This window comes from Streptomyces sp. JLBG701 (genome assembly GCF_058544905.1).
The window spans coordinates 904726-1015760 of sequence record NZ_CM178588.1 but is presented as its reverse complement, the minus strand read 5'-3'; the positions used below and the strand labels follow the sequence as shown (position 1 = coordinate 1015760).

The 111035-nt window shown below is 71.0% G+C and carries 107 protein-coding genes and 9 pseudogenes (2 of these 116 only partly in view); 75 read left to right on the top strand and 41 right to left on the bottom strand.

Annotated elements, in window-relative coordinates:
• The 3 genes from hisD to AC5DRG_RS04665 all read left to right on the top strand — a co-directional run.
• A protein-coding gene (hisD, locus tag AC5DRG_RS04675) for a histidinol dehydrogenase (protein ID WP_491808259.1) crosses the window boundary here: on the top strand, nt 1–1206 show its 3' portion. 96 nt of this gene lie to the left of the window's left edge; the window shows 1206 of its 1302 coding nt (coding positions 97–1302); the start codon falls outside the window, past its left edge; the stop codon is at nt 1204–1206.
• Nucleotides 1203–1973, top strand: a complete 771-nt coding sequence (locus AC5DRG_RS04670; protein ID WP_491808257.1) for an SDR family NAD(P)-dependent oxidoreductase — start codon at nt 1203–1205, stop codon at nt 1971–1973. The genes hisD and AC5DRG_RS04670 overlap by 4 nt, the downstream gene beginning before the upstream one ends.
• 304 nt (nt 1974–2277) lie before the next feature.
• A complete protein-coding gene (locus AC5DRG_RS04665; RefSeq protein ID WP_491808256.1) occupies nt 2278–4185 on the top strand; it encodes a hypothetical protein in 1908 nt (635 codons plus the stop codon).
• A gap of 21 nt (nt 4186–4206) precedes the next feature.
• Here the strand turns inward: AC5DRG_RS04665 and AC5DRG_RS04660 are convergent, their stop codons facing one another.
• The gene (locus tag AC5DRG_RS04660) at nt 4207–4605 is read right to left on the bottom strand and encodes a nuclear transport factor 2 family protein (RefSeq protein ID WP_491808254.1); all 399 of its coding nucleotides are present in this window, start codon (nt 4603–4605) and stop codon (nt 4207–4209) included.
• Between the two features lie 70 nt (nt 4606–4675).
• Here AC5DRG_RS04660 and AC5DRG_RS04655 point away from each other — a divergent pair, with 70 nt between their 5' ends.
• Both AC5DRG_RS04655 and AC5DRG_RS04650 read left to right on the top strand, forming a co-directional pair.
• On the top strand, nt 4676–5239 hold the full coding sequence (locus tag AC5DRG_RS04655; RefSeq protein WP_491808253.1) for a PadR family transcriptional regulator: 564 nt from the start codon (nt 4676–4678) through the stop codon (nt 5237–5239).
• A gap of 5 nt (nt 5240–5244) precedes the next feature.
• Nucleotides 5245–5970, top strand: a complete 726-nt coding sequence (locus tag AC5DRG_RS04650) for a class I SAM-dependent methyltransferase (RefSeq protein WP_491808252.1) — start codon at nt 5245–5247, stop codon at nt 5968–5970.
• Nucleotides 5971–5980: 10 nt separating this feature from the next.
• Here the strand turns inward: AC5DRG_RS04650 and AC5DRG_RS04645 are convergent, their stop codons facing one another.
• A complete protein-coding gene (locus tag AC5DRG_RS04645) occupies nt 5981–6814 on the bottom strand; it encodes an alpha/beta hydrolase (RefSeq protein WP_491808251.1) in 834 nt (277 codons plus the stop codon).
• A 123-nt stretch (nt 6815–6937) separates the two neighbouring features.
• Nucleotides 6938–8911, bottom strand: a complete 1974-nt coding sequence (locus AC5DRG_RS04640) for an ATP-binding protein (RefSeq protein WP_491808249.1) — start codon at nt 8909–8911, stop codon at nt 6938–6940.
• Between the two features lie 207 nt (nt 8912–9118).
• Here AC5DRG_RS04640 and AC5DRG_RS04635 point away from each other — a divergent pair, with 207 nt between their 5' ends.
• On the top strand, nt 9119–10012 hold the full coding sequence (locus AC5DRG_RS04635) for an MEDS domain-containing protein (RefSeq protein WP_491808248.1): 894 nt from the start codon (nt 9119–9121) through the stop codon (nt 10010–10012).
• Nucleotides 10009–10965 (top strand): anti-sigma factor RsbA family regulatory protein, encoded by a 957-nt coding sequence (locus AC5DRG_RS04630; protein WP_491808246.1) that lies wholly within the window; start codon nt 10009–10011, stop codon nt 10963–10965. The genes AC5DRG_RS04635 and AC5DRG_RS04630 overlap by 4 nt, the downstream gene beginning before the upstream one ends.
• A gap of 2 nt (nt 10966–10967) precedes the next feature.
• On the opposite strand, the gene AC5DRG_RS04625 is transcribed toward AC5DRG_RS04630, so the two are convergent.
• Nucleotides 10968–12134: a serine hydrolase domain-containing protein gene (locus tag AC5DRG_RS04625; protein ID WP_491808244.1), complete on the bottom strand. Its 1167-nt coding sequence runs from the start codon at nt 12132–12134 to the stop codon at nt 10968–10970.
• Nucleotides 12135–12224: 90 nt separating this feature from the next.
• Nucleotides 12225–13193, bottom strand: a complete 969-nt coding sequence (locus AC5DRG_RS04620) for an acetylxylan esterase (RefSeq protein WP_491808243.1) — start codon at nt 13191–13193, stop codon at nt 12225–12227.
• Nucleotides 13194–13296: 103 nt separating this feature from the next.
• Between AC5DRG_RS04620 and AC5DRG_RS04615 the strand changes: the two genes are divergently transcribed.
• Together AC5DRG_RS04615 and AC5DRG_RS04610 are read left to right on the top strand one after the other, a co-directional pair.
• Nucleotides 13297–14658, top strand: coding sequence for an 8-oxoguanine deaminase (locus tag AC5DRG_RS04615; RefSeq protein ID WP_491808242.1), 1362 nt, complete (start codon nt 13297–13299; stop codon nt 14656–14658).
• Nucleotides 14659–14770: 112 nt separating this feature from the next.
• Nucleotides 14771–16561 (top strand): sensor histidine kinase, encoded by a 1791-nt coding sequence (locus tag AC5DRG_RS04610; protein WP_491808241.1) that lies wholly within the window; start codon nt 14771–14773, stop codon nt 16559–16561.
• 38 nt (nt 16562–16599) lie between these two features.
• On the opposite strand, the gene AC5DRG_RS04605 is transcribed toward AC5DRG_RS04610, so the two are convergent.
• Together AC5DRG_RS04605 and AC5DRG_RS04600 are read right to left on the bottom strand one after the other, a co-directional pair.
• On the bottom strand, nt 16600–17301 hold the full coding sequence (locus AC5DRG_RS04605) for a response regulator (protein WP_491808240.1): 702 nt from the start codon (nt 17299–17301) through the stop codon (nt 16600–16602).
• 61 nt (nt 17302–17362) lie between these two features.
• Nucleotides 17363–17848 (bottom strand): cyclic nucleotide-binding domain-containing protein, encoded by a 486-nt coding sequence (locus AC5DRG_RS04600; RefSeq protein ID WP_491808239.1) that lies wholly within the window; start codon nt 17846–17848, stop codon nt 17363–17365.
• A gap of 324 nt (nt 17849–18172) precedes the next feature.
• Here AC5DRG_RS04600 and AC5DRG_RS04595 point away from each other — a divergent pair, with 324 nt between their 5' ends.
• Nucleotides 18173–18709, top strand: a complete 537-nt coding sequence (locus AC5DRG_RS04595) for an amidohydrolase family protein (RefSeq protein WP_491808238.1) — start codon at nt 18173–18175, stop codon at nt 18707–18709.
• Nucleotides 18710–18767: 58 nt separating this feature from the next.
• Here AC5DRG_RS04595 and AC5DRG_RS04590 read toward each other — a convergent pair whose 3' ends face one another.
• Nucleotides 18768–19529, bottom strand: coding sequence for a ferredoxin reductase (locus tag AC5DRG_RS04590; protein ID WP_491812969.1), 762 nt, complete (start codon nt 19527–19529; stop codon nt 18768–18770).
• A 16-nt stretch (nt 19530–19545) separates the two neighbouring features.
• Complete coding sequence (locus AC5DRG_RS04585) at nt 19546–20151, bottom strand: sulfite oxidase-like oxidoreductase (RefSeq protein WP_491808237.1); 606 nt, start codon at nt 20149–20151, stop codon at nt 19546–19548.
• A 208-nt stretch (nt 20152–20359) separates the two neighbouring features.
• Between AC5DRG_RS04585 and AC5DRG_RS04580 the strand changes: the two genes are divergently transcribed.
• Complete coding sequence (locus AC5DRG_RS04580) at nt 20360–21283, top strand: quinone oxidoreductase family protein (protein ID WP_491808236.1); 924 nt, start codon at nt 20360–20362, stop codon at nt 21281–21283.
• Complete coding sequence (locus AC5DRG_RS04575) at nt 21280–22011, top strand: GNAT family N-acetyltransferase (protein ID WP_491808235.1); 732 nt, start codon at nt 21280–21282, stop codon at nt 22009–22011. Before AC5DRG_RS04580 ends, AC5DRG_RS04575 begins: the two co-directional genes overlap by 4 nt.
• Before the next feature lie 72 nt (nt 22012–22083).
• Here AC5DRG_RS04575 and AC5DRG_RS04570 read toward each other — a convergent pair whose 3' ends face one another.
• Entirely contained in the window at nt 22084–22500 is a 417-nt protein-coding gene (locus AC5DRG_RS04570; RefSeq protein WP_491812968.1) for a MarR family winged helix-turn-helix transcriptional regulator, read from the bottom strand.
• Between the two features lie 277 nt (nt 22501–22777).
• Between AC5DRG_RS04570 and AC5DRG_RS04565 the strand changes: the two genes are divergently transcribed.
• A complete protein-coding gene (locus tag AC5DRG_RS04565; protein ID WP_491808234.1) occupies nt 22778–23584 on the top strand; it encodes a putative protein N(5)-glutamine methyltransferase in 807 nt (268 codons plus the stop codon).
• Nucleotides 23585–23610: 26 nt separating this feature from the next.
• Here AC5DRG_RS04565 and AC5DRG_RS04560 read toward each other — a convergent pair whose 3' ends face one another.
• Nucleotides 23611–24312, bottom strand: coding sequence for a hypothetical protein (locus AC5DRG_RS04560; RefSeq protein WP_491808233.1), 702 nt, complete (start codon nt 24310–24312; stop codon nt 23611–23613).
• 192 nt (nt 24313–24504) lie between these two features.
• On the opposite strand from AC5DRG_RS04560, the gene AC5DRG_RS04555 reads away from it, so the two are divergent.
• From AC5DRG_RS04555 to AC5DRG_RS04545, 3 genes are all read left to right on the top strand, one after another.
• Nucleotides 24505–24876: a hypothetical protein gene (locus AC5DRG_RS04555; RefSeq protein WP_491808232.1), complete on the top strand. Its 372-nt coding sequence runs from the start codon at nt 24505–24507 to the stop codon at nt 24874–24876.
• A 121-nt stretch (nt 24877–24997) separates the two neighbouring features.
• Nucleotides 24998–27013, top strand: coding sequence for an NADPH-dependent 2,4-dienoyl-CoA reductase (locus AC5DRG_RS04550; protein WP_491808231.1), 2016 nt, complete (start codon nt 24998–25000; stop codon nt 27011–27013).
• A gap of 43 nt (nt 27014–27056) precedes the next feature.
• Nucleotides 27057–27629: a PadR family transcriptional regulator gene (locus AC5DRG_RS04545; RefSeq protein WP_491808230.1), complete on the top strand. Its 573-nt coding sequence runs from the start codon at nt 27057–27059 to the stop codon at nt 27627–27629.
• Here the strand turns inward: AC5DRG_RS04545 and AC5DRG_RS04540 are convergent.
• Together AC5DRG_RS04540 and AC5DRG_RS04535 are read right to left on the bottom strand one after the other, a co-directional pair.
• Entirely contained in the window at nt 27617–28150 is a 534-nt protein-coding gene (locus AC5DRG_RS04540) for a hypothetical protein (protein ID WP_491808229.1), read from the bottom strand. The two genes, AC5DRG_RS04545 and AC5DRG_RS04540, sit on opposite strands and share 13 nt — an antisense overlap.
• Nucleotides 28151–28303: 153 nt before the next feature.
• Nucleotides 28304–29320, bottom strand: a complete 1017-nt coding sequence (locus AC5DRG_RS04535; RefSeq protein ID WP_491808228.1) for a fibronectin type III domain-containing protein — start codon at nt 29318–29320, stop codon at nt 28304–28306.
• Nucleotides 29321–29704: 384 nt separating this feature from the next.
• On the opposite strand from AC5DRG_RS04535, the gene AC5DRG_RS04530 reads away from it, so the two are divergent.
• Entirely contained in the window at nt 29705–30412 is a 708-nt protein-coding gene (locus tag AC5DRG_RS04530) for a glycoside hydrolase family 75 protein (RefSeq protein ID WP_491808226.1), read from the top strand.
• A gap of 33 nt (nt 30413–30445) precedes the next feature.
• Here the strand turns inward: AC5DRG_RS04530 and AC5DRG_RS04525 are convergent, their stop codons facing one another.
• Nucleotides 30446–31207 carry an SDR family NAD(P)-dependent oxidoreductase gene (locus tag AC5DRG_RS04525; protein WP_491808225.1) on the bottom strand — a complete coding sequence of 254 codons (762 nt, stop codon included), beginning with the start codon at nt 31205–31207 and terminating at the stop codon, nt 30446–30448.
• 136 nt (nt 31208–31343) lie between these two features.
• On the opposite strand from AC5DRG_RS04525, the gene AC5DRG_RS04520 reads away from it, so the two are divergent.
• Complete coding sequence (locus AC5DRG_RS04520) at nt 31344–31988, top strand: TetR/AcrR family transcriptional regulator (RefSeq protein ID WP_491812967.1); 645 nt, start codon at nt 31344–31346, stop codon at nt 31986–31988.
• A 25-nt stretch (nt 31989–32013) separates the two neighbouring features.
• On the opposite strand, the gene AC5DRG_RS04515 is transcribed toward AC5DRG_RS04520, so the two are convergent.
• The 3 genes from AC5DRG_RS04515 to dhaK all read right to left on the bottom strand — a co-directional run bounded on the left by AC5DRG_RS04515 (nt 32014) and on the right by dhaK (nt 34132).
• Entirely contained in the window at nt 32014–32424 is a 411-nt protein-coding gene (locus AC5DRG_RS04515; RefSeq protein WP_491808224.1) for a PTS sugar transporter subunit IIA domain-containing protein, read from the bottom strand.
• Nucleotides 32417–33025, bottom strand: a complete 609-nt coding sequence (gene dhaL, locus AC5DRG_RS04510; protein WP_491808222.1) for a dihydroxyacetone kinase subunit DhaL — start codon at nt 33023–33025, stop codon at nt 32417–32419. Before dhaL ends, AC5DRG_RS04515 begins: the two co-directional genes overlap by 8 nt.
• A gap of 114 nt (nt 33026–33139) precedes the next feature.
• Entirely contained in the window at nt 33140–34132 is a 993-nt protein-coding gene (gene dhaK / locus AC5DRG_RS04505) for a dihydroxyacetone kinase subunit DhaK (RefSeq protein WP_491808220.1), read from the bottom strand.
• A gap of 771 nt (nt 34133–34903) precedes the next feature.
• Between dhaK and AC5DRG_RS04500 the strand changes: the two genes are divergently transcribed.
• The gene (locus tag AC5DRG_RS04500; RefSeq protein WP_491808219.1) at nt 34904–35560 is read left to right on the top strand and encodes a TetR/AcrR family transcriptional regulator; all 657 of its coding nucleotides are present in this window, start codon (nt 34904–34906) and stop codon (nt 35558–35560) included.
• A gap of 329 nt (nt 35561–35889) precedes the next feature.
• The gene (locus AC5DRG_RS04495; RefSeq protein ID WP_491808217.1) at nt 35890–37806 is read left to right on the top strand and encodes a Stk1 family PASTA domain-containing Ser/Thr kinase; all 1917 of its coding nucleotides are present in this window, start codon (nt 35890–35892) and stop codon (nt 37804–37806) included.
• A gap of 39 nt (nt 37807–37845) precedes the next feature.
• Here AC5DRG_RS04495 and AC5DRG_RS04490 read toward each other — a convergent pair whose 3' ends face one another.
• Nucleotides 37846–38523, bottom strand: coding sequence for a TetR/AcrR family transcriptional regulator (locus AC5DRG_RS04490; protein WP_491808216.1), 678 nt, complete (start codon nt 38521–38523; stop codon nt 37846–37848).
• On the opposite strand from AC5DRG_RS04490, the gene AC5DRG_RS04485 reads away from it, so the two are divergent.
• Entirely contained in the window at nt 38452–38964 is a 513-nt protein-coding gene (locus tag AC5DRG_RS04485) for a hypothetical protein (RefSeq protein WP_491808214.1), read from the top strand. The genes AC5DRG_RS04490 and AC5DRG_RS04485 overlap by 72 nt on opposite strands.
• A gap of 138 nt (nt 38965–39102) precedes the next feature.
• Here AC5DRG_RS04485 and AC5DRG_RS04480 read toward each other — a convergent pair whose 3' ends face one another.
• Entirely contained in the window at nt 39103–40578 is a 1476-nt protein-coding gene (locus tag AC5DRG_RS04480; protein ID WP_491808213.1) for an MFS transporter, read from the bottom strand.
• A gap of 98 nt (nt 40579–40676) precedes the next feature.
• A complete protein-coding gene (locus AC5DRG_RS04475; RefSeq protein ID WP_491808212.1) occupies nt 40677–41210 on the bottom strand; it encodes a flavin reductase family protein in 534 nt (177 codons plus the stop codon).
• A gap of 427 nt (nt 41211–41637) precedes the next feature.
• Between AC5DRG_RS04475 and AC5DRG_RS04470 the strand changes: the two genes are divergently transcribed.
• The 6 genes from AC5DRG_RS04470 (at nt 41638) to AC5DRG_RS04445 (ending at nt 47700) form a co-directional block, all read left to right on the top strand.
• Nucleotides 41638–42261: a TetR/AcrR family transcriptional regulator gene (locus tag AC5DRG_RS04470; protein ID WP_491808211.1), complete on the top strand. Its 624-nt coding sequence runs from the start codon at nt 41638–41640 to the stop codon at nt 42259–42261.
• A 74-nt stretch (nt 42262–42335) separates the two neighbouring features.
• Nucleotides 42336–43358: an AraC family transcriptional regulator gene (locus AC5DRG_RS04465; protein ID WP_491808209.1), complete on the top strand. Its 1023-nt coding sequence runs from the start codon at nt 42336–42338 to the stop codon at nt 43356–43358.
• A 244-nt stretch (nt 43359–43602) separates the two neighbouring features.
• Entirely contained in the window at nt 43603–44715 is a 1113-nt protein-coding gene (locus AC5DRG_RS04460; protein WP_491808207.1) for an LLM class flavin-dependent oxidoreductase, read from the top strand.
• Nucleotides 44712–45740, top strand: a complete 1029-nt coding sequence (locus AC5DRG_RS04455; RefSeq protein ID WP_491808205.1) for an alpha/beta fold hydrolase — start codon at nt 44712–44714, stop codon at nt 45738–45740. The genes AC5DRG_RS04460 and AC5DRG_RS04455 overlap by 4 nt, the downstream gene beginning before the upstream one ends.
• A 74-nt stretch (nt 45741–45814) precedes the next feature.
• Nucleotides 45815–46222 (top strand): nuclear transport factor 2 family protein, encoded by a 408-nt coding sequence (locus tag AC5DRG_RS04450; RefSeq protein WP_491808204.1) that lies wholly within the window; start codon nt 45815–45817, stop codon nt 46220–46222.
• Between the two features lie 59 nt (nt 46223–46281).
• Nucleotides 46282–47700 carry a lactonase family protein gene (locus tag AC5DRG_RS04445; RefSeq protein WP_491808202.1) on the top strand — a complete coding sequence of 473 codons (1419 nt, stop codon included), beginning with the start codon at nt 46282–46284 and terminating at the stop codon, nt 47698–47700.
• Between the two features lie 559 nt (nt 47701–48259).
• Here the strand turns inward: AC5DRG_RS04445 and AC5DRG_RS04440 are convergent.
• The gene (locus tag AC5DRG_RS04440; RefSeq protein WP_491808201.1) at nt 48260–49483 is read right to left on the bottom strand and encodes an ROK family protein; all 1224 of its coding nucleotides are present in this window, start codon (nt 49481–49483) and stop codon (nt 48260–48262) included.
• Between the two features lie 221 nt (nt 49484–49704).
• On the opposite strand from AC5DRG_RS04440, the gene AC5DRG_RS04435 reads away from it, so the two are divergent.
• The 23 genes and pseudogenes from AC5DRG_RS04435 to catA all read left to right on the top strand — a co-directional run bounded on the left by AC5DRG_RS04435 (nt 49705) and on the right by catA (nt 71784).
• Nucleotides 49705–50856 carry a Gfo/Idh/MocA family protein gene (locus tag AC5DRG_RS04435; RefSeq protein WP_491808200.1) on the top strand — a complete coding sequence of 384 codons (1152 nt, stop codon included), beginning with the start codon at nt 49705–49707 and terminating at the stop codon, nt 50854–50856.
• Entirely contained in the window at nt 50853–51773 is a 921-nt protein-coding gene (locus AC5DRG_RS04430) for a sugar phosphate isomerase/epimerase family protein (protein ID WP_491808199.1), read from the top strand. The genes AC5DRG_RS04435 and AC5DRG_RS04430 overlap by 4 nt, the downstream gene beginning before the upstream one ends.
• Nucleotides 51774–51808: 35 nt before the next feature.
• Nucleotides 51809–52951 carry a Gfo/Idh/MocA family protein gene (locus AC5DRG_RS04425; RefSeq protein ID WP_491808197.1) on the top strand — a complete coding sequence of 381 codons (1143 nt, stop codon included), beginning with the start codon at nt 51809–51811 and terminating at the stop codon, nt 52949–52951.
• 14 nt (nt 52952–52965) lie between these two features.
• Nucleotides 52966–53859 carry a sugar phosphate isomerase/epimerase family protein gene (locus AC5DRG_RS04420; RefSeq protein ID WP_491808196.1) on the top strand — a complete coding sequence of 298 codons (894 nt, stop codon included), beginning with the start codon at nt 52966–52968 and terminating at the stop codon, nt 53857–53859.
• 102 nt (nt 53860–53961) lie between these two features.
• On the top strand, nt 53962–55467 hold the full coding sequence (locus AC5DRG_RS04415) for an ABC transporter substrate-binding protein (protein WP_491808195.1): 1506 nt from the start codon (nt 53962–53964) through the stop codon (nt 55465–55467).
• A 39-nt stretch (nt 55468–55506) separates the two neighbouring features.
• Nucleotides 55507–56448 carry an ABC transporter permease gene (locus AC5DRG_RS04410; protein ID WP_491808194.1) on the top strand — a complete coding sequence of 314 codons (942 nt, stop codon included), beginning with the start codon at nt 55507–55509 and terminating at the stop codon, nt 56446–56448.
• On the top strand, nt 56445–58187 hold the full coding sequence (locus tag AC5DRG_RS04405) for a dipeptide/oligopeptide/nickel ABC transporter permease/ATP-binding protein (protein WP_491808192.1): 1743 nt from the start codon (nt 56445–56447) through the stop codon (nt 58185–58187). The genes AC5DRG_RS04410 and AC5DRG_RS04405 overlap by 4 nt, the downstream gene beginning before the upstream one ends.
• The gene (locus AC5DRG_RS04400) at nt 58184–59029 is read left to right on the top strand and encodes an ATP-binding cassette domain-containing protein (protein WP_491808190.1); all 846 of its coding nucleotides are present in this window, start codon (nt 58184–58186) and stop codon (nt 59027–59029) included. The genes AC5DRG_RS04405 and AC5DRG_RS04400 overlap by 4 nt, the downstream gene beginning before the upstream one ends.
• Nucleotides 59026–59469 carry a nuclear transport factor 2 family protein gene (locus AC5DRG_RS04395; protein WP_491808189.1) on the top strand — a complete coding sequence of 148 codons (444 nt, stop codon included), beginning with the start codon at nt 59026–59028 and terminating at the stop codon, nt 59467–59469. Before AC5DRG_RS04400 ends, AC5DRG_RS04395 begins: the two co-directional genes overlap by 4 nt.
• The gene (locus tag AC5DRG_RS04390) at nt 59469–59729 is read left to right on the top strand and encodes a hypothetical protein (protein ID WP_491808188.1); all 261 of its coding nucleotides are present in this window, start codon (nt 59469–59471) and stop codon (nt 59727–59729) included. The genes AC5DRG_RS04395 and AC5DRG_RS04390 overlap by 1 nt, the downstream gene beginning before the upstream one ends.
• A 1-nt stretch (nt 59730) precedes the next feature.
• Complete coding sequence (locus AC5DRG_RS04385) at nt 59731–60333, top strand: response regulator transcription factor (RefSeq protein WP_491808187.1); 603 nt, start codon at nt 59731–59733, stop codon at nt 60331–60333.
• Nucleotides 60330–61799 carry an ATP-binding protein gene (locus AC5DRG_RS04380; protein WP_491808185.1) on the top strand — a complete coding sequence of 490 codons (1470 nt, stop codon included), beginning with the start codon at nt 60330–60332 and terminating at the stop codon, nt 61797–61799. Before AC5DRG_RS04385 ends, AC5DRG_RS04380 begins: the two co-directional genes overlap by 4 nt.
• 51 nt (nt 61800–61850) lie before the next feature.
• Nucleotides 61851–63077, top strand: coding sequence for a metal-dependent hydrolase family protein (locus AC5DRG_RS04375; RefSeq protein ID WP_491808184.1), 1227 nt, complete (start codon nt 61851–61853; stop codon nt 63075–63077).
• A gap of 114 nt (nt 63078–63191) precedes the next feature.
• Entirely contained in the window at nt 63192–64301 is a 1110-nt protein-coding gene (locus AC5DRG_RS04370) for an acyl-CoA dehydrogenase family protein (protein ID WP_491808182.1), read from the top strand.
• Nucleotides 64302–64319: 18 nt separating this feature from the next.
• Complete coding sequence (locus AC5DRG_RS04365) at nt 64320–64679, top strand: hypothetical protein (protein WP_491808181.1); 360 nt, start codon at nt 64320–64322, stop codon at nt 64677–64679.
• Nucleotides 64676–65941: an aromatic ring-hydroxylating oxygenase subunit alpha gene (locus AC5DRG_RS04360; RefSeq protein WP_491808179.1), complete on the top strand. Its 1266-nt coding sequence runs from the start codon at nt 64676–64678 to the stop codon at nt 65939–65941. Before AC5DRG_RS04365 ends, AC5DRG_RS04360 begins: the two co-directional genes overlap by 4 nt.
• On the top strand, nt 65931–66449 hold the full coding sequence (locus AC5DRG_RS04355; RefSeq protein WP_491808178.1) for an aromatic-ring-hydroxylating dioxygenase subunit beta: 519 nt from the start codon (nt 65931–65933) through the stop codon (nt 66447–66449). The genes AC5DRG_RS04360 and AC5DRG_RS04355 overlap by 11 nt, the downstream gene beginning before the upstream one ends.
• The gene (locus AC5DRG_RS04350) at nt 66446–67210 is read left to right on the top strand and encodes an SDR family NAD(P)-dependent oxidoreductase (RefSeq protein ID WP_491808177.1); all 765 of its coding nucleotides are present in this window, start codon (nt 66446–66448) and stop codon (nt 67208–67210) included. The genes AC5DRG_RS04355 and AC5DRG_RS04350 overlap by 4 nt, the downstream gene beginning before the upstream one ends.
• Nucleotides 67211–67250: 40 nt before the next feature.
• Nucleotides 67251–68198 carry a PDR/VanB family oxidoreductase gene (locus AC5DRG_RS04345; RefSeq protein WP_491808175.1) on the top strand — a complete coding sequence of 316 codons (948 nt, stop codon included), beginning with the start codon at nt 67251–67253 and terminating at the stop codon, nt 68196–68198.
• Nucleotides 68199–68236: 38 nt separating this feature from the next.
• On the top strand, nt 68237–68752 hold the full coding sequence (locus tag AC5DRG_RS04340) for a flavin reductase (RefSeq protein WP_491808173.1): 516 nt from the start codon (nt 68237–68239) through the stop codon (nt 68750–68752).
• Complete coding sequence (locus AC5DRG_RS04335) at nt 68749–69933, top strand: amidase (RefSeq protein ID WP_491808172.1); 1185 nt, start codon at nt 68749–68751, stop codon at nt 69931–69933. Before AC5DRG_RS04340 ends, AC5DRG_RS04335 begins: the two co-directional genes overlap by 4 nt.
• Nucleotides 69930–70915, top strand: a pseudogene (locus AC5DRG_RS04330) (enolase C-terminal domain-like protein); the annotation flags it as partial. The gene AC5DRG_RS04335 and the pseudogene AC5DRG_RS04330, both read left to right, overlap by 4 nt.
• 17 nt (nt 70916–70932) lie before the next feature.
• On the top strand, nt 70933–71784 hold the full coding sequence (catA, locus tag AC5DRG_RS04325) for a catechol 1,2-dioxygenase (RefSeq protein ID WP_491808170.1): 852 nt from the start codon (nt 70933–70935) through the stop codon (nt 71782–71784).
• 251 nt (nt 71785–72035) lie between these two features.
• Here catA and AC5DRG_RS04320 read toward each other — a convergent pair whose 3' ends face one another.
• The 3 genes from AC5DRG_RS04320 to AC5DRG_RS04310 all read right to left on the bottom strand — a co-directional run bounded on the left by AC5DRG_RS04320 (nt 72036) and on the right by AC5DRG_RS04310 (nt 75365).
• Nucleotides 72036–72782 carry an EthD domain-containing protein gene (locus AC5DRG_RS04320; protein WP_491808168.1) on the bottom strand — a complete coding sequence of 249 codons (747 nt, stop codon included), beginning with the start codon at nt 72780–72782 and terminating at the stop codon, nt 72036–72038.
• Nucleotides 72776–74074: an MFS transporter gene (locus AC5DRG_RS04315; protein ID WP_491808166.1), complete on the bottom strand. Its 1299-nt coding sequence runs from the start codon at nt 74072–74074 to the stop codon at nt 72776–72778. The genes AC5DRG_RS04320 and AC5DRG_RS04315 overlap by 7 nt, the downstream gene beginning before the upstream one ends.
• A 346-nt stretch (nt 74075–74420) precedes the next feature.
• Nucleotides 74421–75365 carry a LysR family transcriptional regulator gene (locus tag AC5DRG_RS04310; protein ID WP_491808165.1) on the bottom strand — a complete coding sequence of 315 codons (945 nt, stop codon included), beginning with the start codon at nt 75363–75365 and terminating at the stop codon, nt 74421–74423.
• A 194-nt stretch (nt 75366–75559) separates the two neighbouring features.
• Here AC5DRG_RS04310 and AC5DRG_RS04305 point away from each other — a divergent pair, with 194 nt between their 5' ends.
• Genes AC5DRG_RS04305 through AC5DRG_RS04270 form a run of 8 tightly spaced genes read left to right on the top strand, consistent with a single transcriptional unit; the run spans nt 75560 to nt 83184 of the window.
• Entirely contained in the window at nt 75560–77095 is a 1536-nt protein-coding gene (locus AC5DRG_RS04305; protein ID WP_491808163.1) for a carotenoid oxygenase family protein, read from the top strand.
• Between the two features lie 8 nt (nt 77096–77103).
• Nucleotides 77104–77745, top strand: a complete 642-nt coding sequence (locus tag AC5DRG_RS04300; RefSeq protein WP_491808161.1) for an MBL fold metallo-hydrolase — start codon at nt 77104–77106, stop codon at nt 77743–77745.
• Nucleotides 77742–78500 carry an SDR family NAD(P)-dependent oxidoreductase gene (locus tag AC5DRG_RS04295; RefSeq protein WP_491808159.1) on the top strand — a complete coding sequence of 253 codons (759 nt, stop codon included), beginning with the start codon at nt 77742–77744 and terminating at the stop codon, nt 78498–78500. The genes AC5DRG_RS04300 and AC5DRG_RS04295 overlap by 4 nt, the downstream gene beginning before the upstream one ends.
• A 28-nt stretch (nt 78501–78528) precedes the next feature.
• Nucleotides 78529–79158, top strand: a complete 630-nt coding sequence (locus AC5DRG_RS04290; protein ID WP_491808157.1) for a carboxymuconolactone decarboxylase family protein — start codon at nt 78529–78531, stop codon at nt 79156–79158.
• Nucleotides 79155–80027: a fumarylacetoacetate hydrolase family protein gene (locus AC5DRG_RS04285; RefSeq protein ID WP_491808155.1), complete on the top strand. Its 873-nt coding sequence runs from the start codon at nt 79155–79157 to the stop codon at nt 80025–80027. The genes AC5DRG_RS04290 and AC5DRG_RS04285 overlap by 4 nt, the downstream gene beginning before the upstream one ends.
• Nucleotides 80024–80872, top strand: coding sequence for a fumarylacetoacetate hydrolase family protein (locus AC5DRG_RS04280; RefSeq protein WP_491808153.1), 849 nt, complete (start codon nt 80024–80026; stop codon nt 80870–80872). Before AC5DRG_RS04285 ends, AC5DRG_RS04280 begins: the two co-directional genes overlap by 4 nt.
• Before the next feature lie 11 nt (nt 80873–80883).
• Nucleotides 80884–81669: an SDR family NAD(P)-dependent oxidoreductase gene (locus AC5DRG_RS04275; RefSeq protein WP_491808151.1), complete on the top strand. Its 786-nt coding sequence runs from the start codon at nt 80884–80886 to the stop codon at nt 81667–81669.
• A gap of 45 nt (nt 81670–81714) precedes the next feature.
• Nucleotides 81715–83184 (top strand): aldehyde dehydrogenase family protein, encoded by a 1470-nt coding sequence (locus AC5DRG_RS04270; RefSeq protein ID WP_491808149.1) that lies wholly within the window; start codon nt 81715–81717, stop codon nt 83182–83184.
• On the opposite strand, the gene AC5DRG_RS04265 is transcribed toward AC5DRG_RS04270, so the two are convergent.
• Both AC5DRG_RS04265 and AC5DRG_RS04260 read right to left on the bottom strand, forming a co-directional pair.
• Nucleotides 83147–83779, bottom strand: a complete 633-nt coding sequence (locus tag AC5DRG_RS04265; protein WP_491808147.1) for a transposase — start codon at nt 83777–83779, stop codon at nt 83147–83149. The two genes, AC5DRG_RS04270 and AC5DRG_RS04265, sit on opposite strands and share 38 nt — an antisense overlap.
• 1 nt (nt 83780) lies before the next feature.
• A pseudogene (locus tag AC5DRG_RS04260) lies at nt 83781–83996 on the bottom strand (IS5/IS1182 family transposase); the annotation flags it as partial.
• A gap of 252 nt (nt 83997–84248) precedes the next feature.
• Between AC5DRG_RS04260 and AC5DRG_RS04255 the strand changes: the two are divergent.
• From AC5DRG_RS04255 to AC5DRG_RS04235, 5 genes and pseudogenes are all read left to right on the top strand, one after another.
• Nucleotides 84249–84547, top strand: a pseudogene (locus AC5DRG_RS04255) (ATP-binding protein); the annotation flags it as partial.
• Between the two features lie 216 nt (nt 84548–84763).
• On the top strand, nt 84764–85138 hold the full coding sequence (locus tag AC5DRG_RS04250) for a hypothetical protein (protein ID WP_491808146.1): 375 nt from the start codon (nt 84764–84766) through the stop codon (nt 85136–85138).
• Nucleotides 85139–85345: 207 nt separating this feature from the next.
• Nucleotides 85346–85705 (top strand): ArsR/SmtB family transcription factor, encoded by a 360-nt coding sequence (locus AC5DRG_RS04245; protein ID WP_491808144.1) that lies wholly within the window; start codon nt 85346–85348, stop codon nt 85703–85705.
• Nucleotides 85706–85732: 27 nt separating this feature from the next.
• Nucleotides 85733–85879, top strand: coding sequence for a hypothetical protein (locus tag AC5DRG_RS04240; RefSeq protein WP_491808141.1), 147 nt, complete (start codon nt 85733–85735; stop codon nt 85877–85879).
• A gap of 353 nt (nt 85880–86232) precedes the next feature.
• Nucleotides 86233–86898, top strand: a complete 666-nt coding sequence (locus AC5DRG_RS04235; RefSeq protein ID WP_491808139.1) for a class I SAM-dependent methyltransferase — start codon at nt 86233–86235, stop codon at nt 86896–86898.
• A gap of 18 nt (nt 86899–86916) precedes the next feature.
• On the opposite strand, the gene AC5DRG_RS04230 is transcribed toward AC5DRG_RS04235, so the two are convergent.
• The 3 genes from AC5DRG_RS04230 to AC5DRG_RS04220 all read right to left on the bottom strand — a co-directional run bounded on the left by AC5DRG_RS04230 (nt 86917) and on the right by AC5DRG_RS04220 (nt 90247).
• Entirely contained in the window at nt 86917–88521 is a 1605-nt protein-coding gene (locus AC5DRG_RS04230) for an oleate hydratase (RefSeq protein WP_491808137.1), read from the bottom strand.
• A 99-nt stretch (nt 88522–88620) separates the two neighbouring features.
• Nucleotides 88621–88845, bottom strand: coding sequence for a hypothetical protein (locus tag AC5DRG_RS04225; RefSeq protein WP_491808135.1), 225 nt, complete (start codon nt 88843–88845; stop codon nt 88621–88623).
• A gap of 187 nt (nt 88846–89032) precedes the next feature.
• Entirely contained in the window at nt 89033–90247 is a 1215-nt protein-coding gene (locus tag AC5DRG_RS04220; protein WP_491808133.1) for a globin domain-containing protein, read from the bottom strand.
• A gap of 340 nt (nt 90248–90587) precedes the next feature.
• Here AC5DRG_RS04220 and AC5DRG_RS04215 point away from each other — a divergent pair.
• Nucleotides 90588–91085 (top strand): annotated as a pseudogene (locus tag AC5DRG_RS04215) (amino acid kinase family protein); the annotation flags it as partial.
• A gap of 36 nt (nt 91086–91121) precedes the next feature.
• On the opposite strand, the pseudogene AC5DRG_RS04210 reads toward AC5DRG_RS04215, so the two are convergent.
• Both AC5DRG_RS04210 and AC5DRG_RS04205 read right to left on the bottom strand, forming a co-directional pair.
• Nucleotides 91122–92437, bottom strand: a pseudogene (locus tag AC5DRG_RS04210) (DASS family sodium-coupled anion symporter).
• Nucleotides 92347–92628: an anion permease gene (locus AC5DRG_RS04205; protein ID WP_491808131.1), complete on the bottom strand. Its 282-nt coding sequence runs from the start codon at nt 92626–92628 to the stop codon at nt 92347–92349. Before AC5DRG_RS04205 ends, AC5DRG_RS04210 begins: the two are co-directional and overlap by 91 nt.
• 191 nt (nt 92629–92819) lie before the next feature.
• Between AC5DRG_RS04205 and AC5DRG_RS04200 the strand changes: the two genes are divergently transcribed.
• A complete protein-coding gene (locus AC5DRG_RS04200) occupies nt 92820–93464 on the top strand; it encodes a universal stress protein (protein ID WP_491808129.1) in 645 nt (214 codons plus the stop codon).
• Nucleotides 93465–93599: 135 nt separating this feature from the next.
• Here the strand turns inward: AC5DRG_RS04200 and AC5DRG_RS04195 are convergent, their stop codons facing one another.
• Complete coding sequence (locus AC5DRG_RS04195; protein WP_491808127.1) at nt 93600–94169, bottom strand: Rv1733c family protein; 570 nt, start codon at nt 94167–94169, stop codon at nt 93600–93602.
• Nucleotides 94170–94495: 326 nt separating this feature from the next.
• Between AC5DRG_RS04195 and AC5DRG_RS04190 the strand changes: the two genes are divergently transcribed.
• Complete coding sequence (locus AC5DRG_RS04190; protein WP_491808125.1) at nt 94496–95497, top strand: Acg family FMN-binding oxidoreductase; 1002 nt, start codon at nt 94496–94498, stop codon at nt 95495–95497.
• Nucleotides 95498–95514: 17 nt separating this feature from the next.
• Here the strand turns inward: AC5DRG_RS04190 and AC5DRG_RS04185 are convergent, their stop codons facing one another.
• Nucleotides 95515–95907 (bottom strand): STAS domain-containing protein, encoded by a 393-nt coding sequence (locus AC5DRG_RS04185; protein WP_491808123.1) that lies wholly within the window; start codon nt 95905–95907, stop codon nt 95515–95517.
• A gap of 204 nt (nt 95908–96111) precedes the next feature.
• Between AC5DRG_RS04185 and AC5DRG_RS04180 the strand changes: the two are divergent.
• The 6 genes and pseudogenes from AC5DRG_RS04180 to AC5DRG_RS04155 all read left to right on the top strand — a co-directional run.
• Nucleotides 96112–96228: pseudogene (locus tag AC5DRG_RS04180) on the top strand (alcohol dehydrogenase); the annotation flags it as partial.
• Between the two features lie 19 nt (nt 96229–96247).
• Nucleotides 96248–96949, top strand: a complete 702-nt coding sequence (locus AC5DRG_RS04175) for a helix-turn-helix domain-containing protein (protein ID WP_491808121.1) — start codon at nt 96248–96250, stop codon at nt 96947–96949.
• 446 nt (nt 96950–97395) lie between these two features.
• Complete coding sequence (locus AC5DRG_RS04170) at nt 97396–97833, top strand: pyridoxamine 5'-phosphate oxidase family protein (protein WP_491808119.1); 438 nt, start codon at nt 97396–97398, stop codon at nt 97831–97833.
• Between the two features lie 77 nt (nt 97834–97910).
• Complete coding sequence (locus AC5DRG_RS04165) at nt 97911–98741, top strand: universal stress protein (RefSeq protein ID WP_491808117.1); 831 nt, start codon at nt 97911–97913, stop codon at nt 98739–98741.
• A gap of 118 nt (nt 98742–98859) precedes the next feature.
• Nucleotides 98860–100714: pseudogene (locus AC5DRG_RS04160) on the top strand (phosphoketolase family protein); the annotation flags it as partial.
• A 183-nt stretch (nt 100715–100897) separates the two neighbouring features.
• Complete coding sequence (locus AC5DRG_RS04155; RefSeq protein WP_491812966.1) at nt 100898–101521, top strand: hypothetical protein; 624 nt, start codon at nt 100898–100900, stop codon at nt 101519–101521.
• 69 nt (nt 101522–101590) lie between these two features.
• Here AC5DRG_RS04155 and AC5DRG_RS04150 read toward each other — a convergent pair whose 3' ends face one another.
• From AC5DRG_RS04150 to AC5DRG_RS04125, 6 genes are all read right to left on the bottom strand, one after another.
• Entirely contained in the window at nt 101591–102844 is a 1254-nt protein-coding gene (locus AC5DRG_RS04150) for an NAD(P)-binding protein (protein ID WP_491812965.1), read from the bottom strand.
• Nucleotides 102775–103227, bottom strand: coding sequence for a hypothetical protein (locus AC5DRG_RS04145; RefSeq protein WP_491808115.1), 453 nt, complete (start codon nt 103225–103227; stop codon nt 102775–102777). Before AC5DRG_RS04145 ends, AC5DRG_RS04150 begins: the two co-directional genes overlap by 70 nt.
• Nucleotides 103224–104234 carry a thiamine pyrophosphate-dependent enzyme gene (locus AC5DRG_RS04140; protein WP_491808114.1) on the bottom strand — a complete coding sequence of 337 codons (1011 nt, stop codon included), beginning with the start codon at nt 104232–104234 and terminating at the stop codon, nt 103224–103226. Before AC5DRG_RS04140 ends, AC5DRG_RS04145 begins: the two co-directional genes overlap by 4 nt.
• Nucleotides 104231–105472: a pyruvate ferredoxin oxidoreductase gene (gene porA, locus AC5DRG_RS04135; protein ID WP_491808113.1), complete on the bottom strand. Its 1242-nt coding sequence runs from the start codon at nt 105470–105472 to the stop codon at nt 104231–104233. The genes AC5DRG_RS04140 and porA overlap by 4 nt, the downstream gene beginning before the upstream one ends.
• On the bottom strand, nt 105456–106031 hold the full coding sequence (locus AC5DRG_RS04130) for a 2-oxoacid:acceptor oxidoreductase subunit gamma family protein (RefSeq protein ID WP_491808111.1): 576 nt from the start codon (nt 106029–106031) through the stop codon (nt 105456–105458). Before AC5DRG_RS04130 ends, porA begins: the two co-directional genes overlap by 17 nt.
• Before the next feature lie 162 nt (nt 106032–106193).
• The gene (locus AC5DRG_RS04125) at nt 106194–107087 is read right to left on the bottom strand and encodes a universal stress protein (protein WP_491808110.1); all 894 of its coding nucleotides are present in this window, start codon (nt 107085–107087) and stop codon (nt 106194–106196) included.
• 333 nt (nt 107088–107420) lie between these two features.
• Here AC5DRG_RS04125 and AC5DRG_RS04120 point away from each other — a divergent pair, with 333 nt between their 5' ends.
• The 3 genes from AC5DRG_RS04120 to AC5DRG_RS04110 all read left to right on the top strand — a co-directional run bounded on the left by AC5DRG_RS04120 (nt 107421) and on the right by AC5DRG_RS04110 (nt 109351).
• Nucleotides 107421–108143: a CBS domain-containing protein gene (locus AC5DRG_RS04120; protein WP_491808109.1), complete on the top strand. Its 723-nt coding sequence runs from the start codon at nt 107421–107423 to the stop codon at nt 108141–108143.
• A 77-nt stretch (nt 108144–108220) separates the two neighbouring features.
• Entirely contained in the window at nt 108221–108820 is a 600-nt protein-coding gene (locus AC5DRG_RS04115) for an Rv1733c family protein (RefSeq protein ID WP_491808108.1), read from the top strand.
• Nucleotides 108821–108928: 108 nt separating this feature from the next.
• Nucleotides 108929–109351 (top strand): Hsp20/alpha crystallin family protein, encoded by a 423-nt coding sequence (locus tag AC5DRG_RS04110; protein WP_491808107.1) that lies wholly within the window; start codon nt 108929–108931, stop codon nt 109349–109351.
• Nucleotides 109352–109445: 94 nt separating this feature from the next.
• Here AC5DRG_RS04110 and hypE read toward each other — a convergent pair.
• A pseudogene (gene hypE, locus AC5DRG_RS04105) lies at nt 109446–110476 on the bottom strand (hydrogenase expression/formation protein HypE).
• A 107-nt stretch (nt 110477–110583) separates the two neighbouring features.
• Nucleotides 110584–111035 (bottom strand): annotated as a pseudogene (locus AC5DRG_RS04100) (FAD/NAD(P)-binding protein) (its annotated part continues 290 nt past the right edge of the window); the annotation flags it as partial.

Below are 111035 nucleotides of genomic sequence, written 5' to 3'. Positions count from 1 at the left end.
CGCGAGCGCGGCGACGCCGCCGTGCGCGAGTACTCCGAGAAGTTCGACAACTGGAGCCCCGACTCCTTCCGGCTCTCCGCGGAGGAGGTCGAGCGGATCGTCGCGTCGGTGCCGCGGCAGGTCATCGACGACATCCGGTTCGTCCAGGACCAGGTACGGAACTTCGCCCGCCGTCAGCTGGATTCGATGGGCGAGTTCGAGGTGGAGACCCTGCCGGGGGTGAGGCTCGGGCAGAAGCACATCCCCGTGCAGGCGGCCGGTGCCTACATCCCGGGCGGCCGTTACCCGCTCACCGCCTCGGCCCACATGACCATCGTGACCGCCAAGGTCGCGGGCGTGCCGAGGGTCGTCGCCTGCACGCCCCCGATCCGTGGTGAGATCCCGGCCGCCACCGTTGCCGCGATGCACCTGGCCGGGGCCGACGAGATCTGGCTCCTCGGCGGGGTGCAGGCTGTCGCCGCGATGGCCGTGGGCACCGACACCATGGAGCCGGTCAACCTGATCGCCGGGCCCGGCAACGCGTATGTCGCGGAGGCCAAACGGCAGCTCTTCGGGGAGATCGGCATCGACCTGTTCGCCGGGCCGACCGAGATCCTCGTCCTCGCCGACGACGACGCCGACCCCTTCGTCTGCGCCGTCGACCTGCTCTCCCAGGCCGAGCACGGCCCCGACTCCCCGGCCGTCCTCATCACCACCTCCCACGAGGTCGCCGAGAAGACCATCGCCGAGGTCGAGCGGATCCTGCCCGGCATGCCCACCCGGGACTTCGCCGGGCCCGCCTGGCGCGACCACGGCCAGGTCCACGTCGTCGACTCCCTCGAGGAGCTGTACTCCCTCGCCGACGAGTTCGCCTTCGAACATGTCGAGGTGCTGACGGCCGAGCCCCGACTGGCCCTGGACAAGATGACCCAGTACGGCGCCCTGTTCCTCGGCGAGGGCACCTGTGTGTCGTTCGGCGACAAGGTCATCGGCACCAACCATGTGCTGCCCACACGTGGTGCCGCGCGCTACACCGGCGGCCTGTGGGTGGGGAAGTACCTCAAGACGGTCACCTACCAGGAGGTCACCGACACCGACTCGCAGGCCCTGCTCGGCCGGCTGTGCGGGCGCGCCTCGCGCGTCGAGCTGTTCGAGGGACACGCGCGTTCCGGTGACGTACGGGCCGCGAAGGCGGCGGGCGACGAGCTGCCGTGGAACACCGCATGACGCTGCGCGGGCGTACGGCGCTGATCACGGGCGGGGGCGGACCGCTGGGGCGAGCCTTCGCGCTCGCCCTGGCGGGCGCCGGGGCCCGGGTGATCCTGGTCGGCCGCAACGAGCAGGCCCTCGCGGACGCGGCGGCCCGCGTCGGCAAGGAGGGCGGACAGGCCCGTATCGCCGTCTGTGACGTCTCCGACCCGGAGTCGGTGCGCTCGCTGGCCGCCGAACTCGCCGACGAGGACCTTTCGTTGCTCGTCAACAACGCCGGCGTCGCGGGCCCCGTGAAGCCCCTCGTCGACATCGAACCGGACGAGTGGGACGACGTGTTCGCCGCCAACGTCCGCGGCGTCTACCTGGTGTGCCGGGCCTTCCTGCCGCCGATGATCGAGGTCGGCCGCGGAGACGTCGTCAACGTCGCCTCGGTGAGCGGGAAGCGTCCGCTGCTCAACCGCACCCCGTACACCGCCTCCAAGATGGCGCTGCTCGGTCTGACGCGGACGCTGGCAGGAGAGGTCGGCCCGCGGGGTGTCGCGGTCAACTCCCTTTCCCCGGGGCCGGTTCGGGGACCGCGCATGGACCGCAACTTCCGTCTCACCGCCGAACTGACCGGCTGCACCGTGGAGGAGGCCGAACACGACTTCGCATCCCGGGCCGCACTGGGCCGGCTCGTCGAGGAGGACGAGGTCGCCCAGGCCCTCGTGGCCATGCTCGCGATGCCCGGCCTGTGCGGCGCGGACATCGATCTGTCGGCGGGGATGATCGCCCCGGCGTAGCAACCCCGTACGGCGAACGGCGAGGCGGGCGGCTCGACAGCCGCCCGCCTCGCCGTCGTGCATGCCCGGCGACGACGCCTATGGCCACTCTGTGTGAGCGCCATGAAACGGGCGGCGTGATCCGAGGCATCGGACTCCCGTATGCGTGTGTGAGGTGCCTATTCCCTGTTGTGCGGGGCTGATTCACTCCGTCGTGCGCACCTCAGGTGCCTCCGCACAGCCGTCGTAGACCCGTGTCCGACGGACGGCCGGTCACACTGCGCGACGGCGCACTCCACCCCTGGGAAGGCATGCAATGACGCTGATGACCCGACGCTCCATCCTGATCGCCGGTTCCGCCACGGCCGGAGCCGTGCTGCTGCCGGCAGCCGTCGCGACCGCCGCACCGGCGAGAGGGACCACACAGGCCACGGGCACGAAGATCTCCGTCGGCGCCGGTGAGACGTATGAGATCTCCGAGACGACGCGGGTGAGCGTGCTGTCGATCGCCGAGGGCGGCACGATCGCCGCGCCCGACGGCTACAGTCTCTCCCTGACCGTGGACGGCGTCGAGACGGGCCAACTGCTGACTGAAACCGGCGGCACCGCGACCCTCGTCCAGGCCGGTACCTATCGGGGTGACGTGGTCCTCACCGTGGCCGAGGCCAACGAAGTGACGTACGAGACGCTCACGTTCCCCTTCCGGCAGGCCCTGTACGTCGACGCCGACGGTGTCGTCCGGGAGAAGTCCGTCCTCACCGCCGTACAGGGCGGCAAGGTCACCGACGCCTTCGCCAAGAACGTCTCGATCACCTCCACCGGCGAGTGCTTCGACGGCGTCTTCGTGCAGGACAGCGCCTACTCGCTCCTGAGCCCCGTCATCTCCCTCACCGGCAACGGCCGTTGCGACTTCGCCGGCTACGGCGCCGCGGTCGTCGGCGACGGCTCGGCGACGACGCTGGTCCTGGACGGCGCGCGGATCTCGACCAAGGGCGTAGTACGCACCGGAGTCATCTCCAACGACGGCGCGAACGTCGTCGTCAAGAACTCGACGGTCCGCACCCGCAACGGAGTTCTGCCCTCCGACTACCAGGCCACCGTCGAGACCCCGTACATGGAGTCGGTGCCCTGGATGCTCGGCCTCGACGGTAACGTCCGCGCCACCAACCTCATCGGCAAGGGCAGCAAGGCCACCTACCTCAACTCCACGGTCTTCTCGGAGACTTGGGGTGCGCTGTCGGTCGAGGGCGGCAGCGGCCTCAAGCTGACGACGGTCAACAGCCACATCGGGAACACCGGGGAGTACGGCTACGGCACCTACGCCATCGGCGACGCGACCGTCCGCGTCCTCGGGTCGCAGTTCGACGTGGGCAGCTACGCGACCATCATCGCGGGTCCGGCCGCCGTCGTGCACTACGGCGCCAGCACCCGGGATGCCGTGGCCGCGCTCAACACCGAACTCGAACTCGGCCTGAGCAGCGCAGAGTTGGCCGCCCTACCGGCTCGCAGGACTGTCGTGAACTCCGGTCACTTCGGCTACATGTTCTTCGGCACCGGCACGCTCACCCTCGACGGCGGCACCGTCATCAACTCGGAGCGGGCGACCTTCCTCAACAAGGGCCAGCAGACCACGATCTCCGTCGACGGCACGGGCGGCACCCGGCTCAACCCGCGCGACGGGATCATCCTCCAGATGATCGAGCTGGACGACCCGGGCCCGGTGATGGTCGACGGCAAGATGCTGAACACCGGCGTCTACACCGAGCCCACCGGCGACCCGACGAAGGACTCCACCTTCGACGTCACCGCCGTCCACACCGCCGACGGGGCCGCCACCTTCACCTCCATCGCCCTCAAGGGCGACTTCTACAACGGCATGCGCAAGGGCAAGAACATGGTCCTCACCTTCGAGGACGCCACCGTCGAGGGCGTCATCTCGGCGACCACGGCCAAGCACGGCGTGTCCACCATCGACGCGTCCAACTTCTACGATCTGGGCATCGTGACCAACACCGTGCAGGCCGCCGTCAACAACGGCGCGATCGTCCAGCTGAACAGCGGCTCCACGTGGACGGTCACCGGCACCTCGTACCTGACGAGCCTCACCCTTGCCTCGGACGCGGCCGTCAAGGCGCCGCGCGGCAAGTCGGTGACCATGACGGTCGACGGCACGGCGACGACCGTCACGCCCGGCCAGACCTACACCGGCGCGATCACGCTGACCGTCGCGTGACCGACGGCGGAGGCGCGACGCTCACGCGAGCCGCGCCTCCGCCTCCTTCGCGATCCGGTCGAACTGCGCCCCCATGGCCGCCTGGAGGGCCTGCGCCCCCGACAGCGGACGGACCATGACCATCAGGTCGTCGATCAGGCCCTCCTCGTTGACATGGATGAAGTCGCAGCCGGTCAGCTCCCGGTCCCCGACCCGCGCGGTGAACACCAGCGCGTGGTCGGGGCCGTCCGCGTCGCCGATCTCCCGCAGATACCGGAAGTCCTCGAAGACCCGCGCGACCCCGTGCAGGATCGCCGCCGTGATCGCTTTCCCGGGGTACGGCTTGAACACGACCGGACTGCTGAAGACCACGTCCTCGGCCAGCAGCGCCTCGACGGCGTCCATGTCCTGTGCCTCGACCGCCTCGCGGAACGCACGCATCGGCTCACCTCATAGTCAATTATTTGAGTAGGTGTGGATGAGACTAATCAACCGCTGTTAGCGTGTCCATGTGTCTCTCAAGTACGCGGTCCTCGCGGCCCTCCTGGAAGGGGAGGCCTCGGGCTACGAGCTGTCCAAGGTGTTCGATGTGTCGCTGGCGAACTTCTGGCCCGCGACCCCGCAGCAGCTCTATCGCGAGCTGGAGCGCCTCGCGCAGGACGGGCTGATCCAGGCACGGGTGGTACAGCAGGAACGCAGGCCCAACAAACGGATGTTCACGCTCACCGAGGCCGGCCGGCACGACCTGAACGCCTTCGCCGCCGAGCCGCCCAGGCGCCCCACCGCGATCCGCGACGAGTTCCTGATCAAGATCCAGGCCATGGACGGTACGGACCCCGCGGCGATCCGCGAGCTGGTCGAGGAGCGCGGATCGTGGGCGCGGGGCAAGCTCGACCGCTACGAGAGGCTGCGCGAGCGGCTCCTCGCGGGCCGGACCGAGGAGGAGTACCTCCGTGACGCCGACCGCATCGGGCCGTATCTTACGCTGATGGCGGGGATCACCTTCGAGGAGGAGAACCTGCGCTGGTGCGATCGCGTTCTCGCGATCCTGAAGCAGCGGGTTGCCCTAGGCTGACGCGGATGTTCAGCCCCGAAGGTCCAAGCCTGCGTGAACTCACCGTCCAGGCACTCTCCTCCGTCGAGCGCGGCTACGACCTGCTCGCGCCGAAGTTCGACCACACCCCCTTCCGGACACCGGACTCGGTGCTCCGAGCCGTCGCCTCGGCACTGCGGCGGATCGGCCCCTTCGACGACGGACTCGACCTGTGCTGCGGCACCGGCGCGGGAGTCGGCGTGCTGGCCCGGGTCTGCCGGCGCAGCGTCACCGGAATCGACTTCAGTGCGGGCATGCTGTCCGTCGCCCGGGAGCGTGTCCGGTCCCGGGGGCCGCGTATCGCCTGGGTGCGCGGCGATGCCCGCGCGCTGCCGTTCGGCCCGGCCTTCGACCTCGTGGTGAGCTTCGGGGCGTTCGGTCACTTCCTGCCTCGTGAACTGCCGGGACTGTTCACCCAGGTCCACTCCGTGCTGCGTCCGGACGGCTGCTTCGCGTTCCCCGTCGTCGCCCCGCCCCGGCCGAGCTCGCGCGGCTACTGGATGCTGCTCGGCTTCGATGCCGTGATGAGGGTGCGCAACGCCGTCTGGCGGCCGCCGTTCGTCATGTATTACAGGGCCTTCCGGCTGACGGACGTCCGGCGGGAGCTGGAGCGGACCGGGTTCGCGGTCGATCTCCACGCCCTGCCCGAGTTCGGTCGCCGACGCGACGGCAGCCCGCGTGTGCGCATGGTCGTGGCGCGCCGGCTCCCGTAGGACACAGGGATCAGACGAAGCGCCGTACGAACGACAGCGCGGTGTCCGCGACCTCCTGCCAGCCGTGGTCGATGGTCAGCGCATGGCCGCGGTCCTTGATCTCGGTGATCTCGGTGATCCCCGGGTTGTGCTGCTGCCTCTTGAACGAGGCGTTGGCGATCGCCCACGGCACCGTGTGGTCCTTCTCGCCCGAGATGATCAGCAGCGGGCCGCGGTCCGGGTTCTCCGTGTCGACCTTCACCTCGGTCCACGGGTTGAGGTTCGCCGTGGCCGCCTGGAACAGCGGCGCGCCCGGCGCGGGCACCGCGAACGTCTCGTACAGCTCCTTGGCCTCCTCCTCGCTGACCGCGTTGGCGAAGCCGTAGCGGAACTGGTCGAAGGTGAGCGGGACGGCACGACTGCGGTTGGCCGGGTTGCTGAGGACCGGCGCCGCGGAGCGCAGCGACGAGATGGGCAGCGGCAGGACGCCCCTAAACGGCGCGGGGTCGATCGCGACGGACGCGAGGGACAGCCCGCGCCCGGCGAGGATCTGCGTGAGCAGCCCGCCGAACGAGTGACCGACGATCACCGGCTTGCGCGTCAGCCCGCCGATCAGCCCCGCGAGATGGTCGGCGACCTGCCCGACCGTCTTGCCGGCCAGGACTTCCGGGTGCTCGTTGGCCTCCTTGACCGTCTCCGGGTCATCGGGCCAGGACAGGGAGACCGGCGCGAATCCGGCCTGCTCGAAGTGGGCCGCCCAGCGGTCCCAGCTGCTGGGGAGGAGCCATAGTCCGTGGACGAAGACGACCGGAGTGCGATCGGTGGCGTTCGCCCGCTCGATCTGCTGTGCGTCATGGGTGGTCATACGTCGACGTTATGTGTCTTCGGTGCGCAGATCCGTCACTTGGCTGTATCTGTGGCGCGCCGACCGCATGGGTGTGCTCAGTGCGTCTGATGAGTCCAACGAGTACGAGCGGCAGGGCGCCGGTCACAGATCCCCGTCCAGTCCTGCGCCCCCCAGTGCCAGGGCGATCGCCGCGTCCGGCCCCAACTCCAGCCCCTCGCGGAACACTTCGGCGAACCTGGCGTCGCCGAGGGCGGCTCGTAGTCGGCGTTCGTACTCGCGGCGGAAGACGGTCGTGTCGGAACTGCCGAGCTGGGGCAGGCCCGCGGTCTGCCACAGGCGTCTGCTGACGCCGAGGAGGCGTGCCGCGAGCTCCGTCTCACCACGCGCGGCCTGCGCGGCCACCAGGAGGTCGGCGACCGCGGCGGCGCCGAGCCCGTCGTGCACCCGCCACTTGGCGGCCAGCGCCTCCCGGGCCGAGCGCAGCCCCTCCTCCGCGTGGCCCAGGCCGATCCCGGCGAGCGAGACGAAGAAGTCGCCCCAGGCCCGCATCCACAGCTCGCCGCGCTTGGCGCAGTCCGCGCGCAGCCGCTCGGCGACCGCCGCGCAGCGCTCGAACGCCGCCTGTCCGGCCAGGAGATACGCCTGGAGTGCGAGCGTGAGCAGTTGGAAGAACTCGGCGCCCCCATCGCCCCCGGGCGCCTGCGCCACGCTCCCGTAGAGCACGGCCGAGCGCGCCGACTCGCCCCGCACGGCGAGGCTTGCCCCGGTCAACGGAAGGGCGGGCACCGGAAGTTGACGCTCCTCGGCGAGCCACACATAGGCCGCGCTCACCGACTCGGCGGCATCCAGGTCGTCCGGCACGACCGTGACCAGCCGGTGCGCCCAGACCGCGAGGGTGTGCTCGGGTCCGCCGCCCTCGGGGGCCTGGCTCAGTGCCCGCTCCAAATAGCCGCGGCCCTCCTCCGCGAAGCCGCACGCGAACCAGAAGTACCAAAGGGTGCCCGCGAGTTCGAGCGCCGTCTCCGGCTCGGACGCCGTCAGGCACTCCTCCATGGCCAGGCGCAGGTTCGCGTGCTCCGCGGTCAGCCGCTCGGCCCACATCCGCTGACCCGGTCCGAGCCACTCCGCCTCGCCCTGACGGGCGATCCAGCGGAAATAGTCCTGGTGCCGGCGCGTGACCGTATCCCGGTCACCGAGCCCGTCCAGCCACTCGGCGCCGAACGAACGGACCGTGTCGAGCATGCGGTAGCGCACCGCGGCGCCCTCGCCCTCCCGGGTCACGATGGACTTCTCGGTGAGTGAGGCGAGCAGCGCGAGGACCTCCTCCGCGTCCAACGGCCCGCCGTGGCACACGAATTCGGCGGCCTCGACATCCCAGCCGCCCGCGAACACCGACAGCCGCGCCCACAGCAGCCGCTCCAGCGGAGTGCACAGCTCGTGGCTCCAGCCGATCGCGGTGCGCAGCGTCTGATGCCGGGCCAGGCGCGGCCGGGCAGGCGAGACGAGCAGGTCGAAGCGTGAGTCCAGCCCCTCCAGGAGCCGGTCGAGGGGGAACCCGCGCAGCCGTACGGCCGCCAACTCCAGGGCCAGCGGAATCCCGTCGAGACGGGAGCAGATCGCCGCCACATGGGCCCGGTTGGCGTCGGTCAGCGCGAACGACGGCACCGCCGCCGCGGCCCGGGCCGCGAACAGTGCCACCGCGTCGGCGTGCTCGCCCAGCGGCAGCGGCGCCACCGTCAGCAACTGCTCGCCGGGCACGCCCAACGGCTGCCGGCTCGTGGCGAGTACGCACAACTCCGGTGCGCGCGCCAGGAGTTCCTGTACGACATGCGCGCACTCGTCCAGGACGTGCTCGCAGGTGTCGAGGACGAGCAGCAGCGGCGCCCCCGCGAGGTGCTCACAGACCGCGTCGAGCAGTGGACGCAGGGTCTGCTCGGTCAACCGGGTCGCCTGCGCCACCGCGTTCGTCAGCAGCCCCGCGTCCCTGAGCTCCGACAGCTCCACCAGCCACGCCCCGCCCGGGAACGAGCCCCGGACCGCATGCGCGGCACGCAGCGCCAGCCGGGACTTCCCCACACCCCCGGGCCCCGTCAGTGTCACCAGTCGCGTGGTCACCAACAGGCTTGATATCTCGGCGAGTTCGGGCCGTCGGCCGACAAAGGTGTTGGCCTCGGCAGGGAGATTGCCGGTCCTGCCACCGTGCACCGAGGCCGCCATCGTCCCCCCTCACCGGAACCGATGGCGGTCACCCTAACCCCCTCACGGTGAGGCCGCTTCCGGCGTAACTTGGAAAAGGCCCGGCACACCCAGGGAGGTGCGGGCATGGCCGTCGTACCCGCCCTGAGAACCGTGGGACAGATGCGCCACGGTGACCATCTGCTTCTCGGCTACGACACCGACGAGGAGCGCGAGACGGTTCTCGCCGCGTTCCTGCTCGACGGCCTGGCCAGCGGCCACCGCGGGCTTGTCCTGCCGCCGGCGGAGATGCCGGCGGGTGTGGTCCTGTCCTTCCTGGAGGCGTACGGCTGCCGGGTCGACGAGGAGATCGCGCTCGGCCGGCTCCGCGTCGACCCGCATCTGGCCACCGCCGAGGGGCTGTGGGACCTGGACGAGGTGATCCGCCGCGAGGCCGGCCGCGCGGTCGGCGACGGATTCCTCGGGCTGCGGGTCTGCTCGGAGGTGCTGCGGGCGCAGGTCGCCAAGGGCCTCAAGACGCTGCACGACAGCGAGTTGCTCCTCGACCCCGTGTTCGCCGCGCTGCCGGTGCTCGGGATCTGCCTGTACGACCGTCGGGTCTTCGACGAGGCCGAACTGGCCCCGCTCGACGGGCTGCACCACGGCAGGGTGGGCGCCGACCACGTGTGGCACGACGGCCTGCTGTCCATCACCCGCACCTTCCTACCCCCCGGCCTCGCCTTGGCCGGGGAGGTCGACGACACGAACGTCACGGCCGTCGCCCGCGCCCTGCACGCCGAGCGGGCCCGCGCCCACACCCGCACCGCGAACGGCGCCCGCACCCGACTCGACCTGCGCGACCTGCGCTTCATCGACGTGGGCGCCCTGCGCCTGCTGGTCTTCTCGGCGCTCGGCCTGTCCGCGTCGGGCGGCACCCTCGTGCTGTCCGGCGTCGCCCCGCACCTCCAGCGGGTGATGCGGGTGACCGGCTGGGACCGCGTCCCCGGTCTATCCATCGACGACGGAGGTGAGGGGCCGTGAGCCGCACCGGCTTCGTCCACCAGGCCCTGTGTTACGGCTCGGACGAGGAATTCCTCGAAGGCACCGCCGACTTCGCCCGGGACGGCCTGGACGCCGGCGACGTCGTCCTTGCGGTCGTCCACGGCCACAACATCCCCCTGTTGGCCGACGAACTCGGCGACCGCGCCCAGGACATCGAGTTCAGGGACGCGGCCGACTGGTACGGCCACCCCTCACGCACCCTGGGCCAATACCACGCCCACTGCGCCGAGCAGCTCTCCGGCCGCCGGGTCCGGATCATCGGCGAACCCGTCTGGACGGGCCGCACCCCCTTCGAGACCCGGGAGTGGATGCGCTACGAATCCGTCCTCAACGTCGCCTTCGCCGACACCGGCCACTGGATCCTGTGCCCGTACGACACCCGCACGCTCCCCGCCACGGTCGTGCGCACCGCCCTGCGCACCCACCCCGAACTCGCCCTGGGCGCCCGCATGTCGGCCCCCAGTGGACGCTACGCCGACCCGGCGGACTTCGCGGCCGAATGCGACCGCGAGCGCCCGGCACTGCTGCCCGCCGCAGAGGACGGCCTCCGCTTCGCCCGGGGCGGCTCGGCCTATGTGCGGGGTGCCCTCGCCGCATGGGCCCGCGACCTGGGCGTCCCCGAGCAGCGGACGTACGACATGGTGGCCGCGGTCCACGAGGCCGTCGTCAACTGCGTGCGCCACGGCGGTGGACAGGGCGTGCTACGACTGCGCACCGACCCCGAGTACGTGATCTGCGAGATCTCCGACGGCGGCGCCCACACGACGGAGCCGCCCCCTGCCTTCCCCGGCCATCTGCCTCCCGAGCCGCACGCCGCGAGCGGCCACGGCATGTGGCTGGTACGGCAGTTGAGCGATCTCGTCGCCTCGGAATTCGGGCCGTCGGGCTCCGTCGTACAGCTGTACTTCCGGCGCCCGCGGACCGCGACATAGCCTCAGAGTGCGCTGTACAGGGCGTCGACCAGCGCCATCTTCCGTGGGTCGTTGGCGATATGGGGGCCCATGCGATTCATCACGTAGCCCAGCGACACCCCGGCCTCGGGGTCGGCGAGGCCGCAGGAGCCACCGAAGCCGTCGTGTCCGAAGGCCCGGGGGTTGGGCCCGTACGAGCCGTTCGGGCCGCTCAGCCACAGGCCGAGGCCGATCTCCGTCTCGCTCTCGAAACCGGCGCCGAGCACCAGGTCGCGGCAGCTGCCCTGCCCCTCGCGCACCCGCTCGGCCGCCTCGGGGGAGAGGACGCGGTGGCCATCGTAGAAGCCCTGGCCGACGAAGACGCCGTACAGCGCGGCGACCGCCCGCGCAGTGCCGTGGCCGTTGGCGGCCGGGAGCTCCGCTGCCCGCCACTCGGGCGTGTTGGCCTCGGCCGCGCCCACCAGCGGATTCGCCAGGGCGGCGAGCGCGGTGGGCGTCAACTGGGCGTAGATCGCTGCCTGTTCGCTGGTCCTCGCGGCCGGCGGATGCACCAGCTCGGCCGCTCGGTCGGCCTCCTTCTCCGGCAGCCCGATGGTGAAGTCGATCCCGAGCGGCCCGGTCACCTCCCGCTCCAGAAAGGCCCCCGGCAGCAGCCCCGACACCCGCCGTACCACCTCCCCGACCAGGAAGCCGAAGGTCAGCGCGTGATACCCGGACCGGGTCCCCGGCTCCCACCAGGGCTCCATCGCGGCGAGCCGGCCGGTCGTCAATTCCCAGTCGTAGAGCTGCGCCGGCGAGTGCGGCTCACGCAGCCCCGACAGGCCCGCGCGGTGCGACAGCAGGTGCCGAACGAGGATGCTCTCCTTGCCGGCTGCCGCGAACTCGGGCCAGTACTCGGCCACCGGCGCGTCGAGGTCGAGCAGCCCACGGTCGGCGAGGATGTGTGCGCAGAGCGACACCGGTCCCTTCGACGTCGACCACACGTTGACCAGCGTGTCCCGCTCCCACGCGCGCGTGCGCGCCGCGTCGGCCCACCCGCCCCACAGATCCACGACGGTCTCGCCCCCCACCACGACGGCCACGGCGGCGCCCAGCTCGCCCCGGTCCCGGAAGTTCTCCTCGAACGCCGTACGCACAGCGGTGAAGCGGGCGTCACAGTGACCGTCGATGTGTGGCTGGTGCTCGGACATGGGTCCTCCGTCGTCCACCGGAACCCCGGGCCGCGACACTGCGACCCGGACCCTCCGAACGTACCGACTGGTCGGACTGGGCGGAAGGGATCAGGCGTACGACCGCAGCCAGCGCAGCTTGGCCGCCTCCTGGTAAGGGCCGCCGCCCTCGTGGTCGTTGAAGTCGTACACCTCGATCGTCCTGTCCTCGTGCGCCCAGGCGTTGAAGGCCGCGTAGACCGTCGAGGGCGGGCAGGTCTGGTCCTCCAGGGCCGCGGAGAAGAGCGCGGGGGCGCCGGCGCGGGGCGCGAAGTGGACGGCGTCGAAGTAGGAGAGCGTGCGCAGGGTTTCCTCGGTGCGGCCGCGGTGGGTGTTGAGGTAGTTGCCGATCTCGCGGTACGGGTTGCGGTCCGTGAGGCGCGTCGCGCGGGGGTAGTCGCACAGGAACGGCACGTCCGGGGCGACCGCGGCCAGGTCCGGGACCAGACCGCCCACCGCGATCGCGATACCGCCGCCCTGGCTGGCACCGAGGGCCACCGTGCGCGCCGGGTCGGCCAGCGGGTGCGAGCGGGCCGCCTCCACGGCACGGACCGCGTCCGTGAACACCCGCCGGTAGTAGTAGTTCTCCGGTGCGTCGATGCCACGGGTCATGAAACCGGGGTACGCGGGCGCGCCGCCCACCGGGTCGGGCGTCCCGCCACCGCCGCCCCAGGCGCTGCCCTGGCCGCGCGTGTCCATCACGAAGTGCGCCCGGCCCGTCGACGCCCACAGCAGGTTCTCGTGCGGCAGGCCGCGCCCGCCGCCGTAGCCGATGAACTCCACGACCACCGGCAGCGGTCCCTCGGCGTCGGCCGGCAGCCGCAGCCAGCCCTTCACCGGGTGGCCGCCGAACCCGGCGAACGTCACGTCGTACACCCGCACCGTGGACAGCCCCGTGTCCACCGGCTCGAAACGGGCGTCCAGCTCGTGCTCGCGGGCCTCCTGCAGGGTCTTGGACCAGAAGGAGTCGAAGTCCTCGGGCTCCACGGACTCACTGCGGTACTCGCGCAACTCGGCGAGGGAAAGGTCGAACAGGGCCATCGATGACCGCCTTTGTGAAGTGGCCGTGCGGATGATCACACCGTACGTGCGCCGTCCGAGGACCCGCCAGGCCTCCGACCCGTCGGACACTTACGATGACGCCATGTCGTCTGCCGTGGAACTGCTGGTCAAGGACGCCGAACTGCTCGTCGTGGACGGGGAACGCGAGATCCCGGGCGGCTGGATCGCCGTCGCGGGCGGACGCGTCACCGCCGTCGGCGCCGTCGGCTCCGAACCCGAGGCCGCTACGACCGTCTCGGCGGCCGGGCGGCTCGTCACCCCCGGGCTGATCAACACGCATCACCACATCTACCAGAACCTCACCCGCTCCTACGCGCCCGCCGTCAACGGGTCGTTGTTCGACTGGCTGACCACGCTGTACCCGCTGTGGGCCGCGCTGGACGAGGAAGCCGCCTACGTGTCGGCGTACGTCGGCATGACCGAGCTGCTGATGGGCGGCTGCACCACCTCCTCCGACCACCTCTACGTCCACCCGCGCCCGAACCTCGTCGACGCCGAGATCCGCGCCGCCCGCGACATCGGCTTCCGCTTCCACGCCACCCGCGGCTCCATGACCCGCTCCGTGGAGGACGGGGGCCTGCCGCCCAGGAGCGTCACGCAGAGCACCGACGAGGTCCTCGCCGACAGCGAGCGCCTGATCAAGGCCCACCACGACCCCGCCCCGGGTGCGCTCGTCCGCGTCGCTCTCGCGCCCTGCTCGCCGTTCTCGGTGACCAAGGAGCTGATGACGGCGACCGCGGAACTCGCCGAGCGGTACGACGTACGCCTGCACACCCACCTCGCCGAGGACCGCGACGAGGACACGTACTGCCTTGAGACGTACGGCTGTCGGCCCGTCGAGTACTTCGAGGACACCGGCTGGATGAGCGACCGCACCTGGGTCGCGCACTGCATCTACCCGAGCGACGACGAACTGCGCCGCCTCGCGGCCGCCGGCGTCGGCGTGGCGCACTGCCCCAGCTCCAACATGCTCATCGGCGGCGGCACCGCGCGCGTGCGCGAGATGCGGGAGCTGGGCCTGCCCGTCGGCATCGGCTGCGACGGCTCCGCCTCGACCGACCACGCCTCGCTGTGGATGGAGACCCGGGGCGCGCTGCTGCTGGGGCGCTACCGGGGCGGGCCCGGCGCGATGACCGCGCGCGACGCCCTCGACATCGCGACCCGCGGCTCGGCCCGCTGCCTCGGCCGCGCCGACGAGCTGGGGCATCTGCGGCCCGGGGCCTGCGCCGACCTGGTCGTCTGGGACCTCCACGAGGTCGCGCTGGCCGGCGCGCTCAGCGACCCCGTCGAGGCCTGGCTGCGCTGCGGGCCCGCCCGCGCCTGGACCACGGTCGTCGGCGGCCGGGTCCTCGTCGACCGGAGCGAACCCGTCCTGCCCGCGCTGGCGGACGCGCTGCGCACGCACGGCCGGATCGCGCGCCGGATGCAGGAAATCGTCGTGTAGGGAGACTCTGGCGTAAGGGATCCAACTCTCCCACGACGGGCCGTCGTTGAACGGATACCGTGTGAGACCGACGTCGGCGTCTCGTCGGCGCACGCCGGGGGGTGGAGGGCGCATGAGCGGGGACATGCGGGCCGGAAGCGAGGAAGGGCGCGCCCAGGGCGGGGAGGGACGGGCCCAAGGCGGCGGGGACAAGCGGGTCGAGGGCGGGGACGGGCGGTCCCAGCTGCCCAAGCTGCGGCTCGACGAACTGCTGGAGGAGCTCCAGGGGCGGATCGAGACCGTGCGCGGCACGCGCGACCGGCTCCAGGGCCTGCTGGAGGCGGTGCTGTCGGTCGGCCGGGAACTCGAACTCAGTCAGGTGCTGCGCCGGATCGTCGAAGCCGCCATCGTGCTCGTCGACGCCGAGTACGGGGCGCTCGGCGTCATCAGCCGGCAGCAGCGGCTCGACCAGTTCATTCCGGTGGGACTCGACGACGAGGTGCGGGCGCTGATCGGCGACCTGCCTTCCGGACACGGTCTGCTCGGCGAACTCATCAACCACCCCGAACCGCTCCGGCTGGCGGAACTCTCCGAGCACCCGGCGTCGTCCGGGTTCCCGCCGCACCACCCGCCGATGCACAGCTTCCTCGGCGCCCCGATCCGGGTGCGGGACCGCGTGTTCGGCAACCTCTACCTGACCCAGAAGCGTGGCGGGGGAGAGTTCGACCCCGAGGACGAGGCCGTCCTGTCCACCCTCGCCGTCGCGGCCGGCGTCGCCATCGACAACGCCCGCCTGTACGCCGAGTCCAGGCTCCGGGAACGCTGGCTGGAGGCCGGCGCCGAGGTCATCAGCCGGCTGCTGTCCGGGGCGCCCGAGGCGCAGGTCCTCGAAGTGATGCTGGAGCGCGCCCGCGAGATCACCGGCGCCGAACTGGGCGTCGTCGACCTGGTCATGGAGGACACCGGCCAACTGCGCGGCGCGCTCGCCCTGGGCCGGCACGCCGAGACGCACCGCGGTCTGATCCTGCCCCCGGAGGGCACCCTCGCCGGCGCCGCACTGTCCGCGGGCGGCCTCGTGACCACCAACGACGTGACCAGGGATCCCCGGATCACCTACGGGCCCGACCGCTGGGCCGGCCTCGGACCGGCGCTGGCCGTGCCCATGGGGACCCTGGAGGGACTGCGCGGTGTCCTCATGCTCGCCCGCGGAGCCGGCCGGCCGCCCTTCACGGAGGTCGAGACCACACCGCTCCTCGGCTTCGCCGGACAGGCGGCCCTCGCCATGGAACTCGCCGAACGGCGCCGCGACACCGAGCAGATGAGCCTCCTCGAAGACCGCGACCGTATCGCCCGTGACCTGCACGACCTGGCCATCCAACGGCTGTTCGCCACCGGCATGACCCTGCAGAGCGCTCAGCGCTTCGTCCAGCACCCTCAGGCCGCCGACCGCCTCGGCCGGGCCGTCGACGACCTGGACACCACCATCAAGATCATCCGCTCCACCATCTTCGGCCTGCGCGCCCACGAGACACCCGTGGCCGGCCTGCGCATCAGGGTCGTGGGCGCCCTGGAGGAGGCCGCCGGGGTGCTCGGCTTCACGCCGGCACTGCGCATGGAGGGGCTGATCGACGTCGAGGTACCGGCGAACGTCGCCGAGGACGCCGTAGCCGTCGTGGGCGAGGCCCTCACCAACGTGGCCCGGCACGCCCAGGCCACCGCCGCCGAGGTCACGCTCGTCGTCCGGGAGGGACGCCTGACCCTCTCCGTCGGTGACAACGGCGTCGGCTTCAAGGAGGGCGGCCGCCGCAGCGGACTGCGCAACATCGAGGAACGCGCCGAACGGCTGGGCGGGAAGCTGTCGGTGGCGATGCGGGAGGAGGGCGGCACCCGCCTGGAGTGGCGGGTACCGCTCGGCCCGCGCTGAGGCCTACGCCGCGACGGCGCCCACCTTCCTTGAAGCAGTCAGCCGGAGGTGCCCTCCCGCCGGTTCGGCGGCAGTTGCGCGGCGAGCACCGCGGCCTGCACGCGCCGCTCCACGCCCAGCTTGGCCAGCAGCCGTGAGATCCCGTTCTTCACCGTCTTCTCGGACAGATACAGCCGCTGCCCGATCTGCCGGTTGGTGAGTCCGTCGCCGATGAGCCCCAGGATCTCCAGCTCGCGCTCCGACAGCCCGGCAAGCCGCGGGTCCCCCTGCCCCTCCGCGGCTTCGCCCGGACCGCGCAGGGTGCTCATCAGGCGCGCGGTCGTCGCCGGGTCGAGCATCGACTGTCCCGAGGCGACCGTGCGCACCGCCGAGACCAGGTCGGAACCCTTGATCTGCTTCAGGACGTATCCCGAGGCCCCCGCCATGATCGCGTCGAGCAGCGCGTCGTCGTCATCGAACGACGTCAGCATCAGACACGCCAACTCCGGCAGCCGGGACCGCAGTTCACGGCAGACGGTGATGCCGTCACTGTCCGGCAGCCGTACGTCGAGGATCGCCACGTCCGGCCTGAGCGCCGGCCCGCGCACCAGCGCCTGTTCACTGGTGGCCGCCTCGCCGACCACCTCCATGTCCGGCTCGGCGTCGATCAGGTCGTGCAGACCCCGCCGGACCACCTCGTGGTCGTCGAGAAGGAAGACCCGCACTGGCGCGGTCCTGGGCACCTGTTCTGGTTCGGGCATGGCACGACTCCCCGGTCGTTGGCGACCCCGGCTCTCGATCGTGACCCACCCGGCCGTGAAGTCACCAGGGCCGAACGGTCCCTTCCAGCGTGGCACCGCTGCCGTAGGGGGCGTACAGGTCGAGCAGCCGGGTGCGCGCGGCATGCAGCCGGTGGGCGAGGACGGTGCCGACCCACCGGCTCACCGCCGTTCCCAGTGCGGGGTCGGACTGGCACAACAGCCGTACGGTCATGGCATCCAGCTCGTAGGCCCGCACCGGAAGTACGGCCTGCGCACCGAGTTGCCACACGTACGGCGGGAACAGCCAGGACCAGCCGATGAGTTCACCGTGCCCGAGGGTCTCGATCACCGGGGCGCGGCGGCCCGGCACACGCATGTCGAGGGCGACCGCGCCGGAACGCACGATCCAGAAGTGGTTGGCGCTCCCACCCTCCTCGAAGATCCGGGCGCCCTGCGGAAACGACACCTCCCGGGCCAGCCGCATCAGGCGTCCGCGGTGCTCGGCCTCAAGGGCCTGGGCCATGCGGGTGCTCAATGTTGCGGTCATACCGGGTCTCCCTTCCGGAGCGCCGCGGGGTCTCCTGGCGCCGTACGCCGTGGTGGATGCTTGCAGAGTGCCCTGCGCGGACCGGCGCGCTAAGGGGCCAACCGGCCCTCGCGCAGGACCCGTTGGGCCCGGTCGGCGCTCCCTCGCACCCCGTACGTCACGCCCGGCGCCGTGTCCACTTCGATCCACCCCTGTCGTCATGGCCGCAGCGACGATCCAGCCGTCCGGGTGATGTCCCTGGCGGCCGCTCACGCCGTCCCTTCTCATGGATATCGGCTGCCCGCCGCGGCCTCGTACCCCGTATCCGAGGAGGCCCGGACCGGCATGACGGACCACGCGCGCATCGACGTCCACCAGCATCTGATCCCGCCGGACCGCCGGCGTGCGATGGGCGGCCGGGCCGCGGCGCTGGGCTGGCCCCCGCCCGTGTGGGACGAGCCCGGCGCGATCGCGATGATGGACCGCCGGTCGATCGCCACCGGCATGCTGTCGTACGCGGCGCCGCTCGCCGCCCCCGACGACCCCGGCGGGGCACGCGAGGTGGCCAGGCGCGTCAACGAGTACACCGCCGAACTGGTCAAGGACCGGCCGGACCGTTTCGGTCACTTCGCCGTCCTTCCCCTGCCCGACGTGGACGGTGCGCTCGCCGAGGCCGTGCACGCCTTGGACGAACTGGCCGCCGACGGCGTGATGGTCCTGTCCAACGCCCACGGCCGCTACCTCGGCGACCCGGCGTTCGAGCCGCTGTGGGCGGAGCTGGACTCCCGGGACGCCGTCGTCCTCGTCCATCCCACAGCGCCGCCCGGCACCCCGGACCCGGACCTGCCACCCGGCCCACTGGTGGACTTTCCCTATGCCTGATCCCACGGCTGGCGCGGGCCTGGAGACGGAGCGTTCCCTCGACCGGGGCGCGAGAGCCTCAGCCGAACCGCTCGATGCGGATCCGCTCCACGGGCTGACCGGCCTCGACGAGAAGCCGCGAGGCGTGCTCCGCGAAGGCGTTGGAGCCGCACACATAGGCCTCCCACCCACCGGCAGGCGGATCAGCGAGGAGCGGCGCCACATGTGCGGCCGCCATACGTCCCACGGGCACACCCTCCGGCGCGTTGCGCGTGAAGACCGGTGTGGTCTCCACACCCAACTCCCGTGCGTAGATGAGCTCCTCGGGACTCCGCGCCGACACCAGCAGCCGCAGCGGCACGGACAGGCCCCGCGCTCGGTGATGCCGCACCATCGCCATCAGCGGTACGACCCCGGAACCGGCGCCGATCAGCAGCGCGGGCCGGTCGCCAGGCCAGGCGAAGAAGCCGCTCAGGGGACCGCGCACCTCGACCTCGTCACCGGGCTCGGCCCTGGTGTGGAACCAGCCCGAGACCTCGCCGCCCTCGACATGGTCCAGGGTCAGCTCGATGTGCCCGGAGTCCTCGGGCGCCGACGCGATCGAGTAGTGGCGCTGGGCCACATAGCCGTCCCCGGCGGTCAGCCGCAGCATGAGGTGCTGTCCTGGCAGATGGCCCGCCCAAGCAGGCACCGCGAACCGGAACGTCGAGGCGAGCGGTGTCTCCCGGCGGATCTCGGTGAGCGTGGCGGTCTGCCACACCGCGGCGGCACGGTTGCTCACGGCGATGCGCCCGGGCACGGCGAAGCGCGTCGGAGGCACAAACGGAGTGGAGGAGGGCACCTGCGATGCGAACGTCTCAGTCACCGGAGTACCGCTGTTCCTCCCAGGGGTTGCCCCGCGCGTGATAGCCGTTCTGCTCCCAGAAACCCGGCTCGTCGTGGTCGAGGAGCGTGAGGCCCGCGATCCACTTGGCGCTCTTCCAGAAGTACAGATGCGGCACCAGCAGCCGCGCCGGCCCGCCGTGCTCCGGAGCGAGCGGCTGCCCGTCGTACTCCCACGCGATCCACGCCCGCCCGCCGGTCAGGTCCGCCAGCGGGAGATTGGTGGTGTACCCGGTGTGCGAGTAGGCGACGACATGTGTGGCGGACACATGGGGGCGCACCACATCGAGGAACGTGTCCAGGGACACGCCCCCGAACCGCACCCCGAACTTCGACCAGCTCGTCACGCAGTGGATGTCGCCCTCGTACGCCGACGCCGGCAGCTCGTGCGCCTGCTCCCAGCTCCAGGTGCGGGGCTCCGCCACCAGACCGTCGATGCGGAAGCTCCAGTCGGCGGGCGCCAACTCGGGCGTGACCTCCGCGGAGAGGACGGGCCAGTCCTCGCCCGCGTCGTACTGACCGGGCGGCAGCCCGGCGTTCTCGACGCGCGGGCGTCCGGTGAAGCCTCGGGTGACGTGCATACGGGTCCTGCCTCCAAATTCCTGAGCATTCAACCGTACGCGCCTGTCAGCTATGCCCTGGCCCCTGACGGCAGCACGATCATTAAGGCCGTATGAAGTCTCCGCGTACCCGGGAATAGCGCCCCGGCCATCCCTCTTCCCATCCAGTGCAGGATCCGGTGGCCGTTACAGCCGGTACCGCGGCGACAGCGAAGGAGAGTGCAAGCACATGCCCAAGGCGTACGTCTTCACACGCGACGGGGGCCCGGAGACCGAGGCGTTCGTCGAACTGGACCGGCCTGTGCCCGGCCCGGGCCAGGTGCTCGTCGCCGTCCGTGCGGCGGGCGTGAACCCCGTCGACTGGAAGCTGCGCTCGGGATTCCGGCGCCTCGGGGACACCCGGAGAACGTTCCCCGCCGTCCTGGGCAGCGAGGCATCCGGGATCGTCGAGGAGATCGGCGCCGGAGTCGAGGGCTTCGCCGTCGGCGACGAGGTCTTCGGCAACACACCGGCCGGCGCGTTCGCCGAGTACGCGCTGACGCCCGCCGCCCTGACCGCGCACAAGCCCGTCGGCCTGTCCTTCACGGACGCGGCAGCCCTGCCCGTCGCCGCGGCGACCGCCTACGACGGCGTCCGCCAGCTCGACCTGCCCTCCGGCGCGACCGTGCTGATCACCGGCGCGGGCGGCGGGGTCGGCGTGGCGGCGGTGCAGATCGCGAAGGCCTTCGGGCTGAATGTCGTAGGACTCGCGAGCGACGGCAAGAAGGACCTCGTCGAGTCGCTCGGCGCGGTCCACGTCCCGTCGGGCCCGGGCTTCGCGGACCGGGTGCGGGCGGCCGCGCCGGTCGGCGTCGACGGCGTCTACGATCTCGTCGGCGAGAAGGTGCTCGCCGAGGCGGCGACCCTGCTCACCGACCGGACGAAGCTGATCACGGCCGGGTCTCCGCCCCAGGTCGTGGCAGAACTGGGCGGCGCCCGTGTAGCCCGCGCCGGCACCTCCGGCGTCCTGGACGCGGTGGCGGCCCTCGTGGTGAGCGGCGAGTTGGACCCGCACGTCACCAGCACCTTCCCGCTCGACCGGGCCGGCGAGGCGCTGCGCACCGTCGAGGAGGGTCACGCCACCGGCAAGGTCGTGATCGAGGTCGCCGCATGAGCACGACCGGGCCGATACGACACCACGTCCTCGACAACCCCGCCCTCGCCGCGCTGACCGGCCCGCACGCCCACTTCGCCGAACGGCACGGCCGGGTGCTGCGCTACCCGGTCGACGTCTCCCCGTGGCTCGCCCTGCCCGACGAGCCCGAGCCCGACGACTGGGCAGATCTCGCGGCGTTCGCGGGCCCCGGGGCCGAGGTCCTGCTGACCGGCTACGTGGGACGGATCCCGGACGACTGGGAGATCACGTTCCAGGTCGAGGGCGTGCAGTTCGTGGACGACGGGCTGGCCGCCGTACCGGACCCGGAGACGGTCCGCCTCGGCCCCGCCGACGTGCCCGAGATGCTCGCCCTCGTCGCCCGGACCAAGCCGGGCCCGTTTCTGCCCCGGACGATCGAGCTCGGCACCTACCTGGGAATCCGGCGGGACGGTGCCCTGGTCGCCATGGCGGGGGAGCGGCTGCGTCCGCCGGGCTGGACCGAGATCAGCGCGGTCTGCACCGACCCCGCCGCCCGGGGCGAGGGCCTCGCGACCCGGCTGATCCTCGCCGTCGCCCACGGCATCCGCGAACGCGGCGAGACGCCCTTCCTGCACACCGGCGCCGGCAACACCAACGCCGTACGCCTGTACGAGTCCCTGGGTTTCCGGCTGCGCCGCACCACCGCGTTCCTGGCGGCCCGCGCGCCCGAACGCCTCGCGGACGAACGGGCCGTGTCCGTGTCCTGACGAGAAGGAGAGATGGGCCGTCTGCCGACGAGGCGGCCCACCGGACCCGCCCCCGCCCTGGCCCGGGACGGTTCAGCCGTCTTCGGAGACGGACGCGGAACCGGAGGACCCCGCCCAACCGTTGTATCGCACGAGATACCCCGCGAACCGCTCCAGGTCCTCCTCGGACCAGCCTTCCAGCCGCTCCCGAAACGCCGCCCGGCGCCGCTCGGTGACCTGGGCGAGGATGCTCCGGCCGGCCTCCGTCAGATCCAGCATCTGGACGCGCTGGTCCTCTTGGTCCTGGCGCCGCTCGATGAGCCCGGCGCGCTCCAGCGCGGCCACCTGCCGGCTGACCGTCGACTTGTCCAGGGCGTAGTGCGCGGCCAGGTCGGTGGCGCGGCGGGCGCCGCTCTCCTCCAGGTGCCCGAGCAGGGTGTACGAGACCAGGGACAGCTCGGGGTGCATGCGTCCGGCGGAGGCCCTGGAGCGGCGGGCGAAGGCCGTCATCTCGCGCTGGATGGTTTCCACGGCGTCCACCGGTACCTCCCTCGGGCTCTGGTTGCAGAGTACAACTTGACGTCCGCGAGGCGAGCGGAACCCGGCTGTTCGGGTAGTTCGGGTAATGTGCCGTCCGGCTGCGGACTGTCCCAGCCGAACGAGGCCGAGGAGGTGAGACCCATTACCGCTGTGTCAGCTCGGGTGCTCTCCTCCCAAGACAGCACGGATCACCACCGGTAGGTGACCGCGAGAGCGCCCTTCGGCTCCCGAAAGGCCCTCGGCTTTCATGCCTCCACGTTCTCCTTCCTCCTCGCCCGCATCGCCCTCCGCCCGTTCCGTCGTCGTCTCCGCCCTGCGCGCCGCCGGCTGCGTCTTCGCCGAGGACGAGGCGGAGTTGATCCTCGCCGCCGCCCGTACGCCGGACGAACTCGCCGCCATGGTCGACCGGCGCGCCGCCGGCCTCCCTCTCGAACACGTCCTCGGCTGGGCCGAGTTCAGTGGTCTGCGCATCGCCGTGGAGCCGGGCGTCTTCGTGCCGCGCCGCCGGACCGAGTTCCTGGTCGAACAGGCCCTCGCCCAGGCCCCGGAGGCATCCGTCGTCGTGGACCTGTGCTGCGGCACGGGCGCGGTCGGTGTGGCCCTGGCCGTCTCCCTGGACGGCGTCGAACTGCACGCCGCCGACATCGACCCGGCGGCGGTGCGGTGCGCCCGCCGCAACGTCGGTGCCGCGGGCGGCCTGGTCCACGAGGGCGACCTGTTCGAGGCGCTTCCGACAGGCCTGCGCGGCCGTGTGGGCATCCTCGCGGCCAACGTCCCGTACGTCCCCACCGGGGAGGTCGGTCTGCTCCCCGCGGAGGCCCGTGACCACGAGCCGCTGGTCGCCCTCGACGGCGGCGCCGACGGCCTCGACGTCCTACGCCGGGTCGCGGCCCAGGCCCCGGCCTGGCTCGCCCCCGGTGGCTGCCTCCTGGTCGAGACGAGCGAACGCCAGGCCCCTGTGGCCGTCGAGACGTTCACCAGTGCGGGACTGCGCGCGCGTCTGGCCGTATCGGAGGAGCTGTACGCGCAGGTCGTGATCGGCGTCAGACCCTAGAGACCGTCAGACCCTGGGGTCCGGCGTCACGTGTCCTCCCCGCCGTCGCCCATGCGAGGGTGCTCGCCCCAGGGGCCGCGACCGGGCAGCCAGTCACGCCAGTTGTCGGACTTGTCGTCGTCGCGGCTTCCCGACACGGCGTGGGAGACGGTCCGCGTTCCGTCCTCGGAGCGGGTGCCGACCAGATAGGCCGTGTCGCCCTTCTTCAGGGTGTCGGCCCCGGAGCCCGAGGTGCCCTCCCGGTACACCTTGGCGTCCGAGCCGACGGTCCAGGTCCACTCGGCCCCGTCGTCGCTCTTGACCGTGACCTTGTCGCCGTCGACGTTCTCGACGGTTCCCCACTGCCAGGTCCGCACGACCCAGTCGCCGTCGTCGTCCTTGACGGTCGCCTCGCCGTGCACACCGCCGCCGCCCATGCCGAACCACTTGCCGGGGCCGTGCCTGTCGCCGGGCGCGTCGGACGACGGGGGCGTGGGGGAGGACGCCGAGGCCGCGGGTACGCCGTCGGTCGTGGAGTTTCCCGAGGTCGTGGCGTAGGCGACGGTGCCGCCGAGGGCCAGGACGGCCACCGTGACACCCGCGGTCACCGCCCGCGCCCGTACGGACTGCCGCTCCCAGCGTGAGCGCAGCGAGCCTCCCGCAGTTCGCTCCGGCTCCGGGCCGCCCGGACCCGAGAGCACCTCCCAGTCCTGGCCCGCGGTGTGTGCCTCGTCCGGTTCGTGCGTCATCGCTCGCTCCCCTCGACCACGGAGCCCGGCCCCGCGTTACCGCACCTCCCTGTGATTGTCCGTGGAAGCCGATAAGGAACGAGTAATAAATCCCTGTGAATGGTGCTCTCCCGGAATGTGGTGCTTTTCTGGGAGTAGGGCGCGATGGTCCGGGGGCCGTCCCGCAGCCCGGCCGCGAGAGGAGCGATCACGATGGCCAGTGAGCGACCGCATCCGGAATCCGTCTCGGTGGAGATCAGCGGGTGCAACAAGGAAGACGCCCGGATCGTGTTCGACACGCTGTGCGCCTGCTTCGCCTCCGACGACCGGCACGTGGGCGACCTGACCCAGGACGCCTCCGGTACCCGCCCGATGGTGTGGCTGGGCACGTTCGACGTCGCCGACGCGCACGAGGGTGCCCGCCCGACCCCCCTCTCCGCGTCCGTCACGGCCGACGTGCACGGCGGCTACTGGGCGATCGACCGGTTCCGCGCCACCCTGGACTCGCTGTTCACCGTGCACGACCTCGTCACGGTCTCCGGCGACCAGGAACGGGAACTTCACGTACGCCTGGAGAGCCGGTGACGAAGCGGCACACGCGCGTGTGAGCTGCGCCTCCACGACGCCCCTGCGATTGTGCAACTAGTTGCATAAAGGCGGTGCCGTCCTCTACAACAGAGGCACGACACCGCGCACGGAGGGGCTCATGAGCCGTTACCCGCACCTGCTGAACCCGCTCGACCTGGGCTTCACCACCCTGCCCAACCGCGTCCTCATGGGCTCCATGCACATAGGCCTGGAGGAGGCGGAGCGCGGCTTCGAGCGCATGGCGGAGTTCTACGCCGCACGCGCGCGTGGGGGAGTGGGACTGATCGTCACCGGGGGCATCGCACCCAACGAGGCGGGGCGGCCGTACGAAGGAGGCGCGAAGCTCACCACGGACGCGGAGGCCGAGCAGCACAGGCAGATCACCGAGGCCGTGCACCGCGAGGGCGGCCGGATCGCGATGCAGATCCTGCACTTCGGCCGGTACGCCTACCACCAGGACCTGGTCGCACCGAGCCCCCTCCAGGCGCCCATCAGCCCCTTCCCGCCCCGCGAACTCACCGACGACGAGGTCGAGCGGACCATCGACGACTACGCGCGTGCCGCCCGCCTCGCCCGGCAGGCCGGCTACGACGGCGTCGAGATCATGGGCTCCGAGGGCTACCTCATCAACGAGTTCATCGCCGTGCAGACCAACCAGCGAACGGACCGCTGGGGTGGGTCGTACGAGAACCGCATGCGCTTCCCGGTCGAGATCGTTCGGCGGGTGCGCGAGGCGGTCGGCGAGGACTTCATCATCGTCTACCGGCTGTCCATGCTGGACCTGGTCCCCGGCGGCTCCACACTCGACGAGGTGATCACGCTCGCCAAGGCCGTCGAGGCCGCCGGGGCGACGATCATGAACACCGGCATCGGCTGGCACGAGGCCCGCATCCCGACCATCGCGACCTCCGTGCCGCGCGGCGCCTACACCTGGGTCACCAAACGGCTCATGGGCGAGGTCGCCATCCCACTCGTCACCACCAACCGCATCAACACCCCCGAAGTCGCCGAGGAGTTGCTCGCCGACGGCTGCGCCGACATGGTGTCCATGGCCCGCCCGATGCTCGCCGACCCCGACTTCGTGGCCAAGGCCGCGGCCGGCCGCCCCGACGCCATCAACACCTGCATCGGCTGCAACCAGGCCTGCCTCGACCACACCTTCAGCGGGCAGATCACCTCCTGCCTGGTCAACCCGCGCGCCTGCCACGAGACCGAGCTCGTCCTGACCCCGACCCGGCTGCGCAAACGGGTGGCCGTGGTGGGCGCCGGTCCCGCCGGACTCGCCTGCGCCGTGAGCGCGGCCGAACGCGGCCACGAGGTCACCCTGTACGACGCCGCGAGCGAGGTCGGCGGCCAGCTCAACGTCGCCCGCCAGGTCCCGGGCAAGCAGGAGTTCGACGAGACGCTGCGCTACTTCCGCACCCGACTCGACGACCACGGCGTGGACGTACGACTGAACACCTGGGTCGCCGCCGAGGACCTCTCCGCCTACGACGAGGTCGTCGTCGCCACCGGCGTCACCCCGCGCACCCCCGAGATCCCCGGCGCCGACCACCCGAGCGTCCTCGGCTACCTCGACGTCCTGCGCGACGGCGCCCCCGTCGGCGACCGCGTCGCGATCCTCGGCGCCGGCGGCATCGGCTTCGACGTCGCCGAGTACCTCACCGATGGCGGCGACAAGGCGAGCGAGGACCCGGCGACATACTTCCGCCACTGGGGCGTCGACACCGACTACCGCGCACCCGGCGGACTCGCGGCCCCCGAACGCCCCGCCCCGCCGCGCAGCGTCCACCTGCTTCAGCGCAAGACGTCCAAGGTCGGCGCCGGCCTGGGCAAGACCACCGGCTGGATCCACCGCACCGAACTCAAGCACCGCGGCGTCACCATGGTCCCGGGCGTGAGCTACGACCGCATCGACGACGCCGGACTGCATGTCACCGTCGACGGCACCAGCACCGTCCTGGAGGTCGACACGATCGTCCTGTGCACCGGCCAGGAACCGCGCCGCGGCCTCTACGACGAACTGGCCGCCGCCGGCCGCAGCGTCCACCTCATCGGCGGCGCCGACGTGGCCGCCGAACTGGACGCCAAGCGAGCCATCAAGCAGGGCACCGAGCTGGCGGTGGCGCTGTAGGCGACGTGCGGGAGGTGTCGTAGGGCGTCCCTAGGATGACCGCATGTCACTCCCGCACGCGATCCTCACCGCCCTGCTCGAAAAGCCGTCGTCCGGGCTGGATCTGACCCGTCGGTTCGACAGGTCGATCGGCTACTTCTGGTCGGCGACGCATCAGCAGATCTATCGCGAGCTGGGAAAACTGGAGGGCGAGGGGTTCATCCGCACCCTCCCGGCCGAGCAGCCGGCCCGCGGGCAGAAGAAGAGCTACGAGGTCCTGCCCGCGGGCCGCGCCGAACTGGCCCGCTGGACGGCCGCGTCCCAGGACCCCAAGCCGCTGCGGGACGTCCTGCTGCTGCGGCTGCGCGCCGCCGCCGTGGTCGGCACCGAGGGGATCGAGGCCGACCTGCGCCGCCATCTCGACCTCCACCGGCGGCAGTTGGCCGAGTACGAGGAGATCGAGCGGCGCGACTTCCCGCCCGGCAGCGACAGCACCCAGGACCGGCTCCGGCACCTCGTGCTGCGCGCGGGCATCGACCTGGAGACCTTCTGGACGGGCTGGCTCGCCCACGCGCTCGACGAGTTCGCCGAACTGCCGGGCGCCGACCCGGCCCGCGCCTCCGATCAGAGCCGGTAGGGCTTCGAGCGGCGGCGCAGGAACCACGCCGTGGCGACGACTCCGGCCGCCACCAGGGTGCCGCCTCCCGCGAGCGTGAGCGGACCGAAGTCCCGGGTGGCGCCGCCGAGACCGCCCATCACACCGCGCGAGGGCGAGGCCGTCGCGGAGATGGTGGGGGTGGAGGCCGTGGAGACGATGACGGCCTGGGTGCCCGCCGTCTGGGTGTTCGAGCACATGACGACCACGGTGTACGTGCCCGGACTGACGCTGGACCAGGCGGCGGACTGAAGGGCGCTGGTGCCCGACAGCGCCACCTGGCGGCCCTGGGAGAAGTTCGCCTGGCTGCTGTTGAGCAGCGAGGCGGTGCCCCAGCTGCCGTTGACCTGGGTGCAGGCGCTGGTCGTGACCGAGACCGTGGACCCGGTGGTGCTCACGGAGATCCCCGAGGCGGCGACGGCCGATGCGGCCAGGGGGAGCGGTAGCGCGGCGGCGGCCGCCACGGTCAGGCCGGAGCGGAGGAGAAGCTGACTGGTGCGCATGTGGACTGCCCTCCGGCGGCACGGTCGGCGGTACATCCCTTGCGCCGCCGAGGGTCGGGGATCGCCCGTGCTGCCTCACGGGAAGCCAACGTGCCCCCGGCCCGACCCGCACGCGGACGGGAGCCGGGCAGGTGACGGATTCCTTCGTCCGGCTCAGGGCCGAGGCCCCGTCACGGTCAACGAGTCGGCCGATCCGGTTGAACCCGTCGTCACCGTCCGCTCCGCGGAGAAGCCGCCCCAGGTGCCGTCCGGCACCCTGGCCCTGATCCGCACCCGGTGCGTGACACCGCCGTCCCGTCCCACATAGAAGCTGTACGTCGCCCGGTCGCTCGGTGCCCTGTCGCCCCAGACGAGTGAGGTGGCCGGGCTGCCGTCCAGATGGACCTGGTACTCCACGACGACGCCGTCCGTGCGGGGCGGGACCCAGGAGAGGTCGACGTAGTACGCCCCGTCCGCGCGGTGCGTCGCCGCGCGAAAGTCGGTGGGCGCGGTGTCCCGCCCGTCGTCGGAACCCGGCGCGGTGGTGAGGCGGACCGTGTCGCCGGCGGGCGAGAGGTTGTCCGCCGCGTCGCGCGCCCGGACCGTGAAGGAGTAGCGGGTACCGGGCCGCAGCCCGCCGACCACGGTCGCCGTCTGGTTCCCGCCCACACTGTGGACCTTGCTGGAGCCCTGGTAGATGTCGTACGACATCACGTCCCGGTCGTCCGTCGACACGTCCCAGGACAGCTGGACGGCCCGGCTTCCGGCCGCCCGACCATGGGTGTTCCGGGGACGCGTCGGGGCCGAGGTGTCCGCCGCGACGGCCTCGGGCGTCGTCGCCCGTACCTCCGGGCTGCGCGGCCCGACCTGCCCGTCGGCGTCCCGGACCCGCACGGTGAAGACATACATGGTCGAGGGCTTCAGTCTGGTGACATCCACCATGTGCTCGGAACCGGGGACTTCCCCGACCTTTGTGGTGCCGCCCTCTGTGGTGCCGCGATACACCTCGTAGGCGATTCCGGTGTTCGTGGACACCGCGTTCCACATGACGTGCACGCTGGTCGAGCTGCCCGCCTCCGCGGTGACGCCCGTCGGCGCGGCCGGCAGTCGGCTGCCCTCGTCCCCTTCCGCCGCGCCCCAGCCGCAGGACGCGACCAGCAGCAGCGCGCAGAGGACGGGCACACGTCGCACGACACTGTCTCCCCGGACGGCAGGAACGGCACATCGGCATTGGTCCGAACCAATATGGCGTCACTGGCGGGGCCACATCAAGAGGGAAGGCGGAGGTCGACGCCATTGGTGACGGCGCGGCGGGATTACGTATGCTGAAGCCTCACGGCTGAACTCTCCGCGATCGCAGGCGAGTTCATGCCAGTGGCGCGGACCGCTGTCGTCGCTGTTCCCGCGCCGGCGCGGGCGGCCGGGAGGCCGGAGCCGACACGGGCTCAGGCTCCCGGCCCCTGTCGGAAGTTCAGGGCTGTGCACCGTCCGGCCCCCTAATGGTGGCCCCACCTGCGGACCGGCACCAGATTGGGCGAGTGTCCGTCAGTGTCGCCCAGGAAAGGGTCGCTTATCGTGCGTGTCCAGCCGCTGACGCTTGCCGCCGCAGGCGCCGCCCTGCTCGCCCCGACGATGCCGTCCGCCGCCGCCCCCGCACCTGGCGCCCCCGGGGAGCCGGTGGCCGTGCGCAGCGAGGGCAGGGTCAGCGCCGCCGACCTGCTGGCCAAGCTGCGTGACTGCACCCCCGTCTCGCGCGGCCGGTACCGCAGCGACGACGGGGCGCCCGCGAACATCCCGGTCTGCGGCACGCGCGACGCCGTCTTCTGGAAGGCCGACATGGACATCGACTGCGACGGCCATGCCGGGCCCCGCTGCAACCGGCGCACCGACCCGCTCTACTCCGACACCACGGCCTACCAGCAGTCCGACGGCCGCCAGCTGAACCCCGAGCGCCTTCCCTATGTCGTCGTGCCCGCCCCGAGCCGCATCTGGAACTACCGCGCGCACGGAGTCGGGGGCGCCGCGGTCGCCGCCGTCGTGTACCGGGACCGGGTGCAGTACGCGGTCGTCGGCGACACGGGCCCGGACGACGTCATCGGCGAGGCGTCGTACGCCACCGCCCGGGCCCTCGGCATCCGCCCCGACCCGCGCGGGGGCGGGACGGACTCCGGGGTCACCTATGTCGTCTTCAAGGGCTCGAAGGTGAAGCCCATCGAGGACCACGCGGCCGCCGTCGCGACGGGGGAGCGGCTGGCGCGGCTGTTCGTCCGCGGCGCCGACTGATCCGCCCGCCCGGCACGGGCCGCCGACGGGATCTCAGACCGCGGACCAGCCGTTGTCGACGGGCAGGATCACGCCGTTGATGTTGCTCGCCGCGTCCGAGGCCAGGAACAGGATGGCGGCGGCCTGCTCCTCCGGCTCGGCCAGACGGCCGACGGCGCCGAAGTACGGGCCGAGCGCCTTCGGGCCGTGCGCGCCGTCCTCGACCTTCACCTCGATACCGGTCTTCGTGCCGCCCGGGGCGATGGCGTTCGCCCGGATGCCCTGGTTGCGGTACATCACGGCCAGGGACTTGGTCAGGCCCGCCACTCCGTGCTTGGAAGCGGTGTACGCCGCGCCCGCGGCGCTGCCGCGCAGGCTCGCCTCGGACGCGGTGTTCACGATGACGCCCTTGCCGGCCTCCAGCATGTGCGGCAGCACGGCCCGGGTGAGCAGGAACGGTGCGGTCAGGTTGACCCGGATGACCCGCTCCCACTCGACGTCGCTCACCTCGCCCAGCGCCGACATGCGGTCCATGATCCCGGCGTTGTTCACCAGCACGTCCACGCCGCCGAAGCGCTCCACGGCGGTCGCGGTCACCTGGTCGACCACGGTCTGCTCGCTGAGGTCGCCCGTGACGGCGACGGCCGCGCCGCCCGCTGCCTCGATCTCCTTGACGACGGTCTCGGCACCCTCGGCGTTGAGGTCGGCGACCAGGACCTTGGCCCCCTCCGCCGCGAAGAGCAGGGCGGCGGCGCGCCCGATGCCCGAGCTCGCTCCGGTGACGATGACGCTGCGGCCGTCCAGTCCAGTGGCCATGTGGTGCTCCTAAGTGCTCTGTGCGTGGGGCTGAAGAACCCGTTCCACTTCCAGCGTACGACTTAATGTCTTCAAGTGACATAAACGTCTGGTGGAGAATTCCTACGTGACGCAGCCACCGCCACTGGAGGGCCGGATGACCGAGACGCGCGGACGCACCGGCCGACCGCCCCTGACGGAGGAGCGGAAGGCCGAGATCCGGCTGGAGATCGCCCGTGCCGCCGTGGAACTCTTCGCCGACCAGGGAGTGGCGGCGACCACCGGCGAGCAGATCGGACAGGCGGTCGGCGTCTCCGCCCGGACCGTGTGGCGCTACTTCCCGAGCAAGGAGAGCTGCGTACGGCCTCTCTTCACAGCCGGCATCGACGTGATCGCCGCCGGCCTGCGGAACTGGGGTCCGGGGCAGCCGCTGGAGGAGGCGTTCGAAGGGATGTTCACAAGCCGTAGCCGCCTGGTGGCCGGGCCCGGCCCGGAGTACACCAGCGCGGCCGCGCTGGTCCGGCTGACCCGCACCGAACCGGGCCTGCGCGCGATCTGGCTCCAGTCCTACGACGAGGCGGAACCGGCGTTCGCCCGTGCCCTCGCCGACCGGGCCGGTCTGCCCCACGGCGACCTGCGGCCGGCGATCCAGGCCGCGGTCCTGAACGCGGCCCTGCGGGCGGCCGTGGAGCACTACGCCTGGCGAACCGCCGACCAGGAGCCCGACCCCGCCACGGCGGAGGCCGAACTGGCGGCGACCATGCGCGAGGCCCTCGCCGTCGCGACGGAGGGCCTCAGCTGAGGGGCGGTCCCATGGAGAGGAACCCTCAGACCTTCCGGTACGTGTACGCCTCCATGGCCGCCGCCTCCACCGCCGCGAGGTCGGCCCCCGTCGCCGCCGTGACGACCGCGGCCACCGCTCCCTCGACGAAGGGGGCGTCCACCAGGCGGGTGCGGTCGGGGAGTTCGTCGCCCTCCGCGAGGAGCGCCTTCACGGTGAGCACCGCGCTGCCCAGGTCGGTGAGGACGGCGACCCCGGCGCCGCGGTCCACGGCGGCGGCCGCGGCGGCGATCAGCTCGGAGCTCGTCCCGAGTCCGCCGCCCTCGGTGCCGCCCGCCGGAGCGACCGGTACCGCGGTGCCGCCGCCCGCGAGCCCCTTCGCCAGCGCGGCCACCGACGCGGCCACCTCCGCGCTGTGCGACACCAGCACGATCCCCACCAGCTTCTCGTCACTCACCGGCGGCCTCCGCGGCTTCCTGAAGGGCCGCGATCAGCAGCGCCGAGGAGGTGGCACCGGGGTCCTGGTGCCCGATGCTCCGCTCGCCGAGATAGCTCGCCCGGCCCTTGCGCGCCTGCAACGGAGTCGTCGCCAGGGCGCCCCCCTCGGCGGCGGCACGCGCGGCGGCGAAACCGTCGACGAGGGCGTCCGTCGCCGGCACCAGCGCGTCGATCATGGTCTTGTCGCCGGGCGCCGCCCCGCCGAGCGCCATGACCGCGTCGACCCCGGTGCGCAGCGCGTCCGTCAACTGCTCCTCCGTGACCTCGGCCGCGTCTCCGAGCGCCTTGCCCGTACGACGCAGCAAGGTGCCGTACAGCGGGCCCGACGCGCCGCCCACCGTCGAGATGAGCGTGCGCCCGGCGAGGGTCAGGACGGCGCCGGGCTTGTCCGGGGCCTCCTTCTCCAGCGTGGCGGCGACGGCGTTGAAGCCGCGCTGCAGATTGGCGCCGTGGTCGGCGTCCCCGATGGGCGAGTCGAGGGCGGTGAGCAGTTCCGCCTCACGGTCGACGGACGCGGCGGTCGCCGCCATCCAACGGCGGAAGAAGTGGGCGTCGAGCACTGGATCTCCTTGCACGGTCGGTGAATTGGCGGGGTGGGTGAGTCGGCGTACTGGGCGAGTCGGCGTGGTGGGCGAGCTGGCGTACCGGGTGAGCCGATCGCTTCCGCCGCCGTCTCACATGCCCCAGCGCAGGCCCGCCGTCCGCACCGGCGCGTCCCACAGGCGCAGCAGCTCCTCGTCGATCTGGCACAGGGTCACCGAGGCGCCCGCCATGTCCAACGAGGTGACGTAGTTGCCCACCAGCGTCCGGGCCACGGCCACCCCACGCAGGCTCAGCACCCGCTGCACCTCGGCGTTGAAGCCGTATAGCTCCAGCAGCGGTGTCGCACCCATGCCGTTGACCAGCACCAGGACCGGGTTGCGTACCGGCATGTCCTCCAGGATCGCGTTGACCGCGAAGTCGGCGATCTCGCCGGACGTCATCATGGCGCGCCGCTCCCGGCCCGGCTCCCCGTGGATGCCGATGCCCAACTCCAGCTCCCCGGCAGGCAGATCGAAGGTGGGGCTGCCCTTGGCCGGAGTACTGCAGGCGCTCAGCGCTACGCCGAAACTGCGGGAGTTCTCGTTGACCTGCCGCCCGATCGCCTCGACCCGCTCCAGCGACTGCCCCTCGTCCGCCGCCGCGCCCGCGATCTTCTCCACGAACAGCGTCCCGCCCGTGCCGCGCCGCCCGGCCGTGTAGAGACTGTCGGTCACCGCCACGTCGTCGTCGACCAGGACCTTCGCGACCCGGATGCCCTCGTCCTCGGCCAGCTCGGCTGCCATGTCGAAGTTGAGGACGTCTCCCGTGTAGTTCTTCACGACGAACAGCACACCCGCACCGCTGTCCACGGCCGCCGCAGCACGCACCATCTGGTCCGGCACAGGGGAGGTGAACACCTCACCGGGACAGGCCGCCGACAGCATCCCGGGCCCCACGAAACCACCGTGCAGCGGCTCATGCCCCGAGCCCCCGCCGGAGACGAGGGCGACCTTCCCCTCGACGGGAGCGTCCCGCCGTACGATCACCCGGTTCTCGACATCCACGGTCAGCTCGGGATGGGCGGCCGCCATACCCCGCAGCGCGTCCGTGACCACGGACTCCGGGACGTTGATCAGCATCCTCATGGGTACCTCCTGGTGGGACTGGCAGATGAGCCTCTGAGCTGTGTATTTGCAGGTGGAAGCGGGTTTGGCTAGTTTTTGATCTTGGCGGTCCATGGCGGTCGGGAGCGGGTTGTGGCGGGGGCGATGCTGACTTTGATGACAGCGCGTCAGGTGCTCGAGATGCGTCGGGCAAATGGCAACCGGAGTACTGCTGTCGGCAGTATCGACCTTGCGGCAGCGAAGGTCACGCGTGTGCACGCGGTCATTGGGTGACCTCGCCCGGCGAGGCCAGGGCTCGACGGTGACCGCTGCGGGTCGATCCTCGTGCGGTTCCTTTCCCGACTCTCCGTCGCGTCATCCGATCCGCACGCGATCCGCGTTTTGAGTGTGGCGAAAGCTGTCCACATCAACAGACGCGACGCCGACGAGCCCATTGACCCAGAGAAGCGCGCGACCATCGGGTAGCACATGGGGAAGGAGTCGTGACGCGTCACATGGAGTGCGTTGCCATCCTTGAACCGACCTCGAAGTGCTCCTGACCTGCGGTTTTGTGCGTGTGCTTTATGTGTGGTGTGGGCGTTACGGGCGATATCTTGACGCTGAAATGACGCTCGCGACGCTCGTTCTGAGGGGGCATCAGGTGGGTTGTGGTGCTGGTCAGAAAGAGCAGGCGCGCGTCCTCGATGCCATGTGCGGGTCGGGTCCGGATGGGTGATAGCCCTTCGTGCAAGAATGCGGCTGTCGTCGCCCCGCCGTATCCATTCCGCTGCGCGTCGATCCATCGAGGATTCCGTGTCCAAGCCCGTCGTCCGTGAACCGTTGCGTCGCAACTCGCGGGCGAATCGGGCGCGCATCCTGGCCACGGCCCGTCAGGAGCTGGGGCGGAACCCGGACGTCACGCTGGAGGAGCTGGCGCGAGCCGCGGGTGTCGTACGGCGCACCCTGTTCGGTCACTTTCCCGGGCGGGCGGCGCTGCTGGAAGCCCTCGCCGAGGAAGCCTCCGAGACGCTCCGGTCCGCCGTGGCGGCCGGTGCCGAGCGCGCGAAGGCGGAGTCGGCCGAGTGGGCCCTCGCCCGCCTCGTGTTCTCGATGTGGCCCGTGGGGGACCGGTACCGCCTGCTCCTGGTGCTGGCCAGGCGCGATCTCGGTGCGGAGCGGGTGGCCGAGGTGCTGGCACCGGCCCGCACGGAGACGACGGCCGTACTGGAGCGCGGGCAGCGGGACGGCGTCTTCCACTCGCATCTGCCGGCCGCTGTGTTGAGCGCCGGGCTGGAAGCGATGACGGTCGCGCTGTTGGAGGCGGTCAACACCGGGGGGCTGGAGGACGACGGCGGAACCCGGGTCGCCCTCACCGCGCTCATTGCGGCCGGGGTGCCGGAGGGGCGGGCGACTGTCGTGGTCGAGGCTGTCGCGTCGGCTGTGACCGTGGAGTCCGCGGCCGACGACTGAGCCGTCGTCGCCGTCGTACCTGACACCTGAGAGACCTTGTCCGCCCCGGCGCACCATGCTGGGGCGGAGTCCTCTGCTGCCCGTGGTGCCGCCCAGACGGAGCCCAGAGAGTCGGCCGGGGCGTGGACCGTGACGAGCCTCTCATGCTTCGGTCTCCTGCCCGCAAGATAATTGCCCGCTCGCGTGCAATTATCTTTCCTGTGCTCCTGGCTTCGTGGACGGCGCGGCTGTCGCGTCATGCCCCGGCCCGGACTTCCTACCCTCTGTGGAGAAGCGCAGTGAACCTCGGCGGACCAGACGATCTGACCCTTTCCCATCAGGGTCACCCGGTGGCCCTCCTCGGCGGCCGGTACGAGCTGCGCCACCTGCTCGGCTCCGGCGGTATGGCCGAGGTGCATCTCGCGCACGATCTCCGGCTCGACCGCAGCGTGGCCGTGAAGACCCTGCGCGGCGACCTCGCCTACGAACCGGCGCTTCAGGAACGGTTCCGGCGGGAGGCGCAGTCCACCGCGTCGCTCAACCATCCCGCCATCGCCGCGGTGTACGACACGGGCGAGGACGTGGCGTACGGCGGGGCCCAGCTGCCGTACCTCGTGATGGAGTACGTCGACGGGACCACCCTGCGCGACGCCCTGCACTCCGGGCCGCCGATGACACCCGAGCGGGCCCTGGAGGTGACGGCCGGGGTTCTGCGGGCCCTCGCCCACTCCCATCAGCCCGGCATCGTGCACCGGGACATCAAACCGGCCAACGTCATGCTGACCTGGGCCGGAGACGTCAAGGTCATGGACTTCGGCATCGCCCGGGACGCTCGGGACGTCGGCATGACGCAGACGTCGGTCGTGATCGGGACCGCCCAGTACCTCTCGCCGGAACAGGCGATGGGGCGCGAGACCGACGCGCGGTCCGACCTGTACTCCATCGGTTGCCTGCTGTACGAACTGCTGACCTTCCGCACGCCGTTCACCGGCGAGACGCCGATGGCGGTGATGTACCAGCACATCCAGGAGGCCCCGCTCCCGCCGAGCCTCTACAACCCCGAGGTCGGCCCCCAGGTGGACGCGATCGTCCTGCGTGCCCTGGAGAAGGACCCCGCGTACCGCTACCAGTCCGCCGAGCAGATGCTCGCCGACGTCGAGGCGTACCTCGGTACGGGCCTGCTCGTGTCGGGTGCCGAACCTCCGCCGGCGGAGGGTGACTTCCCGTACGACGACGCCGTCCCGGACGAGGGCAGCGGCCGGCGCAGGGGAACCGTCGTGCTGATCACGGCGGGCGTGGCCGTCGTGGTCCTGGCACTGGCCATGGGCTGGTTCATGTTCGGGCGTGGTTCGGCCGACGACGGCAAGGTCGATGTGCCCGACCTCGTGGGCCAGACCCTGGCGGAGGCCCGGCGCAGCGCGGAGAACGTCGACCTCACCGTCACCGTCGAGAAGCGGGAGCCGTGCGCCGACCAGCCGAGCGGCCACATCTGCGAGCAGAGCCCCGTGGAAGGGGAGCTCGCCAAGGGCGAGGCGGTCTCGGTCACCGTCTCCACCGGGGCGCCCAAGGTCGAGGTGCCGGACGTGACGGACAAGGACGAGGACGACGCGTCCCGGATCCTGGAGGACAAGGGATTCAAGGTGAAGCTGCGGCACGTCGTGTCCGACACCGAGGATCCCGGAACCGTCCTCAAGCAGAACCCGGACGGCGGCGAGAAGGCGGAGAAGGGCACCGAGATCACACTCACGGTGGCCAAGGAGGCGGAGAAGGCCACGGTCCCGGACCTCAGCGGCGCGACCGTGAGCGAGGCCCAGAAGCTGCTGGCCGCTCCGGGCCTGAAGCTGGGCGACACGACCGAGGTCGAGAGCGAAGCCGAGTCGGGGACCGTGGTGGGACAGAGCGTCACCTCCGGTGACGAGGTCGACCCGGGTACGGCGGTCGACGTCCAGGTCGCCAAGTCCGTGCAGACCGTGCAGATCCCCACCGACATCGTCGGCAAGACCCTTTCCGAGGTACAGGACGAACTGGGTGCGCTCGGCCTCCAGGTCACCGTCGCCACCGGGTACTCCCAGGCGTCGGACGCGGTGGTGACGTCGAGCACCCCGGCGGCGGGGAGCGAGGTGGAGGCGGGAAGCACCGTGGTCGTCGTCACCCAGGACGCCGACACCGACCAGTCGGACGACGGCACGGCGACGGGCGGAGACACGAGTGGTGACACGGAGACCACGGCACCTCAGTTGTTGCCGGTCCTCCCGATCCCAGAATGACGCCCGGCCCGCCGGACGCCCGTCGGCGACATGCGGCTCTCAGTCGCCGGAACGCCGGTAGATCGCGCCCACGAAGATGGAGACGAGGGTGTCCAGCAGGCGCTCCTCGGCAACCGCCGGCGTCTGACCGCTGAAGGTGCTGAACAGGGCGCGCTCCACCATCCAGTTCAGCGACGTCGCGAGGTCGAGGGCGGGGATGCCCTCGGGAGCGGCCCCGCGGCGGCGTTCGGACTCTATCGCCGCCGTCACCTCGGCCACGAACTGCTCCATCACCTGGGACCACAGGTCCTTGACGGCGGCGCTGGTGTACTGAGCGGCCCACGCCGCCGACGCGATCGCGCGGTGGGCGGCGAAGGTCTCGCAGAACGGGCCGATGGCGTCGCGCCAGCCCCGCTCCTCGCCGTCGGCGAGCCGGAGGAGGGCGTCCCCGCGGTTCGAGCGGGCCTGCTCGATGACCCGGTCGAACAGCGCCAGGAGCACCTGCTCCTTGGACGAGAAGTAGAAGTAGAAGGTCGGCCGGGAGATGCCCGCGCCCTTGGCGAGCTGGTCCACCGAGATCTCCGACATGGGCCGCTCGCCGAGGAGGCGTTCCGCGGTGGCCAGGATCGCGCGTTCCCGGTCGTCTCCGCTGAATCCGAGGCCGTCATGTCCGTCGGCCTGCTGCTGCTCGCCGCCGGCCTGTTCCTGATCTCGTTCCTCGACGTCGACTCCGGCCACCTGCCCTTCCTCGGCGGCCTGGTTCTGGCGGGCTTCGGTATCGGTCTGAGCGGCGCCGTCGGCACGGCGGCCATCACCGGCTCCCTCGGCCGCGGCCAGCAGGGCGTAGCCTCCGCCATGAACGACACCACCCGCGAGGTCGGTTCAGCGGTCGGCATCGCCCTCATGGGTTCCATCTACGGCAGCCACTACCGCTCCTGCCTCCCCGACTCGGTCGCCCAACTTCCCGCCGACGCGGCCGAGTCCGTACGCCACTCGGCAGCCGCCGGCCTATATGTCGCCGACCAGCTCGGTGCCCGGGGCACGGCTCTCGCCGACGGCGTCAAGTCCGCGTTCATGGACGGCCTGTCCGCCTCTTTGATCGCGGTGAGCGTCGTCGTGCTCGCCGCTGCGGTCGGCGCCCTGCTGCGCGCACCGAAGACACCGCCAACGGCCGACTGAGCCTGGGTCTTCCCGCCGTGGGCCAAGGCACGTCGACATGGCCTTGCTCACCACCACCGGCGCCAAGTCGGCCAACCTGCCACGACCCGTCCGTGCGCGTGGTTCCCAACTCCGGTTGGGAGCCACGCTGCTGCGGCTTCAACTTGGGGCCCGGTCCGGTGCGCCGCGCCGGAAGAGGAGGCCGCAGACGACCAGTCCGGCGGCGTAGAAGGCGGCCGACCAGCCGAACGCGGTGGAGTAGCTGTGCAGCGCGGACTGGGTGAGCGCCTCCTCGGTGGCCCTGTGGCTCGCGAGGTAGCCGGTGGCGGCGCCCGCGGCCAGGGTGCTGAGAAGGGCGGTGCCGATGGACCCGCCGACCTGCTGCATGGTGGTGACGGCGGCGGAGCCGACACCGGAGTCGCCGGGGTCGACACCGGTGGTGGCCGCGCTCATCGCCGTACTGATGGTCAGTCCCGTGCCGATGCCGAAGAGGACCAGCGGCGGCAGGATGCCGGTTGCGTAGCCGGAGTCGGCCCGCAGGCCGGTCAGCCAGACGAGGGCGGCGGCGGACAGGGCCATGCCGCACGGCACGATCAGCTTCGGGCTGCACCGCGGTACCAGGAAACTGGCGAAGGTCGTGGAGGTCAGCATGATCGAGCAGGTCATCGGCAGGAACGCCAGGCCGGTCCGGACGGGTGAGTAACCGAGCGTCTGCTGCAGGTAGTACGTGAGGAACAGATTGAGGCCGAACATCCCGATGGAGGAGGTGAAGATCGTGACGAGGGCGGCTCCGCGGTTGCGGTCCAGCAGGATCCGCAGGGGCAGCAGCGGGTGTGCCCCGCGGGCCTGCAACCGGGCGAACACCGCGATCAGCACCGCACCTGCTGCCAGGGAGCCCCAGGTGCCCGCCGCGCCCCAGCCGAGCGTCTCGGCGTTGGCGCACCCGTAGACCAGGGCGAACAGGCCGGTCGTCACGGTGACCGCGCCGGGGAAGTCGATCTTCACGTTCTTGGTGCGGCCCTGGCGCGGCAGCAGCACCGCGGCTCCGACGAGGGCGACCGCGGCGAAGACGAGATTGATGTACATGCACCAGCGCCAGTCGAGATACTCGGTGAGTGCGCCGCCCAGGATCAGGCCGACGCCCGCACCCGCACCGGCCACCGCACCGAAGATCCCGAACGCCCTCGCCCGCTCTTTGGCATCGGTGAACGTCGTGGTGAGCAGGGCCAGCACGCTGGGCGCCAGCAGTGCACCGAAGACGCCCTGGAGCGCCCGTCCGACGACCAGGGTCTCGAAGTTCGGTGCGGCGCCGCCGAGCGCGGATGCGCAGGCGAAGCCTGCGAGGCCGATGAGGAGAGTGGCCTTGCGGCCGACGAGGTCGCCGATGCGACCGCCGACCAGCAGCAGACCGCCGAAGGCCAGCGAGTACGCGGTGACGATCCACTGCCTGTTGTCGGTGGAGAATCCCAGGTCCTGTTGGGCGGACGGCAGCGAGATGTTCACGACCGTCGTGTCGAGGGTCAGCATCAGCTGCGATATCGCGATGACCGCGAGGATCAGCGTGCGGCGGGTGTGCTCCCCGGTCGCGGCTTGTCGCGCCTTCGGCGGGCCGGCGTCGTGGGCGGTGGTACTCAAGGCTCTCTCTCCGTGGGTTCAGGCGCGGCTGCTGTGCGCGTAGGTCCGTGCTGTCAGCAGTCGGTGCCGGCCGTTGGCTGCGTGGTGACGTGCGGTGACTACGGGGACACGCCATGCCGTCGGTGCGCCGCCGTCTGCGGCGCGGTGAGGCGGCGGAAGCGGCCGCCGTGGAAGACGAGCGGGGCGGTGCCGGGGTCCGCGTACGCGGTGTGTACGGCGAGCACCACGATGAGGTGGTCCCCGGCCGGCACCTCGTCCTGGACGGAACAGTCCAGCCAGGCCGTCGAGCCCTCGATGAACACGGCGCAGCCGTCGGAGAGCTGCCAGTCCACCTCCGCGAACCGGTCCCCGGACCTCTGCGAGAGGCTCCGGCAGACCAGGTCGTGAGCCTCCCCGAGGACGCTCACCCCCAGCCGCGCCCCGGCCCTCAGCCTCGGCCACGTCCTGGAGGTGTTCTGTACGCAGAGGGAGACGAGCGGTGGATCGAGCGAGATCGAGGTGAAGGAACTCGCGGCCATGCCCTCGGGACGGCCGTCGACGAGGCTGCAGACCGCGGTGACGCCGGACGGGAAGCAGCCGAAGGCCTCCCGTAGTCGTCTGGGGTCGTTCAGCGGAATGGCTTCGAGAACCATCGGTTCCTCCCTGGTCGTGGGCAGCGCCGAGCGAGCGGTGTTGCCGGTGGAAGCCCCGGCCGAATGCCGGACGTCTCGTGCGTGGGCACCGAAACGGATGCGGACACGGCGGGGACCGTGGGCGCCCGCGGGCATCGGAGGCCGGCGGACCGGTTGGGGAGCAGGGGCATGCGCTGTCGGACGTCCCGCCTCGGGCGCGGCAGGCGGGTGCCTGGCACGCAGGCTAAAGCGGGTCCGGGGCGCGGCCTGTCCACTTGGCGCCGGAGGCATCCGCCGTGCGCCACGGCTTGTCGCTCAGCGTCATCTGCGGGAAGCAGGGGTCCACGGGCTACCGGAGGTCCACCCGGTGGACGGAAGAAACGGTTGCGTTTCTCCGAGGTCCATGCCAGGCTCCAATTGAAACGCTACCGTTTTTCCGGAGAGAAGCATGGCTGATTCCGCCCGCACCGCTGACCCCCACACCGCCGGCGCCCGCGTCATCCGGCGCCCGCGGATGACCCCTGAGCGGGAGGCCGAGCTGCTGCATGCGGCGCTCGACGTGCTGCGCGAGGTCGGCTACGCGGGAGTGTCGATGGAGCTGGTGGCCGCCCGGGCCGGCTGCAGCAAGGCCACCCTCTACCGCCAGTGGCAGTCCAAGGCGGGGCTGATCGTGGCCGCGCTCCACGCCTCCCGGCCGATCCCGGACCTGGCCATCGACACGGGCTCCCTCCGTGGAGACCTGCTGGCGTTCACCGAGGCACAGCTGGGCGGCAGGGCGGACGCCCTCCTTCTCGCGGCCGTGCACCACGCCGTCCTGACCGACGAGGACATGGCCACAGCGATGCGGACGTCGCTCCGCGCACCCGTCGCCGCACACCTGGACCGGTTCGTCGACCGTGCTGTCGAGCGCGGTGAGCTGGCGGCCCGGCCCGCCGCTGCCGACTTCCTGCCCCAGCTGCTGCTCGGCCTGGTGACGGCCGCTCCTGTCGAGGGCGTCACGATCGACGCCGGGTTCCTCGCCCGCTTCGTCGACACCGTCCTGCTGCCCGTGCTGCAGCACGGCGGCCGGTGAGCGCGGCCTCTCCCGCGCGGCTGTCTCCGGAGCCGACCGCCCCCCATCCTGCCGAGCGACCAAGAGGTGAAGCAGTGGACGTACACGAGGCGCTGGTGCCCCCGCTGGGACGACGGCTCGCGGTGCTCCGCTCCTCCAGGCCCGAGGAGGTCCGCGCGTGCGTCGCTCACTGGCTGGCCCCGCACCGGGTCTCTTCGGTGCACCGGGCGACGGAGGTGACGGCCGAGGTCTCGGCGGTCCGGATGGGCCCGGTCTCGCTCGTCCACCTGCGGCATGACGGCGACATACTGCGCGTCAGGCACACCGAGAAGGTGCCGCACTACGACGTGGTCCTCCCCGTCGAGGGCGCGGGCTGGCTGGAGTGCGGTGGCGAGCAGGCGGACCTCGGCGGGCGGTCGGCCGGGGTCATCTCGCCCCGCACACGCGCGGAGTTGGAACTCGGGGACGGCTACTCGCAGCTTCATCTGCGGATCGAGAGGACTGCCCTGGAGCGGCACCTGGAGAGAATGCTGGGCCGGCCCGTACCGGGTCCGGTGCGCTTCCGGGTGGGCATGGACCTGACCGACCCGGCTCTGGCGTCGTGGGCCCGCACCGTCGGCGTACTGGTCCGGGACCTCAGTGAACCCGGCGGGCTGAGCGCCCAGGGAGATGCGGCCGACCTGTGGACGGAGTTCCTCCTGTCCGGCCTCCTGCGCGCCCAGCCGCACGACTACAGCGAGGCGGTCGCCCGACGCGACGCCACCCACTCGATCCCCGTGCGGGTGCGGCGGGTCATCGACCTCATCGACGACGAGCCGGCCGCGGACCTCTCCCTCGCACGCCTTGCGGAGGCGGCCGGCGTCGCCCCGCGCTCGCTCCAGCGGGACTTCCAGGCCTACTTGGGGGTTTCACCCCGGCAGTACGTGGAGCGCACCCGGCTCGCCCGGGCCCGCGCGGACCTGGCCGCGGGGGCGGGAGCCACCGTGGCCGACATCGCCTACCGCTGGGGCTTCGGCCATGTGTCGCGGTTCGCCGGGGCCTACCGCAAGCAGTACGGCGAGACGCCGTCGCAGACGCTGCGCACCACGGCGGACACCGGCCGGGCGCGGCTCGCGTAGGCGACGTGACCCCCGTAGGCACCCGGGCGCACCTGGATGCACCGCCGCCCAGGCGGTGACGCACTTCGTGTCGCCAACCGGATGGACTTGTCATTCACCGGATCGGTGTTCCGCCGAAGCCGCCCTAGCGTGGCATCAGCGAGGCACCGGAGAACCACCCCCGGGCCACCACGCCCCCAAGAGCCGCAGGCGGGGCGCCCCTTCGGCGACTTCGCCACTCTCAGGGAAAGGTCACAGCCGCAGCATGAGCGCGATCAGCCACGAGCCCGAGAAGCTCAAGTTCATCCACACCTACGGCCCCGGTCTCCACTCGCCCGAGGCCGACCCCGCCGTGAACGACCCGAAGTGGCAGCAGCGCCAGATCGAGGACTTCGTGGAGTTCGCGGCGCTGGCCGAGGAGCTCGGCTACGACGGCCTGACCGTCACCGAGCACCACCACCCGGGGATGACCTGCCCCTCCCCGCACCTGCTGCTGGCCGCCGCGGCGGCACGCACCAGCCGGATACGGCTGGGGACCGCGGTCACGGTGCTGCCGCTCCACGACCCCGTACGGGTGGCCGAGGAGGCAGGGACCCTGGACCTGCTCAGCGGGGGCCGCTTCGAGCTCGGCCTCGGCAAGGGCGCGCCCGGCGAGCGCTTCGTCACGGCCGGCCGTGAGCTGGCCCGCGACGAGGCGGGCAGGGCATGGCTGGAGGCCGTCGAACTGGTGTGGCTGCTGCTGACCGAGAAGGACGTCACCTACGACGGCGAGTTCTTCACGGTCGAGACTCCCAGGACCCTCGCGACCCGCCCCTTGCAGGACCCCCCGCCGGTGTGGCTGGCCGGGGCCGGCCACGAGACGATGCAACTGGCCGGGCGCCACGGCTGGAACATCATGCGCAACCTCGGCAGCAACGCGGACCACCGAAAGGGCCTGGACACCTACCTGGAGACCGCGGCCGCACACGGGCACGACAGGTCCGGCGCGAACCTGATCGTCGAGAAGTTCGTCTGCATCGGCAGGACCGAGGCCGAGGCCGCGGAGTCCATGGGCCGGTTCACCACCTCCTTCAAGCGCTTCATCTCCGCCTACTTGGCCGGTGGAAATCGCGAACTCCCCAAGCTGGACGGAGAGTTCGCCTTCGACGGCAAGAACAAGGACAAGCCCGCGCTGGCCGTCTTCGGCACGGTCGGCCAGATCATCGACAGCCTCCAGCAGGTCATCGACGAGACGGGGACCCGCCGCCTCCTCGTCGAGACCTTCTCGGAAGCCGAGTCGCGACTGCTCGCCGAGGAGGTCATCCCGGTGCTGCGGGAACGCAACGAGCCGAAGGGCACGCGGCCCCAACCCTCCCCGCGGAACGGGACGCAGGCATGACCGGCACCGCAGTGCACCTCGCCGACCAGGGCTGCTTCTGGGGCGGAGTGACCTACGAGGAGCGCCAGGGCCGGCACATCGCCGACGGCACCCAGCTGTACGTCGAGTACCAGGTCCCGGCCGAGCAGACCCAGCCGTACCCGGTCGTGCTCGTCCACGGGGGCGGTGGACAGGCGACGGACTGGATCAGCACCCCGGACGGGCGCCCCGGCTGGCGAACCCTGCTGCTGCGGCGCGGGTACGCGGTCTACCTGGTCGACCGCCCTGGCCACGGCCGCTCCCCCCGCCACCTGGACGAGACCGCCACCGCCCCCACCGGCCCCGGGGGCGGACTCAGCCCCTCGGCCGAGATGCTCGGGGCTCTGTTCGCCGGGCGCGAGGACCCGCTCCACGACCAGTGGCCCGGCGCCGGAGATCTCGACGACCCGGCGCTGGCCCAGCTCCTCGCCGCGCAGCGGCAGACCCCGTACGACTTCGGGCCGCACCACGAGCTGATGCGCCGACGTGGCGCGGAGCTGCTCGACCGCATCGGCCCCGCCATCGTGATCACCAGCTCGGCCGGCGGCCCCGTCGGCTGGCTCATGGCCGATGAGCGGCCCGGCCGGGTGAAAGCTGTCGTGGGCCTGGAGCCCATGGGCCCGAGCGGTCCCAACCCCATGGCCTGGGGGCTCACCGCCTCCCCGCTCACCTACGACCCGCCGGTGACCACCGCCGAGGAGCTCACGCTGGTCAAGGTGGAGAGCGAGGACGGCGGGGCCCCGCTGACGCTGCAGGCCGACCCGCCGCGGCGGCTCCCGAACCTCGCCGACGTGCCGATCGCCGTCGTCTCCGGTGAGCGCTCCTTCGCCCTGCCGGCCGACGCCGGCACCGTCGCCTACCTGCGCCAGGCGGGCTGCGGCCGGGCGGAGCACCTGTCGCTGGGCGAACTCGGCATCCACGGCAACGGACACCTGATGATGCTCGAGCTCAACAACGAGGCAGTGCTCGACATCGTGGCCGACTGGCTGGCAAAGCAGGTCGCCTAAGAGGGCGACACGAGAAGAAAGGAAAGGCAGTCATGGGCCTTTCAAGAACTCCGGTCGAGGTGTTCGAGGCATACGTGGCCGGTGTCAACAGCGGAGACATCGACGCGGTGATGGAACTCTTCGACGGCGAGGTCACGGCCGCGGAAATGACCCGCACCATCTGGGGAAAGCCCGGCGACAGCATGAAGGACGTGCTCCGCACCTACATCGACACGGCGGTCATCCAGTCCGCCGGCTCGATCAAGATTCTCGGCGTGGTGGAGGCCGACGAGTGGGCGTACGGCGTCATCGAGCTCCGGAGCCAGTTCGTTTCGTCGCTCGGTATCGAGCGCATCCGCGGGATCGATGAACTGCAGGTGCGGAACGGGCTGATCACGGCGTTTCAGTTCATCGCCAGCGCGAACGACGAGCAGACGACGGTGTTCAGCGGCGCCGCCGGCGGCGGTGACATTCCGGGCCCGCCCCGGGAAGGCCCGGCATAGCGCACTGCCGCAACAGGGCGCGAACGTAAATCAGTGGATCAATGGAAGGGCGCAAGGATATGAGCAAGAAAATGTCGCGGCGAATTTTTCTCGGGACATCGGGAGCTGCCGCGACGGCGGCCGGCCTGGGCACGTGGGCGGCCGAAGCGACCTCGGAGACGACCGAATCGGACGGGGGCCAGCTCTACGCCTACGTGGGCAGGCAGTGCTCCGTCGCCGGATCGGGGTCGAAGGGGGAGGTGTCGGGGCTCGGGTCGACAGAGGGCGGCGGCATCGACGTCTTCCGGGTGGACATGTCCGACGGCTCGCTGAAGCTGGTCGGCTCGACCGGGTCGGAATCCGACGACCTGAACAGCGACGGCATCTGCGCCTCCGAGGACGGGCGCTTCGTCTACTGCGTCAGCCGCACGCCGGCACTCGACCAGATCCCCGGAACCGGAGGCGGGGTGTCCGCCTTCGCCATCAACCGCGAAGACGGCTCCCTGAAGCATCTGAACACCCTCCCCTCGATGGGCTCCATGCCGGCCTCGGTCAGGATCGACAAGACCAACTCGCGGGTCGTCGTCGGCAACCACGGCGCCACCTTCAGGGTGGCGCTGGTGAAGAGGAAGAACGGCGTACCCGTGATCGAGCGCCCGACGGACAGCGCCACCGTGGCGCTCTTCCCCGTGAACAAGGACGGCTCGCTCGAAGAGGCCACCGACGCAGGCATCTTCGAGGAGGGGCCCGCGCCGGGCGACGAGAAGCTCGCCTCTCGCTCGCTCTCGTCGGCCTTGGGAGCGGAGGGGGGCGTCCAGATCGGTCCCGCCTGCCACGGCGCCGTCTTCGACCGTACGGAGCGCTGGGTCATCGCGACGGACAACGGCTACGACCACCTCTACGTCTACGGCTTCGACCGCAAGTCCCGCCAGTTCACGTCGGGCAAGTCGTATCCGCTGCCGCCGGGTAGGTCGCCGCGACACATCGTCGCGCACCCGAGCGCGCCGTACCTCTTCATGACCAACGAGAGTCAGGCGAGCGTCTCCGTATTCCACTTCGACTCCGGCACGGGCGTGCCGAAGCTCATCCAGACGATCGCCACGGTCCCGGGAGGCGACACCGCCGCGCCGCCCGCCGAAGGCCCGGGATCCGACCTTCCGGCGGGAGCCGGAAAGAAGGTCTCGCCCACGGACGTCCGTATCCACCCGAACGGGAAGTTCGTCTACGCCGCGAACCGGTTCCTCAACGGCAAGGACACCATCGCCATCTTCTCGGTCGACGTGGGCACGGGGCGTCTGAAGCTGGTGGACACCATGGAGACCGGCGGCAAGGGAAACAGGGAGTTCGACATCGAGCCCTCCGGCAAGTATCTGTTCACCTGCAACACGGACTCCGACGACGTCATCTCGTACTCCGTGGATCCCAAGACGGGCAAGCTGACCCGGAAGTCGAAGGTCACCGTCCAACGCGTGTCCGTGATCACCTTCGCGAAGCTGTGAGGCTTGTTCGCGCTTGAGCAGGGAGCAAGCCCGAGGCGGTAGCGGCAGCGGCGGTGGCCCAACAGGGCGACGAGAACCGGGGGACACTGACGGTTCCGAATCCGATCGATCGCGGCAAGTCGGCGCCGCCGCCCGCGCGGGCGCCCAACTCCCGGCCGTCACCGGCCGATTTGGCCCAGCACCGGCGGCGGTCCGGAGAACTGCTCCTCGGGCGGGCTGCGTATGGAGTACGCGCAACTCGCGGTCGTCCAGGTGCAGTCCACCAGCGACCAGCAGGACCCCCCTGCGCTATCCGCCGGTCGCGGCCGCGGCCGCGGTGGCCCCTGAGCAGGCCGCCGTGTGGGCCTGTCCCCAGCTGCACTTCAGCGCCCGGCCTGCGGGGGGACCCGTGGCGCGGTCGAACGCGTTGCCGTTTCCTCCAGGCCATGGGGCTGGGTTCCAACTGGAGGCCGACAGCGCCGTCGGCGACCCTGGCGGACGGACGCCGAGGTGCCTCGGTCGGCTCACGGAGAGTACGCCAGGGCGGGGCTGTCGGGAAGGGACTCCCCGGCTCCTCGACTCAACGCCCCTCGCCCAGCAGCCGTGCGATGCCCGCAGGGCTGAAGACGTCCTGGGTGGCCAGGGCGATGCCGCCGTGCAGGCCGGAGCCGCCTTTGAGCTGGGTCGCGGTGATGGTGAGTTTGCGGGTGGCCAGCGGGAGGGCCCGCTGGTACACGGCGGCGCGTACGGCGGAGACGAGGTCGTCGCGCAGTTCGCTCAGCGGACCGGCCAGCACCACGGTGCGCGGGTTGAACATGTGGACCAGCATGGCGACGACCTCGCCGATCTCCGTGGCGGCCTGACGGACGGCGTGCAGGGCGGTCGGGTCGCCGGCGGCGATACGCCGGGCGAGTTCGTGGGTGCCGTGCAGCGGATCCTGGGCGGTCGACTCGGCGATGCCGAGGCCACGCAGTACCGCCCGATGGGAGGCGAGCGCTCCCACGCAGCCGACATTGCCGCAGGCGCACAGGACGTTGCCGCCGCTCACCGCCCGGATGTGGCCGATGTCGCCGGCGGCCCCGTCGGCGCCGCGATACACCTCACTGGTCGTGGTGACGAGACCGGCCCCGATGCCGCTCGCGATCTTGATGCACAGCAGCGGAGCCTCCAGCCGGGCCTGCACGGCCTCTCCCAGCGCCATCAGGTTGACGTCGTTGTCCACCACGACGGGCGCGTCGAACCGCTCCCGTAGGTACTCGGCGACGGGAAAGCCGTCCCAGCCGGGCATGCCCGTAGGCTGCACCGCGCATCCCTGCTGGAAGTCCACCGGACCGGGCAGGCCGACGACCATCTCGCGCACCCGGCCGGGAGCACGACGGTGCCTGTCCAGCAGGCGCCGCAGCTGTTCGGCCACCGCGTCCAGCACCACTCGCGGTCCCGCGTCGATCCGGACGTGCACCGTCTCCTGCGCGATCACCCGACGGGTCAGATCGGCGAGGGCCACCTGCGACTCCGCGGTGTCGATGTCCACGACGACCACGGTCCCGGCCTCCGGGCTGATCGTCAGCACACGCGGGGGTCGGCCCCGCACCGACCGTCTGGACTCGACCTCCTCCAGAATCCCGGTGCCGACGAGATGGTCGACCTGCTGGCCCACGGTCGACCGGGCCAGGCCACTGCGCCGCGCGATCTCGGCGCGGTTGGTCGCCGCACCCGAGACCACGAGCCCCAGGACTCGGCGCAGCGCCAGAGACACGGACGTGGGCTCGATCTCCTCGTCGGCGTCGCCGTCATCTTTATGCATTTGAGTGAACTTAATGGTGCCTGTTGCGCCCGTCAATAGAGTCCTCGCCGCGGCGAGGATGTCGTTTTCAAGCGGATAAGTTTCCCGAGATAGAGCGCCTTTTAGGCCTGAAAGAAAATTAAATTAGTCCTCTTGTGCTGTGTTGGCGAACTAAACGATGGTGTTGCGCAACGCGGCGTTCAGACCGCGGTCGGTCGCTCGACGACGACGGAGGTGCAGAGGTGAACGGCTTGATTCGCGCAGTGGTGGTCGGGGCCGGAATGATCGGCACCGTCCACGCCCGGGCCATCCGCGCCGCTGGCGGCTGTGTGGCCGGAGTGGTCGCTTCGACCCCCGAGCGCAGCGCGAAGGTCGCCGACGAGTGGGCGGTGCCCGCCCGCTACCCCGACCTCTCGGCGGCGCTCGCCGACGACAGCGTCACGGTCGTTCACGTGTGCACCCCGAACGCACTGCACGTGTGGCAGGCGGAGGCGGCCCTGCGCGCCGGGAAGCACGTGATCTGCGAGAAGCCGCTCGCCACGTCCGCCGCCGACGCCGAGCGCCTGACCCGGCTGGCACGTGAGTCGGGACTGCTGCTCGCTGTCCCCTTCGTCTACCGCTACCACCCGCTCGTCCGGGAGATCCGCGACCGTCGGCTGCGCGGCGAGTTCGGGGCGTGGCAGCTCATCCACGGCAGCTATCTGCAGGACTGGATGCTCTCGGCCGATGCCATGTCCTGGCGGGTCGACCCGGTGGACGGCGGACCGTCGAGGGCGTTCGCGGACATCGGCTCGCACTGGTGCGACCTGGTCGAATGGGTCGCCGGAGTCCGCTTCACCGAGCTGTCCGCGAGGCTCGGCACCACGGTCGCCACCCGCCCCGCCGGCACCGGCGTGAGTTTCTCCAACGGTGCCGGGGGCCCGCGGGTCCCGGTGCGCACGGAGGACGTGGCGACCGTGCTGCTGCGCACCGACGAGGGTGTCCTCGGCACGCTGACGGTGTCCCAGGTGTCGGCCGGCCGCAAGAACCGGCTGTGGTTCGAGCTCGACGGCTCCGCGGGCAGCGCGGTCTTCGACCAGGAGAACCCCGAGACCGCGTGGCTCGGCGCCCCCGACGGAGCGCGCGTCCTCGTACGCGACCCCGGCCACGGCTCGGCCGAGCAGCGCCGCCTCTCCCAACTGCCCGCCGGTCACGCGCAGGGCTACGGCGACTGCTTCGCCGCCTTCGTCGCCGACGCCTACGCGGCGATCAGCGGAGCGACGCCCGAGGGCCTGCCCACCGGTGAGGACGGCGTCCGCTCGGCCCGCATCGTCGAAGCCGTGCTGGCCTCCGCCGCCTCGCTCACCTGGACCGACATCGCTTCCGCCCCCGCAGCCCTGGAGGCCTCCGTATGAAACTCGGCATGCTCACCGCCTGTCTGCCCCGGCTCTCTCTCGCCGAGATCGCCGCCTGGGCGAGCGAGGCCGGCTACGAGGCCCTGGAGGTCGCCGCCTGGCCGGATACCGGCGGCCGGGACTTCGAGGCGGCCCACCTCCCGGTGGCCGGCTTCGACGACCGTGCGGCCGACGGGACACGGGCCCTGATGGAGCGTCACGGCCTCGACATCTCCGCCCTCGCCTACTACGAGAACAACCTCCACCCCGACCCGGAGCGCCGGGCCGCGATCCACGCCCATCTCAAGGCGGTCGTGGACACGGCGGCGGCCCTGGACATCCCGTACGTCGGCACGTTCGTGGGCCGGGACTGGAACCGCCCGGTCGCCGCGAACCTGGAGGAGGCCGACAAGGTCTTCCCCGAGCTGGTCGACTACGCGGGCGAGCGCGGCGTGAAGATCATCATCGAGAACTGCGTGATGGAGGGCTGGCATCCCGACGGCTACCCGGGCAACCTCGCCTACTCGCCCGAGCTGTGGGAGTGGATGTTCTCCCTCGGCCTGTACCTCAACTGGGACCCCTCGCACCTGACCTGGATCGGCATCGACCCGGTCACGACCATCACGCCCCACGCCGACCGCATCGTCCACGCCCAGGCCAAGGACCTCCAGATCCTGCCCGGCGCCGTCGACCACTACGGCTTCTTCGGCAAGGCGGTCCGGCGCGACGACCCCTGGGACACCGGCTGGTGGCGCTACCGCGTCCCGGGCCGCGGCCAGGTCGACTGGAACGCCGTCGTGGACGCCCTGTACGAGAACGGCTTCACCGGCACCCTCTCCGTCGAGCACGAGGACCCCGTGTGGAGCGGCACCGAGGAGAAGGTCAAGACCGGCCTGGAGATCGCGCACCGGACCCTGCGCCCCCTCGTCATCACCTGACACCACCTCAACCCCCTATGGATTGCGGGAGATTCATGGCTCAGCAGCAAGCACGGCACCGCATCGGGATCCTGGGCGCCGGCAACATCTTCGGCCGCTATGTCGAGGGCCTGCGCACCTTCCCGGAGCTCGAGGTGGTCCGTGTGGCCGACGTCGACACGGCCCGCGCCCGGCAGGCCGCGGGAGAGTACGGCATAGCGGCCTGGGGCGACGGCGACGAACTCCTCGCGGACGACTCCGTCGAGATCGTCGTCAACATCACTCCGCCGCAGTTCCACGCCAAGACCGTCATCGCCGCGCTGGAGGCGGGCAAGCACGTCTACGTGGAGAAGCCGCTCGCGGCCACGGTCGCCGAGGCCCGCGAGGTCCTCGACGCCGCCGCGAGCAGCACGGCGCTGCTGGGGTCGGCCCCTGACACCTTCCTCGGCAGCGCCGTGCAGACCGCCCGGCACGCGCTCGACGCCGGCCTGATCGGCGACGCCGTCGGCGCCACCGCCTTCGTACGCTCCAGCCGCTCCGAGACCTGGCACCCGGACCCGCGCGCCTTCTACGGCCCCGGCGGCGGCCCCGTCCTCGACATGGGCCCCTACTACCTGGCCGCGCTCGTCAACTGCCTCGGCCCGGTCGCCCAGGTGGCCGCCGCCACCCGCGTCGGCGCCCCCACCCGCAAGGTCACCAGCCCCGGTCGCGTGGTCGACGAGATCACGGTCCAGGTCTCCACCCACGCCTCGGCCACCCTCACGTTCGCCTCCGGCGCCCTCGCCACCACCCTGATGAGCTTCGACGTCTGGGACACCGAGCTCCCGCGCATCGAGATCTACGGCACCGAGGGCACCCTCGCGCTGCCCAACCCCAACTTCTTCGACGGCGACGTACGCCTCAAGCGCCACGGGGACGCGGAGTGGCAGGTGCTCACCCCGGTCACCGAGCTCTTCGGCGCCGTGGACACCCCCGAGCAGCACCGCCGGGGCCTCGGCGTACGGGACCTCGCCGGGGCGATCGAGGGCGGGCCGCACCGCACGAACCCGCAGTTCGCCTTCCACACCCTGGACGTGCTGACGAGCTTCGAGACCTCCCAGCGGGAGAACCGATTCGTCGCCCTGGAGAGCAGCTGCGCACGCCCCGAGCCGCGCCCCGCGGCCGCACACGTCGCCCCCTTCACCCCCATCGCCCACTGAGAGGACCGCACACCATGGAGATCAGGCAGGACCGCCTGGCCATCAACCCCCTGCAGTGGGTCGCGAGCGCCGACGGCTGGATCGACCCCACGCTCGCCCCGCCGCTCGACGAGCAGCTGACCGTCATCGGCGACGCGGGGATCAAGGCCCTGCACAGCTCCGTGCCCGGCGACATGACACCGAAGCAGTACGTGGCCCGGCTCGCCGAGTACGGCATCAGCCCCGCGCCCGGCTACATCCCCGTCCGCCTCACCGACGACGCGGCCGAGCGGCAGAACTATCGGGACACGGCGGCACGGGTCGCCGAGCAGCACGCGGAGCTCGGCGTGCCCACCGTCTTCCTCGCCATGGGGATGGCGAAGGACGCCGAGCGCGTGACCCGTCCCGCGGTCGGCCACCTCGCCGACCCGGGCCGTCTGGAGCGCGTACGGGACCTGCTGGCCGAGACCGCCGGCATCATCCGGGCCCAGGGCATCACCCCCGCCTTCCATCCACACGTCGGCACCTGGGCGGAGACCGAGCAGGAGACCCGGTTCGTCCTCGACACCGTCGACGCCTCCGTCCTCGCCTTCGGACCGGACCTGGGCCACCTGGCCTGGGCGGGTGCGGACGCCGTACAGCTCGTGCGCGACTACGCGGACCGCGTCGCGAGCGTCCACGTCAAGGACCTGGACCGGGGCCTCGCCGCACGGGCCAGGGAAGCGGGCTGGGACTACCGCAAGACGGTCCTGGCGGGACTGTGGTCGGAACCGGGCTACGGAAACGCCGACATCGAGGGCTTCGTCGGCGCGCTGCCCGACGACTTCGACGGCTGGCTGATCGTCGAGGTCGACCGGGGCGCCCGGTCGACCCCGGAGGAGAGCGTGCGGGTCTGCGGGGAGTGGGCCGCACGGCAGGCGCGGCGATGACCTGCTTACGCGGAGCAGGAGCGGTACCGGCCGTACCCGGCCGGCAGCAGGACGACCCGGGGGACAAACGGGAGCCGAAGGAATGAGACAGGTGGAGAGAACATGCGCAAAACAGTGGCGTTCGTCGGAGCCGGACTTCTGACAGCGACGGTCGCGGCCTGCGGTGGCGGAAGCCAGGCCGCCGGCGGCGACAAGACCCTCACCCTCGCCGAGTCGGTCACGGCGACGCCGTGGGACCTGGCCAAGGCGAGCATGGGACCCGAGTCCCAGTACTACCAGCCGGTGTACGACACCCTGATCCGGCTGAACACCAAAGGGGAACCCACCCCCAACCTGGCCACCTCCTGGTCGTACGACAAGCCCCAGACGACCCTGACGCTGAAGCTGCGCGAGGGCGTGAGGTTCACCGACGGCACCGCCCTCGACGCGGACGCGGTGCGCCGGAACCTGCTCCACACCAAGAGCGGCACGGCCAGCGCCGCCGGCGAGATCCAGGACATCACCGGCGTCGACGTCGTCGACACCCACACCGTGGCCGTCAAGCTCAGCCACCCCACCGCGGCCCTGCTGCCCGCACTGGGCCAGGTCTCCGGCATGATGGCCAGCCCCAAGTCCCTGGAGGACCCCAAGGCCCCCGTCGGCTCCGGCCCGTACAAGCTGGACGCCTCGGCCACCACCTCCGGGCAGACGTACACCTACACGCGCAACCCCGGCTACTGGAACGCCAAGGCCTTCCCCTACGACAAGATCGTCATCAAGTACCTGGCCGACCCCACCGCACGCACCAACGCCCTGCTGTCCGGCCAGCTCGACGGCGCCACCCTCAACCTCAACCGGGTCAAGACCGTCAAGGGCCGGGGCCTGAACGTCGTCACGTACCAGCCCGGTGACGTCGAGGGCCTCTACATCTGGGACCGCGCCGGCAAGAAGGTACCCGCCCTCGGCAAGCTGAAGGTCCGTCAGGCGCTGAACTACGCCTTCGACAAGCAGGCCATCATCAAGTCGGCCAAGACCGGCCTGGGCACCCCCACCACGCAGGTGTTCGCCAAGGGCGAGGACGGCTACAAGGCCGCGCTGAACGACACGTACTCCTACGACCCGGCGAAGGCGAAGAAGCTGCTGGCGGAGGCCGGTTACCCGAACGGCTTCCCGGTCACCGTCCCCGACCTGTCCGCGATCTTCCCGCAGGAGCAGGCCGCGCTCACCCAGTCCCTCAAGGACATCGGCATCAAGGTGAAGCTGGACAACGTGCCCAGCGACCAGATCTTCAGCGCGATCCTGTCCGGCAAGTACGCGATGTCGTACTTCAAGCTGGGCGCGGCCACGGCCTGGGACAAGGTGCAGCTGGAGCTGACGAAGAAGTCGACCTGGAACCCGTTCAAGTACGACGACCCGAAGGCCGACGACCTCATCACGCGCATCGGCGAGGCGACCGGGGCCGAGCGCGAGACGCTCTTCGAGGAGCTCAACACCTACGTCGTCGACCAGGCCTGGAACGCCCCCTGGAGCGTCATCGCCAACGCGTACGCCACCGCCAAGGACGTCAAGGTCACGCCGCAGCCCGGCTCCCAGTACCCGCCGATCTACAACTACGCGCCGGCGACATAGCCGCCGGCCCTTTCCGGCACGCGGAAGGAGGAACTGACCGTGCTCGTCTTCTTGTTCCGGCGCATCGCCGCCGGTGCCGTTCTGGTGGTCGTCGTGGCCACCGCGACGTTCCTGCTGCTCAGCCTCACGGGCACCGATGTCGCCCGCAACGTCCTGGGCGAGACGGCCTCGCGGTCCGCGGTGGCCGCCAAGAGCCACGAACTCGGCCTGGACCAGCCCCTGGTGGAGCGCTACTGGCACTGGGCCAGTCAGGCCGTGCAGGGCGACCTGGGCAGTTCGTGGTTCACCGGTGACTCGGTGAACCAGTCCCTGACGGACACGCTGCCGGTGACCCTCTCCGTCGTGCTCGCCGGAATGCTCGTCGCGGCGGTGCTCAGCGTGCTGCTGGGCACCGCGGCGGCGCTGCGCGGCGGCTGGGTGGACCGTCTCGTGCAGTTCACGGCGGTGCTCGGCACCGCCGTGCCCAGCTTCCTGATCGCCCTGGTCCTCGCCGTCACCCTGGCCGTCAAGCTGGAGTGGCTGCCCGCCACCGGGTACGTGGACCTCGGCACCTCCGGCACCAGCTGGCTGCGCTCGATCACCCTGCCCGCCCTGTCCCTGGCCGTCGCCGCGACCGCGGCCACCGCGATGCAGGTGCGCGGCGCCCTGATCGACATCCTGCGCGCCGATTTCGTCCGCACCCTGCGCAGCCGCGGACTGTCCACCCGCAGCGTCGTCTTCAAGCACGCCCTGCGCAACGCCGCCCCGCCCGCCCTGACCGTGCTGGCGCTCCAGTTCATCGGCCTGATCGGCGGCGCGGTCGTCGTGGAGAAGGTGTTCGGCCTGCCCGGCATCGGCACCCTCGCCAACTCGGCCGCCGTACGCGGGGACGCGCCCGTGCTGCTCGGCACGGTCGTCGTCACCGTCGCCATCGTCGTCGCCGTCAACCTGCTGCTGGACATCGCGTACGGCTGGCTCAACCCGAAGGTGCGTGTGTCATGACCGAGGCTCCCGTGGCGGTCCGACGGGACAGCCTCCTGCGCCGCACGCTGCGCGACCCGCTGGCCGTCGGCTGCCTGGTCGTCCTGGCCCTGGTGATCGTCGCGAGCCTCGCGGCCCCCCTGCTCACCGACCACGCCCCTGACCGCAGCGTCCTCGCGGACACCCTCGCGCCCCTGTCGGGCAGCCACCCCCTCGGCGGCGACGGCGTCGGCCGGGACGTCCTGTCCAGGCTGCTGTACGGCGGCCGCACCAGCCTGGTCGGCGGCACCCTCGCCGTCCTCGTCGCCTTCGCGGTCGGCGGTCCGCTCGGCCTGGTCAGCGGCTTCTACCGGGGCTGGTTCGACGCGGTGGCCGGCTGGATCGTCAACGTCATCATGGCGATCCCGGCGATCATCGTGATGCTCGTGGTCATGGCGGCCGTCTCGCAGGACCTCAACGTCGCCATGGTCGTCCTTGGGGTGATCATGGCCCCGATGGTCTTCCGCCTCATCCGCGCCTCGGTGCTCGCGGTCCGCGAGGAGCTGTACGTCGACGCCGCCCGCGTCTCCGGACTCGGCGACGCCCGCATCATGCGCCGGCACATCCTGCCCGTGGTGATCGCGCCGTCCGTCATCCAGGCCACGCAGGTATTCGCCGTGGCGATCGGCATCCAGGCGGGTCTCGCCTTCCTCGGCCTGGGGAAGGCCTCCCAGGCCAGCTGGGGCGCGATGCTGAACGACGCCTTCACCAACATCTACAACGCGCCCCTCCTGCTGCTGTGGCCGGGCGCCGCGATGGGCCTGACCATCCTCACCTCCAGCCTGCTTGGCAACGCGGTGCGCGACGCGCTGGGGACGGCCGCGCCCCAGGTGGCCAAACGGCGCAAACCGGTGCCGCGCAAGGCCACGACGGCTTCCCGGCCCGCCGCCCCGGACCGGCTCCTCACCGTGGAGGGACTGCGCGTCACCTACGGCGAGAAGACGGTCGTCGACGGGGTGAGCGTCACCGTGGCCTGCGGCGAAGTCCTGGGCCTGGTGGGCGAGTCCGGCTCCGGCAAGAGCCAGACCGCGTTCTCCGTCCTCGGCCTGCTGCCGAACGAGGCCGAGGTGACGGCCGACCAACTGGTCTTCGACGGCAAGGAGTTGCTGAGCCTGGACCTCGCCGCCCTCAACGCCCTGCGCGGGCGCGGCATCGGCTACATCCCCCAGGAGCCGATGTCCAACCTCGACCCCTGCTTCCGTATCGGCGCCCAGCTCGTGGAGCCGATGCGCAAACACCTGGGGCTGTCCCGGGCCGAGGCGCGCACCAAGGCGCTCCAGCTCCTCGCGCGGGTCGGCATCCCGGATCCGGAGCGCGTGTTCAGGTCGTATCCGCACCAGATCTCCGGCGGCATGGCCCAGCGCGTCCTGATCGCGGGCGCCGTGTCCTGCGATCCGCGGCTGCTGATCGCCGACGAGCCGACGACCGCGCTCGACGTCACCGTGCAGGCGGAGGTGCTGGACCTGATGCGCTCGCTCCAACAGGAGCGCGACATGGGGATGATCCTCGTCACCCACGACTTCGGTGTGGTGGCCGACATCTGCGACCGGGTCGCGGTCATGCAGCAGGGGCGCATCGTGGAGACCGCCCCGGCCCGCCGGATCTTCGCGGCGCCCGAGCACCCGTACACGCGGATGCTCCTCGACTCGACGCTCGAAGGCGGGCCCGCACGCGGCGAACCGCGCGTGGCCGGCACGCCCCTCAAGGAGGCGACATCATGACCGCGCCGATCACCGCGGCCGCTCCGCTCCTCGAACTCGACGACGTCGTCGTGGAGTATCCGGGCAAGGGCCGCGGCAAGAAGCCCTTCCGTGTCCTGCACGGCGTCTCCCTGTCCATCGCGCCCGGCGAGACGCTCGGCCTGGTCGGCGAGTCCGGCTCGGGCAAGACGACACTGGGCCGGGCCGTCCTCGGTCTCGCACCCGTCACCGGCGGTGAGATCCGGTACGCGGGGTGGCCCGTCTCCGGGCTCGGCAAGCGGGAGCGGCGCGCCCTCAGCAAGGACATCCAGGTCGTCTTCCAGGACCCGTTCACCTCCCTGAACCCGGCCATGACGGTGATGGACATCCTCACCGAGCCGCTGCTCGTCACCGGCGTCGCCCGTGCCGACGCCGAGGCCCGGGTGCAGAAACTGCTCGACCACGTCCACCTTCCGCAGGACGCGGCCGGCCGGCTGCCCCGGGAGTTCTCCGGCGGCCAGCGCCAGCGCATCGCCATCGCCCGCGCCCTGTGCCGCGAACCCAGGCTGATCGTCTGCGACGAACCGGTCAGCGCCCTCGACCTGACGACCCAGGCCCGGGTGCTCGACCTGTTCATCGAGATCCAGGAGGCGACCGGGGTGGCGTACCTCTTCGTCACCCACGACCTGTCCGTCGTCCGGCACATCAGCCACCGGGTGGCCGTGCTCTACCGCGGCGACATCGTGGAGACGGGAGACGCCGCGCAGGTCACGGAACGGCCCGAACACCCCTACACGAAGCGGCTGTTGCTCGCCGCACCGGTGCCCGACCCCGAGCGGCAGGCCGCGCGGCGCGCCGAACGGCTCAAGCTGGCGGCGTCATGAGCGGGGTGACCGCCGACGTCGTGGGCACCCTCACCCACTACCTCGCCCTCTGCGACGTACCCGCCGACGCGGAGGGCGAGTTGGGCGACCTCTTCACCGCGGACGCGGTCTGGGAGGGCGGCGGAAGCGCGTACGCCCGGAAGTTCGGCCGCGCCGAGGGCCGGGAGGCGATCGTCGCGATGCTGGCGGAGTATCTGCCGCCCAACCCCCACTTCCGTACGAACGTGCACCTCCTCTTCCCCGGCACCGTCGACGTCACCGTCGAGAACGGTACGGCGCGGGGGAGCTGGCGGATGCAGCAGCTCTCCCGGTACGAGTCGGGGGCCGCCGAGATCATGGCCGCCCGGCTCGACGTGACCTTCCGGCTCGACCCGGACCGGCCCCGTATGTCCTCCTTCCGTACCGAACGACTCTTCACCGCACCGCTGTTGGGGGAGTGATGAACGACCGCACCATGCTCCTGACCTGCTACGCCGACACCCACGACTACGGCTGGCACCACGTCGACCTGTTCGTGCACGACGCGACGGGCCGGGAGGTCAACTGGGTCCACTGGCAGGTCGAGCAGGACGGCCCCGAGGGCGCCGACGCGGCGACCGCCCGCGTCGAACCAGCCCTGCGCCGCACCGGCGACTGGCAGCACGGGGTCAGCGCCGACGGCAGCGAGTACTGGACCGCGCGGGCGTCCTGGGGCGACTGAGATGTGCGTCGTGTACATCGTCGACGACGACGAGGAGCTGAGCGAATCGCTCGCCTGGCTCCTCGACTCGGTCGGCATCCCCTCGCAGCGCTTCAGCGACGCCGGGGCCTTCCTGCACTCCTACGACCGCGACCGGCCCGCCTGTCTCGTCCTCGACGTCCGCATGCCCGAGCTCAGCGGCTTCGGCGTCCAGGAACTGCTGAACGAGACCGGGGCGCCGCTGCCGGTCGTCTTCGTCTCCGCGCACGGCGACATCCGGATGTCCGTGCGCGCCCTGCAGAACGGCGCCGTCGACTTCCTGGAGAAGCCGTACGACCCCCAGCACCTGCTCGACGTCGTGCAGGCCGCCCAGCGCACGGCCCGCGAACGCTTCGCACGCCGGGCCGAACAGAGCGAGCTGCGCGCGAAGCTGGGAAGCCTGACCGATCGCGAGCGGGAGGTGCTCGCGCTGTCCGTCGAGGGCGCCGCGAACAAGCAGATCGCCGGCCGGCTCGGCATCAGCGCCAAGACGGTCGACGTCCACCGGGCGCGCATCCGGGAGAAGACCGGCGCGGAGAGCATTGCCGCCCTGGTCCGGGACGTCCTGCGGCTGGACGCGCGGTGACGGCTGGCCACGCCATGGACGCCGCGGACGATCTCGCGCCGTCCGACTTCCGTGCGCTGACCGAGGCGCTGAAGTACTGCGTCCTGCTCCACGACGCCCGCACCTTCGAGATCCTCTGGGCCAACAGCGCCGCCTGCGACCTGCTCGGCTGGTCCGTCGACGAGCTGCGACCGCTGAAGGCGCCGGACATGAGCAAGAACGCCCGCCAGTACAGCCGGGAGCTCGGCCACCGCTGGCTCCGGCACGCCGTCGAGCACGGCACCAGCGCCACCGAGTGGTGCTACCGGTCCCGGAGTGGAGAGGAGATCCTCACCGAGGCGATCGCGATCCGCGTCGAACTGGGCTCCCGGACGGCGGTCATGGTGCAGTTCCGGGACATCGCCGAGGAGAAGGCCGTCCGGCGCGACCTGTTCCGCACCGAGAGCAGACTGCGCACGTTCCTGAGCGGCCTGGCGGAGGGGATCGTCGTCCTCGACGACACCGATCGCGTGCTCTTCGCGAGCGAGTCGGCGGCCCGGCAGCTCGGCGGCGACCTGAACGGGGCGGACTTCACCGGCTACTGCTGCGACGGGCCCGTACCCGAGCGCGAGGGCCGCTACCGCTTCGCCGCGCCGGGCGGCGAGCCCCGCTGGTACGCCGCGACCTGCCAGCACATCGAGATCGAGAGCGACCTGCGCGGCCGGATGCTCCTCTTCTACGACATCACCGACCGGGTCCGCGCCGAGGAGCAGCACCGCCGCGACACCCAGCACCTCGACCACCTGGCCCGCTACAACGCGATGGGCGACATGGCGATGGCCATCGCCCACGAGGTGAGCCAACCGCTGGCGGCGGCGTACAACTTCGTCGAGGGAGCGCGCGGCCGGCTCGGCAACGGCTCCGCCGACGAGTCCGTGGCCTGGGGACTGGACAACGCCGTACGGCAGATCGAGCGTGCCCGGCGCATCCTCGGCAGCCTGCGGCAGTACGTCGGCCGCCTGGAGCAGTCCGCGCAACTGGCCGACCTCAACGAGATCGTCCGCGACTGTGCCTACTTCATCGAACTGCGCGCCCAGGAGCACGCGGTGACCGTCGAGTTCGACCTGACCGCCGAACTGCTGCCGGTGCGCTGCGAGAACGTGCTCATCGGGCAGGTCGTGATGAACCTCGCCTTCAACGCGGTGGACGAGACGGCGCGCCTGCCGGACGCGGAACGCCGGGTGCGGATCACCACCCGGCGCCGCGCGGACGGCCGCGCGGAACTCACCGTCCGTGACCAGGGCCACGGGCCTCCCCCCGACGACCGGATCTTCGACGGCGTCTTCACCTCCAAGGAGAACGGCAGCGGCATCGGCCTCGCCCTCAGCCACCGCATCGTCACCCGCCACGGCGGCCGCATCGACGTTCGCCCGAACCGGCCGCGCGGCGCGGTCTTCCGCTTCGACCTGCCGCTCGCGGACCGGCACACGGGGATGGCAGATCCGTGACGGTCCCGGCGACAGCCGCCGTGGCATCCATCTGCTTCGAACGGAGCTCCCATGACCACCCGGTACGAACACGCCGTCCTCATCGACGGCACCGGAGCCGCCCCCGTGCCCGACGCGGTCCTCGTCGTGGACGACGACGGACTGGTCGCGTACGCGGGGCCGGCCGCCGCCGCGCCCCCGACGCCCACCGCGATGACTGTCGACCTGGCCGGCCGCACCCTGCTCCCCGGCTTCTTCGACTGCCACGTCCACCTGTGCATGACCCCCGGGCGTCCGCTGATCGCGGGCCTCGCCGCCGACCCGACGGTGGAGACCTTCGAGATCGCGGAACGACTGCGCGCCACGCTGGACGCCGGTGTGACGACCGTGCGCGACCTCGGCGGCATACCCGCCGGCTACCGCACCGCGCTCGACCGGCACCTGATCGACGGCCCCCGGCTCCAGGTCGCCGTCAAGGTGATCGGCCACACCGGCGGCCACGCCGACTGCTCGCTACCCGGTGGCATCGACGCCGCCCCGCACCTGGGCGAGATCGCCGACACCGTCGACGAGACACGGATCGCCGCCCGGCGGATGCTGCGCGCGGGAGCGGACGTCGTCAAGGTCTGCGCCACCGGCGGCATGGGCAGCCCGCACGACGACCCCGACGACGAGGGACTGACGTACGACGAGCTGAGAGCCGTCGTCGACGAGGCGGCGCGGCACCGCGGGAAGCCGGTCGCCGCGCACGCCCAGGGCACCGCCGGCATCCGCACCGCCCTGCGGGCCGGTGTCACCAGCATCGAGCACGGCTACGGCCTGACCGACGAGCTGTGCGATCTGGCCCTGGAACAGGGCACGTTCCTCGTCCCCACCCTCTCCACCGTGTTCGCCCCGCTCGATCCCGCGGCGATGGCCGGACACCACTTCCGCAAGAAGAGCCGCTGGTCCGGAATCAGCAAGGAGAACATCGCGCACGCGATCGACCGGGGCGTCCCCATCGCCCTGGGCACGGACGCCGGAGTCGTCCCCCACGGCGGGAATCTGCTCGAACTCTCCTACCTGGTGGAGCTCGGCATGGCACCACTCGAAGCGATCACGGCGGGCACCCTGAATTCCGCCCGCCTCCTCGGCGTCGACGACCGGCTGGGATCCCTCGAAGCGGGAAAAACGGCCGACTTCGTGGTCGTGGACGGCAATCCGCTGCGTGACATCGCCGTATTGGCCCGACCGGAGAACGTGGTCGTGGTCGCGCGGTCGGGAGAAGTCCAAAAGGACCTCATACGGCTGCCCGGATAGGGGAAATCCCCTAGGCGACGCGGTCAAGTCCCAATGGCGGACGCCTGGTTGCCGCGCATAGCGTGATGACACGGCGGGCGGGAGAACCGCCCGGCAATGCGAGGAGATTCCCCGATGACGCAATTCGATCAGTTGCTGGCGGTCGTGGCGGACCGGCGGGCCGAATTCGAGGAGAAGCGGCATGTGCCGCGGGATGTGATCGCCGATTTCAAGCGCGCGGGAATCTACCGGGCCGGCGTTCCGAAGCGATTCGGCGGCGATGCCCTGCCGGCCGCCGAGTTCCTCCGCCTCATCGAGCGGATCTCGGTGGTCGACGGCTCGGCCGGCTGGGTCGCGAGCTTCGGCTGCTCCGGCGTCTACCTGGCCGCGCTTCCCGAGGAGACGCAGGCCCAGCTGTACGCGGACGGCCCCGACGTGGCCTTCGCCGGCGGGCTGTTCCCGGTGCAGCCCGCCGAGCGCGTCGACGGCGGATACCGGATCTCCGGACGCTGGAAGTTCGCCAGCGGCTGCAAGGGCGCGGATGTGCTGGGCGTCGGCATCAAGGCCGGCGAGGACAGGACCGGGCGCCCGCTGACCGCCGTACTGCGGCCCGAGCAGGTGGAGATCGCCGAGAACTGGGACGTCATCGGCCTGCGCGGCACCGGCAGCCACGACCTGGTGGCCGACGGAGCCGTCGTCGCCGAGGAGTGGACATTCGTCCGCGGCGGCAGGCCCACCGTCGACGAACCGCTCTACCGCTATCCCACCGTCCCCTACGCCGCCCAGGTGCTGGCCGTCGTCGGTCTGGGCGTGGCCCGCGCCGCGCTCGACCACGTCATCGCCCAGGGCGGACGCTCCGGCTACACCGGCTCACCCAAGCCCGCCGAGCGTGCCACCTACCGCATCGCGGTGGGGCAGGCCGAGGCCCAACTCCGGTCCGTCCGCGCCTTCTTCTACGAGATCACCGAAGAGGTGTGGGCGACGGTCGAGACCGGCGCCCCCGCGACCGCCGAGCAGGCGAGCCTGCTGCGGCTGGCCTCCGCCCACCTCGCCAAGACCTCCTTCGACGTCGTGCGGGCCGCCTACCAACTCGCCGGCATCCCCGCCATCGCCGACGGCAGCCCCATGCAGCGCTACCTGCGCGACGCGTCGGTCGTGCCGCAGCACGCCTTCCTCCAGGAGGGCATGTACGACGGCGCCGGCGCGGTCCTGACGGGCGTGCAGCCCTTTCCCGGCTACCTCTGAAATCCCGAGGAGAACCCCATGTCCGACGCACCGCTGAGGGTGCTGTTCTGCATCGGCGTCAACCAGAACTTCTTCGACCTGCCCACCGGCCAGGGCAAGACGGTCTGGGACGGTTTCACGAGCATGCTCGCCCAGCTGTACGAGCTGCCCGGCGTCACCGTCCTCGGCACGATCGACGACGACCAGCACCTGGTCGGCCCGTCCGGCTCCTGGCCCTGGACCTGCTACGTCCTCGCCGACGTCGTCGACCAGCCCACCGTCGCCGCCGCCTGCAACCTGTTCCGCACGGTCCAGGTCGGCGAGCACGGCCTATGGCGCTACATGAAGATCGAGGCGCGCATGGGCCGCCCGCTGCCGCAGCCGGAGGCCGCCCGATGACCACCCACGCGAACATCGCCTCCCTCGTCGAGTCCGACCGCGTCGCCGGCACCCTCTACACCGACCCGGAGCTCTTCGAACGGGAGATGGACCGCGTCTTCCACCGCACCTGGGTGTGGGTGGCCCACGAGAGCGAGATCGCCAAGGCCGGCGACTTCAAGACGGCCTGGGTCGGCCGCCGGCCCGTCATCGTCAGCCGCGACCGCCGCGGCGGCATCAACGTCCTGCTCAACCGCTGCCGCCACCGCGGCGCCAGCGTCTGCGAGACCCCCAAGGGCAACGGCAACGGCTTCACCTGCCCCTACCACGCCTGGTCGTACGCCCTGGACGGCACCCTGCGCGGCATCCCGTACCCCGAGGGCTACGAGGACGTCGTCGAGAAGAAGGACCTGCCGCTGCAACGCCTCAAGGTGGGCACGTACGCCGGCATGGTCTTCGCGAGCTTCGACGACGGGATCGAGCCGCTGGAGGACTTCCTCGGCGGGGCCCGCCTGTGGATCGACCGCTTCATGAAGCAGGGCGCGGGCTACCCGATCAAGGTGCAGGGCGAGCACCGGTTCCGCTTCAACGGCAACTGGAAGATTCAGCTGGAGAACACCACCGACTGGTACCACTTCCCGATCGTGCACCGCTCCTGGATGTCCTCGGTGGACGCCGAGACCGCGAGCATGCTGTCGATCATGACCGACGAGAGTGCGGTCACCCACGCCCTCGGCAACGGCCACAGCGTCTCCATCTCCGTCGCCGAACACGCCGATCTCGACGTCGACGACGGCACCGAGAAGCTCCAGGACCGCTTCAGCCACATAGTCGAGGAACTGTCCGAGGACATGCCCCCGGAGAAGGTGCGGCGCATCGTCCGCTCACTCCACGGCGCGGGGTTCAACCTCAACCTGTTTCCCAACGTCGCCATGTCGATGTCCTTCTTCCGCGTCCTGCGCCCGATCTCGGTCGCGGAGACGGAGATCCGGCACGTGGCGCTCGGCCTCGACGGCGGCCCGGAGATCGTCAACCGGGAACGGCTGCGCATCCACGAGCACTTCCAGGGCCCCTTCGGCTTCGGCAGCCCCGACGACGCCGAGGCGTGGAACCGCGTCCAGCGCGGTGTGACCGGCGGGGTCGACATGCCGATCCTGGTCAACCGCGGCCTCGGCCGCGAGAAGCCCGACGACCTCGGGCAGCCCACCTCCCACGCGACCGACGAGACCGGGATGCGGGAGGCGTACGCGATGTGGAAGAGGATGATGACCGATGGCAACTGAAGCTCTCGGCACGGTGGTCGAGCTCCCCCTGGACGACCCCCATGCCCTCGCCGCCGTCTCGCTCATCTGGCGCGAGGCCCATCTCCTCGACGCCCGACGCTACGAGGAATGGGACGGCCTCTGGGCCGAGGGCGGCGAGTACGTCGTCCCCATCGACCGCGACGCGACCGACTTCGCCTCCCGCCTCAACCTCGTCTACGACGACGACCGGATGCGCCGCATGCGCGTCGAGCGCCTCACCGGTGGGTTCTCCATCTCGGCCGCGGCGGCGGCCCGCACGGTCCGCTCGGTGTCCCGATTCGTGGTGACCGGCCGCGAGGACGACGCGATCGAGGTCTGCTCGGCGCAGATCCTCGTCGGCTACAAGCGCGAGGAGACCTTCGTCCTGGCCGCCGACGTCACCCACCGTCTCGTGTTCGCAGCGGCGGACGGCCCGCGCATCTCCCGCAAGATCGTGCGGCTGGTCAACTCCGAGGACGCCGTCACCGCGTCGGGGTTCCTGCTGTGAGCCCCCACGAGGACGACGGCACCCGGCGCGTCGCCCTGGTGACGGGCGCGGCCCGCGGCCTGGGCGCCTGCATCGCCGGGCGGCTCTACGACCGCGGCTACTGCGTCGCGTTGACCGACCTGGACGAGGAGGCCGCGGTGAAGGCGGCCGCGGAGCTGGACCCGGAGGGCCGCTACGCCATCGGGCTCGCCCTGGACGTACGCGACAAGGACGCCTTCACCCGGGCCCGCGACCGGCTGACCGCCCACTGGGGTGCCGTCCACGTGCTGGTCAACAACGCGGGCCGGTCCAAGGCCGAAGCACTGATGGAGATCAGCCCCGAGAGCTTCGAGACCGTCGTGTCGACCAACCTCAACGGCACCTTCTTCGGCTGCCAGGTCTTCGGCGCCTACTTCACCGAGCGCGGCTACGGACGCATCGTCAACATCGCCTCCCTCGCCGGCCAGAACGGCGGCACGGCGACGGGCGCGCACTACGCGGCGGCGAAGGGGGGAGTGGCCACCCTGACGAAGGTGTTCGCCCGCGAACTCGGCCCGCACGGGGTGACGGTGAACGCCATCTCGCCGGGGCCCCAGGACCTGCCCATCGTCCGCGAGATGGTCGCGCCCGACGCCCTCGCCGCGATCGAACAGGCCGCCCCGGTACGGCGGTTGGGGCGCCCCATGTTCATCGCCGACATGGCCGTGCTGCTCGCCTCCGAGCACGCGGACGCGGTCACCGGAGCCTGCTGGGACGCCAACGGCGGCCTGTACATGCGCTGACAGCGCCGTCAGCTCCCGATCCGACCCCGAAGGCAGACGGATGTTCCCTGTCACCGTCACCGACACCCACCACGAAACCGACACGATCAAGGTTCTCCGGCTCATCCGCACGGACGGCGAACCCCTCGCCCCCTACCCGGCCGGCGCGCACGTCGACGTCACCGGCCCCACCGGGATCACCCGCCCCTACTCGCTGTGCGGCACACCCGACGACTCCGGTTCCTACACCATCGCCGTCAAGCGTGAGGAGGACTCGCGCGGTGGTTCCCAGGCCCTGCACGACAAGACCGAGCCGGGCACCGAGCTGACCATCGGCACACCCCGGCAGCTCTTCGGCCTGGCCTCCGACGCGGCCGAGCACCACCTGGTCGCGGCCGGCATCGGGATCACGCCGCTGCTGGCGATGGCGTACGAACTGCACGGCAGGGGAGCGGAGTTCATCCTGCACTACGTGGCGAGGAGCCGCGCGGAGGCGGCCTTCGCCGGACTGCTGGAGGAGTCCGCCTTCGCCGAGCGCGTGGTCCGCCACTTCGGGCTCGGCCGAGAGGCGGCCGGTGCCGCACTCGCCGCGGAACTGACCGGGCTTCCGGCGGAGGCCCACGTCTACACCTGCGGACCGCAGGGCTTCATGACGTACGTCCGCGAGGTCGCCGCGACCGGCGTGCCGGAGGAACGGATCCACTCGGAGCTGTTCCAGGCCGATGGGCCCTCGGATGCGGGCGGGGCCTTCGAGGTCGAACTCGACACCGGTGAGATCTACACCGTGCCGCCCGGCAGGAGCATCGCCGAGGTGCTGGAGGAGAACGGCGTCCCGCTGGAGACCTCCTGCCGCGAGGGCATCTGCGGGACCTGTGTCCTGCGCGTGGTCGAGGGCGAACCCGACCACCGCGACCACTGCCTGACCGCGAAGGAGAAGGCGGCCGGGGACCAGATCGCCGCCTGTGTGTCACGGGCGAGGTCGGCGCGGCTGGTGGTCGAGCTGTGGTGAACCCGTCCCCACCGATCCACGAGAGGAGCGGCACCGCCGTGACCCCCGATCAGACGGACTTCCGCGAGGCGATGGCGCATCTCCCCGCAGCCGTGAACATCCTGACCACCGACGGCCCGAACGGTCGCTGCGGCATCACCGTCAGCGCGGTCTGCTCCGTCACCGACGCCCCGCCCACCCTGCTGGTCTGCGTCAACCGGAGCAGCGCCATGCACGATGTCTTCCGCGCCAACGGACGGGTGTGCGTCAACGTGCTCGGCGGCGACCAGCAGGAGCTCGCCCTGCACTTCGCGGGTGCCACGAAGGTGCCCATGGCCGAACGCTTCACCTGGGACGTCTGGGACCGCACCCAGGACGTACCCGTCCTCAAGGACGCCCTGGTCACAGCGGTCGGCACGATCAAGCACACGGTCCCCATGGGCTCCCACAGCGTGCTCTTCGTCGACATCGAGCAGATCCGCACCCGCCCCGGCGGCCAGAGCCTCGTCTACTTCAACCGTGCCTTCCACCGGATCGACGCCACCCCCCTGCTCGCGGAGGGCACCCGGTCATGACCGCTGTCGAGGAAGCGCTACGGCGCCTGGAGCGGACTGAACCGGACATCCGCGCGTGGGTCCGTGCGGACGCCGAGGGCGCCCGTGCCGCGGAGCTGCGAGCACCGGACGGGCCTCTGCACGGCATGCCGTTCGGTGTGAAGGACATCATCGACGTGGCCGGGCTGCCCACCGAGTGCGGCTCCCCGCTGCGCCGCGGACGGATCGCCGAGCACGACGCCTGGCTCGTGGACCGGCTGCGCGGGGCGGGTGCCGTGCCCCTCGGCAAGACGGTGACGACCGAGTTCGCGTACTTCCAGCCCGGCCCCACCCGCAACCCGCACAACCGGGCCCACACACCGGGCGGTTCCTCCAGCGGCTCGGCCGCCGTCGTCGCGGCCGGCGTGGTGCCCCTCGCCCTGGGTTCTCAGACGGCGGGTTCACTGACCCGGCCCGCCTCCTTCTGCGGCGTCGCCGGCTATGTCGCCCCGGTCGGCGCCTGGCCGACGACCGGAATCACCGGACTCAGCCCGACCCTGGACTCACCGGGACTGCTCACCGAGCACGTGGACGCTCTGGCCGCGGCCGTGGAGGCCGTCGACGGCACGCGGACCGAGGCCCCGGACACCGATGTACGGGTGCTGGTGTGGCCCGGCACCGAGCTGGCCGACGTCCACCCGGCCATGCTCGACGCGCTGCACAGCACCGTCCGGGCCCTGGCCGCCGACGGCGCGGCGACGGACGAACTCGCAGGACGGGTCCGTACGCCCGAACTCGCCGAGACGCACGCCACGGTCATGGCGTACGAGGCCGCCCGCTCCCTCGCGGCCGAGGCAGAACACCCCCAATACCTGAGCCGCCACCTCAACGACCTCCTGACACTCGGGCGCGACACCCCGGCGGACGTGTACCGGGCAGCGCTCGCCGTCAGGCACGAAGCCCGCACCCGGGTCCTCGAACTCCTCGACCGCGCCGACGTGATCCTCGGCCCGGCAGCCCCCGGCCCCGCCCCGCACGGACTGGACGCCACCGGCTCCCCGGTCCTCAGCCGTCCGTGGCAGCTGCTCGGCCTGCCCGTCGTGACCGTCCCCGGCCACCGGGACCCACATGGCATGCCGCTGGGTCTCCAACTCGTCGGCCATCCCGCGCGCGTGGGCCGCCTGCTCGGCATCGCCCGCCGAGTCGAGGAGGCCGTACGGTGAAGATCACCGCGATCGAGACCGTCCCGTACGCGATCCCCTACACCAAGCCCTTGAAGTTCGCGAGCGGCGAGGTGCACGCCGCCGAGCACGTCCTGGTCCGCGTGCACACCGACGAAGGACCGACCGGGGTGGCCGACGCGCCGCCCCGCCCCTTCTCGCCCGCGAGCGGATCCACGCCCTACTGCACCGCACCGTCGGCAATCCGGCCGCCAAGTCGGCCCTCGACATGGCGCTCTGGGACATCGTGGGGCAAGCCCTGGACCGGCCCGTCACCGAGCTGCTCGGCGGCTGGACCGACCGGATGCGCGTCAGTCACATGCTCGGCTTCGACGCGCCGCGGCGGATGGCCGACGAGGCCGTGCGGATCCGGGACACGTACGGCATCACGGTGTTCAAGGTGAAGGTCGGCCGCCGCCCCGCCCGACTCGACCTCGACGTCTGCCGGGCCCTGCGGGAAACCCTCGGCGACGAGACCGAGTTGTACGTCGACGGCAACCGCGGCTGGACCGCCTCGGAAGCCGCGGCCGCACTGCGCGAACTGGACGAGCTCGGTATGACGCTCGCCGAGGAGCTGTGTCCGGCCGACGACGTCCTCGGCCGGCGCTGGCTCGTGGGCCAGAGCCGCATTCCCTTCGTCGCGGACGAGTCCGCGACCACGCCCGCCGAGGTGACCCGCTCCCTGCTCGACGGCGCCGCCACCGCGATCAGCGTCAAGACGGCCCGCACCGGCTTCACCGACTCCCAGCGCGTGCTGTTCCAGTGCGAGGGGCTGGGCGCCGAGGTCGTGATGGGCAACCAGATCGACAGCCAGCTGGGCACGGTGTGCACCGTCGCCTTCGGCGCCGCACACGCCTCCTCCTCCCGCCGGGCCGGCGAACTCTCCAACTTCCTCGACATGAGCGACGACCTGCTCACCGAACCACTGGTGATCACCGGCGGAACACTCGCCGTCGGTGACCGGCCCGGGCTGGGCGTCGCGTTACGAAGGAGCCGCACCGCATGTCCGACACCACCCTCAAAGCCACGGCCGCCGGATCAGGGGCCTCGGCCACGGAACGCTTTCTCGCCGACAAGACCGGCGCGTCCGGGCCGCTCACCGACACCGCGCGCGTCAACACCCTGGTCACCGAGGTGATCACCGCCGTGCACGACGTCATCCGTCGCCATCGCGTGACGTACGAGGAGTACAACGCCCTCAAGTCCTGGCTGATCTCCGTGGGCCAGGACGGAGAGTGGCCGCTCTTCCTCGACGTGTGGATCGAGCACGTCGTCGAGGAGGTCGCCACCGCGGCCCGCGAGGGCAGCAAGGGCACCATCGAGGGGCCGTACTACGTACCCGGCGCTCCCGTCCTGCCCAGTGCCGGCAGCCTGCCGATGCGGGACGGCGAGGCGGGCACCCCGCTCCTCTTCCAGGGACAGGTCACCGGCGTGGCCGGCGAGCCGCTGGCCGGCGCCCTGCTGGAGATGTGCCAGGCCGACGACGGGCTGTACGCGCAGTTCGCGCCGGGCATCCCGGAGTGGAACCTGCGCGGCAGCGTCGTCACCGACGACGAGGGCCAGTTCGCGGTGACCACCATCCAGCCCGCCCCCTACCAGATCCCCACCGACGGTTCCTGCGGCCGGCTCATCGCCGCCGCCGGCTGGCACGCCTGGCGCCCGGCCCACCTGCACCTGAAGGTCTCGGCCCCCGGGCACCAACCGCTCACCACGCAGCTCTACTTCAAGGACGGCGCCCACATCCAGGACGACGTGGCCTCCGCCGTGAAGCCCGAACTCGTCCTCGACCCACGGCCGGACGGCAGGGGCGTGCACGAGGCCACGTACGACTTCGTCCTCGACCCCAGCGTCTGATCCCGACCGCCGACCGGAGGCCGCCGTGCTGTTCGCCGTCCAGATGACCGTCAACCTGCCGCCCGACCTGGACGCCGAGTTCAGGGAGGCGACCAGACGTCACCGTGACGTCGCTGGCCCGGCATCCCTCCGCGATCGACTGACGCGGAGGGCGGTGCCGGACGGTCAGCGCAGGATCACTGTGCACCTGCCCTGGACGAACACCCGGCCCTCGCAGTGCAGACGCTGGTTGGGGCAGACGCCGACGGCGCTCAGGCGCCTCCGAAAACGGTCACCTCGCGGCTGTAGAGGACGAACGAGCGGGAAGGGTCGTAGAAGCCGTCGGCCTGGGTGGAGTGCTCCCGCAGTGACCGCTCGTAGGAGGGGAAGTGGGTCAGCGCCTCGTCCGCGGAGGTGTAGTACAGGGCTGCGACCCCTTCGTACACATGCTTGTCCCGACCGCCGAAGTGACGCAGCGCTTTCTCGGCTCTCGGGACCTGCCGGTGCTGGACGTAACCGCGCAACGCCCCAGCCTGCGGCTCGTCCTCGGCCAGCGCCTTTTCGTGGGCGGCCTGCCACCTTTCGACGAAGCCGTCCAGGTCCAGCCCTTCTGACGCGCGGAGGAAGTGGAGCACCTTCACCTGGCCCTCCTCCTCGAATGCCGGCGGGGGCATGAGTACCGATGGGCGGGCCAGCAGGGCCAGGGCGCTGGGCATGTCGTTGAAGTGGACGCCGTCGGGGCCGATGACCTCGCGTGTGTAGGGGTCGGCCATCGTGGCGGCCAGTGCCTCCATGTTCTCGAAGTGCAGTTCGGTGACGGAGTCGCGGCCGAAGTCGGTCAGGTGTGCCGGGTCCTCCTCGCTGCCGAAGGACGCGTCGAACACGTGGTTCTGGACGTAGCGTCGGACGTGGAGAGGGTTCGCGGCGGCCAGTGATCCGTGCACATGCTGCAGGTAGTGCAGGAACGCCTGGTGCGTCATGCCGGGCTTGCGGCGGATGGCGGCGATCAGGTTCAGCATGTTTCTCCAGCGCGAGAGGCGGCGATCGGTTCCGGGACGGTCACCGCCCGGCGCCGACGGGCGGAGAGGCCGAGCCCGATGGCGCCGATCGCTCCGGCGACGGCGAACACACCCATGGCGCCCGCCAGGCTGCCGACGGCGGAGGTGAGCGCGAGGACCACGAGCGGGCAGATGAACTGGCCGATGAAGAAGGACCCCGTCCACAGTCCGGTGCCGCGGCCGCGGTCGGCGTAGTCGAGCTTGGACATGGCGAGGGTGAGCAGGCTCGGCAGCATGATGCCGCCGCCTACGCCGTTGATCACGGCACCGATGGTCAGTACGACAGGGTTGGGTGCGAGCCAGATCACAGCGAAGCCGAGGGCGCACAGGGCGAAGACGGTGGGCAGCCAGGCGGCGGGGCTGCGGCCGGACTTGGTGAAGACAGCGGCGCCGATCACGGTCGCGATGCTGGCGGCGGCGATGGCCAGCCCGATCATGCCTGGCTCGGCCACGCCCATGTCGTCGAGGAGGAAGGCCATCTCCACCTGGACGGTGTAGAAGAGGACGGCGCCGAAGACGGTCAGAGCGCACGTCCCGGCCAGCGGCCGCCAGGGGAAGGAACGCTTCGCAGGCTCCGGGGACGTGGTGGGGGAGGGGCCGGTGACCGGGTCGGCGGGTCGGAGCTTGGGCAGGAAGGCGGCCATGGCGGGGGCGAGCAGCAGGCTCGCGGCGTAGGCCCAGAACGGTGTGCGCCAGCCCGCCGATCCAGCCGCGCCGCCCAGCGCGAAGAAGGCCGTCGCGGAGATCGCGGCGCACATCGTCTGCATGGCGAGGTAGCGGTCGCGTTGCCTGCCGGAGTAGTAGTCGCCGATCAGCGTGGTGCAGCAGGTCATGATGGCGGCTTCGACGACGCCGACGAGGGCACGGCTGGCGACGATGGCGCCGAGGGAGTCCAGCCACAGCGGGGCGGTGCCGAGGACCGCGTAGAGCACGGTGGCGACGACGAGCAGGCGTTTGCGGCCGAGCCGGTCGACGATGACGCCGGCGAAGGGGGCCAGCACCGCCAGGGAGAGGGCGGGGATCGTCAGGGCCATCGGGACCAGCGCGTCGACGCCCGGCGTGTCGGCGAAGTGGTCGTGTATCTGCGGCAGGACGGGGGCGATGAGGACGGCGCCCAGGATGGGCAGACAACTGCCGGCCATGAGCAGGGTGATGCGCAGTCGGTGGCCGGGACCGGACATGGTCTGTTCCGGCGGACCGTCCACGACGGCTGCGGGTGGCGGGGACGGGAATGCGGGCATGGGTGCGGGCATGCGGGAACTCCACCTGGCGTAGTGGGGAGGGAAGAGGGCACGGGCCCCTGGTGAGGCCGCCCCGGGCGCGGGGCAGGGCCGGAGCGTGGGCGCCGATACTGCCGTGGCGTCGCGGAGGTCCGGCTTGCCGGGGGCCTGCGCGGGCCCGGCAGCGGGGAGTGGTGCGGCTCCGGCGCCGGGTTGAGACGACTATGGGCTACCGGGCCGGGCCTGCCTAGCCTCGGGCCGATCGAGATCGACGATGCGGATCATGTCTGTCTTGGATTCCGTAGGGCTGGAGCGCGGCTCCACCCCCGTGAGCGGGACGCCCGAGCCACCGGAAACCGTCGGCAAGGCCCCGGCACCGCTACCCGGACACAGCCGCGGTCGTCGCCTCCTTCAGGCCAGGCGTTCCCTCCGGCAGGCGGGTGAGTGCGAGGCGCAGGAACGCCTGGGCCGCGGGTGAGGTCGGGGCCGGGTCGCGGTGGGCGAGGGCCAGTGGCTGGAGTGCCTGCGGGTCGTCGAGGCGCAGGACGCAGTCGGCGTGGTCGACGGGGACGATGGCCTCGGCCACCGGTCGGGGCACGACGGTCACCCCGATCCCCTCGAACGCCAGCGAGGCGAGATCTCCCGCGCTGCGCAACGCGCAGACGCCCCGGCGGCGTGCTCGCGCGCGGTCGAACGCGGCGTCCACCTGCACACGCAGTCCGGTGTCCGGACCGCATTCCAGGAAGCGTTCATCGGCCAGCCTGCCCAGATCGGTGACACCGGTCCCGCGCAGGCGGTGCTGACGGCCCACGACAGCCACGAGGGGAACCAGGCGGAGCAGGTGGTACGCGATGCCCGGGGGCAGCTGGTGCGCGTGCAGGGCGACGACGGCGACCTCCAGTTCACCGGTCAGGAGCTGTGCGGCGGCCTCCACCCCGTCGGCGTCGGAAAGGGTGACCTCGACTGCGGGATAAGCCTCCTGATAGTCCCTCAGCAGGCCGAGCTGGTCGATGTCGCCGGCCGTGAGCGTGACCGAGCCGATGCGCAGCCGCCCCCGTACGGGCCCGTCGAGGGAGGCGATCTCGGCGTGCATCTCCTGCACCGTCCTGAGTACCCGCCGTGCACAGGCGACGAAGGTCTGTCCGGCCTGGGTCAGCCGGACGCTGCGACTCGTGCGTTCGAACAGCTGGGCTCCGACTTCACGCTCCAGCTGGGTGATCTGGTGACTGAGCCCGGACTGCCCGATGCGGCAGCGCGCCGCGGCCCGGGTGAAGTTGAGCTCGTCGGCGATGGCCACCGCGTACTCCATCTGTCGCAGATCCATCGCAGTCTCCGATCATTTCGTGCGTGTTTCAGTGTTGGACGCCAAAGATACGCCGGGGACATCATGGCCAGAACGAGCTGTTCAGCTCGGTTCCATCACGTTTTTCGGGGCCCGATCTCGCGGCAGCGTGCTGCCGCCGATGGGCATCGATCACATTCTTCGCTTGATCCAACCTTGCCAAAGGGGAGAGAGCCATGGCCACTGCAACGACGCAGTCAGGCGGGACGCCCGGGCAGCAGCCCGTCGGTACCCAGCCGCCTCCGGAGACCATGGGGTTCCCGGACACGCCCAAGTTCCGGGGGTTCTTCGCCCCGTCGCGGATCGAGGCGGACGTCTACGACCTCGAGATCGAGGGCCGCATACCCGCCGAGCTGTCCGGCGCCTTCTACCGCGCCGCCGCGGACACCCAGTACCCGCCGCGGTTCGCGAACGACGTCTACATCAACGGCGACGGCATGATCCATATGGTGCGGTTCGAGAACGGCCACGCCGATCTGAAGACCAAGTACGTCCGCACCAAGCGGTTCGAGCTCGAACGCCGGGCGCGCCAGGCCCTGTTCGGGGCCTACCGCAACCCGTACACGGACGATCCGTCCGTCCTCGGCATCGACGACGGCAACGCCAACACCTCGATCGTCTGGCACGCCGGCAAGCTGCTCGCGCTCAAGGAGGCGGCCCTCCCGTACGAACTGGACCCGGTGACGCTGGAGACGAAGGGCATCTACGACTTCTCGGGCCAGATCCCCGGGCGAACCTTCACCGCCCACCCGAAGCACGACCCGCGCACCGGCGAACTGATCGCCTTCGCGTACAACGCCAGCGGCCTGCCGGACAAGCAGATCCACATCCACGAGATCTCCGCCTCCGGCAAGGTCACCCGCTCCCAGACCTTCGAGGTCCCGTACTCCTCGATGGTGCACGACTGGCTGGTCACCCGGGACCACTTCGTCTTCACCATCTCGCCCATGGTCGCCGACCCGGAGCAACTGAAGAGGGAGGCCCAGTACTTCGTCTGGGACCCGAACCAGGAGACCTACGTCGCGGTCATCCCCCGCGAGCAGGGCGTGAGCGGCATCAAGTGGTACCGCAGCGAACAGCTCATGGAAACGCACTCGTTGAACGCCTGGACGGACGGCGACACCCTGGTCGCCGACCACTTCACCACCAAGTCCGGCTGGTTCTCCCAGTTCCCGATCACGACCGTCGGTCCGCTGCCCGAGAAGCCCCCGTTCCTGCACCGCTGGACCTTCGACCTCACCCAGGGCGCCGCCCACTGGGACGACACCATCGACACCTACCGCAGCGAGCAGCTCCTCGACTCGCCCGGCGACATGCCCCGGGTCGACCCCCGGATCCTGATGGAGAAGAACCGGCACGCATGGGTCGGCGGGATGCACCCCGACGTGCCGAAGTGCGACGTCGGCCCCATGGGCCCGCCCTTCAACTCCCTCATCCACCGCGACGATCACACCGGCGCGACGACCTTCTGGGCCCCCGGCGAGCATGCCGCGCCCGAGGAGCCGGTGTTCGTACCGAAGTCGGCGGACGCCGGCGAGGGCGAGGGCTATCTGCTCGCCCTGATCGGCCGACGCGACCAGAACCGGCACGACCTGGTCATTCTCGACGCCCTCGACATCGCCGCCGGCCCCATCGCCACCGTGAAGATTCCCTTCCGGCTCCGGTACGGCTTCCACGGCACCTGGGTGCCCGACAGCGAGCTGCGGAAGTGAGCGGGTCGATGCGGCTCACCAGGTGCGGCCACGCCTGCATCCGGCTGGAGCGGGACGGCGTCGCCATCGTCATCGATCCCGGCGTCCACTCCGACCCTCGAGCGCTCCAGGGCGCCGATGCGGTGCTCGTGACGCACGAACACGTGGACCATTTCGCCGAACCCGTGCTGCGCGCGGCGGCCGAGGCGAACCCCGCCCTGCGGATCTGGGCAGACCGCTCCGTGGCGGCCCGGCTCGACGGGCTCGGCGGGCGGGTCACCGTGGTCGGTGACGGGGACGCCTTCGACATCGAGGGCATCGGCGTCGAGGCGCACGGAGAACTGCATGCGCCGACCCACCCCGACCTGCCGCGGGTCACCAACGTCGGCTTCCTGGTGGACGGGGCGGTCTTCCACCCGGGCGACGCGTTCACCGTTCCCACACGCTCGGTGGACACGCTCCTGGTCCCGGTGCACGGGCCGTGGTCGAAGACCGGCGAAGTCATCGACTACGTCCGCGAGATCAAACCCCGGCGTGCTCTGTCCATCCACGACAGCGGTCTCAGTGAGGGCGGAAACGCTCTGGTGGACGGCCTGCTCATCGCAGGCCTTCGAGGCTCCGCGACTGACTACCTGCGGGTGGCGGCCGGAGCCGGAAGAGAACTCACATGAGCAGATGGCTGGGGTTCGAGGAGCGCGGCGCGCTCGTCATCGGTGCCGGAGGACTGGGCACCGCGTGCGCCCGGGCTCTGGCGGAGACCGGAGCGCGTCTGGTGGTCGTCGACGCGGACGAGACCCGGCTCAAGGCCCTGCGCGACGATCCGGCCCTCGCGGCCGCTGACCTGCGGACCCTCACCGCGGACCTGACCTCGTCCGACGAGTGTGAGCGTGCGGTCACGGCGGCGGCCCGCGAACTGGGTGGTCTGGACGTGCTGGTGCACGCCGTGGGGACGAACGACCGCCGCCCCGTGGTGGACACACCGGACGGTGTGTGGGATCGCATCGTGACCTTGAATCTGTCCAGCGCCTTCTGGACCGGGCGCGCCGCGGGCCGGCTGATGCGCGAGGCCGGCCACGGCAGCATGGTGTTCTTCTCCTCCGTCTCCTCCCGGCTCGCGCACCGCCACCACGCCCCGTACGCGGCCTCGAAGGGCGGCCTGGACCAACTCGTGAAGGTGATGGCCCGCGAATGGGCCGCCGACGGCGTCACCGTGAACGCCGTGGCCCCGGGCTACACGGAGACCGAGCTGACCCGCGCGTACCTGGACAAGCCCGGAATGCGCGAGGAGATGACCAGCCTGGTCCCCGCCGGGCGCCTGGGCACACCGCAGGACGTGGTCGGCGCGGTGCTGTTCCTCACCTCGGCCCGCGCGTCCTTCGTGACCGGTCAGGTGCTCTACGTGGACGGCGGCCGCACGCTCGTCTGACCCCCTGTCCCGCTGAAAGGAGTCGAGGATGACCGCACGCCTTGCCGGACTGCTGCCCGGTGAGCTGGACGAGCAGCAGACCGAGGTCTACCGGGTCGTCACCGGGGGCCCGCGAGCGGCCGGACCGCAGGTGTTCGCCCTCACCGACGAAGAGGGGCGACTCCGTGGCCCGTTCAACGCCATGCTGCTCAGCCCGCCCCTCGGGCTCGCCGTCCAAGCGGTCGGGGCGGCGGTGCGCTACGAGTCGGTCCTGACCGACCGTGTGCGGGAGATGGCCATCCTGGTGGTCGCCGCCGAGTGGGGGAGTGCCTTCGAGCGGGAGGCCCACGAGGCGGTGGGCCGGATGTGCGGCCTCACCGAACCAGAGCTGGACACACTGCGCGCCGGCGGACTGCCCGACCTCCCGGACCCGGCCGAGCAGGCCGCCCTGCGAGCGGTCGTCGCGTTGACCAGCGCCGGTGGGCTGAGCGACCAGGAGTACTACGACACGGTGGCGGCGTGGGGAGAACGAAGTCTGTTCGAACTCACCACCCTGGTCGGCTACTACTCCCTGCTCGCCCTCCAGTTGCGCGTCTTCGCGGGAGAAGGGGTGTCCTCCGCGGAAGACCACCTGACCGACACTCACCAGCACCTCGAACCTGAAAGCGGTACACCATGAAGCTGATCACCTTCGACGACGGACGCGTCGGCAGACTGGAGCTGGAAGAACGGCTCGTCCTCCCCCTGGAGGTCGGCTCGACACGCGAGTACTTCGAGCGCGACGGCCGGGTCACGGAGACGGGGGAGCGCCTCGCTCTCGACGACGTGAGGCTGCGGGCGCCGATCGTGCCGAAGAAGCTCTTCCACACCTCCGGCAACTTCCGTGAGCACGAGGACGAGTCGAAGAACGTCGACTGGTCCCACCCCATGCACAAGGGCATCGTCTTCTTCCAGAACGTCGACGCGATCGTCGGCCCCGACGAGCCGGTCATCTACCCCGAACACCTCACCAGCGAGCTGGACTACGAGCTGGAGATCGCCGTCGTCATCGGCAGGCCCGGCAAGTTCTTCGGCGTGGACGACGCCCCGGACCACATCGCCGGCTACGTCGTCTTCAACGACATCACCGCCCGCGACATCCAGCGCCGCGAGATGGAGTCCGGCGTCTTCTCCTTCTGCAAGGCCATCGACACCTTCTGCCCCGTCGGCCCCTACATCGTCACCGCCGACGAGATCCCCGACCCGCAGAACCTCGACATGGAACTGCGCGTCAACGGCGTGGTCCGGCAGAAGTCCAACACCAACCGCATGTCGGTCTCCATCCCGCACATCGTCGCCTACCACTCCCCGCAGGGCTACAGCGCCGGCGACCTGATCACCACCGGCACCGTCCAGGGCGTCGCCGGCTTCAGCGGCGACCCCGACATGTACCTCAAGCCCGGCGACCTCGTCGAGGCCGAGGTCGAGCGCCTGGGCGTGCTGCGCACCCCGATCGTCAGCTGGGAGCAGGGCCACGGGACCCCCGTACCGCAGAAGGTGGACTGGTGAGGCTCGCCGTCCTCGGCGGCCGTGCCGCCCTGGTCCGCGGCGATCGGGCCGCGGACGTCGGCTGGGCCTCGAAGGGCCGGCTGTCCACCGACCCGATGACTCTGCTGGAGCAGTGGCAGCGGGTCCGCGAGTGGGCCGCCGGCCTGTCCGACGAGGCGTACGACATCGAGGTGGACTCGGATGCCCTCCAGGCCCCGGTTCCCCGGCCACGGCAGGTCTTCGCCGTCGCCCTCAACTACCCCCCGCACGTCGCCGAAGCCGGATACACCCCGCCATACGAGCCGTTGGTGTTCACCAAGTTCCCGACGTGCGTCACCGGCCCCCGCACCACGGTCGGGCTGCCCGTGGGCAAGGTCGACTGGGAGGTCGAACTCGTCGCGGTGATCGGCCGGCCCGCCCACCGCGTGCCGGTCGGCCGGGCCTGGGACACCGTCGCCGGGCTCACCGTCGGACAGGACCTGTCGGAACGCGTCTCCCAACTCCAGGGCAAACCAGCCCAGTTCAGCCTCGGCAAGTCCTTCCCCGGCTTCGGGCCGACAGGCCCGTTCCTCGTCACCCCCGACGAGTTCGACGACCCCGACGACCTGGCGATCACCGGACTGCTCAACGGCGAGACCGTCCAGCAGGACCGCACCAAGTCCATGATCTTCCCGGTCCCCGAGCTCATAGCCCGCCTCTCCGCCGTGGTGCCCCTCCTCCCCGGAGACCTGATCTTCACGGGCACCCCGGCCGGAGTCGGCAACCGGATGAACCCGCCCCGCTACCTCACCGAGGGCGACGAACTCGTCAGCCGAATCCAGGGAATCGGCGAAATCCGCCAGCACTTCACCGCCGTACACCCCTGAAAGGACGCCGCATGGCACACCAGAGCATCCCCCACCGATTCGAGGGCCGCACCGTCCTGGTCACCGGCGCCGGCACCGGCTACGGCGCCGAGATCGCCGTCCGCGCCGCTCAGGAGGGCGCCCGGGTCGCCGTCCACTACCGCAGCTCCGCCGCCGGAGCCGACAAGACCGTCGCCCGCATCAAAGACGTCGGCGGTGAGGCGTTCACCGTGCAGGCCGACATCGCCGTCCACGCCGAGGTGATCCGGATGGCGGGTGAAGTCTTCGAGCGCTTCGGCGGGTTGGACGTGCTGGTCAACAACGTCGGGGATGTCGCGGGCGATCAGATGTCCTGGCGGGACCTCACCGAGGAGTCCATCGACCACGTGCTCGCCGTGGACATCAAGGGAACCATGCTCTGCGTCCACGAATTCGGCTCCCGCATGCTGGACCAGGGCCACGGCGCCATCGTCAACATCGGCTCCACCGTGATCGTCCGCGGCAGCGCGCGGGCCCCGCAGTACGCCGCCGCCAAGTACGGCATCCTCGGCATCACCAAATCCTACGCCCAGGCGTTCGCGCCCGTCGTACGGGTCAACACCTTCGCGCCCGGCTTCATCGAGACCGACACGCTCCTGAACCGTGCGGACTGGAAGTCCGGTCGCCGCGAGGACATGGTCGCCAAGACACCGCTGGGCCGTATCCCGGGCCCGGCCGAACTCGCCGGCACCGCCCTCTTCCTCGCCACCGACGACGCCGCCCACATGACCGGCGTCTACCTCAACGCTGACGGCGGCTTCAACATGATCGGCGCCTGACCCGACCCGCGAGCAACCGGACCGAGAACAAAGGCAGATGACCCCATGGACCCCGTTCCACTTCACCGGAACCTCCTCATCGGCGGCAAGGAGACTCCCGCCGCCTCGGGGCGGACCACGCCCGACCTCAGCCCGTGGACCGGTGAGCCGTACGCCACGGTCGCCGCCGCCGGACCCGAGGACGTGCAGGCAGCGGTGGACGCGGCGGACGCCGCCTTCGCCGGGTGGGCCGCACTCGCACCGTTCGCCCGACGGAAGATCTTCCTGGACGCGGCGGACCTCCTGGAGCAGCGCGGCGAGCAGGCCGTGGAGCTGATGGCCGGGGAAACCGGCGGCACCCGGGGATGGGCGCTGTTCAACGTCGCCCTGGCCGCGAACATGCTGCGCGAGGCCGCCGCCGCGATCACCGCCCCGCGCGGGGACGTACTGGTCACCCAGGAACCGGGCGGGCTCAGCCTCGCCGTTCGCGAACCCCTCGGCGTCGTCGCGGCGTTCGCGCCGTGGAACGCCCCGATCATCCTCGGCACCCGCACGGTCGCCGCCGCGCTCGCGGCCGGCAACACCGTCGTGGTCAAGGCCAGCGAGGACGCGCCCCTCGCGTGTGGCCTGTTCGTCGCCGACGTGCTGCGCGACGCCGGACTGCCCGGCGGGGTCCTCAACGTCATCACCAACGGCAAGGCGGACGCCGCCGCGATCGCGCAGACACTGATCGCGGACCCGCGCGTACGTGCCGTCAACTTCACCGGCTCGACCGGCGTCGGGCGGATCATCGGCACCCTCGCCGCCCAGCACCTCAAGCCGGCCGTACTCGAACTCGGCGGCAAGAACTCCGTGATCGTGCTGGCGGACGCCGACCTCGACCACGCCGTGAACGCCGCCGCTTTCGCTTCCTTCATGAACGCCGGGCAGATCTGCATGTGCGCCGACCGCATTCTGGTGCACACGTCGATCGTCGGCGAGTTCACCCGGCGGTTCATCGCGAAGGTCGCCGAACTGCCGAGCGGTGACCCGGGCCAGCCCACCACCGTCGTCGGCCCGCTGGTCGACGAGGCCGCCGCCCGGCGGGTCGCCGCCCTGGTCACGGACGCGGTACGGAAGGGCGCGCGCGTGCTCACCGGTGGCGGTCCGCCGGACGGAGCCCTGCACCCGGCGACCGTCCTCACCGACGTCCCCGAGGACGCGTCGCTGCACCACACCGAAGCCTTCGGACCCGTCGTCGCCATCACTGCCTTCCGGGACGACGACGAGGCCGTGGCGCTGGCCAACGACACCGAGCATGGCCTCAGCTGCGGCATCCTCACCGAGAACGCCACCCACGGCCTGAAGGTGGCACGCCGCATCCGCACCGGCATCGTGCACGTGAACGATCAGTCGGTGGCGGACGAACCCCAGGCCCCCTTCGGCGGCTTCGCGGCCTCCGGATACGGCCGCTTCGGCGGCCGCTGGGGCATCGAGGCCTTCTCCAACATCCGCTGGGTCACCCTCTCCGCCGAGCAACCGCACTACCCTTTCTGATCGCTCGGGGAAGCCGTCGGCCACATCGGGGCGGCGGCCACCGGCGAAGCCACGGCAGTGTCTCGGGATCGGTGGCTGCGGTGTCCGCTCGTTGCAGAGCCGCGTTGATCGCTTCGCCGATGTCTGAGAGCCGGCGCACTTGCTCGGGTCTCAGTGTCGGGGAAGAAACCGGCACACCCGCCGGAGCGTCGTCAACGCCGTCGGTGACGCTCCACCGACTCATGCAGAACGGCCCGCACACGGAGCGCAGCCACCTGTGGCGCGACGCCGGCGGCGACGAGAAAGGCGGTCGTGGCGGCCTCACCTGTGGGATCCGCCCAGGTGGACGTAGCCGGTATGCGAGGCGTTCAAGGCGGCTGGTCCCGGGCTGGTGTTGGTCGTTTCCGGTCCAGTGGGCGTCGAGTCTGATCACGTTGAGGGCGGTGGCGGAGAAGGTATCTTGAAGGCGGACCTTCAGTAGCCCGCGGTAGCGGGCCCGGCGTATGCCGGTGATGTCGAGGGCCTGGTTGATGGTGCCTTCGACGCCAGCTCGCAGGGCGTACTTGGTTTTCCAGGTGTCCGTTCTCTGCTCGGCGCGGGCCCGGGCAGAGGGCATCCAGCTCGGCTCCCAGTGCGTACTTCCAGTCGATCGTCGGCACGGTCATCGCCGCCGCCTGCCGGTTGGTCAGACCCTCGGCGAACGGCTCGTCCGCGAAGACCTCCGCGAGCCGGTCCCGCACCCGTATCGCCAGACTCCCCTTCGGGAACGCCGCCCGGGCCACCGCCGCGGTCTGCTCCGGGATCTCCGCCAGGGCCTTCGGCCGCATCGACATCCACACCACCCCCACGGCCGCACGACAGGACAACGACCGCACGGACGATCTTTCCTCGCCCGCCCTTCACCCCCGCAGGGAATTGCGCAGTAGAGTCGCTGATCTCTTTCGCCTCGGCTACAAGCATCCCGCCACATTGGCCTTCGCAGCATGCGAACCAGCGGTTGACTCCCGGGCGAGGGGCATGACCTGGATCTCTACGTTCCGCTGTTCGGCGATCTCCAGCACGTGATGGAGGAGTTCCCGCGTGACCCGCACGGCACGGACGCCTCCGACAGGCCGCGGCGGTTGTGGCTGAGCCGGCGGCGAACGCGGTGACCCACGGCCGCGTGCCCGGCCGGGACTTCGAGCTGCGGCTCTCCCTGCCGACCCGCTCCCTCCGTATCGAGATCACCGAGACCCGCGCCGAACGCCTCCCGCCCGGCCCCGACGCCGTACGGCCGGCGAGCCCGCTGGACGACGGCGGCCGAGGCCTGACCCTCGTCGACGCGCTCACCGACCGCTGGGAAGTGCTGGACCGCGACCCGCCCGGGGCGAAGCCGGCCGGCTGATCCCGGTTTGCTGCTCGCGCTGGACCGGGCGTCAACTTCCGTACCAGTCGGGCCAGTTCTGGCTCATCAACAGGTCCCGTCGGGCCGTTGTTCGATCGTCAAGAGTCAGTCTCAAAGAGATTCTCCGCGGGTGAGGGCCGCGTGCGTACGGTCCGGACGTCGAGGTGGTCCGCAACTCCGGACCGCCGCAGTCAATGGAACACAAAGGGAGGCGCTGTGGCGAGTGTGGAAGTGTCGCTGAAGGAGATGATGGCCGGCATCGAGGGGTCGTTGGGGGCCGCGGTCGTCGACTACACCAGCGGGATGGCGCTGGGCACGCTGGGCGGCAGCAAGAGCCTGGACCTGACTGTCGCTGCGGCCGGCAACACGGATGTCATCCGGGCCAAGGTGCGCACCATGGAGCAGTTGGGCCTCAAGGGCCAGATCGAGGACATCCTGATCACGCTGGACAGCCAGTACCACCTGATCCGCCTGATCACCGGCCGCAACGGCAACGGCCTGTTCCTGTACCTCGTACTCGACAAGGCCCGCTCGAACCTGGCCATGGCCCGTCATCAACTCAAGCGTGTCGAGGGGGCGATCGAGATCTAGCTCGGCCGAGAACGCGGGGACTACGCCTGCCCCGGATGTGAAGACTTCTTCAAGTCACCACATCAGCATGGTCACAACGTGCGGTCGTGCAAGGCCCGGGGCGTGAAGGATCGACTTCCGAGGGCGGCCTGCGGTGTGGCGGCGCCCTCGGGTGCCGCCACACCCCGGCAGCCGCATTCCCACCCACCCGGCAAGGAGCGAGCGTCCATGCAGGCCCCTCTCTACCAGGTCAAGGCAGACTTCTTCCGTATGCTCGGGCATCCCGTGCGCATCAGGGTGCTGGAGCTCCTCCAGCACGGGCCGGTGTCGGTACGGGACCTGCTCGCCGACATCGAGATCGAGCCGTCCAGCCTGTCGCAGCAACTAGCCGTCCTACGCCGCTCCGGCATCGTCGTGTCCATGCGGGAGGGCTCCACCGTCCGCTACGCGCTCGCCGGCGGTGACGTCGCCGAACTGCTGCGTGCCGCACGCCGTATCCTCACCGAACTCCTCACCGGACAGAACCAGATCCTCGCCGAGCTCCAGCAGGCCGACGCCCCTTCGCAACCGCTGCCCACACCTCGGTGACGTCCGGGACGAGCGCGGGACGAGGGAATGACCGCTCGGCCGCACATGTCGCGGGACGGCAGCAGGTTCCCCGTCGAGATCAGCGACGGCCTCCTCGTCTCCGCCACCGTCCGCGACGTCAGCGAACGCACGGCCGCCGGGGAAAAGGTTCCGCGCGACGATTTCAGTGCCTGATCTGAGGACTTCCGGCACCCGTAGGTGCCGGATGGTGGCCGCGATGAGCCATGCGGCGCAGGCCGAGGCATTCGGTCAGGTCGCACATGCACGCCTCGCCCTTGGGGCACGTTCGATGAGACGAACAGCTGCAGCCGGGTCGGGTTCGCGATGGCCTTCGGCATGGCTGCCAGCCGCTTCGCCTCATCGCGGCCGATCAGCAGGCAGGGCAGCGACGGGGCGCACGTATCCGACTGCTGACCAGTGCTTTCCGCCCGCCGTACGAGCGATCATGGGGATGGAGGGCAACCTCGCCTGCTGGGCAGATACGGATTCCACCGCCGGCGCGGGCGGTGGGTGAGAAGGGCGGCGGCATGTCGGAGCACGAGCGGGAGCTGGCCGAAACGCAGCGAGAGCACTGGCAGCAGACCTACGGCGAGCACCCCGGCATGTACGGCGAGGAGCCGTCCGAGCCGGCCGTCCACGCCGCCGGGGTGTTCCGGGCCGCCGGCGCCCGTGACGTTCTGGAGCTGGGCGCCGGGCACGGCCGCGATGCCCTGTTCTTCGCCCGCCAAGGCTTCACCGTGCTTGCCACCGATTTCAGCCCGGTCGGCCTGGAGCAGTTGCGCGAGGTCGCCCAGGCTCAAGGCGTCGCCGATCGGGTCACCACTCAGGTGCAGGATGTCCGTCGGCCGCTCCTGGTCCCGGATGCCTCGGTGGACGCCGCGTTCGCCCACATGCTGCTGTGCATGGCGCTCTCCACCCAGGAGATCCACGCCCTGGTCGCCGAAGTCCGCCGGGTGCTGCGACCGGGCGGCGATTTCGTCTACACGGTCCGGCACACCGGCGACGCGCACTACCGGGCCGGTACGGGGCACGGCGACGACATCTGGGAGCACGGCGGCTTCGCCGTCCACTTCTTCCCCCGTGCCCTGGTCGACCACCTTGCCGAGGGCTGGATCCTTCAGGAGATCCACGCCTTCGAGGAGGGCGGTCTGCCACGGCGACTGTGGCGGGTCACCCAGACCGTGCCGCGATGACCAGGCCGGTGAACCGGATCACTGTTCGCAGAGGTCCGAGGCCCCCGTCGGCCGGCGGTGCATGGTCTCCAGGGCGGCCACCAGTACGTGCGGGTCGTGGTGGCCCTTGTAGACCGGAGGCGGCTGTTTGTCGAGTTCGAGGAGCTGAGACACCGCGGTCCAGGCGGTGCGTACGGAGTACTCGACGGTGAAGACGACGTCGTCGGGCACCTCCGCGAACTGGCCGATGAAGGCAAGGTTCACCGACCCCTCGGGCACGACCTCGGGCCGGTCGTCGCGGCGGCGGGCCAGGAACTGGCTGGTGATGTACGGCATCACGCAGGGCACGACGGTGGAGGTCTCAAGGACGCGGGCCGCCGTCGGTTCGTCGAGGTGCAGGTGGTGCAGGACCTCTTCGAGGATCTCCAGGCCGGAGCACATCGTCATCGGCTTGGGTGTGTGATTGCCCGCGCGTCCGGGGAACAGCCCATAGCCCCACCAGACCGAGACGCCCTCGGGCTGGTCCCTGTACACGGGCTGGCGGTTGGCGACGATGGTCAGCAGCCAGTTGGAGTCGGTGAAGGTCATCAGGCCACCCCGGCCGGTCTCGCGTCCGCTGAACTTCTCCAGCGCGTCAAGGAGGACCGGGTCCCTGGAGGTGACCGTGAACGACTCCCAGCGGGATTCCTTCACATGTTTGTCGAAGACGGCCGGGTCGCCGAAGTTCTCCCGGCCCCGGGCCAGTCGGTGCCAGAGCAGCCAGGCGTCCGAGCGATGCGGAGCGGGCGGGGGCGCGGAGGAGTGCGAGCCGAGGCTGGAGGCGTCGGTCATGGAGCCGTTGGTGACCAGGACCAGGTCCGCGGGGGCGACCGGGATCTTCTCCTCATGGCCACCTCTGGTCAGATGGATGGTGTCGACCGTGCCGCTCCGGATGCCCGGGGTGAATCCCAGGTCGGTGACACGGCAACCGGTGTGGACGGTGACGCCGCGCTCGCGGAGCCAGGCCGTCAGGGGCCGCACGATCGAGTCGTACTGGTTGTAGCGAGTGCGGTGGATGCCCGACATGGTGGCGAACTCGGGGAAGAGGTGGATGAAACGCCTCAGATAGCGGCGGAACTCCATGGCGCTGTGCCAGGGCTGGAAGGCGAACGTCGTGCACCACATGAACCAGAAATTGGTGGTGAAGAAGTGTTCGCCGAAGCAGTCCGTGATCCGCTTGCCGTCCAGGTGTCCCTCCGGGTTCGCCAGGCAACGCACCAGGTCGATCCGGTCGCGCTCGGAGAACCCCATCGACCGCGTGTCGACGATCTTTCCGTCGCCGTCGACGAGGCGGGCGATGTCGTCCCAGGCGAAGTCCTCGTGTCCGTCCAGGATCTCCTGTGTCACGGACACCGACGGGTCGTCCAGGGTGGGAATGGCGGACAGCAGGTCGTACGTGCAGCGGAACTCGGCCTCGAACATCCGCCCACCCCGCATGGTGTAGCCGGCGTCCGCCGTGCCGCCCGCGTCGAGGCTGCCCCCGATGCCGCGCTGCTCCTCGAAGAGGTGGATGTCCGCTCCGTCGAAGCCGCCGTCGCGGATCAGGAATGTGGCCGCGGCGAGCGCCGCGATGCCGCTACCCACCAGATACGCCTGTGCCATCACGCAACTCCTCGTTCTCGCCCGTCGATCGGGAACCGCACACCCCACGGTTTCCTGTGCGGGTCGGTGGATCGTCACCGACCGGGCCGTGCCACCGCTGACTCACGCGGACTGCTGTCCGCCACGCCACGGAGGGACAGCCGTCCGGTGGCCTGTGTCCCAGGAGTGGACGGCCTTGTCGGTCTGCCGGCGCAGCCGGTCCTGGAGCTGGTCGACGACCTCCGTGCCCGTGGCCTCCTCCGCGAGGACCACGACCTGCCGACCGCCCACGTGCAGGTCGGCCGTGGCCGACCAGGGGCGGTCCGCGTGATGGGCGGCCGCTCGCATGATCCGCACCTCTCCCGTGACCGCGGGCAGCCCCGGCCGACTGACGGCGGCGTCGATCTTCGTACGCGTACGCGAGGGTGTCCTCGTCCACGGCTCCTTCGCTGCGCAGCCGAATCGCGGGCGCCCCTTGAGTGTTGTCGCTGGTCATAGGGATTCCTTCCTCAGAGCACAGTAGGGGCGGCGCGTTTCATGCCGCCGTGCCGGGCAGCCACAGGTCGGGCCCGAAGACCTCGTAGCGGATTCGTCGCGCCGGGACTCCGGCATGCAACAGCTGTCCGCGTACCGCTCGCATGAACGGCAGTGGGCCGCACAGGAACACCGTGGCGTCGTCGGGCAGTTCGATCCCGTCGAGGTCCATCAGGCCGGTGCGGACGCCGGGTTCCTCCGGGCTGGGCCGCTCGTACCAGAACACGGCGCGAGCGTCCGGAAGTTGGCCGGCGAGCTCCCGTGTCTCGGTGCGCAGGGCATGGTCGGCGGGGGAACGGTCGGCGTGCAGGACCAGCACCGGGCGGGTGGAGCCGAGAGCGGTGAGGTGGGCCAGTATGCCGGTCATGGGGGTGCAGCCGATGCCCGCCGAGACCAGGACGACCGGGGTGGCGGCGTCGGCCGGGTCGTCGAGGAAGACATCGCCGAAGGGCGCGGAGAGTGTGAGTTCGTCGCCTGCTCGGATCTGCGCGTGCAGCAGACCCGAGACTTCGCCGTCCGGCTCGCCCGCGGCCCCATCGACCCGCTTCACGGTGATCCGCCGCAGGTCCCCGCCAGGGTCCGAGGACAGGCTGTACTGCCGCAACTGGTGTACGCCGTCGGCCATGCGGACGCGCACGCTCACGTACTGGCCCGCCCGTGCCCGTGGGGCCGGCTCGCCGTCGGCCGGGCGGAGCAGGAAGGACACCACGTCCGCGGTCTCCGTACGGCGTTCCACGACCGCCCACTGTCGCCAGATGCGGCCGGGCCGCACACCCGCGTCCTGATAGAGGCGGGCCTCCTGGCCGATCAGGGCGCCGGCCATCAGCCAGTACACCTCGTCCCAGGCGGCCGCGACCTCCGGGGTGACCGCGTCGCCGAGTACTTCGGCTATCGCACCGAACAGGTACTTGTGCACGATCGTGTACTGGTCGTCTGTTACCCCGACGGCTGCGTGCTTGTGCGCGATCCGGGTCAGGAGCATGTCCGGGCGCGTGTCCGGATCGTCGAGCAGCGCGGTCGCGAAGGCGGCGATCGAGCCGGCCAGGGCGCGGCGCTGGGCGCCGCTGGCCTGGTTGCCTCGGTTGAACATGCCGTCGAGCAGTTCCGGCCGGTCTCGGAACATCGCGCCGTAGAAGCGCGTCGTGATCTCGTCCAGTGCTCCGGCCACGGCGGGGAGGGTGGCACGGACCAAGGCGGCGGATTCTGCGGACAGCATGAAGCCTCCCGGGCAGGGCGGAAAAGGGGGAAAGGTGCCGCGTCGTATGGGCGGCGGTCTTCTGTGTATCAGGCAGCGGTCCGTGTTTCGGCGCTGTTTCGCCTCGCCGGGCCAAGTGGGGACCAACGGCCCCATCGATTCGGGCGCATCGGCCCAACAGCCTCATCGGTCACAGGGCCGTACGGCGGAGGCTTCCGATGCGAGGGGGAAGCCGCCGAGCGGCGCACTCGGGACCAACGGGCCCTGCGTGGGACCTGTGGCCGCCGACGGTGGCAGTGTCGGCGCAGAAGGGTTGGTCATGGATCAGGCCGTTCCGTACGACCGCGAGGAGAACTGAGCCATGCGCATCGTCGTCGCCCTCGGCGGCAACGCCCTGCTGCACCGGGGTGAACACCCCGACGCAGCCGCTCAAGAAGCGAACATCGACCGGGTGACGACCGCGATCACCGCCCTCACACTGGAACACGAGGTCGTGGTCACCCATGGCAACGGTCCCCAGATCGGCCTGCTCGCCATGGAGAGCACCGCCGATCCGGCGCTCAGCAGTCCATATCCGCTGGACCTGCTCGGTGCCCAGACCCAGGGCATGATCGGCTCCCTGCTGGTACGCACGCTGCACGACACCCTGCCCGGATGGCAGATCGCCGCGCTGGTCACCCACACCGTCGTACGGGCCGACGATCCCGCCTTCCGGTGCCCCACGAAGTTCGTCGGCCAGGTGTGCTCCCGCAAGACCGCAGAGTCCCTGGCCCGCAGGCACGGCTGGTACATCGCACAGGACGGTGCGGGCTGGCGCCGTGTCGTCCCCGTCGCGCGCGGCTGCCCCGGCCCCGCCCCGCCCCTCCGCATCGTCAAGGCACGTGGGGGAGTCGCCTCACCAGTGCCCGAGGACCTTCAGCCAAACGGCACCGACGCCCATCCAGATCACGATGTTGGCGCCTGCGGCGACCAGGCCGGTGCGCCACCGCTCGGCGAGGGTGACATAGCCGCCGCCGAACAGGACGGGGGCCGGGCCGGAGGCGTATTGGGTCAGACCGCCGTACAGGGAGCTGATGAAGCCGAGCACCAGGGCGGCCATCACCGGCGGCGCCCCGGCCGCGATGGCAGCGGCGAGGAACGCGGCGTACATCGCGGCCACGTGCGCGGTGTTGGAGGCGAAGAGGTAGTGGGAGAAGAGGTAGACCAGCGTGAGGATCACGAACGCGGTCTGCCAGCCCACGCCGTCCGTGACGTCGGTGATCGCGTCACTGAACCAGCCGATCACACCGAGCTCTTGGAGCTGGCCGGCCGTCATCACCAGCACGGAGAACCACACCAGAGTCGTCCAGGCCGCCTTCTCCGCGACCAGGTCGCCCCACGTCAGTACGCCGGTCACGAGCAGCAGTGCCACGTCGGTGAAGGCGGAGACGGTGGCCGACAGGTCGTACACCTGGCCACCGACCGACCAGAGCAGGAGGAGCAGGACGAACACGGTGGCCATCGTCCATTCCTGACGTGACATCCGGCCCAGCTCGTCCAGCTGCTCGCGTGCCTGCGTCGGCGCCTCGGGGGTGTCGCGGAGAGAGGGCGGGAAGACGCGGTACAGCAGTGCCGGGAGGACCAGGAGCGCCACCAGGCCGGGTACGAGCGCCGCAATGGCCCAGGAGGTCCAGGTCAGGTGCACTCCGTGGTCGGCGGCGGGTTTCTGCGCGAGCGGGTTGGCGGCCATGGCGGTCAGGAACATCGCGCTGGTGACCGTGTTGACCTGCATCGCGGTCACGCTCAGATACGCCCCCAGCTTGCGACGGCTCTCGTCGCCGGGTGCGAGCCGGCGTTGGCGCTGAGTGAGCGGATGACGGGGTGGATGACGCCGCCGGAGCGTGCGGTGTTGCTGGGTGTGGCCGGTGCCAGTACCAGGCCGGTCAGGGTGATTCCGTACGCCAGTCCCAGGCTGCTGCGGCCCAGGGCCCGGACGAACAGCAGCGCGATCCGGCGGCCGAGGCCGGTCTTGGTGAAGCCCAAGGAGATGAAGAACGCCGCCACGATCAGCCAGATCGTCGGCTCGGAGAAGCCGCCCAGCGCGACATCCGGCTCCAGCGTCCCGGTGATCAGCGTGACCGTCAGGCCGACCCAGGGGCGACCGCGCCGAGCGGCAGAGGCTGGAGGATCAGCCCGAGCACCGTGCCGGTGAAGATCGCCAGTACTGCCCATCCTCCGGACTTGATCCCGTCTGGCTGCGGCAGCAGATACACGGTCAGACCCAGGGCGCAGGGGACGATCCATTTCACGGCCGTCCACAAGGTCTCCCGCGTCAGCCACGGGGGACTCCGACGTGGTCGTACGCCTCCGCTCGCGGATGCCGCTCCTTCGGTACGGGCTCCCGGCACGTTGAAGAACTTCACGCTGTCCACTCCCTGCCAGGGCTCGCTCCGCGGCGGTACGCCGGGCGGGAGCGAGTGGTTCGCCTCCACGGTCGTGGACGGGAAGAGGACATGACATCCGGCATCCGGCTCTCACCCAGGGCCCAACGGCACTGCCAGGCAGCCCCGGACGGCCCCTCGGTGGTGTGCAGAGGCAGGCAGCCGCGGAACTGATGGTTCGGAATCCGGACTTGGCGGTCGCCGGCGTGACCCTCGACGGTGAGCCGGCCGCAGTGCTGTCGGATCCGGGTGGGGCCACGGAACTCGTCGTGCTGGGCATGCGCAGGGCCGGAGGACCCGAAGGGATCGGGCCCGGGACAGTGGCCCTGTCCGTGGCCGCGCAGTCCCGGCGGCCGGTGGTCCTGGTGCCGCGCCGGTTCGCGTACGAGGTCCCGGGCAGGCGCCTGGATGCGGTCGCAGTCGGTGTCGATACGGGGCGGTTGGACGAGGCGGCCATGGACTTCTCGTTCGATGCCGCGCGCTGCCGGGTCGCGCGGTTGCGTGTGGTGCATGCCTGGAAGCTGCCGCTGCCCGAAGCCGCGTGGATGCCGTACCCCGTGCCGGAGGAGGACCGGGGCCGCTGGGAGGATCACGAGGAGCAGGTGCTGGCCGACACGGTGCGCCCCTGGCGGGAGAGGTGTCCGTCCGTGCGGGTGCTGGAGGATGTGATGCTCCTCGGCGTCGCCGACGCCTTGGTCAGGGCTTCTGCTCGAACCGAACTGCTGGTGGCCGGCCGTCGTCGCGCGGACGCGCTCTCCCCGGCTGTGCACGCGCTCCTGGAGCACACGAAGTGCCCCGTGGCCGTGGCGCCGACCTGACGGCGAGGGGCCGAGGCCGGGAAGGGCAAGCCACGGGCTTGGACGCACAGGACGTGGTTGCCGACAGCCAGCGTCTGACAGGGCCGCAACCGACCGGGCCGGCCATCCTCCACCGAGGACGGCCGGCCCGGTCAGTCAGCTTGTCTTGTGCCCCCATTGCGGTCCGACCAGGTCCCACTCCCTGCCCCACTGATCGATGCGCCGCCGGTCCAGCCACCACCGTGTGCCGCCTCCGGCGCCGACCACCAGGCCGGTCACGGCGAGAGCGGCGGTGGCACCCAGCAGACCTGCTTCGATATCTGCGTCGGTCCGGCTCGGCGGCGCGGTGGTCAGGTCGCCCTGGGCGTTCGTCCAGGCCGAGATGCCGGCCCCGGCCTTCTGCCCGGCGTTCACCAGGGTCTCGCCGGTGTGGACAGAACCGTCCGGGGCAGTCCAGCGGACCTTTGCCAGCGCCCGGTCGCTGCGCGCTGCGGCCCGTGGGGTGTCCACGAGGAGCGCTGCTCGCACGGGGGTGCGCTCGGCGCGTTGCTGCGCGAAGACGTTGTCTGCGGCGTGGGCCGTCAGCACGCCGGCGAGTGTGCCACCCACCGCGATGAGCGCCCAGACGGCCAGTACGAGCCATGCCTCGAGAACATCGTCGCGTCGGCGCAGCGGGTTGCTCCGCCACCGCCACAGCGTCTTCTTCGTACGCCTGCCGCCACGCATCGGTCCGCACCTCCTCGTCATTGTCACTGTCAGGAAGGTGACAGCCGGAAGCACGTCGTGGCATGGGCCGATCAGGCGACATCTTGGGGCCGGTCGGGTCCAAGTCCGAGACGGTGACGGGTCGTTCAGCCCCATGGCCGCAGGACCGCACGACACGACAGCGCAGGCCGCCGCGCCACGCCACTCGTCCCGGCCGCGAGGACCACGCGACAGTGCCCTGTCCGGCCACCGGCGCGGGACCATCGGCCCCTCGCCCCGCCCCCGCAGCGCTTCCACCCTCGAAGAACACCGGTCCCCGTCCGACGTCCGAATCGGAGGAGGTCACCATGCACACCGCACCTCTCGATGCCTCGACCCTGGAAACCTGTATCTCGGCAGCCGTGGCCGCGCCATCGATCTTCAACACCCAGCCGTGGCGCTACCGGCTGGACCCCGGCACCGTCGCCTTCCAAGTGCGCGCCGCCCCGGAACGGAGTCTGCGCCACGCGGATCCGGTCGCCCGTGCCCTGCACCTGTCGGTGGGCGCGTCCGTCTTCAACCTCCGTGTCGCGATCGCCCACTTCGGCTGGTCACCTGTCGTACGGCTGCTGCCACGGCCCGAGGACACGGCCTTGCTCGCCACCGTACGGCTCACGGGATCCCACACCTCACACCCCACGGGCCACCGTGCGGACCTCTACCCGGCGATCTGGCGCCGGCACAGCAGCCGCTTCCCCTTCTCCGGCAGGCCGCTGCCGCAGAACGCACGCGTCGAACTCGCCGAAGCGGCCCACATGGAAGGTGCTTTGCTGACCTTTCCCACTGCGGAGGAGACGGCACGTCTCCTCCGCCTGACCGCGGAGGCCGAGCACCGCAACCGCGCCGATTCCGGCCGTGGCATGGAGAGCCGTCGCTGGGTGCACGTCGACCCGGGCGACCCCGCTGACACCGGCATCCCGCAGGGCGGGCTCGGCCCGCAGGACGCACGCGAGCGCATCCCCATGCGCGACTTCACCGCGCAGCGGCACCCCGAGAGGCTGCCCGCACAGGACTTCGAGCCCGGTCCGGTCATCGCCCTGCTGACGACCGCACACGACCGCCGCACCGACTGGCTGCGTGCCGGACAGGCCCTCGAACACGTCTTGCTGGTGGCGACGGTGCACGGTCTACGGGCGTCCCTGCTCCACCAGGCGATGGAGTGGCCCGACCTGCGCCGCACGCTGAGCCCGGACCCCGAACACACCGGGCACGCACAGATGCTGATCCGCCTCGGCTACGGCCCGGAGGGCTCTGCGACCCCGCGGCGCGCCCCTGACGCGGTGTTCGAGACGGAGCCGCCCAGCCGGTGATCACGCCCTCGGACCGGTCAGGCGACCGCAGCGGCGGCGATGCCCTCGCCGGAGTTGCCGGGCTGGGCCGCGGGAAGTTCGGAGTGGATCTCGAAGACGTCGGCCAGGAGCGTGCCCCGGAGGATGCGCAGGAAGCGGGTGCTGTCGGCGACCAGCCGTAGTCGTCCGTGCCGGGCCAGGACCCGGGTCCTGGCCCGGCACAGCACGCTCAGTCCGCTGCAGTCGATGAAGGACACGTGGCGCAGGTCCAGCACCAGGTCGGGGCATGGGCCGGCGGTCAGGGTGTCGAGGCGTGCCGAGAGAGGCGGCGCCGTGAGGAGGTCGATCTCCCCGCGCAGTTCCACCACGGTCGTGCTGCCGACAACGCGTTCCGTGGGGCGGGGCGCGGGTCTGGTGTGGTTTTCGGCCACGGACACAGGGAAGCGGAGCGCCGGGTCGAGCTGTAGGGCCGGTCGGCCCGTTGATGTGGTTCCGCATGGATGTGCGGTCCCCTCCGGAGCCCGGACCGAACGGTCCCGTCCGGACGCGTGAGGGGACCGACCGGCCCATGCGGGTGCCGACCACTTGGTCGAAGCTGGACTCGAGGGAGCGTGCAGCAGCGCACCTCGCCGCGGCCGCTGGACCACATGGAGGAGGGCTACGACGTCTTCGCCCGGGCCGCCGACACCGGCGCGCTCAAGGTGGTGCTCGGCGGGCAGCGGCACGACACGCTGGCCGTTCCGTCGGCCTGAAGACAAGGAGGTGAGGGCCGTGCTCGACCAGGAATCCTCCGGCGCGGCGAACGCACGGACGGGATCGGCGCGAGGCGACCTCGGGCGTCGGCTCGTCCGGCGCCGCGCGGAACTCGGCCTGACCCGGCGGAAAACGGCCGCCCGGGCGGGTATGGCTCCGGGCTACCTCAAGTACCTGGAGGAATCTCCCATCGCCGCACCGGGCAGGAACGTCCTCCTCCGGCTCGCGGGCGCTCTGGAGACCACCGTGACCGCACTCACCGGCGGTGACGTCGACTCACCGCCAGGCCTGGGACAGGCCACTCGCCGACCGGAGTTGGTCGCGCTCAGTGGTGAGGAATGCTGGAGGCGGCTCGGGACCCATGGTGTGGGCAGACTCGCGGTGCTCACCGCCGAGGGGCTGACGGTCCTGCCCGTCAACTACAGCGTCGTCGACGGCGCGGTGGCGTTCAGGACCGCCCCCGGGGCCATACCGTCTCAAGTTCTCGGCAAGCGGGTCGCGTTCGAGGTCGACCACATCGACGAGCCGCTGAGCCGGGGCTGGAGCGTGCTGATGCGCGGCCGGGCCCGGGGCGTGATGGATCCGGGCGCCGCACGCCGACTCAGGGACCGGGCGTACAGCGCCCCCTGGGCGGGCGGCCGACGCGAGATGTGGGTCTGCATCGACGCAGTCGAGATCACGGGCCGCGAGATCGGGGAGGGCCCCGCGGCCGACGGGTGAGCGATGCCCGGACTTGGCCGACTGTGCTGGACCTGGCGCATGGAAGCGCGCGTGATCGGTGTCGACGTCGGCTCAGTGACGCTGGGCAGGTTCGCCTGGGCCGCACTGGATGCACCGGCGCTGCGTCCCGCCGGGCAGGGGGTCGACCCCGAGTCGGCGGTTCAGGCGCTGATCCCCTGCCTGACCTCGGGCGGACGGGCCGCGCTCGTCCTGGAGGCGCCCATGTCCGTACCGGTCCCGGCGACCGACCGGGCGGACGGATGGGAGGCGCTGGGCCGAGCACGGACCGGCGAGGGGAGCCGTCCGTGGTCGGCGGGCGCGGGAGCCGCCGTCCTGTCTCCAGGGCCGCTCTCCGGCGGGGACGGGACCGATGGCCCCTCTCCGGCGCCCACTGCCCGCCAGACGATGGGACGTGCACCGCTGCACCAGGCGAAAGGCGGTTGGCCATGTATCCCAACGACGGTTTCCGTGAACTGGACCGGCAGGAGTGCCTGCGCCTGCTGTCGAAGGCGCCCATCGGCCGCATCGTCCACACGCGCAAGGCCCTGCCGGCTGTTCTGCCCGTCAACTTCGCCTTGGACGACAACACTGTGGTGCTGCGGACGTCGGCGGCCTCGGAGCTGGTCCGCGCGGTCGACGGGGCGGTGGTCGCCTTCGAGGTGGACGACGTCGATGCGGCTACGCACTCCGGCTGGAGCGTGGTCGTCACCGGTCGAGCCGCCGTGGTGACCGATCCGGCCGAGCACGCGAGGCTGCACCGGGTGGGACCGCATTCCTGGGCGCCCTCGCCGGAGGAGGTCTTCGTGCGCGTCGAGTCCGAACTGGTCACCGGATGTGAGCTCGTCGGCGGTCGCACGATGTACGGAGTGGACCTCTCCGCTTGACCCTGCCGCCATCCGACCCATGAGCGCTGTGAACCGACAACACACTCAAGTCCAGAAGCACAGAAGGGAAGAGGGAAATGAGCCCCCAGCATGTGGTCGTCGGAGCGGACGGCTCAGTGATCGCCGTACGAGCACTGGACTGGGCCGCGGAAGAGGCGGTACGTCGTGGTGCTGCCCTGCGTATCGTCCATGCCGTGTCCGACCGGGACGAGGCCGGCCCGGTCCTGGCGTCGGCTGTCGCACGGGTACGCGCTCACCATCCCGAGCTGACGGTCGCGCCCGTGGTGGCAATGGACGGCGCGGTGCGCGCGCTGGCACGAGAGAGCGAAGGCGCCGCCCTCACCGTGGTCGGCAACCGTGGACTCGGCGCGTTCACCGGCCTGTTGTTCGGCTCGGTGAGCCTGCGCCTGGCCGCGCACATCCACAGCCCGCTGCTGGTCGTGCGGGGCGACCACCGGTGCGACGACGGACGCGAGGTGCTGCTCGGCCTGGGGAGCGACGCCGACGCGGCGGCGGCCGCCTACGCCTTCCACGAGGCGGCGCGGCGCGGGGTCCGGCTGCGCGTGCTGCATGCGTGGAGCCACCGGCACGTCGCGCCCGAGCTGCCGTCGCTGGTACCCGCGACGAGCCCGGGACAGCGAGAACTCGCCCGGCGCGACGGCGCCGAGGAGGCGGTGCCGCGCTTCACGATGGCCGAGTTGCGGGAGGAGCACCCTGAGGTCGGCGTCGAGGCACACACGGTCCGTACCGGCGCCGCGCACGCCCTGTTGGAGGCCACCCGCGAGGCCGGCATCGTGATCATCGGCGCCCACCGCCGTGCCGACCGGCTCGGCCCACGCCTGGGCCCGGTCGCGCACACCCTGCTGCACCGCTCCCACTGTCCCGTGACCATCGTGCCGATCAGCTGACAGCCGGTACGACCGAAGGGAATGGCCCGGTCGGCCCTGTCGGGCCCCAGGGGCGGGCGCAGGGTGAGGAGGTGCTAACCCCATGCACCTCCGACTCCGCCCCCCGAAGGGACCCGACATGTCGGCCGACACACCACTGGCGCCCGCTCACGAACTCACGGACGAGGAACTGCAGGCCCTGGACGCACATTGGCGTGCAGCGAACTACCTGGCGGTCGGCCAGATCTAACTGATGGCCAACCCGTTGCTGGCCGAGCCGCTGCGCCCGGAGCACGTGAAGCCGCGGCTGCTCGGCCACTGGGGTACGTCCCCCGGCCTGAACCTGGTGCACACCCACCTCAACCGGGTGGTCAAGGCCCGCGGCCGGAACGCCCTGTGCATCTGGGGTCCCGGCCACGGTGGCCCCGCTGTCCTCGCCAACTCCTGGCGGGAGGGCAGCTACAGCGAGACGTATCCGGACGTGAGCCGGGACGCGGAGGGTATGGCCCGGCTGTTCCGTCAGTTCTCGTTCCCGGGCGGGGTGCCGAGCCACGTAGCCCCCGAGACACCGGGCTCCATCCACGAGGGAGGCGAACTCGGCTACTGCCTCTCCCACGCGTACGGCGCCGCCCTGGACAACCCGGACCTGCTGGTCGACTGTGTGATCGGTGACGGCGAGGCGGATACGGCCACTCTCCGATCCACGTCACCGGCGACGACCCGATGACCGTGCACCGGGCCATGGCTGGCGCGATGGACGACGCCCCGGAACGGATCGCGGCCATCCAGACCTCGGCCCGTGAAGACGACGTCGCCGAACGAGCTCACTGGCCGGTGATCGTGCTGCGCACCCCGAAGGGCTGGACCGGGCCCGCCGAGGCCGACGGCCTGCCGGTGGAGGGCACGTGGCGCGCCCACCAGGTTCCGCTGGCAGCCACCTGCGCCGGCTGGAGCAGTGGCTGCGCTCGTACAAGCCCGAAGAGCTCTTCGACGAGCGCGGTCGCCCCCGCGACCAGGTGCTGGCCTGCATCCCCGAGGGCGCCCGCCGCCTGGGCGCCACCCCGCACGCCAATGGCGGCCTGCTGCTGCGCGAGCTCCCGCTTCCGGAGCTGGACCGGTACGCCGTTCCGGTCGACAAGCCCGGCGCGACGCTGCACGAGCCCACCCGAGTCCTCGGTGATCTGCTCGGCCACGTCGTGCACGACACCAGCGGCAGCCGTGACTTCCGTCTGGTCGGCCCGGACGAGACCGCCTCCAACCGCCTCCAGGCCGTCTTCGACGCGAGCGGCAAGGCCTGGCAGGCCCAGATGCTCCCAGTCGACGAACACCCGGACACGGACTCTTCTCCTGCTACGAGGCGTTCGTGCACATCGTCGACTCGATGGTCAACCAGCACATCAAGTGGCTGCGGGTCACGCGGCGGCTGCCCTGGGGTGCCCCCATCGCCTCCCTCAACTACCTGCTGACCTCGCATGTCTGGCGCCAGGACCACAACGGCTTCTCCCACCAGGACCCCGGCTTCGTCGACCACATCCTCAACAAGAGCCCCGAGGCCGTCCGTGTCTACCTGCCGCCGGACGCCAACACCCTGCTCTCGGTGGCGGATCACGCCCTCCGCAGCCGCGACCACGTCAACGTGATCGTGGCCGGCAAGCAGCCCTGCTTCGACTGGCTGTCCATGGACCAGGCCAAGGTGCAATGTGCGCGCGGCGCCGGAATCTGGGAATGGGCCGGCACGGAGAACGGCGAGCGGGAGCCGGACGTCGTGCCGGCCGCGGCAGGCGACGTCCCCACCCAGGAGGTGCTGGCCGCCGCGCAGCTGCTGCGCAGCCATCTGCCGGAGCTGGCCGTGCGGGTCGTCAACGTCGTCGACCTGGCCCGGCTGCACGCCGGACAAGCCGGTGATCTTCGCATACCACGGCTACCCATGGCTGATCCACCGTCTTGCCTACCGCAGGATCGGCCACGCGAATCTCCACGTGCGGGGCTACAAGGCACGGATCTGCCCGAGGTCGCGGACTGGACCTGGGACGGCTGAACGGACCCGGAAACGGGGACCTTGGGCCCCAGGGCCCGGGGCATGTGGCCCCTCTGAACTCCATGGCCGCGGCGGGACATTGATACCGGAACGAGAGTCGTCAATATCCCTCGCGTCACCCCTGGAAGGGATGAGCATCATGGCAGTCCACGACAACCCGCACCGCCACCTGGGATTCCGCTTCCCGTCCCTGCGCAGGACCGGAACCGCTCCCGCGTCCGCCGACACGACCACCGTGGCGGCGACGGCGACCCGCGCGTACGTCTTCGCCTCGCTGCGGTTGCTGACCGGGTTCGTCTTCCTGTGGGCGTTCCTCGACAAGACCTTCGGCTTCGGCTACGCGACCCAGTCGGGCAACGGCTGGATCGACGGTGGCTCGCCCACCAAGGGCTTCCTGAGCGGGGTCGCGGCCGGACCGATGGAGTCCACCTTCCACGACTGGGCCGGGACCGCCTGGGCGGACTGGCTGTTCATGCTCGGTCTGCTCGGCATCGGTCTCGCCCTCATCGCCGGCATCGGACTGCGGCTCGCCGCCGTGGCAGGCACGGCGATGATGGCGCTGATGTGGATCGCGGAGTGGCCGCCGGCCAAGCACCTGTCCGACGGGTCGGCGAGCATGTCGACCAACCCGTTCGCCGAGTACCACGTCGTCTACGCCGTCGTGCTGATCGCTCTGGCGGTCGCGGGCGCCGGTGCCACCTGGGGTCTGGGCAAGGCATGGGCGCGGCTGCCGTTCGTCAGCCGTAACCGGTGGCTGATCTGATCTCCACGCCTCACAGAAGTCGGGGCACTGTCGCGGTGACGCGGCGGTGCCCCGACTTCTGTGAGCGACTCATGTGTCGGAGTCCTCCTCGGGCACCATGTCGATCGCCCCGGACGGGCACTCGGCCGCGCACAGCCCGCAGCCCTTGCAGTAGTCGAAGTCGATCGCGAAGCCCTTGCCTGGGCCCAGCTTGGTGATCGCGTTGTCGGGGCAGACGCCGTAGCAGTTGTCGCACTCGAAGCAGTTGCCGCAGGACATGCAGCGCCGGGCTTCGAAGAGGGCGGTGGACTCGTCGAGTCCCTGTACCACTTCGTCGAACGTCGTGACGCGCCGGGCCAGGGCGAGCCTGGGCCGCACGGAGGCGGGGGCATCGGAGTAGTACCAGGTGTTGAGCCGCTCGAAGTCCGCGGGCGCGTGCTTGGGTTCGGGCCGGTGGGCCGTGCCGCGCAGATACGCGTCGATGTACCGTGCCGCCTTCTTGCCGTGCCCCACGGCCACGGTGACCGTGCGCTCGGCGGGAACCATGTCGCCGCCCGCGAAGATGCCCCGATGCCCCGTCATCAGGCCGTCGGCCACCTGCACCATGCCGTGGTCCATGGACAGGTCCGGCACGCCCGCGAGGAGCGACAGGTCGGAGTCCTGGCCGAGCGCGAGCACCACCGCGTCGGCTTCCAGTTCCTCGAACTCGCCGGTGGGCTGCGGGAATCCGGTGTCGTCCAGCCGCATCCGCTCAATGGTGAGGCGGCCGCTGTCGGCGTGCTTGATGGTGGAGAGCCACTTCATCCGCACGCCCTCCTCCAGGGCCTCCCCGACCTCCTCGTCGTGTGCGGGCATACGGTCCCTGGTGCGCCGGTAGACGACGACGGCGTCGCTCGCGCCGAGCCTTCGTGCCGTACGGGCGGCGTCCATGGCTGTATTGCCGCCGCCGTAGACAGCGACCCGGCGGCCCAGCAGGGGCGGATCCTCACCCTCCATACTCCCGAGCAGCGCCACCGCGTCGAGGATGCGGGCGCTGTCGCCGGCCGGGATGTACGTCCGCCGGCCCATGCCCGCGCCCACGGCCAGGAACACGGCGTCGAAGCCGCCGTCCCGCTGTGCGGCGAGCACGTCGTCCACGCGGGCGTTGAGTTCGAACGTCACCCCGAGCCTGCGGATGCGGTCGATCTCCGCGTCCAAGACTTCGCGCGGCAGCCGGTAGCGCGGGATGCCGTAGCGCATCATGCCGCCCGGGCGGTCCTGTGCCTCACGGATCGTCACCTCGTGGCCCAGCAGCCGGAGGTGGTAGGCCGCCGACAGTCCGGCCGGACCGGAGCCGACCACCAGGACTCGCTTTCCGGACGCGTTTTTTGGGGCGGCACGGTCCAGCCGCGCTTGATCGCCTGGTCGCCGAGAAAGCGCTCGACGGCGTTGATCCCGACCGCGTTGTCGACCTGCACGCGGTTGCAGGCCGTCTCGCAGGGGTGGTAGCAGACCCGGCCCATGACGGCGGGCAGCGGGTTGTCGCGCATCAATTGCCGCCAGGCGGACTCGTAGTCGCCGCCCTCGGCGTGGAAGAGCCACTGCTGGATGTTCTCGCCGGCCGGGCACGCCTGGTTGCACGGCGGCAACCGGTGGACGTACTCGGGACGTTCGGTGCGCCAGGCTCCGGTCCGGTTGGCCAGGCTGGAGCCCACGTCCAGGGTGATCGCGAACGGTTTCTCCTTCACGGCGACGCCTCCTCGTGCGCGAGCAGCCCGAACCGGGCGATGTTGCGGTCGGCGGCCCGCTGGAGGCGGGCGATGACATCGGTGCGCGGTTCCGGCTCGAAGAGGTGTGCATACCGCTTCTGCGGGCGCAGATACTCCTCGACCGGCACCCTCCGGCGGATCGGCGTCACGTCGGTCACCTCGCCGTCCACCGCCTCGAACACCGGGAACAGCCCGCTCTGTTCGGCGAGCCGCGCGATGCGCACCGTGTCGCAAGGCGCCGTGCCCCAGCCCAGCGGGCAGGGCACCAGCACATGCAGATAGCGGGCGCCGCGCATCCCCATCGCCCGGTGCACCTTGGCCTCCAGGTCGCGCAGCCCGGCGATGGTCGCCGTGGCGACGTACGGGATCTCGTGCGCCATCGCGATCAGCGGCAGGTTCTTGCCCTGCCCGAAGGGGGCGCCGGGATCCTCGCCGACAGCCTGGGTGGTGGCCGTGCGGGCGGTCGGGGGAGTGGCACCGGAGCGTTGCACGCCGGTGTTCATGTACGCCTCGTTGTCGTAACAGACGTACAGGACGTCGTCGTTGCGCTCGAACATGCCCGACAGACAGCCGAGCCCGATGTCGACGGTGCCGCCGTCCCCGCCCTGTCCGACCACGCGGATGTCCGTGCGGCCCTTGGCGCGCAAGGCGGCGGCGACCCCGGCGGCGACGGCCGGCGCGTTGCCGAACAGGGAGTGCAGCCAGGGGAGTTGCCAGGAGGTCTCCGGGTACGGCGTGGAGAACACCTCCAGGCAGCCGGTCGCGTTGACCGCGATCACCTTGCCGCCGGCCGCCCGCTGCGCCGCGTCCAGGACGTAGCGTGCGCCGAGCGCCTCGCCGCAGCCCTGGCAGGCGCGGTGTCCTGAGGTGAGCGCGTTGGACCGGGCCGGATCGGCCTGGTCTGACTGCAACTCCGGGCCCAGCAGCCGGTTTCCGGCGGCGTGGCTGCCGACCTGATAGAACTTCACCTGCTGCGCGGCGCTCATCGGTTGCTCCCCAGATCACGCAGGATGTTCTCCGCGGACGGGCCGGACCTCCGGGTCGCCGCCATCCGCGCCAACTCCCGTTCCACCAGTTCGGTGTCCAGGTCCAGGAATGTCAGATGTCCGAGCCGTCCGGCGACCGCGTCGGCGAACAGCCGGTGCAGCGAGGCCTTGGTGATCGGGCGCCCGCCGAGCCCGGCGACCACGGTGTGACCGTCGAGCCGGATCCCGGACAGAGCGGTGCGCACGTTCGCCGAGACGATCCCGCCGACGCCGACCGCGAGGGCGCGTTCGAGGACGACCACGCGGCGGGCACCGTCGAGCGCCGTCCGTACCGCCTCCAGCGGGAACGGCCGGAAGGAAGTGATCCCCAGCGCCCCGATCCGCACCCCGGCCTCGCGCATCTCGTCGACGACGTCGCAGACCGTGCCCAGCACCGAGCCGAGGGCCACGACGATCGTGTCGGCGTACTCGCAGGCGTACGGATGGATCAAGCCCCCGGAGTCCCGCCCGAACGCCTGCCGGAACTCCCGGGCGATGTCCGGGATCGCCTCCAGCGCCTGCATCTGCTTGGCGTGGGCCAGGTAGCGCACCTCCGTGAAGGCCTCCGGTCCGACCATCGCGCCGATCGAGACCGGCTCGGCGGGGTCGAGAACCTGGCGGGGCTCGTACGGCGGCAGGAACCCGTCCACCTGCGCCTGCTCCGGGACCTCGATCCGCTCCCAGGCATGCGTGAGCACGAAGCCGTCCATGCACACCATCACCGGCAGCGACAGCTCCTCGGCCAGCCGGAAGGCCTGCGGGTGCAGGTCGGCGGCCTCCTGGTTGTCGCGGGCGTACAGCTGGATCCAGCCGGAGTCGCGCTGGGACATGCTGTCGCTGTGGTCGTTCCAGATGTTGATGGGGGCCCCGATCGCCCGGTTGGCCACCGTCATCACGATCGGCAGGCCGAGCCCGGAGGCGTTGTAGAGGGCCTCCACCATGTACAGCAGGCCCTGGCTCGCGGTCGCCGTGTAGGTGCGGGCGCCCGCCGCCGAGGCGCCGATGCACATCGACATCGCGGCGAACTCCGACTCGACGTTGACGTACTCGCAGGGCTTCAGCGCGCCGGACTTCACCAGCCTGCTGAGCTCCTCGACGATGTGCGTCTGCGGCGAGATCGGGTAGGCGGCGATCACTTCGGGGCGGCAGTACGCGACGGCCTCGGCGACCGCACGTGAGCCCTCAGTCTGCTTCAACATGGAAGAGCTCCTTCCGCGCGACCTCGACGTGCTCGTACGCCTCCCGGGCGGCGTCGACATTGGCCTGGCCCAGACCGCCGGGGAACCGTTCCTCGATGGCCGCTGTCAGCGAGTCGATGGTCACGCAGCCGGTGAGTGCGGCGAGCCCGCCGAGCAGGACGGCGTTCGGGACCGGGCGGCCGAAGTGGCGAAGGGCGATGGCGGTGGCGGGGACCGTGACGACGGGGCCGGTGAGCGTCTGAAGGCCCAAGTCGTCTGCGCCGCGCGGGGAGTTGATCAGGACCCAGCCGCCGGGGCGGAGCCCTTCGAAGACGTTCACCTGGTGCAGCAGCGTCGCGTCCTGGATCACCAGGGCGTCGGGGTGCGTGACGGGCTCGCGGACCCGGATCGGCCGGTCGCCGATCCGGCAGAACGCCATGACCGGCGCCCCGGTCCGCTCCGAGCCGAAGCTCGGGAACGCCTGCGCGTGGCGGCCCTCCAGGAAGGCCGCCACCGACAGCAACTCGGCGGCTGTGACGGCGCCCTGGCCTCCGCGGCCGTGGATGCGTATCTGGAACACGGCACCCTCCTCCCGAACGGGACCTGGCCCAGTCGTACCGCGCGGGGCGGCGGGATCCTCAGGGGCCGAACGTCCCCAATGGAGGGCCGAAGGGAACCCGGCCCCTCCCGGTCCGGCCCCCTGTCGGGCGGACCGGGAAGGACGACTCACCCGGGCGGTGGCTCATGCGTGCGGCACGATCGCGACCGGGCAACGGACGTGGTGCATCACCGCGTGCGCGACCGGCCCGGTGTGCATGCCGATCTTGGCCGGCCGGATCCTGCGGCCCACGACCAGCAGACCGGCATCCTGCGTGGCCTCCAGCAGCCGCTGCGCCGGACGCCCCTCCTCCACGAGCTCGGTGACCTCCACCGCGGAGTACTTCTCCCGCCACGGCCCGAGCACGGTTTCCAGCGCCCGCCCGGCGGCCTCCCCGACTGCCTTCCGTGCCTTCGCCTCCGCCGCCTTGGGCATGTACGGCAGCTGCCACGTGTACACAACCCGCAGTGGAGCGGAACGCAGCGTCGCGCTCTCGAAGGCGAACGCCAGCACCTCCTCGCACGGAGACGCCGGATCCACACCGACCACGACAGCGCGGTACGGCGTGTGAGCCGAGGGCTGCCCCTCCGCGTCCGGCTCGTGCTCGTTCTCGATGCTCTGATCGGCCCGCACGAGCATGACGGGACGCGCCACATGGGCCACCGTCGCCAGCGCCACCGAACCGGCCATGAACCCGCCGAAGCCGCTGAACGCCCGGCTGCCCAGGACCAGCAGCTCGGACTCGTCGCCCGCCGCGACCAGGGCGTCGGCCGCGGGTCGGGAGATCTGGTCCGCGCTCAGATAGACCTGCGGATAACGTTCGTTGATCTGGTCCATGCCACCGCGCAGGATCCGCCGCGCCCAGTTGCGCGGCGCCTCCAGCTCGGGCAGCTCCGTCTCGGCGGGCGCCATACCGCCCGCCCACGCGTGCACCAGGCGCAACGGCAAGCCACGCCTCAGCGCCTCCCGGGCCGCCCAGTCGGCGGCGGCGAGGCTCTCACGCGAACCGTCCAGTCCCACGACAACAGGGCGAAGCACGGCCAACACCTCCCCGGATCGGTGCCCGCACACTTTCCGGCGGACCCCTGCACCATCAGGATCGCCGCGGGAAGACCGGCAGGGCAGGGGCTGCGCGTCCCTTCCACGGGGCCGAACGGCCCGGAGAGCCCACCGGACCCTTGCCAGGGCCCACTCGGCCCATGCTTTCCGCGAACCCGTGACCGAGTCTGGAGGCAGGGCGTCGTGTGCCGGCGGCTACCTGTTCGACGGGGGCGGGCGCGCCGATCACTCTGGATGCCCCCACGGCAGCGGAATCCCCGGGTGAACGTCCTCGTCACTTCGGTCCGTACCTGAGCACAATCGGAGGACACCATGCACGGCACCCCGCACATCGTCAGCGATGTCATGACTGGCACTGTCGTCGCCCTGGGCCGCGGTGCGACGTTCAAGGACATCGTGAAGACCATGCAGCAGTGGAAGGTCAGCGCCCTGCCCGTGCTGGAAGGCGAGCGCCTGGTCGTCGGGGTCGTCTCCGAGGCCGATCTGCTGGCCAAGGAGGAGTTCCGCGACAACGACCCGGACCGGTACAGCCAGCTGCGACGCCTGTCCGGCCTGGTGAAGGCCGGCGCGGTGACCGCGGAGGAGCTGATGACCGCACCGGCGATCACCGTCCCGGCGGACGCGTCCCTCGCGCAGGCCGCGCGGATCATGGCGCGCAACAAGGTGAAACGGCTGCCGGTCGTCGACGACGAAGGTCGGCTGAAGGGCATCGTCAGCCGCTCCGACCTGCTCAAGGTGTTCCTGCGCAACGACGAGGAGATCGCGGAGGAGGTCCGCCGCGAGGTCGTCGCCTACCTCTTCCCCACGCCGATCGAGCCGATCCGCGTGGAGGTGAGCGACGGCCTGGTCACCCTCACCGGCCGCATTCGGGACACCACGCTCGTGCGGGTGGCCGCACGCCTGGTGCGGGCCGTCGAGGGCGTGGTGGACGTCGATTGCGCGCTCCTGGGACCGGACCGCCGACCGGACCTCGACGCGGACTCTCCGGGTGGGGAGGAAACGGCCCGGGCCTCGGGAGTCGGCGGCACCCCGTGACGCACCGGTGCGCGCGACGACCGTGCCCCTGCCCGCTGTTGAACGGCCCTCGATGGTGACGAAGGAGGTGTAGACGGATGACGGCGGCACGTTGTGCGAAGCCGACGAAGGTCCGGTTCTGGCGGTGGCGGCGCAGCCCCCTCCGGCGCCGCAGCGACATGGTGGAGGCCTGGATCGTCCTCGCGACCTGGATCCTCGCCCTGCTCGGCGGGCTGCTCGCGGGTCAGGCGGCGGCCGTGGCGATGGACGACACGTTCGCTTCACGACGTGCGCAGGCACGTCCCGTCTCGGCCGTGCTGACCGAGGACGCCACCGAGGAATCGCCGGCGGTGATATCCGGAACCAGCAGCGACAAGGTGTGGGTGAAGGTGCGCTGGAGCACTGCCGACGGATTGAAGCATACGGGCCGGGCGAAGGCCGAGACAGGGACCACGGCCGGTACTCGGGTCACCGTGTGGACCGACCGGGCGGGCGCGCTGGTTTCCAAGCCTCCCACCGTGACGGAGGCGCGGCTGCAGTCGGCGCTGTCCGGCGTTCTGGTCGCGCTGAGCGCCGGAGCCGCGGTGTTGGTGTGCGGACGGCTGGTCCGCCGGGGGCTGGACCGGCGGTGTCTGGCGGAGTGGGACGCCGAGTGGGAGCGGGTCGGCCCGCAGTGGAGGAAGCGGATGAACGGCTGACAGGGGCCGACCGGGGCGCGCAGGGGACCGGTAGGCCCACGCACGTTCCGGCCCTGGGGGATGACGCTGGAAGTGGAGAAGCAGAGAAGGAGGAAGAAGGAGGGAGACATGAGCGGCATGATCGAGCGGCTGCCCGGCTGGCCCACATTGCCCGACCTGTTCGGCTGGGTGGAGACCGGAATCCCCGGGACGCACACGGCTCCGGGGACGCACGGTATCCGCCTCGAAGAGCGTCTGGCGGAGGGGGTGTACGTGCTGCGGGCCGAGCTCCCGGGCATCGACCCCGCCAAGGACGTCGAGATCACCATCACGGAAGGGCTCCTGACCCTGCGCGCCGAGCGTACGGAGGAGACCACGGAGAAGCACCGCACCGAGTTCCGCTACGGCACCTTCACCCGCTCCGTCCGGCTGCCGGCCGGGGCCAAGGGCGACGACGCGACGGCGGAGTACAAGGACGGTGTCCTGACCATCACGGTCCCGGTCCCGGAGACGAAGGCGGGCACCAGGACCATCCCGGTGCGGCAGGTCTGAGCGCCCACGGGCGCAGAGCCGCACCCCGTGTGCGCGGCCGGTCCGTTCGTCCGGCCGCGCACACCTGTGTGTCGAAGCCTCTGAAGGGCCGTGGTCAGCAGATGCGCGGGAGCTGCTCGCCCAGCGGCATGTCCACCACGCGCCGGGCGCCGACCAGTGTGCGCAGTGTCACCCGTCCGCCCGGTCCCTGCGGCAGCACTTCTCCGATGCGGACCGCGCTCTGCCCTCGGGGACGGAGCGCATGGCGGCCAGGGCCTCGTCGGCCGCGGTGCCGCTGACAAAGGCGACCATGCATCCCTCGTTGGCGACGATCAGGGGATCGAGGCCGAGCAGGTCACAGGCGGAGGCGACCGGCGCAGGCACCGGGAGGACGCTTTCGTCGATCTCGACGGCGACGGACGAGTCGCGGGCTATCTCGTTGAGCGCCGCGGCGAGTCCACCGCGGGTCGGGTCGCGCAGCGAGTGGACGTGTGCGCCGAGCGGTGTCAGGGCGTGGACCAGGCGGTGCAGGGGGCGGCTGTCCGAGGCGATGTCGCATTCGAAGCCGAGCCCTTCGCGGGTGGACAGCACCGTGGTTCCGTGCAGTCCGATCGGCCCGGACAGCAGGACGGCGTCGCCGGGGCGGGCGAGTGCGGCGGACGGATACAGGGAGCCATGCCGCTGCCCGACGCCTGTGGTGTTGATGAAGAGCTTGTCGGCCGCGCCGCGCCCCACGACCTTGGTGTCCCCCGTGATCACAGGGACTCCGGCGGACTGTGCGGCCTTTCCCAACGAGCCGAGGACAGCGCGGAGTTCCTCCAGTGGCAGCCCTTCTTCGACGATGAGGGACACGGACAGGGCGAGCGGCCACGCGCCGCGCATCGCGAGATCGTTGACCGTGCCGTGGACGGCGAGCGAGCCGATGTCGCCACCTGGGAAGAACAGCGGACTGACGACGAAGCTGTCGGTGCTCATCACCAGTTCCCGGCGGCCGGGCAGCAGGGCCGCGCTTTCCAGGAACCGGGACTGCGCGCGGATCTCTCGGATACGACCCGCGTCGGCGGGCGTGGTGACCGACCCCTCGACGAGCGTGAGGTCGTACGGGCCGGGCTCCACGGCGCTGGACGCCTCCAGGAAATGGGTGATGCGCACCTTCCCGGCGAGGTACGGGAGTTGTGACATGACCGCACCCACTCTCGCCGTGTGCCGGGACGGCCCGGTGATCGGCTGGGACCGGGCCGAATCCCTGCACCGCCCAGCTGGCAGTGGCCGCAGTGCCCGGTGGCACAGTGCATGTTGCGCTCCATCGAGACGCGGATCCGATGGGCCGGAACGCCGCGCTGGAGCAGGTCGCGGGCGGTCGAGCGGATCAACACCTCGGGGCCGCAGACGTACGCCGTGGCGTTCCCGGGCTCGAACCGGGCGTTGTTCAGCAGGGTGGCGACGACGCCGACGTGGCCGCGCCAGTCGGTGGTGGGGCGGTCGACGGTGACCGCGCAGTGCAGTGGGCCGTGGGCGGTCGTCCAGGCCCGGAGCTGGGATGCGTACAGGAGGTCGTCGGGAGTGCGGGCGCCGACCAAGAGGTTCAGCCGCCCGTAAGCCTGCGGGGCGGCGAGTGCGGCGCGCACCAGAGGCCGCAGCGGCGCCAGACCGATGCCGCCCGCGATGACCACCAGGTCCTGTGCGGCAGCATTCTCGGGTTTCC

What these genes read in the sequence shown, in the direction of transcription:
- AC5DRG_RS04670 (WP_491808257.1), top strand. Translation starts at nt 1,203, where the DNA reads ATGACGCTGCGCGGGCGTACGGCGCTGATCACGGGCGGGGGCGGACCG.
- AC5DRG_RS04665 (WP_491808256.1), top strand. Translation starts at nt 2,278, where the DNA reads ATGACCCGACGCTCCATCCTGATCGCCGGTTCCGCCACGGCCGGAGCC.
- AC5DRG_RS04660 (WP_491808254.1), bottom strand. Translation starts at nt 4,605, where the DNA reads ATGCGTGCGTTCCGCGAGGCGGTCGAGGCACAGGACATGGACGCCGTC.
- AC5DRG_RS04650 (WP_491808252.1), top strand. Translation starts at nt 5,245, where the DNA reads ATGTTCAGCCCCGAAGGTCCAAGCCTGCGTGAACTCACCGTCCAGGCA.
- AC5DRG_RS04645 (WP_491808251.1), bottom strand. Translation starts at nt 6,814, where the DNA reads ATGACCACCCATGACGCACAGCAGATCGAGCGGGCGAACGCCACCGAT.
- AC5DRG_RS04635 (WP_491808248.1), top strand. Translation starts at nt 9,119, where the DNA reads ATGGCCGTCGTACCCGCCCTGAGAACCGTGGGACAGATGCGCCACGGT.
- AC5DRG_RS04625 (WP_491808244.1), bottom strand. Translation starts at nt 12,134, where the DNA reads ATGTCCGAGCACCAGCCACACATCGACGGTCACTGTGACGCCCGCTTC.
- AC5DRG_RS04620 (WP_491808243.1), bottom strand. Translation starts at nt 13,193, where the DNA reads ATGGCCCTGTTCGACCTTTCCCTCGCCGAGTTGCGCGAGTACCGCAGT.
- AC5DRG_RS04615 (WP_491808242.1), top strand. Translation starts at nt 13,297, where the DNA reads ATGTCGTCTGCCGTGGAACTGCTGGTCAAGGACGCCGAACTGCTCGTC.
- AC5DRG_RS04610 (WP_491808241.1), top strand. Translation starts at nt 14,771, where the DNA reads ATGAGCGGGGACATGCGGGCCGGAAGCGAGGAAGGGCGCGCCCAGGGC.
- AC5DRG_RS04605 (WP_491808240.1), bottom strand. Translation starts at nt 17,301, where the DNA reads ATGCCCGAACCAGAACAGGTGCCCAGGACCGCGCCAGTGCGGGTCTTC.
- AC5DRG_RS04600 (WP_491808239.1), bottom strand. Translation starts at nt 17,848, where the DNA reads ATGACCGCAACATTGAGCACCCGCATGGCCCAGGCCCTTGAGGCCGAG.
- AC5DRG_RS04595 (WP_491808238.1), top strand. Translation starts at nt 18,173, where the DNA reads ATGACGGACCACGCGCGCATCGACGTCCACCAGCATCTGATCCCGCCG.
- AC5DRG_RS04585 (WP_491808237.1), bottom strand. Translation starts at nt 20,151, where the DNA reads ATGCACGTCACCCGAGGCTTCACCGGACGCCCGCGCGTCGAGAACGCC.
- AC5DRG_RS04580 (WP_491808236.1), top strand. Translation starts at nt 20,360, where the DNA reads ATGCCCAAGGCGTACGTCTTCACACGCGACGGGGGCCCGGAGACCGAG.
- AC5DRG_RS04575 (WP_491808235.1), top strand. Translation starts at nt 21,280, where the DNA reads ATGAGCACGACCGGGCCGATACGACACCACGTCCTCGACAACCCCGCC.
- AC5DRG_RS04570 (WP_491812968.1), bottom strand. Translation starts at nt 22,500, where the DNA reads ATGACGGCCTTCGCCCGCCGCTCCAGGGCCTCCGCCGGACGCATGCAC.
- AC5DRG_RS04565 (WP_491808234.1), top strand. Translation starts at nt 22,778, where the DNA reads ATGCCTCCACGTTCTCCTTCCTCCTCGCCCGCATCGCCCTCCGCCCGT.
- AC5DRG_RS04560 (WP_491808233.1), bottom strand. Translation starts at nt 24,312, where the DNA reads ATGACGCACGAACCGGACGAGGCACACACCGCGGGCCAGGACTGGGAG.
- AC5DRG_RS04555 (WP_491808232.1), top strand. Translation starts at nt 24,505, where the DNA reads ATGGCCAGTGAGCGACCGCATCCGGAATCCGTCTCGGTGGAGATCAGC.
- AC5DRG_RS04550 (WP_491808231.1), top strand. Translation starts at nt 24,998, where the DNA reads ATGAGCCGTTACCCGCACCTGCTGAACCCGCTCGACCTGGGCTTCACC.
- AC5DRG_RS04545 (WP_491808230.1), top strand. Translation starts at nt 27,057, where the DNA reads ATGTCACTCCCGCACGCGATCCTCACCGCCCTGCTCGAAAAGCCGTCG.
- AC5DRG_RS04540 (WP_491808229.1), bottom strand. Translation starts at nt 28,150, where the DNA reads ATGCGCACCAGTCAGCTTCTCCTCCGCTCCGGCCTGACCGTGGCGGCC.
- AC5DRG_RS04525 (WP_491808225.1), bottom strand. Translation starts at nt 31,207, where the DNA reads ATGGCCACTGGACTGGACGGCCGCAGCGTCATCGTCACCGGAGCGAGC.
- AC5DRG_RS04520 (WP_491812967.1), top strand. Translation starts at nt 31,344, where the DNA reads ATGACCGAGACGCGCGGACGCACCGGCCGACCGCCCCTGACGGAGGAG.
- dhaK (WP_491808220.1), bottom strand. Translation starts at nt 34,132, where the DNA reads ATGAGGATGCTGATCAACGTCCCGGAGTCCGTGGTCACGGACGCGCTG.
- AC5DRG_RS04485 (WP_491808214.1), top strand. Translation starts at nt 38,452, where the DNA reads ATGTCCGTCGGCCTGCTGCTGCTCGCCGCCGGCCTGTTCCTGATCTCG.
- AC5DRG_RS04475 (WP_491808212.1), bottom strand. Translation starts at nt 41,210, where the DNA reads ATGGTTCTCGAAGCCATTCCGCTGAACGACCCCAGACGACTACGGGAG.
- AC5DRG_RS04470 (WP_491808211.1), top strand. Translation starts at nt 41,638, where the DNA reads ATGGCTGATTCCGCCCGCACCGCTGACCCCCACACCGCCGGCGCCCGC.
- AC5DRG_RS04460 (WP_491808207.1), top strand. Translation starts at nt 43,603, where the DNA reads ATGAGCGCGATCAGCCACGAGCCCGAGAAGCTCAAGTTCATCCACACC.
- AC5DRG_RS04455 (WP_491808205.1), top strand. Translation starts at nt 44,712, where the DNA reads ATGACCGGCACCGCAGTGCACCTCGCCGACCAGGGCTGCTTCTGGGGC.
- AC5DRG_RS04445 (WP_491808202.1), top strand. Translation starts at nt 46,282, where the DNA reads ATGAGCAAGAAAATGTCGCGGCGAATTTTTCTCGGGACATCGGGAGCT.
- AC5DRG_RS04440 (WP_491808201.1), bottom strand. Translation starts at nt 49,483, where the DNA reads ATGCATAAAGATGACGGCGACGCCGACGAGGAGATCGAGCCCACGTCC.
- AC5DRG_RS04430 (WP_491808199.1), top strand. Translation starts at nt 50,853, where the DNA reads ATGAAACTCGGCATGCTCACCGCCTGTCTGCCCCGGCTCTCTCTCGCC.
- AC5DRG_RS04425 (WP_491808197.1), top strand. Translation starts at nt 51,809, where the DNA reads ATGGCTCAGCAGCAAGCACGGCACCGCATCGGGATCCTGGGCGCCGGC.
- AC5DRG_RS04420 (WP_491808196.1), top strand. Translation starts at nt 52,966, where the DNA reads ATGGAGATCAGGCAGGACCGCCTGGCCATCAACCCCCTGCAGTGGGTC.
- AC5DRG_RS04415 (WP_491808195.1), top strand. Translation starts at nt 53,962, where the DNA reads ATGCGCAAAACAGTGGCGTTCGTCGGAGCCGGACTTCTGACAGCGACG.
- AC5DRG_RS04405 (WP_491808192.1), top strand. Translation starts at nt 56,445, where the DNA reads ATGACCGAGGCTCCCGTGGCGGTCCGACGGGACAGCCTCCTGCGCCGC.
- AC5DRG_RS04400 (WP_491808190.1), top strand. Translation starts at nt 58,184, where the DNA reads ATGACCGCGCCGATCACCGCGGCCGCTCCGCTCCTCGAACTCGACGAC.
- AC5DRG_RS04395 (WP_491808189.1), top strand. Translation starts at nt 59,026, where the DNA reads ATGAGCGGGGTGACCGCCGACGTCGTGGGCACCCTCACCCACTACCTC.
- AC5DRG_RS04390 (WP_491808188.1), top strand. Translation starts at nt 59,469, where the DNA reads ATGAACGACCGCACCATGCTCCTGACCTGCTACGCCGACACCCACGAC.
- AC5DRG_RS04385 (WP_491808187.1), top strand. Translation starts at nt 59,731, where the DNA reads ATGTGCGTCGTGTACATCGTCGACGACGACGAGGAGCTGAGCGAATCG.
- AC5DRG_RS04375 (WP_491808184.1), top strand. Translation starts at nt 61,851, where the DNA reads ATGACCACCCGGTACGAACACGCCGTCCTCATCGACGGCACCGGAGCC.
- AC5DRG_RS04370 (WP_491808182.1), top strand. Translation starts at nt 63,192, where the DNA reads ATGACGCAATTCGATCAGTTGCTGGCGGTCGTGGCGGACCGGCGGGCC.
- AC5DRG_RS04365 (WP_491808181.1), top strand. Translation starts at nt 64,320, where the DNA reads ATGTCCGACGCACCGCTGAGGGTGCTGTTCTGCATCGGCGTCAACCAG.
- AC5DRG_RS04360 (WP_491808179.1), top strand. Translation starts at nt 64,676, where the DNA reads ATGACCACCCACGCGAACATCGCCTCCCTCGTCGAGTCCGACCGCGTC.
- AC5DRG_RS04355 (WP_491808178.1), top strand. Translation starts at nt 65,931, where the DNA reads ATGGCAACTGAAGCTCTCGGCACGGTGGTCGAGCTCCCCCTGGACGAC.
- AC5DRG_RS04345 (WP_491808175.1), top strand. Translation starts at nt 67,251, where the DNA reads ATGTTCCCTGTCACCGTCACCGACACCCACCACGAAACCGACACGATC.
- AC5DRG_RS04335 (WP_491808172.1), top strand. Translation starts at nt 68,749, where the DNA reads ATGACCGCTGTCGAGGAAGCGCTACGGCGCCTGGAGCGGACTGAACCG.
- catA (WP_491808170.1), top strand. Translation starts at nt 70,933, where the DNA reads ATGTCCGACACCACCCTCAAAGCCACGGCCGCCGGATCAGGGGCCTCG.
- AC5DRG_RS04320 (WP_491808168.1), bottom strand. Translation starts at nt 72,782, where the DNA reads ATGCTGAACCTGATCGCCGCCATCCGCCGCAAGCCCGGCATGACGCAC.
- AC5DRG_RS04315 (WP_491808166.1), bottom strand. Translation starts at nt 74,074, where the DNA reads ATGCCCGCACCCATGCCCGCATTCCCGTCCCCGCCACCCGCAGCCGTC.
- AC5DRG_RS04310 (WP_491808165.1), bottom strand. Translation starts at nt 75,365, where the DNA reads ATGGATCTGCGACAGATGGAGTACGCGGTGGCCATCGCCGACGAGCTC.
- AC5DRG_RS04305 (WP_491808163.1), top strand. Translation starts at nt 75,560, where the DNA reads ATGGCCACTGCAACGACGCAGTCAGGCGGGACGCCCGGGCAGCAGCCC.
- AC5DRG_RS04300 (WP_491808161.1), top strand. Translation starts at nt 77,104, where the DNA reads ATGCGGCTCACCAGGTGCGGCCACGCCTGCATCCGGCTGGAGCGGGAC.
- AC5DRG_RS04295 (WP_491808159.1), top strand. Translation starts at nt 77,742, where the DNA reads ATGAGCAGATGGCTGGGGTTCGAGGAGCGCGGCGCGCTCGTCATCGGT.
- AC5DRG_RS04290 (WP_491808157.1), top strand. Translation starts at nt 78,529, where the DNA reads ATGACCGCACGCCTTGCCGGACTGCTGCCCGGTGAGCTGGACGAGCAG.
- AC5DRG_RS04285 (WP_491808155.1), top strand. Translation starts at nt 79,155, where the DNA reads ATGAAGCTGATCACCTTCGACGACGGACGCGTCGGCAGACTGGAGCTG.
- AC5DRG_RS04275 (WP_491808151.1), top strand. Translation starts at nt 80,884, where the DNA reads ATGGCACACCAGAGCATCCCCCACCGATTCGAGGGCCGCACCGTCCTG.
- AC5DRG_RS04270 (WP_491808149.1), top strand. Translation starts at nt 81,715, where the DNA reads ATGGACCCCGTTCCACTTCACCGGAACCTCCTCATCGGCGGCAAGGAG.
- AC5DRG_RS04265 (WP_491808147.1), bottom strand. Translation starts at nt 83,779, where the DNA reads ATGCCCTCTGCCCGGGCCCGCGCCGAGCAGAGAACGGACACCTGGAAA.
- AC5DRG_RS04245 (WP_491808144.1), top strand. Translation starts at nt 85,346, where the DNA reads ATGCAGGCCCCTCTCTACCAGGTCAAGGCAGACTTCTTCCGTATGCTC.
- AC5DRG_RS04240 (WP_491808141.1), top strand. Translation starts at nt 85,733, where the DNA reads ATGACCGCTCGGCCGCACATGTCGCGGGACGGCAGCAGGTTCCCCGTC.
- AC5DRG_RS04235 (WP_491808139.1), top strand. Translation starts at nt 86,233, where the DNA reads ATGTCGGAGCACGAGCGGGAGCTGGCCGAAACGCAGCGAGAGCACTGG.
- AC5DRG_RS04225 (WP_491808135.1), bottom strand. Translation starts at nt 88,845, where the DNA reads ATGCGAGCGGCCGCCCATCACGCGGACCGCCCCTGGTCGGCCACGGCC.
- AC5DRG_RS04220 (WP_491808133.1), bottom strand. Translation starts at nt 90,247, where the DNA reads ATGCTGTCCGCAGAATCCGCCGCCTTGGTCCGTGCCACCCTCCCCGCC.
- AC5DRG_RS04200 (WP_491808129.1), top strand. Translation starts at nt 92,820, where the DNA reads ATGGTTCGGAATCCGGACTTGGCGGTCGCCGGCGTGACCCTCGACGGT.
- AC5DRG_RS04195 (WP_491808127.1), bottom strand. Translation starts at nt 94,169, where the DNA reads ATGCGTGGCGGCAGGCGTACGAAGAAGACGCTGTGGCGGTGGCGGAGC.
- AC5DRG_RS04190 (WP_491808125.1), top strand. Translation starts at nt 94,496, where the DNA reads ATGCACACCGCACCTCTCGATGCCTCGACCCTGGAAACCTGTATCTCG.
- AC5DRG_RS04170 (WP_491808119.1), top strand. Translation starts at nt 97,396, where the DNA reads ATGTATCCCAACGACGGTTTCCGTGAACTGGACCGGCAGGAGTGCCTG.
- AC5DRG_RS04165 (WP_491808117.1), top strand. Translation starts at nt 97,911, where the DNA reads ATGAGCCCCCAGCATGTGGTCGTCGGAGCGGACGGCTCAGTGATCGCC.
- AC5DRG_RS04155 (WP_491812966.1), top strand. Translation starts at nt 100,898, where the DNA reads ATGGCAGTCCACGACAACCCGCACCGCCACCTGGGATTCCGCTTCCCG.
- AC5DRG_RS04140 (WP_491808114.1), bottom strand. Translation starts at nt 104,234, where the DNA reads ATGAGCGCCGCGCAGCAGGTGAAGTTCTATCAGGTCGGCAGCCACGCC.
- porA (WP_491808113.1), bottom strand. Translation starts at nt 105,472, where the DNA reads ATGTTGAAGCAGACTGAGGGCTCACGTGCGGTCGCCGAGGCCGTCGCG.
- AC5DRG_RS04120 (WP_491808109.1), top strand. Translation starts at nt 107,421, where the DNA reads ATGCACGGCACCCCGCACATCGTCAGCGATGTCATGACTGGCACTGTC.
- AC5DRG_RS04115 (WP_491808108.1), top strand. Translation starts at nt 108,221, where the DNA reads ATGACGGCGGCACGTTGTGCGAAGCCGACGAAGGTCCGGTTCTGGCGG.
- AC5DRG_RS04110 (WP_491808107.1), top strand. Translation starts at nt 108,929, where the DNA reads ATGAGCGGCATGATCGAGCGGCTGCCCGGCTGGCCCACATTGCCCGAC.